Genomic DNA, 114,629 nt, shown 5'->3' with positions numbered 1-114,629 from the left:
CTCGCCGAGGCGTTCACCCGTCCGGCGATGATGCACACCCTGGGGAAGATCGGTTTCCACCAGTCGTACACGTACTTCACCTGGCGCAACACCAAGGCCGAACTCACCGAGTACCTCACCGAGCTCACCGGCGACGCGGCGGCCTACATGCGCCCCAACTTCTTCGCCAGCACCCCGGACATCCTGCACGCCTACCTCCAGGACGGCGGCCGGGCCGCGTTCGCGATCCGGGCCGTCCTGGCGGCCACCCTCTCCCCCAGCTACGGCGTTTACGCCGGCTACGAGCTCTACGAGAACGAGCCGGCCCACCCCGGTTCCGAGGAGTACCTGCACTCGGAGAAGTACGAACTGCGCCCCCGGGACTGGAGCCGCAGCGACACCCTCGCCCCGCTGCTCACCGTCCTGAACCGGCTGCGCCGCCGTCACCCGGCCCTCCAGCAGCTGCGTTCACTGCGCTTCCACCCCACCGACAACGACCAGGTGCTCGCCTACTCCAAGACCGCCCCGACGCCCGACGGCCTCACCGACCACCTCATCACCGTGGTCAACCTGGATCCGCACCGCACCCAGGAGGCCACCGTCACCCTGGACGGGGACGGGCCGTACGCGGTCCACGACGAGCTCACCGGCGCCGCCTACACCTGGGGCCGGCACAACTACGTCCGGCTCGACCCCTCAGCCGAGCCGGCCCACCTCCTCACGGTTCGGAGGAACCCAGCGTGACAGTCAACGAGCCCGTCCCCGACACCTTCCCCGAGACCTCGAAGAAGAACCTGGACCCGGAGTGGTTCAAGCGTGCGGTCTTCTACGAGGTGCTGGTGCGGTCCTTCCAGGACAGCAACGGCGACGGGGTCGGAGACCTCAAGGGGCTCACCGCCAAACTCGACTACCTGCAGTGGCTCGGGGTCGACTGCCTCTGGCTGCCGCCGTTCTTCGCCTCGCCGCTGCGCGACGGCGGCTACGACGTGTCCGACTACAAGTCGGTGCTGCCGGAGTTCGGCGACCTCGCCGACTTCATGGAGTTCGTCGACGCCGCGCACGCCCGCGGCATGCGCGTGGTCATCGACTTCGTCATGAACCACACCAGCGACCAGCACCCGTGGTTCCAGGCCTCCCGGGAGGACCCGGACGGCCCGTACGGCGACTTCTACATGTGGGCCGACGACGACAAGCAGTACCCGGACGCCCGGATCATCTTCGTCGACACCGAGACCTCCAACTGGACCTACGACCCGGTGCGCAAGCAGTACTTCTGGCACCGGTTCTTCTCCCACCAGCCCGACCTCAACTACGACAACCCCCGGGTCCAGGACGAGATGATCGCCGGGCTGCGGTTCTGGCTGGACCTCGGCATCGACGGGTTCCGGCTGGACGCGGTGCCGTACCTGTTCGCCCGGGAGGGCACCAACTGCGAGAACCTCCCGGAGACCCACGAGTTCCTGCAGCGGGTCCGCAAGGAGATCGACGCCGACTACCCGGACACCGTGCTGCTCGCCGAGGCCAACCAGTGGCCGGAGGACGTCGTCGACTACTTCGGCGACTTCGCCTCCGGCGGCGACGAGTGCCACATGGCGTTCCACTTCCCGGTGATGCCGCGGATCTTCATGGCGGTCCGCCGGGAGTCCCGCTACCCCGTCTCGGAGATCCTCGCCAAGACGCCCAACATCCCGCACGGCTGCCAGTGGGGGATCTTCCTGCGCAACCACGACGAGCTGACCCTGGAGATGGTCACCGACGAGGAGCGCGACTACATGTACGCGGAGTACGCCAAGGACCCGCGGATGCGCGCCAACGTGGGCATCCGCCGACGGCTCGCCCCGCTGCTGGAGAACGACCGCAACCAGATCGAGCTCTTCACCGCCCTGCTGCTCTCCCTGCCCGGTTCGCCGGTGCTCTACTACGGCGACGAGATCGGCATGGGGGACAACATCTGGCTGGGCGACCGGGACGGCGTCCGGACCCCGATGCAGTGGACCCCGGACCGCAACGCGGGTTTCTCCTCCGCCGACCCGGGCAGGCTCAGTCTGCCGCCCATCATGGATCCGGTGTACGGCTATCAGGTGACCAACGTCGAAGCGCAGCAAAGCAGTTCGAGCTCGCTGCTGCACTGGACGCGTCGCATGATCGAGATCCGCAAGCTCAACCCGGCGTTCGGCCTCGGCAGCTACACCGAACTGCCCTCCAGCAACCCCGCGGTGCTGGCCTTCGTCCGTGAGTACGAGGGGGACCTGGTCATGTGCGTGAACAACTTCTCGCGGTTCGCGCAGCCGACCGAACTGGACCTGCGGCGGTACGGCGGACGGAATCCGGTCGAGCTGATCGGCGGGGTGCGCTTCCCCTCGATCGGCGAGTGGCCGTACCTGCTCACCCTGGCCGGGCACGGCTTCTACTGGTTCCAGCTCCGCCGGCCCGCCCGGCCGAGCGGAATCCCGCGGTCGAAGTAACGATCCGGCAGCCGCCGCGGACCTCACCGAACCCTCCGGGGGCGCGAGTTCGTACCCCGCGCCCCCGGTCGTCTCTGCACCACCGCGTACGGAGAACAGCCCAACGGCCACCCACACGAAGGCGTGACACCCGGGCCCAGCGCTCGCGTGCCGCGCCGCCGCGCCGCCGCAATCCGGAAGACTGACGGACCCGGCCAGACCCGTCGGGCGATCCGCCCAGCTCCTCCGGGGAAAGGGAGTCATGTCCGAAACCTCCCGTTCGCAAGTCCCCCTGCACCAGGACGCCTCCGCCGGCTCCGCCGCGCCGGCCGTCCCGCGGGGTACCGGGGTCCGGAGGACCGCCCTGGGGGTGAGCGAACTCGTCCAGGCGGCGCTGCCGCTGATCGCCGAGTGGCTACCCACCCAGCGCTGGTACGCCGGGAAGGGGCGTCCGATCACCGGCCTGACCCCCGTGGTCGGCACCCCCCTCCAGGTCGGCGACCCCGCCCTGCTGCACCTGCTGCTCCGGGTCGAGCACGCCGCCACCGCCGGTGTGCCGCACGGCGACCTGTACCAACTGCTGCTCGGCATCCGCTCGCAGGGCCCGGCCGGCATCGAGCCGACCGCCGTCCTCGGCCGGCTCACCCAGGGCCCGTACGACGGGGCGACACTGATCGACGCGGTGCACGACCCCGAGCTCACCGGGCGGCTGCTGGAGCACCTGGCCACCGGCGACCGGTTCGGAGCGCTGTCGTTCCGCCGCACCCCCGGTTCCGGGCTGCCCACCAACCTGCCCGGGCGCGCCTCCACCGCCGAACAGTCCAACAGCTCCGTCATCTACGGCACCTCGTACATCCTGAAGCTGTTCCGCCGCGTCCACCCCGGCACCAACCCCGACCTGGAACTCTCGCTCGCGCTCTCCCGGGCCGGTTCGACCCGCATCCCCCGGGTCGCCGCCTGGTTCGAGAGCCGGCTGGAACGCACCGAGCCGGCCACCCTCGGGCTGCTCCAGCGCTACCTCCCGGAGGCCGAGGACGGCTGGGAGCTCGCCCTCGACCAGGTCGGCCGACTGAAGGGCGACCCCTCCCCCGGCAACTTCGCGATCGAGGCGCACCGGCTCGGCCGGGCCACCGCCGAGGTCCACCGGGTGCTCTCCCGGTCGATGCCGGTGGCCCGGCTGGACCGGGGGCAGACCCGGCAGCTGGCCACCGCGATGGCGGACCGGCTGGACAGCGCGGTCGCCGCCGTCCCGGGGCTGATGCGCTACCGGGGCGCCCTCCGCTCGGCCTTCGGCCAGATGGCCGACGCCCACCCGGACGGCCTGGCGGTCCAGCGGATCCACGGCGACCTGCACCTCGGCCAGGCCATGCGCACCCCGCACGGCTGGGTCCTGCTGGACTTCGAGGGCGAGCCTGCCAAGTCGGTCGCCGAACGGCGCGAACCGCAGACCGCGCTGCGGGACGTCGCCGCGATGCTCCGCTCCTTCGACTACGCCGCCGCCCACCTGCTGGCCGGCGGGCCGTCCGACCCGGAACTCGCGCACCTCGCCGCCGCCTGGGCGCAGCGCAACCGCACCGCCTTCTGCGCCGGCTACACCGCGGGCGGCGGCACCGACCCGGCGGCCTCGCCGGAGCTGATGCGCGCGCTGGAGATCGACAAGGCGGTGTACGAGGTGGTCTACGAGGCCAGGCACCGGCCGAGCTGGCTGCCGATCCCGCTGGCCGCGATCAACCGGCTCGCCGTCACCGTCTGATCCTCGCCCTGCCGGCCGCGCCCCCTCGCCGGCCGGTCCGGTCCCCGCCCCACCGGGGGGCCGCCCCTCCTCCCTCTCCGCCTCTCCGCCTCTCCCGTTCTGCCGCCGGAGCCCCTCCCCCTCCCCGCTCCAGCGCCGACGGACCCGCCGCCGCTCCGCATCCGCCGCCCCTCCCCCGATTCCGCGCCCCGCCCCAGGAGGTCCTCGCCGTGACGCCGCTCGACCCGCCAGGCCGCACCACCCGCACCGTGCCGGCCACCTTCCTGGCCGGCCCGGACGCCCCGAAGCGCGACCCCGCGACCGCCCGACGGGCCGAGCCGGAGCCGACCGGTCCCGCCCCCTCGGCCACCGTGCCCCCGCCCGCGCCCGTACCCGCATCGGCGTCCGCGTCCGTCGGCGAGTCGGCCGCCCCCGTGGCCACCGGGGCGCTGCGGCTGCCCGAGGCCCCGCTGCCGCCCGGCGAGGTGGACCGGCTGGTCGGCGGCCAGCACCACGACCCGCACGCCCTGCTCGGCGCCCACCCCGTCAACGGCGGCACCGCGATCCGGGTGCTCCGCCCGTTCGCCGACCGGGTCCTGGTGGAGACCGACCAGGGCTCCGTCGAGCTCACCCACCAGCAGGGCGGCCTGTTCACCGGCCTGCTGGCCGCCCCCGAGGCCCCCGACTACCGGCTGCTGGTCGAGTACCCGGGCGCCGAGCCGCTGCGCCAGCACGACGGCTACCGCACCCCGCCCACCCTCGGCGAACTCGACCTGCACCTCATCTCCGAGGGCCGGCACGAGCAGCTCTGGCAGGCCCTCGGCTCGCACGTGCGGACCGTCGGCGGGGTCGCCGGCACCGCGTTCGCGGTCTGGGCGCCGAACGCCGCCGGGGTGCGGCTGATCGGCGAGTTCAACCACTGGAACGGCACCGGGCACCCGATGCGCTCGCTCGGCTCCTCCGGCGTCTGGGAACTCTTCGTCCCCGGCCTCGGCGAGGGCGACCACTACAAGTACGAGATCCACACCCGGCACGGCCGGGTGCTCGACAAGGCCGACCCGCTGGCCCGGGCCGCGCAGCTGCCGCCCGGCACCGCCTCGGTCGTCACCAGCTCCTCCTACCGCTGGGAGGACGGCGAGTGGATGGCCCGCCGGGCCCGCACCGCGCACCACCGCGCCCCGATGTCGGTCTACGAGCTGCACCTGGCGTCCTGGCGGCCGGACCTCACCGACTACCGCGCCATCGCCGCCGAACTCCCGTCGTACCTCAAGGAGTTGAACTTCACCCATGTGGAGTTCATGCCGGTGATGGAGCACCCCTTCGGCGGCTCCTGGGGCTACCAGGTGTCCGGCTACTACGCGCCCACCTCCCGGCTCGGCGGCCCCGACGACTTCCGCTTCCTGGTCGACACCCTGCACCGGCACGGCATCGGCGTCATCGTCGACTGGGTGCCCGCGCACTTCCCCAAGGACGACTTCGCGCTGGCCCGCTTCGACGGCGAGCCGCTGTACGAGCCGGCCGACCCGCTGCGTGCCGAGCACCCGGACTGGGGCACCCTGGAGTTCGACTACGGCCGGGTCGAGGTGCGCAACTTCCTGGTGGCCAACGCGGTCTACTGGTGCGAGGAGTTCCACGTCGACGGCCTGCGGGTGGACGCCGTCGCCTCGATGCTCTACCTCGACTACTCGCGCGAGGGCGGCGCCTGGACCCCCAACCAGTACGGCGGGCGGGAGAACCTCGACGCGGCCGCCTTCCTCCAGGAGATGAACGCCACCGTCTACCGGCGCTGCCCGGGCGTGATCACCGTCGCCGAGGAGTCCACCGCCTGGGACGGCGTCACCCGGCCCACCGACCGGGGCGGGCTCGGATTCGGCCTGAAGTGGAACATGGGCTGGATGCACGACTCGCTGGTCTACATGAGCAAGGACCCGGTGCACCGGCGGTTCCACCACAACGAGATCACCTTCTCGATGGTGTACGCCTGGTCGGAGAACTACATCCTGCCGATCTCCCACGACGAGGTGGTGCACGGCAAGCAGGCGCTGGTCTCCAAGATGCCCGGCGACTGGTGGCAGCAGCGCGCCAACCACCGCGCCTACCTGGGCTTCATGTGGGCCCACCCCGGCAAGCAACTCCTGTTCATGGGGCAGGAGTTCGCCCAGGGCGCCGAATGGGACCACGAGCAGGGCCCGCAGTGGTGGGTGCTCGACGAGCAGTGGCCGGCCCACCGGGACCACCTCGGTGTGCGCCGCCTCGTCCGCGACCTCAACGGGCGCTACCTGGAGACCCCGGCCCTGTGGGAGCAGGACAGCGTCCCGGCCGGCTTCAGCTGGCTCGACGGCGGCGCCGCCGAGGACAACCTGCTCTCCTTCGTCCGGTACGCCGCCGACGGCACGCCGCTGGTCGCGGTCTGCAACTTCTCCCCCGTCGTCCGGCACGGCCGCCGGGTCGGCCTGCCCGAGCTGAACGGCCGCGACCAGCTGTGGGAGGAGGCCCTCAACACCGACGCCCCGGCCTACGGCGGCGGCGGGATCGCCAACTCCCACCCGGTGAAGTCGGAGGCCGTCGAGTGGGACGGCCAGCCGCGCAGCGCCGAGCTGGTGCTGCCGCCGCTGTCGACCGTCTGGCTCCGCCCGGTCTGACGGGCCGCTCCGGGCTCCGGGCCGCCGCTCCGCGAGCGGGGGCGGAGCCGGGACCGGCGGGACAGGGCCGGTGCACCCGGGCCGGTGGGGCAGGACGCCCCCACCGGCCCGCGGGGGCCGTCGGCGACCGCCCGGCGCGATCCGAGGACACGCCCTAAGCTCACCGCCGGGGACGTCGGTGGGGACCGGGGGGAGTTTCGTGGGGACGGTGCTGGGGTGGGGGTACGTACTGCTGCCGCTGGTCTGCTGGGCGGTGCTGGCGCGGACCAGGGCCGTCGGGGCGGTGGTCGCCGCGGTGCTGGCCGCGCTGGCGGTCGTCCCGGTGGGCCTGGAGTACGGGTGGTTCCACAGCCGGGCCGTCGCGGAGTCGCAGGCCGGCTATCCGCTCGCCGCAGGGCTGACCGTGCTGCTCGGCGCCCTGGCCGAGCACCTGCGGCGCGGCCACCGGCCCGCCGGCGGGTCCGGCCGGACGACCGCCGCGATCGCCCTGACCGCCGCGCACGCGCTGCTCGGCCTGGTGATCGGCCTGCTCTACCAGCTCGCCGTCCACGAGCCCTTCTCGCCCGAGCGCTCCGAGCTCGCACTGCCGCCCGGCCTCGCCGTCGAGCACGACAGCGGACCCGACCGCGACTGCGGCCTGCACACCTGCCTGCGCGAGCTGACGGTGGTGAGCACCGAGGACCGGTCCGCCGCCGAGGTCGCCCGCCGGCTGCGGGAGCGGCTGACGGCAGAGGGCTGGCACACCCGGCCGGACCTCGTCCTGGCCCGCCGGCACGGGTGGCTGCTGGACAAGCGGATCACCCTGCTGTCCATCACCGAGCGGCCGGCCGGGGTCGCCGTCGGACTCGCGGGCCCCGACCGCTCCCCGTAGGACCCGCCCTGGGCCCCGCGCCCGCACGGCGCCACCCGGGCACGCACCCGTGGGTGTCTCCCCCGGCCGGGGGCCGGGATCCCCGGACCCGCCCCGGTGACCTTCGGCCCTTGCTCCCGCGCGGGCGCTCCGCTCGCCGACGCGTGTTCACGGTGCGAATGTATGGTCGATATGACCACTTCCTGAGACGACGGGACGGAGAGAACCGCGTGGCGCGCAGCGTGTACGTGACCGGGATCGACCGGGGCGACGGCCGGCAGGCGGTGGAGCTCGGGGTCATGGAGCTGCTCACCCGCCAGGTGGACCGGGTCGGGGTGTTCCGTCCGCTGGTGCACGCCTCCGCGCAGGGCGCCGCCGGCTCCGACCACGTGGTCGAGCTGCTGCGGGCCCGCTACCGGCTGGACCTGCCGGCGGCCGATCTCTACGGCCTCGACTACGAGGCGGCCGCCGCGCTGCAGGCCGCCCAGGGCCAGGACGAGCTGGTCTCGGTACTGGTGGACCGGTTCCGGGCGCTGGAGCGCCGCTGCGAGGCGGTGCTCGTGCTCGGCACCGACTTCGCGGACACCAACATCCCCGACGAACTGGCCTTCAACGCCCGGCTGGCGAACGAGTTCGGCGCCGCCGTGCTGCCGGTGGTCGGCGGCCACGGCGAGGACGCGGACGCGGTGATCGCCGAGGTCCGCAACGCCCACAGGGCGTACACCGACCTCGGCTGCGAGACCCTGGCGATGATCGCCAACCGGGTCGCCCCGGCGGCCAAGCAGCCGGTCCAGCGCAAGCTGACCGAGAAGCTGCCGATCCCCGCCTACGTCATCCCCGAGGAACCGGCGCTGGCCGCGCCGACCGTCGCCCAGCTGGTCGAGGCCACCGGCGCCGAGGTGCTGATCGGCGACGCCTCCGGCCTCGCCCGGGACGTGCGCGGCTTCGTCTTCGGCGGCGCCATGCTGCCGACCTTCCTGGACGCGCTGACCGAGGGGGCGCTGGTCGTCACCCCCGGCGACCGCGCCGATCTGGTGATCGGCTCGCTGGCCGCGCACGCCGCCGGCGCCCCGCCGATCGCCGGGGTCCTGCTCACCCTCGGCCAGCACCCCGGCCCGAACGTGATGGCGCTGGCCGCCCGGCTGGCCCCCGGCACCCCGGTGGCGGTCGTCCCGGAGGGCAGCTGGCTGACCGCCGCCGCCCTGACCCATCTGGAGGGCAAGCTCTCCTCGGCCAGCCCGCGGAAGGCCGAGATCGCCCTCGGGCTGTTCGAACTGCACGTGGACACCGCCGAGTTGACCAACCTGATCGAGGTCGGCCGGTCCGAGCGGGTGACCCCGATGATGTTCGAGCACGCGCTGCTGGAGCGGGCCAGGGCGGCCCGTCGGCACGTGGTGCTGCCGGAGGGCACCGAGGAGCGGGTGCTGCGCGCCGCCGAGATCCTGCTGCGCCGCAACATCTGCGACCTCACCCTGCTCGGCGAGGTCGACGCCGTCCGCCGCAAGGCCGCCGCCCTGGGCATCGCGCTGCCGGAGCCGGACCCCGGGGCCGACCGCGCCCAGGTGCGGATCGTCGACCCGTCCACCAGCCCGCTGCGCCGCCAGTTCGCCGAGCTGTACGCCAAGCTGCGGGCGCACAAGGGCATGACCGTGGAACTGGCCCTGGACGTGGTCACCGACGTCTCCTACTTCGGCACCCTGATGGTCCAGGAGGGCATCGCCGACGGCATGGTCTCCGGCGCGGTGCACTCCACCGCCGCCACCATCCGGCCCTCCTTCGAGGTGATCAAGACCTCGCCGGGCGCGGCCATCGTCTCCAGCGTCTTCTTCATGTGCCTCGCGGACAAGGTGCTGGTCTACGGCGACTGCGCGGTCAACCCCGACCCGGACGCCCAGCAGCTGGCCGACATCGCCATCCAGTCGGCCGCCACCGCCGCCCAGTTCGGGGTCGAGCCGAGGGTCGCGATGCTGTCCTACTCGACCGGCACCTCCGGCTCCGGGGCGGACGTCGACAAGGTCCGCAAGGCCACCGAGCTGGTCCGCGAGCTGCGCCCGGACATCCTGGTCGAGGGCCCGATCCAGTACGACGCGGCGGTGGACGAGTACGTCGCGGCGACCAAGCTGCCGGGATCGGCGGTGGCCGGGCGGGCGACCGTGCTGATCTTCCCGGACCTCAACACCGGCAACAACACCTACAAGGCGGTGCAGCGCTCGGCGGGGGCGGTCGCCGTCGGGCCGGTGCTCCAGGGGCTGCGCAAGCCGGTCAACGACCTGTCGCGCGGCGCGCTGGTGCAGGACATCGTCAACACGGTGGCGATCACCGCCATCCAGTCCCAGGAGCGCAAGGAGGCACAAGGGTGAGCGAGCGGAGCGAGCGAACCACGGACGGGGGCGTGTCTCGCGCAGCGACCACCGAGCGCAGCGAGGTGGCCGCATGAGTGAGGGTACCCGGGTGCTGGTGCTGAACGCCGGCTCCTCGTCGGTGAAGTACCAGCTGATCGACATGCTGGACGGCGCCCGGCTGGCCTCCGGCCTGGTCGAGCGGATCGGCGAGGCCGGCGGACGGCTGGTGCACACCCCGCGCGGCGGCGCCGAACGGGAGGCCGCCCAGGCCTTCCCCGACCACGGCGCGGCCCTCAAGGCGGTCGCCGAGGAGCTGGCCGCCGACGGCCTCGGCCTGGACTCCCCCGAGCTGGCCGCGATCGGCCACCGGGTGGTGCACGGCGGACTGCGGTTCACCGAGCCGACCGTGATCACCGACGAGGTGCTGCGGGAGATCCGCCGGCTGATCCCGGTGGCACCGCTGCACAATCCGGCCAACATCACCGGCATCGAGGTGTCCCGCGCGCTGCGCCCCGACCTGCCGCAGGTGGCCGTCTTCGACACCGCCTTCCACGCCTCGATGCCGGAGTACGCCGCCCGGTACGCGATCGACCGGGCGGTGGCCGACGAGCACCGGGTGCGCCGCTACGGCTTCCACGGCACCTCGCACCAGTACGTCTCGCGGGCCACCGCGCGGCTGCTCGGCAAGGACCCGGCCGAGGTCAATGTGATCGTGCTGCACCTGGGCAACGGTGCCTCCGCCTCGGCGGTGAGCGGCGGGCGCTGCGTCGACACCTCGATGGGCCTGACCCCGCTGGAGGGCCTGGTGATGGGCACTCGTTCGGGTGATATCGACGCCGGCGTGGTCTTCCACCTGCACCGGGTCGGCGGCCTGTCGATCGACGCGATCGACGACCTGCTCAACCGCCGCAGCGGGCTGCTGGGCCTGTGCGGCGACAACGACATGCGCGAGATCATGCGCCGCGCGGACGCGGGGGACGCGGGCGCCCGGCTGGCGTTCGACGCTTACATCCACCGGCTGCGCAAGTACATCGGCGGCTACTACGCGGTGCTCGGCCGGGTGGACGCGATCGCCTTCACCGCGGGCGTCGGGGAGAACGCGGCGCCGGTGCGGGCGGCGGCCGCGGCCGGACTGGAGGAGCTGGGCATCGCCGTCGACCCGGAGCTCAACTCGGTACGCTCGCGCGAGCCGAGGATCATCTCGCCGCAGTACGGGCGGGTGGCGGTCGCCGTCGTCCCGACCGACGAGGAGCTGGAGATCGCCCGGCAGACCTTCGCCCTGGTGCACCGATCGGCCGAAAACTGACCCTCCGTCGTCTCGCTCCGCGAAATCCTTCGTCGGCGATTCCTTTCCATTCGGGCCGAATGCACCCATAACACGAACGGATAGACTGATCGATATGCGCCGAGCGAAAATTGTCTGCACCCTGGGTCCCGCGACGGACTCCTACGAACAGCTGAAGGCCATCGTCGAGGCGGGCATGAACGTCGCCCGACTGAACATGAGCCACGGCACCCACGCGGACCACGAGGAGCGGTACCGCAAGGTCCGCCAGGTCTCGGAGGACACCGGCAAGGCCATCGGCGTCCTGGCCGACCTCCAGGGTCCCAAGATCCGTCTGGCGACCTTCGCCAACGGCCCGGTGACCGTCGACAACGGCGACGAGTTCACCATCACCACCGAGGACGTCCCCGGTGACCAGCACATCTGCGGGACCACCTACAAGGGCCTGCCCGGCGACGTCAAGCCCGGCGACCCGGTCCTGATCAACGACGGCGTCATCGCCCTGGAGGTCGTCAGCGTCGACGGCCCGCGGGTGAGGACCGTGGTCGTCGAGGGCGGCGTGCTCTCGAACAACAAGGGCATCAACCTTCCCGGCGCGGCCGTCAACGTGCCCGCCCTGTCCGAGAAGGACAAGGACGACCTGCGGTTCGCGCTCCGTCTGGGCGTCGACATGGTCGCGCTGTCCTTCGTCCGCAACGCCGCGGACGTCAAGGACGTGCACGCGGTCATGGACGAGGTCGGCATCCGGGTGCCGGTCATCGCCAAGATCGAGAAGCCGCAGGCCGTCGAGGCCATGGAGGAGATCGTCCTCGCCTTCGACGCGATCATGGTGGCGCGCGGCGACCTGGCCGTCGAGTACCCGCTGGAGCGGGTGCCGCTGGTCCAGAAGCAGCTGATCACCCTGGCCCGCCGGAACGCCAAGCCGGTCATCGTCGCCACCCAGATGATGGAGTCGATGATCCACGCCTCGCGCCCCACCCGCGCCGAGGTCTCCGACGTCGCCAACGCCATCCTGGACGGCACCGACGCGGTCATGCTGTCCGCCGAGTCGAGCGTCGGCAAGTACCCGATCGAGACCGTCCGCACCATGAGCCGGATCTGCGAGAAGGCCGAGGAGGAGCTGCTCTCCCAGGGCCTCCAGCCGCTCAACCCGGGCCGCAAGCCGCGCACCCAGGGCGGCTCGATCGCCCGCGCCGCGTGCGAGCTGGGCGACTTCCTCAACGGCAAGGCGCTGGTCGCGTTCACCAAGTCCGGTGACACCGCGCGCCGGCTCTCCCGCTACCGCTCGCCGATCCCGGTGATCGCGTTCACCCCGGACAACGCCACCCGCAACCAGCTCTCGCTGAGCTGGGGCGTCGAGGCCCACGTCACCGAGCAGGTCGGCTCGACCGACGCGATGGTGGCCCAGGTCGACGGCGAGCTGCTGCGCATCGGCGAGCTGGACGAGGGCGACACCGTCATCGTCACCGCCGGCTCGCCCCCCGGCATCCCCGGCAACACCAACATGGTCCAGGTCCACCACCTGGGCACCCGCAGCGCGTAAGCACGCGGAACAACGCCCGTGGGGCGGTCCCTCCGAGCGGAGGGGCCGCCCCACGGGCACAGGGCCTGTCTCTTGGATCCTTGCCGGGTCCGGGATCAGGCCGCCCCGGGGTACGGCTGGTCGTCGTTGTAGAGCTTCATGCCGGGGATCTTCAGGGTCCCGCCGAACTGGCCCGACTGGATCGCGGTGACCCCGGTCAGCTCGATCCACAGCGGCACCTGGAGCTGGCCGATCAGGTCGTACAGCCACTGCGGCAGCGGCCCGTCCGGGGTGAGGGTCAGCTCGCCCAGGTCGATCGGGATCGGCAGGCCGAGCACCTTGGCCAGGTGGCCGGAGAGCCGCTCGACGTACATGATCACCGGGCCCTTGCGCATCGTCGAGACCGAGCCCGGCGCGCCCTTCACATGGAAGGTCTTGCCGTTCCCCTGCAGCGTCGTCATGTGCAGGTTCTCGATGTCGACCGTCTCGACCTCGAACTTCAGCACCCGCTTGGTGCCGGTCGGTGTCTGGACGTTGACCACGCCCAGCAGCACCGCGTGGTTCAGGGTGAGCCGGCTGGTCTGGAGGGTCCAGTTCTGGTCCGGCACCAGGATCGGGTTGTCCGGCGGCTTGCCGGCCGGGCTCAGCGCCTTGCTGTCGACCAGGCAGTTCGGGTCCTTCGACGGGGTGCCCGAGGCGGACGGTGTCGCCGCGGCGGACCCGGCGGTGGGCTTCGCGGACGCCTTGCCGGTCGTCTTCGCGCCGGCCGACGCGGAGGGCGCCGCGCTGCCGGTGGCCGGGGCGCCGGTCGAGGGCGCGGCGGTGGGCTTCGGGCCCGTCGGCGCGGTGGTGGCGGGCGCCGCGGTGGGCGGTGCCTTGGTGGGCGGCGCGGTGGTGGCCGGGGAGGTCGGCGTGGCGGTGCCGGCCGGGGCCGTGGACGGCGCGGCGCCCGACGTGGTGGGCGCGGGGGCGGCCGGGGCGACGGCGTGCGTCCCGGCGGACGGGCTCGCGGTGGCCGTCGGGCTCGGCGCGGCGCCCGGGAGGAGCAGATCGGTGACGCCGCCGACGATGTCGCCGATGAGTCCGGCCTGGACGGCCCCGCCGCCGCTGCCCGCCGTGCGGGCCTTGGTGGCGGCCGGCTCCGGCGCGGCCGCGGTGGCCGCCGGGGCGGTCGCGGACGCGGCGGGCGCGGTCGGAGCGGTCTCGGCGGGCGCGGTCGGAGCGGTCTCGGCGGGCGGTGTCGCGGGCGCCGTCGTCGGCCCGGTCCCGGGGGCGGCCGTCGGCTCGGGCGCGGCGGTGGCCGGCGCTTCGGGGAGCGGGACGGACGGGCCCGGTATCGGCGGCGGCAGCTCGCTCTTGGGCACCGGTGTCTCGGCGACCTTCGGCGGCGCGTCCGGGGCGGTGGCGCACGGCTTGCTGGCCGCGGTCTCCGCGACCGCCGGGTTCGGCGTGTAGGTGGCGGCCATCAGCAGCGCGGTCGGCACCGCCGCCATCGCCAGCGCCCGGCCGCGCAGCCGGAGCCGCACGGGTGTGCGGGGCGCCGCGTGCCGGGGCGCACGGCGCTCCGCCGGCTCGGGACGCTCCTCGCGCGGGTCACTCACCGGACCTCCTTGGGCTCTGCGGCCTGCTGCGCGGGAACGCTCGCCCCGGCGGCGGGCTGCTCGGCGACCGGCTCAGCCACTGCGGGCGCGGCGGCGGGCACGGCAGCGGGCTCCTCGGTGGCGACGGACTCGGCCGTCGTCCCCTCGGCCGCCCCGGCCCCGGCGGCGACCGCCGGCTCGGGCAGCTTGGCCCAGGCCATCATCAGTCCGCCGCCGATGAGCCCCGGCAGCAGCGCCATGCCGAATCCGGCGAGGTTGGAGACCGGGATCGACACCAGGATCAGCAGCGTGGTGGCGACGCCGGCGAAGATCCGGACGGCGGGCTGGAACCAGGCGGTGAGCCCGAGAATGATCAGCAGCACGCCGATGATCAGCGAACCGGCGCCGGCCGTGGTCGACATGGCGATGGTGACGCCGCCCAACGACAGGTGCGCGTAGGGGAAGTACAGGATCGGAACGCCGGCGATCATGGCCAGCAGGCCGCCCCAGAAGGGCCTGGAGCGGCGGAAGTTACGGAAGCCCCGCCAGAACGCCCCGACCAGGTTCCGATGTTCGGGCCGAGCCTCGGCCGTTGCGCTGGACATGGTGCAGCTCCTCGATGTCTCTACGAGGGAAGAACTTGAGGTCGGGCCGGGGGCGGTGTTCGCCGCCCCCGGCCCGCGTGGGAACCCTCACTCGGGCGTGCCGGTGGGCACGCCCTCAGCCGGGGCTCAGAAGCACTCGTTGCCCGCGCCGTCGCCGCTCTTGAGCTTGAGGCTCAGGCCGTTGAGCACGAACGTGCCGGCCGAGGTGGCCCGGGCGGTCTGCTTGACGTCGGTCAGCACGGCCTGCTTGGCCGCCTGGGAGAAGCCCACCGCGCCGGTCGGGAGCTTCGCACCGGCCTCCTTCAGCGCCGGGTGGCCGTGCCAGCCCTGGGTGGCCGAACCGGTGAGGGTGGAGGCGTCCTGACCGATGTTGATGTCGGTGAAGGTCGCGTCGGCGTCCAGCTGCTCCAGGTCGATGAGCAGGTTGTGCGCGGTGACCGGCTTCTTCTCGTCGTTGCCGGCGTTCAGCTGGAGGGTGATCTTGCCGAGGCCGAGGCGCGACAGGTCGGTGACGACCGACTGGCAGAGGTTGTGGATCTCGGCGTCGTCGAAGGCCGAGACCGCGACCGGGTGCAGCGTTCCGTTGGCCTCGACGTCGACCGCGCCGAACTGGGCGAAGTTGTCGCCCTTCAGGTACGAGGTCTTCACCTTGAACTGCTGGCCGGAGACGCTGAACGAGGCGGCGAGCGCGCTGTTGGCGATGGAGACACCGACCATCGCGGTGGCCGCGATGCTCGGGACCATCACCAGGGCGAAGCGCTTCCAGCGGGTCTTGCCGTGGGTCTGGGACATGCGTGTCCTCCTTCTGGACGTACATCTCCGGCTCCCCGGTGGCGCGTCCCGCGTCAATGGGGGCCTGGGATGGGAGAGAGCTACGTCCTCGGTAGCGGAGAGCGCCGTGGCAACACGGGCGATCCCCCCGAGCGACAACCAGTGACCGCGCGGGCAGCGCGGCCTTACGAAGGACAGGAACCGCCGTGGGAGCGGATACCCCCCTGCCTTCTCGCCGACGGCGTGGCCGTCGGCAGCCCGGTGGGGATCCCCAGCGTCGGGTCCGCCGACCGGCTGCCGGCGGAGGTCGAATCGTGGGGACCGGGCGTGCCGATGCTGCTCGAATCCCGGGCTGAGCACAAGAGGTCGCATTACTGACGGGTAATCCCATACGAGCCGAAACGATCATGGAATCGGCCGGAAAACCACGCAGAGTGACGAAATGGAGGATTGGTGAGGGCGAAATCCCTCGGAAACATCAGTGAAACACCCATGGACGGTCACATGTCGTGACCGTCCACGGGTGTTGTCAAGATTTGGTAAACCTCAGACGCGATGACCGGATTGTCGCCAAATCACCAGGCGGCACCGCAGGTCATCCGCCGTGTCACCGGCCGGACTTGGAGCACCGGCCCGGCGGACTCGGCACACGACTCAGAAGAGCACCCGGGCCAGCGCCTGACGTGCCGCGGTGACCCTCGGGTCCTCGGTGCCGATCACCTCGAACAGCTCCAGCAGCCGCACCCGGACCGCGTCCCGGTCCTCGCCGAAGGTCTTGCCGACCGTCACCACCAGCCGGCCGAAGGCGTCCTCGACGTGCCCGCCGACCAGGTCCAGGTCGGCCGCCCCCAGCTGGGCCGCGACGTCCTTGGGGTCGGCGGCCGCGGCCGCCCTGACCGCCTGCGGGTCCAGCCCCTCGACCCGGTGCAGCAGCTGCGCCTGGGCCAGGCCGAGCCTGGCCTCGGTGTTGCCCGGCTGCTCGACCAGCACGTTCTTGTAGGCCTGGACGGCGCCCGCCAGGTCACCCCGGTCCAGCGCGTCGTGGGCGGCGGAGAGCGCCGGGTCCTCCGGCCGCTGCGGGGCGGCGGCCTCGGCACCCTCGGCCGGAACGCCGCTGCCACCGACGATGCCGAAGCGCTGCTCGGCGACCAGGATCAGCTGGTCCAGCACCTTGCGGACGTTGGCCTCGTTCTCGGCGCCCTGGAACAGCGGCACCAACTGGCCGGCCACCACGGCCATCACGGCCGGGATGCCCTGGATGCCGAACTGCTGGGCGATCAGCTGGTTGGCGTCCACATCGATCTTGGCGAGCACGATCCGGCCGGCGTACTCCTCGGCCAGGCGCTCCAGGATCGGGCTGAGCTGCTTGCAGGGCCCGCACCACTCGGCCCAGAAGTCGACGACCACCGGCACCTCGGTGGACCGCTGGACGACCTCGGTCTCGAAGGTGTCCTCGTTGACGTCGATGACGAGCTCGTAGCCGACCCCGGCCGGGGCGACCCCGGCCTCCTCGGCGGCGGCCGACTGGCGGGCGCGCTCGGCCCTGGCCTGCTCGGCCTTCTGGGCAGCCTCGCCGGCTGCCTTCACTGCGGCGAGGTCGACCGCGCCACGCAGGGCGGCACTGTTGAGACGAGAATTCCGTGGCTGCATGGCACTATCCTCCCCCGCTCGCGCCGCCGGCGGGCACCAACCTCCCGGAAAACGCCCCGCGCGGGCTGCGCGGTCCCGTTTCCCGAGGTGGCGGACCCACCTCCGGGTAGCCTGAACCGTTCGGCGCGGATCCCCGTCCGCGCCCGCACCGCTCCCGTCCCACGGGGACGCGGCGCCTGGTCGTCGCTTTCGCTACGAGTCGTAGCGTAACTGGACCGGGGTCACCCGCCGCAACCCCTATCGGCAGTCCCCCGACGTGAGCTGAGCCACTTTCCCGGGCGCCCCGGCTGACCTGGGTGCGGAGGAGTCGCTACCGTTACCGGTCCCACCCAAGTTACTTACCGGTAAATCGCAAGGAGGCCCGGTGCCGGCCCCCCAGCCACCCGCGACCCCGCCGCACGAGGTCCGCCCGGCCGAGGCCCCCCAGGACGCTCCCCGGGGCCCCGGGCTCCCGACCCCCGCCCGCTCCCCGGAGACCCCCGAGGGGGGCGCCGTCCGGGCCAAGGGACGGCCGCGCAGTGCCGCCGCCGACCGCGCCATTCTCGACGCCACCCGCGAGGCCCTCGCCGAACTCGGCTGGGGCGGACTGACCATGGGCCATGTCGCGACCAGGGCCGGGGTCGCCAAGACGACCCTGTACCGGCGCTGGCCGTCCAAGAACGAGCTGGTGGTCGACGCCGTCGCGAGCCTCTTCGACGAACTGGTGATGCCCGACCTCGGCAGCCTGCGGGCCGACATCGAGGCGGTGGTGACCCAGTTCGCCGATCTGCTGGCCCGCCCGGAGACCCAGGCGGCGCTGCTCGCCCTGTTCGCCGAGGGCACCCGGGACCGCCAGCTGCGGCGGCGGATCCGGGAGGCGATCGTCGATCCGCAGAAGCGGCTGGTCCGGCAGGGCCGGTCCGCCGCGCAGACCCGGGGCGAGCTGGCCCCGGACTGCGACGAGGCCACCGCCCGCGAGGAGATCGACATCATCTTCGACACCATCGCCGGGACGGTCGAGCACCGGGTGCTGGTCAGCGGCGAGCCGATAACCCCCGAGTGGACCCGCCGGTTCACCGGCCTGCTGCTCGGCCCTTTCCCGAGCCTGCTCGGCGACTGAGGGCGGCCGGAGGCACGCCGAAGGGCCGTCCGGCGCCGCAGGGCACCGGACGGCCCGACCGTTCACGCGCCCAGGACGGGCCCTAGAACCGGGCGGTCTCCCGGTAGATGCCCCACTCCTCGCGCAGGACGTCGCAGATCTCGCCGAGGGTCGCCTCGGCGCGCACCGCGTCCAGCATCGGCGGGATCATCGACGCGCCGGACCGCGCGGCGGCCAGCATCGCGTCCAGCCCGGCCCGGACCGCGGCCTCGTCCCTGGCCGCCCGACGGGCGCCCAGCACCCGGACCTGCTCCCGCTCCACCTCGTGGCTGACCCGGAGGATCTCCAGTTCGGGGGTGACGCTGCGGGGGTGGCAGTTGACGCCGACGACCCGCTTCTCGCCCTTCTCCACCGCCTGCTGGTACTGGAAGGCCGCCTCGGCGATCTCGCCGGTGAACCAGCCGTCCTCGATCCCGCGCAGGATGCCGGAGGTGATCCGGCCGATCGGGTGGTCCTCCCGGCCCTTGTCCAGGATCTTCCGGAAGATCTCCTCGGCCTGCTGCTCGATCCGGTCGGTCATCGCCTCGACGTACCAGGAACCGCCCAGCGGGTCGGCCACATTGGTGATGCCGGTCTCCTCCATCAGCACCTGCTGGGTGCGCAGGGCGATCTCGGCGGCCTGCTCGGAGGGCAGCGCCAGCGTCTCGTCCAGGGCGTTGGTGTGCAGCGAGTTGGTGCCGCCGAGCACCGCCGAGAGCGCCTCGACGGCGGTGCGGACCACGTTGTTGTACGGCTGCTGCGCGGTGAGCGAGACGCCGGCGGTCTGGGTGTGGAACCGCAGCCACTGGGCCTTGTCGGTCTTCGCGCCGAACCGCTCGCGCATCCAGCGGGCCCAGATCCGCCGGGCCGCGCGGAACTTGGCGATCTCCTCGAAGAAGTCGAGGTGGGCGTCGAAGAAGAACGACAGGCCGGGCGCGAAGACGTCCACGTCCAGGCCCCGGGAGAGGCCCAGCTCGACGTAGGCGAAGCCGTCGGCCAGGGTGTACGCGAGCTCCTGCGCGGCCGTCGCCCCGGCCTCGCGGATGTGGTAGCCGGAGACCGACAGCGGCTTGTAGGCCGGGATGCCCTCGGCGCAGTGGGACATCAGGTCGCCGATCAGACGCAGGTGCGGCTCGGGGGCGAAGAGCCACTCCTTCTGGGCGATGTACTCCTTGAAGATGTCGGTCTGCAGGGTGCCGTTCAGCACCGCCGGGTCGACGCCCTGCCGCTCGGCGGCGACCAGGTACATGCAGAAGATCGGCACGGCCGGGCCGCTGATCGTCATCGAGGTGGTCACCTCGCCGAGCGGGATGCCGCAGAACAGCACCTCCATGTCGGCGGCCGAGTCGATCGCCACGCCGCAGTGGCCGACCTCGCCGAGCGAACGCGAATCGTCGGAGTCGAGGCCCATCAGGGTCGGCATGTCGAAGGCCACCGAGAGGCCGCCGCCGCCCGCCTCCAGGATCATCCGGTAGCGCTCGTTGGTCTGCTCGGCGTTGCCGAAGCCGGCGAACTGGCGGATGGTCCACGTCCGGCCCCGGTAGCCGGTCGCGTGCAGGCCGCGGGTGTACGGGTACTCCCCGGGCCAGCCGATCCGCTCGAAGCCCTCGACGGCCTGCCCGGGGGCCGGGCCGTAGACCGGCTCGACCTCGTCCCCGGAGAGGGTGGTGAAGTCCGCGTCCCGCTTGCGGGAGCTGTCGTACCGCTGCTGCCAGCGCTGCCGTCCGCGCTCGATCTCCTCGGCGTCCATGACCCCGAACTCCGCTCAGTACGGCCGCCCCAGCAACGGGCGGCACAGCTATTAGGACGTCCTACCAATTTACTCGGACGTCCTACTATTTGTCGACGGACACCCGGCCAAGCGCCCCGGGAGCATGCGAAAGGGCGCCCTCCCCCCGGACGGGGAAGGGCGCCCTCGACGGCTCGACGGCCTCGGCGCGGCGGCCGGCGGCGGCTCCGCTCAGACGCCGGCCGGCTGGCGGGCGGCGTCACCGGCGGTCTGCCCGGCGGCGGCCTCGGCGACCACCTTGCGCTCGGCGACGAAGGAGGCGAACGGGATGCAGCCGGCGGCCAGGAAGAAGACCATCCGCCCCAGCGGCCACTTGAGCTTCTGGCCGAGCAGGAAGGTCACCACGAAGTACCCGATGTAGAGGTATCCGTGCAACATCGCGACGTAGGTGGTCACGTCCTCCGCCGCGTGGAAGCCGTACTTCGCGACCATGAAACCGCAGAAGACCAGCAGCGCCACACCGGTCGCAACGGCCAGGGCGCGGTACCAGCCCAGCAGGGGGGTCGCCTTCATCTCTACATCGCCTCGCGAGTCAGCATCGGGGGGGTACGTCCGGATCCGCGCACCGCTCCCACGAGGGTAGCCGCCCTCACGCCCCGCCCGGCGCAGGCCCCTCGCCCGGCAGATCGGCGAAGTCGCCGGCCGCCACCCGCAGCGGGCGCAGCAGGTCGAACACCTCGCGGCACTGCCCGCCGTCGAACTCCTCCAGGCCGAAGTCCATCGCCATGAGCTCCCCGGTGGCCCCCTCGACGACCTCGCGCCCCCGGTCGGTGATCGTGGCGAGCACGCCCCGGCCGTCCAGCGGGTTGGGGCGGCGGGCGACCAGCCCGGCCCGCTCCAGGCGGTCGACGGTGTTGGTGACGCTGGTCGGGTGGACCATCAGGCGCTCGCCGATCTTGGAGAGCGACAGCTCCCCGGTCCGGCTGAAGGTGAGCAGGACCAGCGCCTCGTAGCGGGCGAAGGTCAGCCCGTACGGCTTGAGCACCGCGTCCACACGGGAGAGCAGGATCTGGTGGGCCCGCATGATCGAGGTGATCGCCGCCATCGCGGGGACGGCTCCCCAGCGGCGGGTCCACAGCTCGTCGGCACGGGCGATCGGGTCGAAGTCGAGTGCGAGGGGCTTGGCCACCCGCCAACCGTACCGGCGGGAGCGGCCGGTGCTACCAGTCGTCCTGAGGGATGGACAAGCGCGACACGTGGCGGGATCACGCCAGCGGGTCCGTCAGGTCCGTACCAGCACGTTGCGGGGATGTGAACGGGTACCAACCGTTCCGCCGGCCGGGGCGGGCGGGGCCCGGGCGGCCGGAGGACGGCGTCCGCGCCGCTACCGGGCGTCGGTTCGGACCGGAACCCGTGGCGGCGGCAGGGGATTCACCCCATTCCTCACTCTGTTCACGTTCCGCCACATTGGCGAGACCTGGCCAATCCATGAACAAGACCTGTCATTTCACTTGTTGGATTGTCATGCTTTCGCCCAGCCCCGTCCGGTGGCCACCGCCCCACTCACCGGTGACCACCGTGGACCGCACGGAGCAGCACGTCAGCGCCCGTTCCGCCCCTAAGGTGCCAACCCCGGCACCCCGGAGCGAGGCGCGACCGCGCACACGCGGTTTCTCGGAAGGACCTGTACGTGAAGCGATCGCTCGCAGCCGGCGCCGTACTCTCCGCCACCGCCCTCCTCACCGGCGTCATCCAGGTGAGCACCGCCGCCCAGGCCACTCCCACCCCCTCGGTCCAGGCCCAGGCCGCCGAGCACCGGGCCGGCCTGATCGCCCTGGCGAACGGCGAGACCGGTCCGCTGACCAAGGCACTCGGCCTCGGCGGCAAGGAGACCCTGGTGGCCAAGGACGCCGTGGTGGACGCCGACGGCACCCGCCACCTCCGCTTCGAGCGCACCTACGCCGGACTCCCGGTGCTGGGCGGCGACCTGGTCGTGCACCAGGCCGCCGGCGGCGCCGTCGAGGCCGTGGACAAGGCCGTCGCCGCGACGATCGCGGTGCCGAGCCTGACGCCGAGCATCCCCGCCGACAAGGCCGCCGCCCAGGCCTCCGGCGCGGTCGCCTCCAGCGTCGGCATCGCCGCCGACAAGGACGAGTCCCCGCTCGCCGAGGTGCACCGGGCCGGTGCCGCCGAGCTGGTCGTCTGGGCCGCCGACGGCAACCCGCGGCTGGCGTACCGGACCACCGTCCAGGGCGTGCGCGCCGACGGCACCCCGAGCAGCCAGCTGCTGGTCACCGACGCCGCCAGCGGCGAGGTGCTCTCCACCCACGAGCAGGTGCAGACCGCCACCGGCACCGGCAAGGGCGTCTTCGTCGGCAGCGTCCCGCTGACCACCACCAAGAGCGGCTCCACCTATCAGCTGAAGGACGCCTCCCGCGGCGGGCAGTCCACCAGCGACCTCAAGGGCAGGACCACCGGCTCCGGCACCCTCTTCACCGACGCCGACAACGCGTGGGGCGACGGCACCGCCGCCAACCGCCAGTCGGCCGCGGTGGACGCCCAGTTCGGCGCGGCGGCCACCTGGGACTTCTACAAGAACACCTTCGGCCGCAGCGGCATCAAGAACAACGGCGTCGGCGCCACCAGCCGGGTCCACTACGGGCGCAACTACGTCAACGCGTTCTGGGACGACTCCTGCTTCTGCATGACCTACGGCGACGGCAGCGGCAACACCAACCCGCTGACCGCGCTGGACGTCGCGGGCCACGAGATGACCCACGGCGTCACCTCGGCCACCGCCGGCCTGAACTACTCGGGCGAGTCCGGCGGCCTCAACGAGGCCACCTCGGACATCTTCGGCACCATGGTCGAGTGGTCCGCCAACCTCCCCGCCGACAAGCCGGACTACCTCATCGGCGAGGAGATCGACATCAACGGCGACGGCACGCCGCTGCGCTACATGGACAAGCCCTCCAAGGACGGCGGCTCGGCCGACGCCTGGTCCTCCTCGGTCGGCGGCCTGGACGTCCACTACTCCTCGGGCGTGGGCAACCACTTCTTCTACCTGCTGGCCGAGGGCAGCGGCGCGAAGACCGTCAACGGCGTCGCGTACAACAGCCCGACCTCCAACGGCTCGACGCTCACCGGCATCGGCCGCGACAAGGCCGCGGCGATCTGGTACCGCGCGCTGACGGTCTACTTCACCTCGACCACCAACTACAAGGCGGCCCGCACCGGCACCCTGAGCGCCGCCAAGGACCTCTACGGCGCCGGCAGCACCGAGTACAACGCGGTCGCGGCCGCGTGGAGCGGCGTCAACGTCAACTGACGCGCGGTCCGACGGACGTCCGGGGCCCTCACTGGGAGGGGAGGCCCCGGACGTCCGTCCGTTTCCCGCCCGCTTCCTCCCCGCCCGCTTCCTCCCCACCCGTTCCTCCCCCGCCCGCTCCTTCGCCGCCCGCTCCTGCCCCACCCGTTCTCCCCACGCCCGCGTAGCAAGACCGGCGGAGGCCGACAAGGCCCGCCGCTGGCGGGATCACGCCAGCGGACGAAAGCGGACAACCGGCACAACCGTCGCACGGCCAACACCCGTTCGGGCCGTGGCGAGACCTGGCCAATACCCCGTCGCTCCCTGTTGTTCGCCGAACTGACTTGTCATGCTTCTGCCCAAGCCCCGTCCGGACGTCCGTCGCCCCACCCACCGACGGACCGTCAGGCCGCACGGAGCAGCACGTCAACGCCCTACCGCCCCACGGCGCCAACCCCGGCGCCCCGGTACGCGGCGTGACCGCGCACCCGCGGTTTCGTGGAAGGAACCCCGCACGTGAAGCGAAAGCTGACAGCCGGCGCCGTACTCTCCGCCTCCGCACTTCTGGCCGGCGCCATCCAGGTCGCCGCCGCCCCCGCCCAGGCCGCCCCCGTCCTGCAGCGCGACGCGATCATCTCCCTGGCCGGCCAGCAGGCCGCGCCGGTGGCGAAGGCCCTGGGCCTCGGCGGCCAGGAGCAGCTGGTCGTCAAGGACGCGATCGTGGACGCCAACGGCACCCGCCACCTGCGCTACGACCGGACCTACGCCGGTCTGCCGGTCCTGGGCGGCGACCTCATCGTCCACCAGAGGGCGAACGGCACCGTCGCCTCGGTGGACCGCGCCTTCGACGGCCGGCTCTCGCTGCCGAGCCTGACCCCGAAGCTCTCCGCCGGCACCGCCTCCACCCAGGCCGTCGACTCGGTCCGGGCCACCGTCGGCATCGCCCCGGCCGACGAGGACGCGTCCCCGGTCAGCCGGGTCGACGGCGCGAGCAGCCCGACCCTGGTGGTCTGGGCGGGCGGCGGCAGCCCGCGGCTGGCCTACCAGACCGTGGTCCACGGCGAGCGCGCCGACGGCACCCCGAGCAGCCAGCGGCTGGTCACCGACGCCGCCACCGGCCAGCTGCTCTCCACCCACGAGGAGGTGCAGACCGCCACCGGCACCGGCAAGGGCGTGCACGTCGGGACGGTGACCCTGACCACCACCCAGAGCGGGTCCACCTACCAGCTCAAGGACGCGTCCCGCGGCAACCAGTGGACCGGCAACGCCAAGAGCGGCAACGCGCTGTACACCGACGCGGACAACAACTGGGGCAACGGCACCGCCGCGGACACCCAGTCCGCCGCGGTCGACGCGCAGTTCGGCACCGGGGCGACCTGGGACTACTACAAGGCCAAGTTCAACCGGAACGGCATCAAGAACAACGGTGTCGGCGCCAGCAACCGGGTGCACTACGGCAACGCCTACGTCAACGCGTTCTGGCAGGACTCCTGCTTCTGCATGACCTACGGCGACGGCACCAACAACACCAACCCGCTGACCGCCATCGACGTGGCCGGCCACGAGATGAGCCACGGCGTCACGGCGGCGACCGCCAACCTCACCTACTCCGGCGAGTCCGGTGGCCTCAACGAGGCCACCTCGGACATCTTCGGCACCATGGTCGAGTGGTACGCCAACCTGCCCTCGGACGTGCCGGACTACCTGATCGGCGAGAAGATCAACATCTTCGGCAACGGTCAGCCGCTGCGCTACATGGACAAGCCCTCCAAGGACGGCTCGTCCAAGGACTCCTGGTACTCCGGGATCGGCAGCATCGACGTCCACTACTCCTCGGGTGTCGCCAACCACTTCTTCTACCTGCTGTCCGAGGGCAGCGGCGCGAAGGTGATCAACGGCGTCAGCTACAACAGCCCGACCTCCAACGGCTCCACGATCACCGGCATCGGCCGCGACAAGGCCGCCGCGATCTGGTACCGCGCGCTGACGACCTACTTCACCTCCAGCACCAACTACAAGGCCGCCCGTACCGGCACCCTGAACGCCGCCAAGGACCTCTACGGCGCCGGCAGCGTGGAGTACAACACGGTGGCCGCGGCCTGGAGCGCGGTGAACGTCAACTAGCCGAGACCGGACCACTCCCGGAAAGGCGACAGGCTGCCGGGGCCCACTGGGAGAGGGGGCCCCGGCAGCCTGTCGGCGTCGGGCGTCGGGAGAGCTCGCGCGGGCAGGTCAGGCCGCGGCCGGCACCGCGGCCGCGGCCCCGGCACGCTCCTCCTTGGCGAGCATCCGCTCGGCCACGAAGCCGCCGCCGGGCAGCACCGACAGGACGAACAGCACGGCGCCGCGCTTGACGTCCCACTTCTGCGACTGCCAGGCCATGATCCAGAAGACCACGTAGAGGATGAACAGGATCCCGTGGACCGCGCCCATCACCGGCACGCCGTTGAAGCTGGTGGTGCGCTTGAGCACCGAGCAGAGCAGCAGGAGCAGGAACGAGACCCCTTCGGGGCCGGAGACCAGGCGCAGGCGGTGGACGGCGCTGCTGTTCACGATGGGTACCTCGATACGGGGGCTCGGAGATCGCTTGTGAACCGGCTCACAAGCATCCGCCCCATTATCACCGAGCACATGTCCGACCCCGCCCCCGGGGGTGCGCGGGGCGGACTCCGGGCGACCGCTTTGTACCGGACGCGTACCAGAACCCGGCCTCCCCCTCCCCGGCCCGGCCCGCCGACCGCTACATTGCGGCCGTGGCACAGTTTCGACTCCAGGGGTCCAAGACGCTCGCCGTCGACATGACCGGCGACCTCGTGAAGGCCAAGAACGGTTCAATGGTCGCGTACACCGGCCAGATGAACTTCAAGAAGCTCAGCGGTGGCGGTGACGGCATCCGCGGCATGGTGACCCGTCGGCTCACCGGCGAGCAGATGACGGTCATGGAGGTGAAAGGACAGGGCACCTGCTACTTCGCCGACCAGGCCACCGAGATCAACCTGGTGCGGCTGAACGGCGAGACGCTCTACGTCGAGTCCGACAATCTGCTCTGCACCGAGGGCACGCTCAAGACCGGTACCAGCTTCACCGGCCTGAACGGCGTCTCCTCCGGCAACGGCCTGTTCACCACCAAGGTCGAGGGGCACGGCTGGGCCGCCGTCACCTCCAAGGGGCCGGCGATCATCCTCCGGGTGTCCCAGGGCATGCCGCTGCGGGTCGACCCCGGGGCGTACGTCGCGCACACCGGCAACCTCAACCGCTCCATCAAGTCCGGCGCCGGCTGGAGCACCTTCATCGGCGAGGGCGGCGGCGAGGCCGTCCAGGTGGAGTTCACCGGCGAGGGACTGGTCTACGTGCAGCCCTCCGAGAAGCTGACCGTCGGGGGTGACGTCTGATGGCGTTCACGAAGATCAACAGCAAGATGATCGAGGCCCGGGTCGTGCCCGGCCAGCGGCTGTTCAGCCAGCGCGGCGCGATGCTCGCGTACTCCGGCGAGGTGCGGTTCACGCCGAACATCACCGGCGGCCAGGGCGGCGTCATGTCGATGATCGGCCGCCGGGTGGCCAACGAGGACACCCCGCTGATGACCGTCGAGGGCCAGGGCACCGTGATGTTCGGCCACGGCGGCCACCACGTCCAGGTGATCGACCTGACCGGCGACACCCTGTACGTCGAGGCCGACCGGCTGCTCGCCTTCGAGGGCTCGCTGCAGCAGTCCACCATGTTCATGGGCTCGCAGGGCGGCGTGATGGGCATGGTCCGGGGCCAGGTGACCGGCCAGGGCCTGTTCACCACCAAGCTGGACGGCCACGGCGCGGTCGCGGTGATGGCGCACGGCGGCGTCTTCGAGCTGCCGATCACCCCGCACCAGCCGGTGCACGTCGACCCGCAGGCCTATGTCGCGCACCGGGGCCAGGTCCAGAACAAGCTGTCGACCGCGCTGGGGTGGCGCGACATGATCGGCCGCGGCTCCGGCGAGGCGTTCCAGCTGGAGCTGTCGGGGCACGGCACGGTGTACGTGCAGGCGAGCGAGGAGAAGCTCTGATGTCCTACCCGCCGCAGCCCCCGTACGGGCAGCCCCAGGACCCGTACGGGCAGTCCCCGTACGGCCAGCCGACCCAGCCCGGCCACCCCGCCGCACCGCCGCCCGGCTACCCGCCGCAGGGCTACCCCCAGCAGGGCCAGCAGCCGTACCCCCCGCAGGGCTACCCGCAGCAGGGCGGCTACCCGCCGCCCCCGCAGCAGGGCTACCCGGCCCAGCCGCCGCAGCAGTACGCCCAGGAGCAGTACGGCGGCGCCCAGGCCCCGCTGCCCAAGGCGCAGGACGGCACCGGGCCGGTCGTCCACGACGTGCACAGCCTGCCGTCCAACGACAACGTCAACCCGTACGCCTTCTCGGTGGACCTCAACGGCTCGTACTTCCTGCAGAAGGGCAAGATGGTCGCCTACTACGGCGACATCTCCTTCAAGGGCGTCGGCGCCGGCGCGATCGACCGGATGCTCGGGCAGCACTTCAACTCGCCGATGCACGCGGCGGACTGGGTGGTCGCCGAGGGCCGCGGCAAGCTGCTGCTGGCCGACCGGGCCTTCGACCTCAACTCCTACGACCTGGAGGAGGGGAACCTGACGGTCCGCTCGGGGAACCTGCTGGCCTACGAGCCCACCCTGCGGCTCAAGCAGTCGATCATCCCGGGCTTCCTGACCCTGATCGGCAGCGGCAAGTTCGTCGCCGCCTCGAACGGGCCGGTGCACTTCGTCGAGCCGCCGATCCGGGTGGACCCGCAGGCGCTGGTCGGCTGGGCGGACTGCCCGGCGCCGTGCCACCACTACGACCACGACTACATGCACGGCGTGATCGGCGGCCTGCGCCGGCTCACCGGGCTGGGCGGGGCCTCCGGCGAGGAGCACCAGTTCGAGTTCATCGGTTCCGGCCAGGTGCTGCTCCAGTCCAGCGAGGTGCTGATGGCCGAGCGCGCCGTCGGCCAGGTGCACGCCGAGGCCGGGGTGCCGATGGGCGGGGTGCCGGGCCAGCACGGCGCCGGCCACGGCGGCAGCCAGCTGCCGAACGTGAACGTGCCCGGTCTCGGTAACCTGGGCGACCTCGGGCGGCGCTTCGGGCTCTGACCCGCTCCGCCCGCCCCTCACCGCTCGCCGATCCGGCCGCGGCGCCGCGCCTCCCGCGCGGCGCCGCGGCCGGATCGCGACGCCCCCGGTCGTGTGAACGCCGGTAAAGTCGTACAACATTGAACTAAGTGCGCTATCGTAGAACCATGGACACGCACACCGTCGACCCGGCAGACGCCCCGGCCCCGCAGCCCGGAGGGCCCGAGGAGGAGACCCCCTGGCTGACCGTCCGGGAGCAACGGTTGTGGCGCGCCCACCTGGAGGTCGCCAAGCTGCTGGAGTACCAGCTGAGCCGCGAGCTCCAGCCGCACAACCTGGCGATCAACGACTACGAGATCCTGGTCGTGCTCTCCGAGGCGCCCGAGCGGCGGCTGCGGATGACCGACCTGGCCACCGCCACCCTCCAGTCGAAGAGCCGGCTCTCGCACCAGATCACCCGCATGGAGAACGCCGGACTGGTGCTGCGCCAGGAGTGTCCCGGCGACCGCCGCGGCCTCTACGCCAACCTCACCGAGCAGGGCTGGGAGACCATGCAGCGGGTCGCGCCCTGCCACGTGCGCAGCGTCCGGGCCCACTTCATCGACCGCCTCGCACCCGAGCAGCTCGACGCGATGTACGAGGCGCTCGCCCCTGTCGCCGAGCACCTGCGCGGCCTGCGCGGACGCGGCTGAGCACCCCGCCCCCGACGGGTCCCCGCGGCCCGGCGCCCCCGACCGGGGTGCCGGGCCGCGGCGCGGGCTCAGCCCCTGGTCAGGCCCGCCACCAGCCGGTCGGCCGCGCCGTACGGGTCCAGCTCGCCGGCCACCACCTTCTCGGCCAGCGCGGCCAGCTGCCGGTCGCCGTGCAGGTCGCCGATCCGGGAGCGCAGCGCGGCCAGCGCGATCGCCTCGATCTCCTGGGCGGCCCGACGGCGGCGCCGGACCTCCAGCTCGCCGTGCTCCTCCAGCCAGGCGCGGTGCTTCTCCAGCGCCTCCACGACCTCGTCGACGCCCTCGCCCCGGGCCGCCACGGTCTTGACGATCGGCGGGCGCCAGGCCCCCGCGTCGCGGGCCTCGCCGAGGCCCAGCATGTGGTTCAGCTCCCTGGCGGTGGCGTCGGCGCCGTCCCGGTCGGCCTTGTTGACCACGAACAGGTCGCCGATCTCCAGGATCCCGGCCTTGGCTGCCTGGATGCCGTCGCCCATCCCGGGGGCGAGCAGCACCACCGAGGTGTCGGCCTGCGCGGCGATCTCCACCTCGGACTGGCCGACGCCCACGGTCTCGACCAGGATCACGTCGCAGCCGGCCGCGTCCAGCACCCGCAGCGCCTGCGGGGCGGCCCAGGACAGCCCGCCCAGGTGGCCCCGGGTGGCCATCGAGCGGATGAACACCTCGGGGTCGGTGGCGTGGTCCTGCATCCGGACCCGGTCGCCGAGCAGCGCGCCGCCGGAGAACGGCGAGGACGGGTCGACCGCCAGTACGCCGACCCGCTTGCCCAGCCGCCGGTAGGCGGAGACCAGCGCCGAGGTGGAGGTGGACTTGCCCACGCCCGGCGAGCCGGTCAGCCCGACCGTGTAGGCGTGCCCGGTGTGCGGCGCCAGCGCGGCCATCACCTCGCGCAGCTCCGGCGCGGCGTTCTCGACCAGTGAGATCAGGCGGGCGACGGCCCGCGGACGGCCCTGCCGGGCCTGCTCGACCAGGGTCGGCACATCGATCATGGGTGGGTCTCCTTGCGCCGAAGGGCTGCGCCCCGCTTGTGGCGGTGCGCAGCCCCGGTGTGGTTCGGTCGGTGGGCCGGTACGGGTCAGGCCTTGGGGACCCGCACGATCAGCGCGTCGCCCTGGCCGCCGCCGCCGCAGAGCGCGGCCGCGCCGATGCCGCCACCGCGGCGCTTCAGCTCCAGCGCGAGGTGCAGCACGACCCGGGCGCCGGACATCCCGATCGGGTGACCCAGCGCGATCGCGCCGCCGTTGACGTTGACGATCTCCGAGGAGACGCCGAGGTCCTTGGTCGACTGGTGGGCGACGGCGGCGAAGGCCTCGTTGATCTCGATCAGGTCGAGGTCCTCGACCGCGATGCCCTCCTTGGCCACCGCGTGCTTGATCGCGTTGGACGGCTGCGACTGCAGCGAGTTGTCCGGGCCCGCGACATTGCCGTGCGCGCCGATCTCGGCGATCCAGCTCAGGCCCAGCTCCTCGGCCTTGGCCTTGCTCATCACGACCACGGCGGCGGCGCCGTCCGAGATCTGCGAGGAGGTGCCGGCGGTGATGGTGCCGTCCTTGGTGAACGCCGGGCGCAGCCGGGCCAGGCCCTCGACCGTGGTGTCGGCGCGGATGCCCTCGTCCTGGCCGAACACGACCGGCTCGCCCTTGCGCTGCGGGATCTCCACCGGGACGATCTCGGCGTCGAAGATGCCGTCGGCCTGCGCCTTGGCCGCGCGCTGGTGCGAGGCGGCGGCGATCTCGTCCTGGACGTCGCGCGGGATGCCGAGCCGGGCGTTGTGCTTCTCGGTGGACTCGCCCATCGGGATGTTCTCGTAGGCGTCGGTCAGGCCGTCGTGGGCCATCGCGTCGAGCAGCTCGATCGCGCCGTACTTGTAGCCCTCGCGGGACTTCGGCAGCAGGTGCGGGGCGTTGGTCATCGATTCCTGGCCGCCGGCCACCACGATGTCGAACTCGCCGGCCCGGATCAGCTGGTCGGCCAGCGCGATGGCGTCCAGGCCGGAGAGACACACCTTGTTGATGGTGAGCGCCGGGACGTTCAGCGGGATGCCGGCCTTGACGGCGGCCTGGCGGGCCGGGATCTGGCCGGCGCCGGCCTGCAGCACCTGGCCCATGATCACGTACTGGACCTGGTCGCCGGTGATGCCGGACCGCTCCAGCGCGGCCTTGATGGCGAAAGCGCCGAGTTCCGCGCCGGAGAAGCCCTTCAGGGAGCCGAGCAGCCGGCCCATCGGGGTCCGTGCCCCGGCAACGATCACAGAGGTGGTGTTGGTCATGGGACGAGCCCCTTCGCACGTCGTGGCCAGGTGGAGGATTCCGCTCAATCTACTGACCTGTTACCCGCCCGTCACCGGACCCGTAGTGTGATCGAGCGCACTGGCACGGTCCGGTCAACACCGTGCCGACCCGGCCCGGGTGAACCCTGCCGGGCCCGTGTGAGCAGACTCGCACCCCGATCGGTGGCGCTGCCGACCGTCATGCGCTGCACTGTTGCCGTCCTGTCGCGCCCGAACCCCATCGGAGGCCATCCGTGCTCACCCGCATCGACCACATCGGCATCGCCTGCCGGGACCTCGACAAGACGGTCGAGTTCTACCGCGCCACCTACGGCTTCGAGGTGTTCCACAGCGAGGTCAACGAGGAGCAGGGAGTCCGCGAGGCCATGCTCAGGATCAACGACACCGGCGACGGCGGTGCCTCCTTCCTCCAGCTGCTGGAGCCGATCCGGGAGGACTCCCCGGTCGGCAAGTGGCTGGCCAAGAACGGCGAGGGCGTCCACCACATCGCCTTCGGTACCGCCGATGTCGACGCCGACTCCGAGGAGATCCGCGCCAAGGGCGTCCGGGTGCTCTACGACGAGCCGCGGATCGGCTCGATGGGCTCGCGGATCACCTTCCTGCACCCCAAGGACTGCGGCGGGGTGCTGACCGAGCTGGTCACCGCCGCCCTGCCGGGCGCGCACGAGGGCCACTGACGGCTCCCCCGGGTGCCGCCGCGGTGCGGCACCCGGCCCTCCGGGGGCCCCCGCCGCGGCCGTGACCGGCCGGTAACCTCGGCGGTCGGGCCGGAAAACCCCCACGCGACCGTTCCCCCGCCACACGCTCCCACTACAATGCCCAGGTGCGCGAAGACTCCGGGGGACGGAGACGACGGGCACGGCCGAAGACAGGCCCGCCCGCCCAGGTGGGAGGCCCGTCGCAGGGGAGTCCACTACGCGGGCACGGCTGAACAGTCGCAAGACGGATCTGTCACCATTCTCCACAAGGCAAGAGTTCGCCCAGGAGTCCACCCGGACGGGGGAATGCGGATCGACCGCGCTCCCACGCCCCGGACTCCGACGACGCGGCGGAGGTTCCCGGTACGACGGGGGCGTCCGGACGTCCGCGATGCAAGGACCAGTCGGAACGGCGCCCGGACCACGGGAGCGGACCGGCCGGGTCGAGGACGCGACCAGGAGATGGATGGGACCGCGGAGTGCGGGGCTACGACCGCTACGAGGTTGACGATCACCTCTCCCAGTTCGAGGCCGAGATGGATCGGACTCGGAAGGAGCGGGACAAGTCAGTCGAGCATGCCGAGGACCTCGCCTACCAGGTGGAGGTGCTCCGGGCCAAGCTGCACGAATCCCGCCGGATGCTCGCCCAGCCGCGCGCCTTCGACGCCGTCTCCGGCCAGGCCGAGCAGATGCTCCGCACGGCCGAGATGCAGGCCCAGCAGCTGCGCGCCGACGCCGAGCGCCAGCTGCGCGACTCCCAGGCCGCGACCCAGCGGATCATGGCCGAGACCGCCGAGCGCACCGCCCGGCTGGAGGCCGAGCTGGCCGCCCGCCGCCGCCAGCTGGAGGACGAGCTCGCCGAGCTGCGGCGCACCGCCGAGCAGCACGTCAACGAGAACGTCAGCTGGGCCGAGCAGGCCCGGGCCGGCACCGAGCAGGAGGCCCAGCGCCTGCTCCAGGAGGCCCGCGCCGAGGCCGACCGGCTGATGGCCGCGGCCCGTGCCGAGGCCGCCGCCCTCTCCGACCACGCCCGCGCGCAGACCGCCGCGGACGTGGACGCCGCCCGCGGCGAGGCCCAGGCCGCCGCCGAGGCCGCCCTCCACCGCGCCCAGAACGACGCCGAGCGGCTGCTGCGGGCCGCCTCCGAGCAGGCCCAGCAGGCCGGCGCCCAGGCCGCCGCCGATGTGGACGCCGCCCGCGGCGAGGCCCAGCTGCAGCTCGCCGTCGCGCACGCCGCCGCCGAGCAGGAGCTGGCCGCCGCCCGCGCCGAGATCGGCCGGCTCACCGAGGTCGCGGCCGCCGAGCAGGCCCGCGCCGAGCAGCAGTTGTCCCACGCCCAGGCGGAGATAGCACGACTGCGCGCCGAGGTCGCCGCCGAGGCCGAGCGGGCCCGGCAGGAGGCCGCCGAGCTGCGCGCCAGGACCGAGGCCGCCGCCGAGCAGCTCCAGGCCGCGGCGGAGGCCGCCGCCGAGCAGCGGGTCGCGGACGGCGAGGCCGCCAGCGAGCAGCGCTCGCAGACCGCCCGCGCCGAGGTCGCCCGGATGGTCGCCCAGGCCACCAAGGAGGCCGACGCGATCCGCGCGCAGGCCGCCACCCGCAAGGCCGAGGCGGACGCCGCCAAGGCCGCCGCCTCCGAGGAGAGCGAGCGGCTGCGCGCCACCGCCGAGTCGGTGGCCGGACAGCTGCGCTCCGAGGCCGAGGCCGCGATCGCCGAGATGCGGGCGCGGGCCGAGCAGGACGTCGCCGAACTGCGGGCCCAGGCCGAAAGCGCCGCCGAGCGGCTGCGCGGCGAGGCCGAGGAGGCCGGCCGGGCGGCCGGTGCCGCGGAGGCAGCCGCCCACCTGGCCAAGGCCGCCAAGAACGCCGAGGAGATGCTCGACCGGGCCGACCGGGACTCCGAGGCCACCCGCGCCGGGGCGACCGCCGAGGCCGAGCGGATCCGGACCGAGGCCGCCGCCGAGGCCGAGCGGCTGCGCGAGCAGGCCCGGGCCGCGGTCGAGGCCGCCCAGAACGCCGCCCTGGACGACGCCGCCGCGATCCGCGAGCGGATCCAGGAGATGCAGGACGAGGCCGCCCGGCTGCGTGCCGAGGCGGAGGAACTGCGCGCCCAGGCCGCCGCCGAGGCGGAGCGGGTGCGCGGCGAGGCCCGCCGGCAGGCCGTGGTGCAGATCGAGGAGTCGGCGAAGACCGCCGAGGAGCTGCTCGCTACGGCCAAGTCCGACGCGGACGAGCTGCGCTCCGGCGCCGCCGCCGAGATCGAGCGGCTGCGCGAGCGGGCCAAGGAGCAGGCCGCCGAGACCCAGGGCCGGGCCGAGCAGACCCTGGAGCGGGCCCGCGCCGAGGCCTCGAAGATCACCGCCACGGCCGAGCAGCAGGGCCAGGACGCCCTCACCGCCGCCAAGGCCGCGGCCGCCGAGAACCGCTCCGCCGCCGAGCGGGAGACCGCCGAACTGCGCCGCGAGGCAACCGAGTTCGACCAGCAGCTGCGGGCCGCGGCGAACGCCGCCGCACAGGCCCTGCGGGCCGACGCCCAGACCGAGGCGAACGCCGTCCGGGACGCCGCCGTCGGCGCCGCCGAGCGGCTGCGCACCGAGACCGACACCGAGACCGCCCGCAGCCGGGCCGAGGCCCGGTCCGCCGCCGAGGAACTGCGCGAGGAGAGCCGCCGCGAGCGCGAGGAGGCCTCCGCCGGGCTGCTCCGGGAGCGCGAGGAGACCGCCGAGCAGCTGGCCGCCGCCAAGGCGGCGCGCGAGCAGGCCGAGGCCGCCGCCGAGGAGCTGGCCGGACGCACCGCCGCCGAGGCCGCCGCCGTCCGCGAGGCCGCCGACACCCACGCCGAACGCGTCCGCACCGAGGCCGAGACCGCCGCCGCCGAGCTCACCGAACGCACCACCGCCGAGACCACCCGGCTCCGGGCCGAGGCCGAGCGGGCCCTGGAGTCCGCCGGGGCCGCGGCCGAGCAGCTCCGGGCCGAGGCCGAGGCTGCCGCCGAGCAGCTCCGGGCCGACAGCGAGGCCGCCGCAGAGCAGCTCCGCACCGAGACCGAAGCCGCCGCAGAGCAGCTCCGGGCCGACAGCGAAGCCGCCGCCGAGGAGCTGGCCGGACGCACCGCCGCCGAGGCCGCCGCCGTCCGCGAGGCCGCCGACACCCACGCCGAACGCGTCCGCACCGAGGCCGAGACCGCCGCCGCCGAGCTCACCGAACGCACCACCGCCGAGACCACCCGGCTCCGGGCCGAGGCCGAGGCCGCCGCGGCGGAGCTGCGCGAGCGGGCCGAGGCCGAGCGCACGCTCGCCGACGAGCAGGCCGCGACCGTCCGCGCCGAGGCCGGCCGCGAGCTGTCCGAGGCCAGGGCCACGGCCGCGACGATCCGGGCCGAGGCCGCCGAGGAGCTGGAGCAGGCCCGGCGCGACGGCGAGGAGCTGGTCGCCGCGGCCGGGGCCGAGGCCGCCGCGCTGGTCGAGGCCGCCGAGGAGGAGGCCGCCGAGGTCCGCCAGTCGGTGGCCGGGCTGCACGAGACCGCCTCCCAGCAGATCGCCGAACTCCGGGCCACCGCCGAGCGGGAGACCGCGGAACTCCGCGAGCAGGCCGAGCGGGCCGCCGCCGAACTGCGCGACACCGCCGACCGGGAGACCACCGAACTGCGGGCGCTGGCCGACCGCGAGACCGCCGAGCTGCGCGACACGGTCGAGCACGAGGTGGCGGAGCTGCGCGCCGCCGCCGAGCGGGACACCGCCGACCTGCGGGCCCGCACCGAGGCCGAGACCACCGCGCTGCGCGAGCAGACCGAGCTGGAACTGGCCGCCGAGCGCGAGTCCGCCGAGGCCGAGCTGACCCGGCACCGGGCCGAGGCCCTGGCCTGGGACGAGCAGCTGCGCGCCGCGGCGGACGACACCCTGCGCGCCGCCCAGGAGGCCGCCGAGCGTCAGCGTGCCGAGGCCGAGGAGCTGGCCGCCCGGACGGTGGCCGCCGGCGAGGACCGGGCCGCCGCCGGTATCGCCGAGGCGGAGGAGTTCGCCGCCGCGCTGCGGGCCGAGGCCGAGGAGTACGCGCTCGCCACCCGCACCCTCGCCGACGGCTACGACGCCGACACCCACGCCCGCGCCGACGCCTACGACGCGGACACCCGCGAGACCGCCGAGCAGTTCGACAGGTCCACCCGCGAGCACGCCAAGTCCGTGCTGGAGAAGGCCTTCGCGGACGCCGAGTCGCTCGGCGAGGACGCCCGCACCACCGCCCTGGCCACCACCGCCGCCGCCGAGGAGCAGGCCGACGCGATGGTCGCCGCCGCCCGCAAGGAGGCCGACCGGCTGGTCGCGGCCGGCGAGGCCACCGGGCAGGAGGCAGTCGAGAAGGGCCGCTCGGACGCCGACGCGCTGCTCTCCGAGGCCCGCCGGGACGCCACCGCGATCCGCGAGCGCGCCGAGGAGCTGCGCGAGCGCACCGACGCCGAGGTCGAGGCCCTGCACGAGCGCGCCCGCAAGGAGAACGCGCAGGCCATGAAGTCGGCCGGCGAGCGGGTGGACGCCCTGGTGACCGCCGCCCAGGACCAGCTGACCGAGGCCGAGGAGCAGGCGGTCGCCACCGTCGCCGAGGCCGAGGACCGCGCGGCCGCCCTGGTCGCGGGCGCCGAGGACCGCGCCAACGAGCTGACCTCGGAGGCGTCGAGCGAGGCCAGCAAGGTCCGGCTGTCCGCCGTCCGCAAGGCCGAGGGCCTGCTGAAGGAGGCCGAGACCAAGCTCGCCAGCTCCACCGACCGCGCCGAGGCCCTGATCGTCAAGGCCGAGGCCAAGCTGAAGTCCTCCCAGGACGAGGCGGAGGAGCGGCTGGAGTCGGCCGCCGCCGAGGCCGAGAAGCGGCTGCGGGCCGCCGACCGGACCGCGGACGAGCAGATCGAACTCGCCCGCGCGGAGGCCGAGCGGCTGCTCGCCGAGGCCAGGGCCGAGGCGCAGCGGGTCACCGACGAGGGCCGGCGCGAGCTGGACGAACTGGTGCGCCGGCGCAAGGACATCAACACCGAGATCTCCAGGGTCCAGGACGTGCTGTCCGCGCTGGAGGCCTTCGAGGCACCGTCACCGGTCGCGCAGGCAAACGGGGGAAGTAGCAAGAAGGACGGGAGTGCCAAGGCCGGTGCCGGAATTGGCTCTCCCCGATCGGGTGGCAATCGCTCCAAGAGCGCACCACCCGATTGAGCGGACATTGTCCGCAGGACAACGGCGTTTCGCGGCCGACACTCCGGTACCGTGTCAGGATTCCCTCAACCACCTCAGCGGTTTGACGACAGGAAGCCCAGAACCCCATGAGCGACAGTCACTCCCCTCACGGCTTCGACCTGGTGCGCCGTGGGTACGAGCGTGCCCAGGTCGACGAGCGGATCACCAAGCTGGTGGCCGACCGTGACAGTGCCTTGACCCGGATCAGCGCACTCGAGAAGCGCATCGAGGAACTCCACCTGGAGACCCAGACCGCCCAGGCGGCGGTCGCCGAGGCGGAGCCGTCGTACGCCGGTCTCGGCGCCCGGGTCGAGAAGATCCTGCGCCTCGCCGAGGAGGAGGCCAAGGACCTGCGCGAGGAGGCGCACCGCGCCGCCGAGCAGCACCGCGAGCTCGCCGAGGCCGCCGCCCAGCAGGTCCGCACCGAGGCCGAGAACTACGCCAAGGACCGCAAGGCCAAGGCGGAGGACGAGGGTCTGCGGATCGTCGACAAGGCCAAGAGCGACTCCGCCCAGCTGCGCGCCGAGGCCAACAAGGACGCGCAGAACAAGCGCGAGGAGGCGGACGCCCTCTTCGAGGAGACCCGCACCAAGGCCGCCCAGGCCGCGCTGGAGTTCGAGACCAACCTGGCGAAGCGCCGCGAGCAGTCCGAGCGCGACCTGGCCGCCCGTCAGGCCAAGGCCGAGAAGCGGCTGGCCGAGATCGAGCACCGGGCCGAGCAGCTGCGCCTGGAGGCCGAGAAGCTGCGCACCGACGCCGAGCGCCGCGCCCGCCAGACCGTCGAGACGGCCCAGCGCCAGTCCGAGGACATCGTGGCCGACGCCAACGCCAAGGCCGACCGCATCCGCAGCGAGTCCGAGCGCGAGCTGGCGGCGCTCACCAACCGCCGCGACAGCATCAACGCCCAGCTGACCAACGTCCGCGAGATGCTGGCGACGCTGACCGGCGCGGCCGTGGCCGCCGCCTCGCTGCCGAACGACGACACCATGGGCGTGCCCGCCCAGCAGTCGCGCTGACGCACCCCGCGAGCCACGACGGCCCCCGCCCCTCCCGGGCGGGGGCCGTCCGGCTTCCCCGGAACAGGCTTCAGGAGTTGTCCGACAGCCCGTAGCGCGGGTAGGCGCCGTCGGGCCGCTGGTGGCCGTGGCTCAGCTGGTTGCCCTCGTCGTCCGAGACGGTGCCGAACCACGAGGTGCACCAGACCGACACCGAGTCCGGCCAGTACTGCACCTCGAACGGGTGCCCCGGTCCGTAGTCGCCGTACGAGGTGACGATGAACGTCTCCCCCGGGCGCATCCAGTAGTCCTCCCCCAGCGGCTCCAGGGTCAGTTCGAGCAGCCCCTCGCCCCGGTTCGTCAACGGGATCCGGCCCGTCACCTCCAGGGCGGAGAAGTCCCAGCCGCCGGCATCCGCGTGTTCCTCCGTCATCCCTCCGCCACCACCCGCTCCAGCAGCCGGCGCACGACCGCGTCGAAGGCCTCCGGCGCCTCGATCGCGCTCAGGTGCCCCACCCGGGGCAGCACGGTCAGCTCGGCGTCCGGCAGGGCCCGCGCCATCAGCTCGGCCTCGGTGACGGGCATCAGCGCGTCCTCCGCGCCCGCCAGCACGGCCGCCGGGACCCGCACCCCGGCCAGGACGTCCAGCCGCTCCGGACGGGCCGCCATGGCCCGCTGCGCCCAGGCGACGGTGGCCGGCGGGGCGGTGGCGATCATCGCCTCCACCCGGTCCACCAGGTGCTGGGAGTCCGGCCCGAGCTGGCCGGCCGCCGTCCGCTCGTCGAGCAGCAGCCGGACGCTGTCCCGGGCCAGCACCGCGGCGGCGATCCGCTCCCGGTTGGTCCTGGCCGCCACGGGGTCGGCGGTGGCCTTGGTATTGGCCAGCAGCAGGCCCGCCAGCCGGTCGGGGTGGCGCTCGGCGAAGGCCAGCGCCACGTAGCCGCCCATGGAGAGCCCGCCGAGCACCGCCCGGTCGATCCCGGCGGCGTCCAGCAGCCGGGCCACGTCGTCGGCGACGGTGTCCAGCGAGGGCTCCTCGGAGCCCAGCCCGGCACCGCCGAAGCCGCGCTGGTCCGGGGCCACCACCCGGGCCCGGTCCCCGGTCGGGCCGGGCAGCGTCTCCAGTTGGGCGGACCACATGGCGGCACTGAGCGGAAAGGCGTGCAGCAGCACGAGGGGAGTTCCGGTACCGCTCTCGCGGACCGACACTGCGGAGGGGAGCTGGGTCATGGGGCCACCGTATTCCGGTGCGCCCGGCGGGCCCACTCAGCGGGCCACCTTGTCCGCTTTGTCATAGCCTGACGGAGAGTAAGGGAGCAGCGATGATCGAGTTGCACGACCTGACCAAACGTTACGGCTCGACCCTGGCCGTCGACCGGCTGAGCTTCGTGGTCCCGCAGGGCGTGGTCACCGGGTTCCTGGGGCCCAACGGTGCCGGGAAGTCCACCACGATGCGCATGATCCTCGACCTCGACCGCCCCACCGGCGGCCGGGTCACCATCGACGGCAGGAGGTACGGACAGCTGAGCGAACCGCTCAAGTACATCGGCGCGCTGCTGGAGGCCAAGGCCGTCCACCCCGGCCGCACCGCCCGGGACCACCTGCTCTGGCTCGCCCAGAGCAACCGGATCCCCGAGCGCCGGGTGGACGAGGCGCTCTCCCTGGTCGGCCTCACCCCGGTCGCCCGCAAGCGGGCCCGGGGCTTCTCGCTCGGCATGGGCCAGCGCCTCGGCATCGCCTGCGCGCTGCTCGGGGACCCGGAGATCCTGATGTTCGACGAACCGGTCAACGGGCTCGACCCGGAGGGCATCCTCTGGATCCGCAACCTCATGAAGCGGCTCGCCGCCGAGGGCCGGACCGTCTTCGTCTCCTCCCACCTGATGAGCGAGATGGCCGTCACCGCGGACCACCTGGTGGTCATCGGCCGGGGCCGGCTGCTGGCCGACCTGCCGATGGCCGAATTCATCCGGCGCAACTCCCGCTCCGCCGTCCGGCTGCGCACCCCGCAGCCCGAGCGGCTGCTCGACGCGCTGTCCGGCGCCGGTCTGCGGCACGAGGCGGGCCCGACGGGCTCGGTCGAGGTGGTCGACGGCGACCTCGCCGCGCTCGGCGAGCTGGCCGCCGCGAACGGCGTGGTGCTGCACGAACTCAGCCCGCAGCAGGCCTCGTTGGAGGAGGCGTTCATGCAGATGACGGCCGACTCGGTGGAGTACCACGCCGGCGACGGGCCGGGCCGGGACGCGGCCGGCGCACCCGGCGTCTGGGGCGCCGACTGGAAGGGCGGGACGGCGGAGCAGCCGGCCGCCACCGGCACGGAGGAGAACTGAGATGGCGTCCTTCCCCGCGGTCCTGCGCTCCGAGTGGACCAAGATCCGCAGCGTCCGCTCGACGATCTGGACCCTCGCGCTGACCTTCGTGGTCACCCTCGGCGTCGGCGCCCTGCTGTCGCTGCTGACCAACAACAACTTCGAGGAGTTCCGCAGCGACAACACCCCGTTCGACGCCACCGGCACCGCCTTCTCCGGCATCCTCCTGGGCGAGCTGGCCATCATCGTCTTCGGCGTGCTGGCGATCGGGAACGAGTACAGCAGCGGGATGATCCGGGTCACCCTGGCGGCCGTCCCGCAGCGCGGCACCCTGCTCACCGGCAAGGCCGTGGTGCTCGGGGGGCTCGCCCTGGCCGTCTCGCTGGTGACGGCCTTCCTGACCTTCTTCACCGGCCAGGCGCTGCTCGGCGACCACTCCACCTCGCTGAGCGAGCCGAACGTGCTGCGCGCGGTGTTCGGCGCCGCGCTCTACCTCACGATGCTGTGCCTCTTCTCGGCCGGCGTCACCACGATGCTGCACAACCAGACCCTCGCGCTGGGCGTGCTGGTGCCGTTCTTCTTCCTGCTCTCGCCGATCCTCTCGGCGGTTCCGGGCGCCAAGACCGTCGCCCACTACTTCCCCGACTACGCGGGCTCCCGGATGCTGCTGGTCTACGAGCAGAACGACCAGCCGTACGGGCCGTTGGCGGGCTTCCTGATCTGCCTGGCCTGGACGGTCGCCGCGCTGGCCGGCGGCGCGCTGGTGCTGAAGAAGCGCGACGCCTGAGCCCGGCGGGACGTCGGAACCGGTGGGTGCGGGTCAGTAGCGGGGAGCGCCGCGGCCGCGGAGCAGGTTCGAGGCCCGGCGCTCCCGCGCGCCCCAGCAGGCCCGGTGCCAGTGCCGCCGGTCGTCCACGCCCGCGCCGTGCAGCGGCCACGCCACCAAGTGCCCCGTCCCGGGCGGGATCTCCTGGTCGCAGCCCGGGCAGCGGTAGTGCCGTCCGGCCGTCCCGGCGACCGTCTGCACCACCCAGTCGTCGCCCTGGTAGCTCTCGGTCCGGCGCATCGAGCTGCCCATCGGGGCGGCCGGCTCCGCCCGGTCCGGTTCGGCGGCGCTCTTGATCCGGTTGCGTCGGGGCGACACGTCGGGCTACCTCTCTGCGGGGTGTCGGGAACCGTTCCAGCGTACGGCCGCACGCCGCCCGGGCGGGCCAATATCACGGCTTCGGAGGATGATCGGCTGTTTCCCGTGAGATCCACCCGATTCTCTGGGAAATTGGTGGTTCGGCGTGCCATTGGCACATGACATGGGCTACTCACGAGGGGACAGGCGGGGCCCGCAGACCCTGCGCGCACCCGAGGAGGCCTCACCATGACCCGAACCAGCACCCGCGCCGAGACCCGCCGGCCCGTCGGGGTCCGCCCGCCGGCACCCGGCCCGGCGCTGACCCCCACCACCGTCACGGCCGCCGCCGGCACCCCACTGCCGGCGGACCGGCGCACCGGCTCCGCCACCGCGGACACCGCGCCCGTCCAGGTCGGCGCGTTCCTGCTCTCGGCGCAGTTCCCCGGCCAGACCCACGGGGAGGCGCTCGACCGCACCGTGCGCGCCGCCGTCGCGGCCGAACAGGCGGGACTCCACAGCGTCTGGCTGGCCGAGCACCACTTCGTCCCGTACGGGGTCTGCCCCAACGCCGCCACCCTGGCCGCGCTGCTGCTCGGCCGGACCAGGCGGATCGGTATCGGCACAGCGGTCAGCGTGCTCTCCACCACCCACCCGGTGGCACTCGGCGAACAGGCGGCACTGCTCCACCTCACCTCCGACGGACGCTTCACGCTCGGGGTGGGGCGCGGCGGCCCGTGGATCGACCTGGAGGTGTTCGGCGGCGGTGTCGACGCCTTCGAACGGGGCTTCCCGGAGCGGCTCGACCTACTGCTGCGCTGGCTGCGCGGGACCCGGGTGGGAGCGGCCGGGCCGCAGTTCACCTTCCCCGAGGTCGCCGTGGTGCCCCGGGCCACCGAGCCGCCCCGGCAGCCCGACCTCGGCGCCTGGCTGGGCCTCGACGAACGGACCGGCACGCTGCGCTTCCCCCGGCAGCGCCAGGACGCCGACGGCTCCGCCGAGGAGCTCACCGCCACCGGCCGTCCGGTGGCCGGCCCGCCGATGGTGGTCGCCTGCACCTCGCCCAACGGGGTGCGTACCGCCGCCGAGCGGGGCCTGCCGATGCTGCTGGGCATGCACTCCGGCGACGAGGACAAGCTGCACATGCTGGAGCTGTATCGTTCCGCCTGGCTCGCGGCCGGGCGCGGCGAGGAGCAGCTGCGGCGGATCACCCGCCAGCACGTCGCGGCCGGGGTCGCCCAGGTCGACGACCGCGCCTCGACGGCCCGGGCCACCCTGCTGGGCGCCATGCCGGGCTGGTTCGAGTTCGGGCTCGGCGCCCACCGCACGGTGGACGGCCGGGAGCGGAAGATGCGCGATCCGCGCGAGTACACCGAGCTGCTCTGCGACCTGCACGCGGTCGGGACTCCCCGGCAGTGCGCGGACCGGCTGCTGGCCACCGCCGAGCGGACCGGCATCCGCCGCTTCGCGCTGCTCGCCGAGGGCAGCGGCGACCGGGAGGCCACCCTGCACAACATCGCCCGGATCGGCTCCGAGGTCCTGCCGCAGCTGGGCTAGGACCCCCGGCCGCCGGGCACCCCGTCAGGGGCCCGGCGGCCGGTGCGGTCGGCGAACCGAAGCACCGACCGTCGGCACTGGCAGAAGCGTCCCTGCGGCGAGCGGATGACTTGCTCAACAGTCCCGGAGTTCGTCGGACTGGTTGAGGAGCTGCTCGCGGACCGAGGTGAAGCGCTCGTACCGCTTCTTGTTGGCGGAGGACGGCCGGAAGACCGCCACCCGGTGACAGTTCTGGAAGGCCAGTTGGACGCCGAAGTGCCGTTCCAGGGCCCCCCGGATGGCGTCGCTGGCCAGGGCCCGCAGGAGCTGGCCGCGGGCCTGCTCGCTGGGCGGCGGTACATGGTTGTCGGCGAAGTCGGTGCCGTCGACCTCGGCCCGGGCGACCAGCGAGCTGATCAGCTCCCAGGCGTACGGCAGGGAGACGCGGACGCAGTCGACGAACTCCCGCTCGTCGACCTCGTCCCGCGCGGCCTTCTCCAGCAGGGCCGGTGAGACGTCGAGCGACATGGATTCTCCTCTCGCGGTCCGCCCGCGCGGCGCGCGGGCGGTGATGCGTAGTCCAAGTCAGAGCTGAGGGTGAGGCTGTAGGCGCGTCTGTGTCCGGAACCCCGTCGGACGGGTGTGAAGCCGTCGGACGACCGTGTTTCCGGCAACACGCCGAGGCAGGGGCGCCGCTGGTCCGTCGAGGGACGCGGCCGGGGCGCCGCCCGCTCAGAACAGCGTGGCAGCCAACAACGGACCAGGCCGGTGGTTCCGGCGGATTCCTCCGGGAATACGCCCCCGTGCACCGGATTGGCCGGAACCTGTCGGATCGTTCATCTGAAGTCTCCATCCCCGTCGACAGCGCTCCCGCAAGCAAGCCGTCACACACCGTAGCTGTCTCTGGTGGTGGCCGCCAGGGTGCCGACAGGCTTTGACGGGATCGCAGGGCATCCATCGTGGCGGGGTTCGCGGATTCTTCACCCCGTCGTCGTGGAATCGCATCAACTGGCCCCGGTGGGCTAGCGTGGTCGACCGTGCGTCTCGTAATTGCCCGCTGCTCAGTCGACTATGCCGGTCGGCTCTCCGCCCATCTGCCCTCCGCCACCAGGCTCATCCTGGTCAAGGCCGACGGCAGCGTCAGCATCCATGCCGACGACCGCGCCTACAAGCCGCTCAACTGGATGTCCCCGCCGTGCGTCCTCAAGGAGGCCGACGGGGTCTGGACGGTGGAGAACAAGGCCGGCGAGAAGCTCATCATCACGCTGGAGGAGGTGCTGCACGATTCCTCCCACGAACTCGGGGTGGATCCCGGGCTCATCAAGGACGGCGTCGAGGCGCATCTCCAGGAGCTGCTCGCGGACCGGATGGAGGTGCTCGGCGCCGGCTGGTCGCTGATCCGCCGCGAGTACCCGACCGCGATCGGCCCGGTGGACATCCTCTGCCGCGACTCCGACGGCGCGACGGTCGCCGTGGAGATCAAGCGCCGCGGCGAGATCGACGGCGTCGAGCAGCTCACCCGGTACCTCGAACTGCTCAACCGGGACCCGCTGCTGGCCCCGGTGAAGGGCATCTTCGCCGCGCAGGAGATCAAGCCCCAGGCCCGCGTGCTGGCCACCGACCGGGGCATCGGCTGCGTGGTCCTGGACTACGACGGGCTGCGCGGCATCGACGACGACAAGCTGAAGCTGTTCTGACCCCCGGCCGGCCGGTCAACCGGTCGGCTTGGGCGCCGAAGTGGACGCCGTCGGGCTCGTCGAGCCCGGCGGCGTCGTCGGTTCGGTGGTAGGGGGCTGGGTCGGGGGCTGGGTCGCCGTCGGGGAGGTCGTGGAGGGGGACGGGCTGGGCTCCCCGGTCGGCTGGGTACCGCCGCCACCGGTCGTTCCGCCCGTCGTCCCACCGGTGGTCCCGCCGGTCGTCCCACCCCCGCCCGTACCGCCCGCGGTGCCGCCCCCGGGGGGCTGCGGCGGGTTGGGGGCCTGGGTCTGCGGCGGAGTGGTGCCGGTGCTCGCCCCCGGGCTCGGCGAACCGCTCGGCTTCTTCGAGGCCGAGGCCGAACCCGAGGCCGACGGCGAGCCCGAGGGCGTCCGGGAGGCCGTGGTGCCACCGCTCGGAACGGTACCGGCCGCCGACTGCTCCAGGACCGGCCCACCCGTCCCCGCGGACGGTCCGGTGGCCGGCAGGGTGACCGGCGAGGAGGCCCCGGAGGCCGTCGGCCGGGGCGAGGAGGCGCGCGGCGAGGTCTCGGGCAGGGTGGAACCGTCGTCGCTGCTGCTGTGCGGCTCGTTGCCCCGGTCCTCCCCGGTCACCGCCAGCCCGACCGCCGTCCCGAGCACGCCCAGCGCCAGCACCGCCACCGAGGCGGCGACGACCGCCCTTCTGCTCCGGCCCGGACCGGCCGCCGCGGCGGCGCCGATCCGCAGCGGCACCCGCGCGATGGCCCGGATACCGGGTCTGCGGACCGGCCCCGAGCCCGCGGGCGCCCCGGCCGACAGCTCGCGGCCCTCCGCCCGCAGCAGGTCGAGCATCCGGCGCGCCGAGGCCGCCCCGCGCACCTCGCCGAGCGCCGACCGCAGCGTCAGCGCGGCCTCCAACTCGACGACGGCCTGCCCGGGTTCGTGGACGCAGAGGGCGTACACACCCAGCTCCTGGTGGAACCAGGCCTCGTCGGCCCCGGCGCCGGTCCGCCGGGCCGCCTCCAGGCCGAGCCGCAGCGCCCGCTCCCAGGCCCCCCAGCGCAGCGCGAGGGCCAGGGCGGGGGCCGCCGCCCGGGCCAGCCGCCGCACCGAGTCGTGCCGCCCGGCGGCCCGGTCGGCGAGCAGCACGCCGATCACCACCTCGGCCTCGGCCGCGATCTGCGGCAGCGAGACCGAGGAGTGCCCGACCCACCAGGAGAAGTGCTGGGCGGCGCCGTCCACGCTGTCCCGGGCCGGCCAGTGCGGGGCGAGGAGTTCCAGCGCCCCGGCGGTGAGCCGGTGGTGGCCGCCGATCGAGACCGCGAGCCCGGCGTCGGCGAGTTCGGCGAGCGCGCTCTCGCCCTGGCCGACGTCGATCAGGGCGGGCAGGTGCGGGGCGGTCGGGCACTCGCCGCCGAGGGCCACCGCGAGCCTCAGCACGGCCTGCGCGGTCTCGCTCAGCCCCTCGGCCAGCCGGACGGCGGGGAGGGTGGACTCGGCGACCGAGGGCAGCGGCACGGTGCCCCGCAGCGCCGCCTCGCGGACCGCCGGGTCGGGGTCGTGCACGGGCTCCCGGACGGCGCCGAAGACGTCCATCCGGTCCTCCTCGGCGGCGACCAGAGCGTCCACCGCGACGTCCCGCTGCCGCAGCAGCGCGGCGGCCTGGACGAAGCGCAACGGCAGGCCCTCGGACTCGAACCAGAGGTCCACCGCCCAGGCCTTCTCGGCCGCGTCCAGCGGCCGTCCGGCCAGCCGGGCGGCGAGGGCCAGGCAGGCGGACCGGGAGAGGCCGGCCACCAGGTGGTCCTGGAGCCGGGAGTCGGCCGGGAGCAGCGGGCCGTCGGCGGCGGAGGAGATCAGGAAGGCGCAGTCGGGGGCGGTGGCGAGCAGTGCCTCCAGTTCGGCGCCGTCGGGTTCGACCTCGTCGATGACGACGATCGCGCCGACGCCCGCGAGGTGCTCGGCGAGCTGGCCGGGGTCGGGGCGGAAGCCGGGGGCGTGGTGGGTCGCGGCGAAGAGCTCCTGGAGCAGGTCGGCGGCGGTGCGCCGGTGGCCGCGGAGCTGGACCACGCCGCCGGGGGCGAGGTCGCCGGCGGCCGAGGCGACGGCCGACAGCAGGGTGCTGCGGCCGGAGCCGGCCTGGCCGACCAGGCGTATGGACCGCCCCTCGGCGAGCAGGCCGAGCAGTTGGGCGACGTCGGCCTCGCGGTCGAGCAGCGGGAGGTCGGCGGGGCCGGCGCCGAGCGCGAGCGGGCCGACCTGGCCGCCGGGGTCGCCGGCCGGGCCGCGGGCGGGTGCTCCCGGCCCGGTCCGGCGGGGTCGGGGGCGCCACTCCTCGGGGCAGGGCCTGACCTCGGAGCCCTCGGGGCCGCCGACTCCCACCAGCAGTCCGCCGGAGACGAGTTCACCGTTCCGGGTGCGCACGGACTCCTGCCGGAAGTCCCCGGTTGGCTGTGCCACGTTCTGCTCCGCCCCACGCTCGCGCCGTCGCCCCGTACCGGCCGGCGTCGTCCGCGGCCGGGAATCGGGCCCGGCGGCCGTTTCCTGACGCCAGACTCTCGCACATCGGTGCCCGCCCGCGCAGCGCCGGACCGTCACCGGCCGCCCGGTACAAGGGATCGCGGGGCCCGTGGCCGGGCCGGGGCGGTCAGAGGGCCGGCAGGGTGGCGCCGAGGGGTTCGGCGGTGACGCCCTCGACGGCGAGGATGCGGTGCAGCCGGGTGGCCACCAGGAGGCGCTGGAGCTGGGCCGGGACGGAGCGGAGCACCAGCCGGCGCCCGATCCGGCCGGCCCGGCGGTGGGTGCCCATGATCACGCCCAGACCGGTGGCGTCCCAGAACTCCAGCCGGCCGAGGTCGAGCACGAGGTCGCCGCGGCCGCCGTCGACGGCCTGGTGCAGCCGCGCCCGCGCGTCGGCGGCGGTGCGCACGTCGAGGCGGCCTTCGAGGGCCAGCGCCACGTGGTTGCCGGTGATGCGCATGCTCTCCTCCTCCGCGGGGCGGGCCCGGCGTGCCGGGACGGACCGGGCTCGGCGCCGGTCCTGACGGTCGGTGCCGCCGGGTGTCGGTGGCCGGGTGGGTGTCGGTGGGTACGGGTGCCGCCGGCGGTGCCTGGCCGGGGGCGGTGGCGCTCCGGGCGCCGGGCGGGCCCTGCGGCCCCGCGCGCCGGCCCCGGACGGAATGCCGGGTTCCCCGTCATCCATCTGACGGCGAGCCGGGCCCTCGGGTTGCTGGTTCCGGCCGGATCTGAAGCAACTTCACTCGTCCGAGGGAATATACGCAGGAACTCTCCACACTTACGCTCGATTACCGCCCAAATCACCCGTCTGCGGCGCCGGCGTGAGGAAACTCACCAGGCCCGGCAGAACGGGCCGCGCGGTCCCACGACCGCACGGCCCGTCCGATCCGTCGGCTCAGCCGGCGGCGGTCACTTGCCCGGGTACGGGTAGAAACCTCGGCCGCTCTTGCGGCCCAGGTCACCGGCGGTGACCATGCGCGCCATGATCTCCGGGGCGGCGAACTTCTCGTCCTGGGTCTCGTTGTAGATGTTCCGCGCGGCGTGCAGCAGGATGTCCACGCCGGTCAGGTCGGCGGTCTCCAGCGGGCCCATCGCGTGGCCGAAGCCGAGCCGGCAGGCGGTGTCGATGTCCTCGGCGGAGGCGACGCCCGACTCGTAGAGCTTGGCGGCCTCGACGACCAGGGCGGTGATCAGGCGGGTGGTGACGAAGCCGGCCACGTCGCGGTTGACCACCACGACGTCCTTGCCGACGCCCTCGGCGAAGGCCCGGACGGTGGCCAGCGTCTCGTCGCTGGTCTTGTAGCCCCGGACCAGCTCGACCAGCTTCATCAGCGGCACCGGCGAGAAGAAGTGCACGCCGACGACGGACTCGGGGCGCGAGGTGACGGCGGCGATCCGGGTGATCGGGATGGCGGAGGTGTTGGAGGCGAGCACGGCGCCGTCCTTGGCGAGCTTGTCGAGCTCCCTGAAGACGCCTTCCTTGACCTCCAGCTGCTCGAACACCGCCTCGACCACGATGTCGGCCTCGGCGACCGCGCCGAGGTCGGTGGTGGTGGTGATCCGGCCGAGCGCCGCCTCGGCGTCCTCGGCGGTGAGCCGGCCCTTGGAGACGAACTTGTCGTACGAGGCGCGGATGCCGTCGAGGCCCCGGCGCAGCGCCTCCTCGGTCACGTCGCGCAGGACCACGGGGTGTCCGGCCTGGGCGGAGACCTGGGCGATGCCGGCGCCCATCAGGCCGGCCCCGATCACGGCGATCTGCTTGCTGGACGCACTGCTCATGGCTTGGTCTCCCGATGCCGTCGCCGCCCTGGTGGGCGGGCCCTGAAGGCGGCTCAAGGCAGGGATCACCCACCGAGCCGCATCACTCATGGGCGGGACTTTAATGCCGATCCGGCGCCCGTGGTGGCATCCGGGGGTGTGATCTGCGACAGACCTGAGCGGGCGAGAAGGTCAGCTGATCGGATCGATCCGACCGGTCACATCATCAGCCCCAGATCCTGGGCCAGGATCGCCGCCTGCACCCGGCTGCGCAGCCGCAGCTTGGCCAGGATCCGGCTGACATGGGTCTTGGTGGTCGCCTCCGCCATCTCCAGCCGCCCGGCGATCTCACCGTTCGACAGCCCGGCACCGATGCAGGCCAGCACCTCCCGCTCGCGCGGCGTCAGCCCGGCCACCGCCGCCCGGGCCTCCGGCCCCGCCTGCCGCTCCGGACGGGCGAAGGTGCCGATCAGCCGACGGGTCACCGAGGGCGCCAGCATGCCGTCCCCGCGCGCCACCGTGCGGATGCCGTCGACCAGGGCGTCCGCCTCCAGGTCCTTCAGCAGGAACCCGGCCGCCCCGGCCCGCAGCGCCCCGTAGACGTACTCGTCCAGGTCGAAGGTCGTCAGCACCAGGACCTGCGCCGCCCCGGCCGCCACCACCTGGCGGGTCGCCGAGACCCCGTCCAGCCGCGGCATCTGCACGTCCATCAGGACGACGTCGGGGCGCAGCTCCAGCGCCAGCCGGACCGCCTCCTCGCCGTCCGCCGCCTGGCCGACCACCTCCAGGTCCGGCTCGGCCCGCAGGATCATCACTAGCGCCGCCCTGACCGCCGCCTGGTCCTCCGCGACCAGCACCCGGATCGTCATGACCGTCCCGCCCCTTCCTCCGTCGCCTGCTCCCTCGGCAGCACCGCGCGCACGCTCCAGCTGCCCTCCCTCGGCCCGGCCTCGAAGCCGCCCCCCAGCAGCGAGGCCCGTTCCGCCATGCCGACCAGCCCCGCCCTGGCGCCCGGCAGCGCCTGCCCGGCCCCGCTCCGGAACGGGCTGTCCACACTGATCCGCAGCTCCTCGGCCCGGAAGTCCAGCAGCACCCGGACCTCCCCCGGGCCGGCGTGCTTGAGCGCGTTGGTCAGCGACTCCTGCACGATCCGGTACGCGGCCAGCCCGACCGGCACCGGCAGGACCCCGCGCTCCCCCTGCTCGGCCAGCTCGAAGTCCAGTCCGACGTCCCGCCCGGCCGCCCGGGCCTTGGCGAGCAGCGCGTCCACCGCCGACAGGTCCGGCGCGGCGTACGACTCGTCGGCCTCGCCGCCGCCGCTGTCCCGCAGCAGCCCGACGATGCGACGCATTTCGGCCAATCCCTGGACGCTGTTCTCGCGGATCACCCCGAGCACCTCCAGCACCGGATCGTCCGCCGGACGCCCCTGACGCCGCGCCATCGACTGCGCGCCGGTCGCGTGGATCGCGATCGCCGACAGGTGGTTGGCCACCACGTCGTGCAACTCGCGTGCCATCCGCGCCCGTTCGGTGACCACCGCCTCGCGCCGGTCCATCTCCGAGAGCAGCGCGGTCTGTTCCGCCCGCAGCCGCTGGGACTCCGCCTCCTGCCGGTGCTTGCGCACGATGTCGGCGCTCCACAGCGGGCCCAGGAAGACCAGGGTGGTGATCACCACCACCGCGACCGCCGTACCGGTGTCGCTGTAGACGAAGCTCAGGGTGCTCAGCACCAGTACCGAGGCGATTCCGCTGATGTGCAGGATCGGCGACATCCGCCGGGGCCCGTACACCACCGCCGCGTAGAGCAGGTCGGTGTACATCATGGTGGTCGCCAGCAGGGCGCCGGAGAAGATGCTCCCGGCGAAGACCAGCCCGCCGAGGACGGCGATGGTGATCGGCCTGGTCCGCCGGACCAGTTCCAGGGCCGCCATCGCCAGCAGCGCCGGAAGCACCTGCCAGCGGGGGATGGCCGAGGAGTGGTCGTAGACCTGGAAGACGATCAGCAGCAGTCCGCCGAGCAGCCCGGCCAGCGCGATCGAGGCATCGACCTGCCGTGGGGTGGGTGTGGGTCTGCGCACGCCCCCATCAGATCATCTCCGGCCCCGCAGCCGACTCCGGAGGCGGGAGGAGCGCCGCTACATCCAAAGATGCAGGGCGGTCCGTCCTCGCCGACGACGCGCGCGCGGGGGTGCCGCGGGGAGGCTGGGAGCGTCGTCGAGAACTGGAGCGCACCATGATCGTCACCCTTGTCCTCGCCGCCGAGGTCGCCTTCTGGGTGGTTCTCGCGCTGGGCCTGGCCGCCCGCTACCTGCTGCGGTGGCAGAAGGTGAGCACCGTCCTGCTGGTCGGGCTGCCCGTGATCGACCTGGCGCTGTTCCTGCTCACCTTCGTCGACCTGCACGGCGGCGCCACCGCCTCCTGGACGCACGCGCTCGCCGCGAGCTACCTGGGCTTCTCGGTCGGCTACGGGCCGTCCGTGGTCCGCTGGGCCGACGAACGGTTCCAGCACCGCTTCGGCGGCGGCCCGAAGCCGCTGCCCGCACCCAAGTACGGCACCGCCCGGAGCCGGCACGAGTGGCGGATCTGCTGCCGCACCCTGGTCTCGGTGGCGATCACGCTCACCCTGATCACCGCGCTGAAGCTCTTCACCGACGCCACCGGGACCGAGGTGTTCGACCAGTGGTACTGGCGGCTGGGCATCGCCGCGGTGGTGAACCTCGTCATCGCCACGAGCTACACCCTCTGGCCGAAGCAGCCGCCGGCCGGCGCGATCGTCGAGGAGGGCCGGATCGTCGGCTGGAGCATCCCCGAGCGGGCGAAGCACAGCTAGGACAGCGGCGGCGGGTGCGGGTGCGGTGGACCGGACGGGAGACGGTCCACCGCATTCGCGCACGGTCGCCTCAGCGGTTCTCGCCCGGCACCCAGAGCACGTCGCCGCGCTCCTTGTTGGCGGCCCGGGCCAGGATGAACAGCAGGTCCGACAGCCGGTTGAGGTACTTGGCGGTCAGCGGGTTGACGGTGTCCCCGTGGGTGTCGATCGCCGCCCAGGTGGCCCGCTCGGCCCGCCGCACCACGGTGCAGGCCAGGTGCAGGTACGCGGCTCCCGGGGTGCCGCCGGGGAGGATGAAGCTGCGCAGCTTCTCCAGCTCCGCCAGGTAGTGGTCGCAGTCCGTCTCCAACTTGTCGATGTAGGACTGCTCGACCCGCAGCGGCGGGTACTTGGGGTCCTCCACCACCGGGGTCGCCAGATCGGCACCGACGTCGAAGAGGTCGTTCTGCACCCGGGTGAGCACCGTGACCACGTCGGCCGGCAGCGCGCCGGCCGCGATCGCCACGCCGATCGCGGCGTTGGCCTCGTTGGCGTCCGCGTAGGCGACCAGACGGGGATCCGTCTTGCTCGTGCGGCTCATGTCACCGAGCGCCGTGGTGCCGTCGTCGCCGGTACGGGTGTAGATGCGCGTCAGATTGACCATGCCGCCACCCTAGCCGGGCCGGTTAGGCGGCGTTAACCCCCGAAAACCCGCCGCCGCTACGCGAAAACGCCGCTGTGCGACGTTCACCTCCCCCAGCCTCCGGCCGGGGGGACCCCCACCCCGAGGGTCCGCCGCTACGCGACGTTCACCCTCTGCCCGGGCGGGGCCGCTTCGAGCCAGGCGAGGAAGCCGGTGAGCGCGTCCTCGCTCATGGCGAGCTCCAGCGGGGCGCCCTCGTGCAGGCAGCGCAGCACGACCGAGCCGGAGAGCAGGGCGAGCTCCTCCTGCCCCTCCGGGTAGCGCCGGCCCAGCACCTCGATCTCCCGGCGCGGCAGCACCTTGCGGGGGCGCGGGGCGTAGGAGAAGACCCGGAACCACTCGATGGAGTCACCGCTGTACCGGCCGATACCAAAAACCCACCCCTTGCCGTCGGTCTGGGGAACCGGGGCCGAGGTGGGTTTGCCGTTCTCGTCGAGGTCGGGCTGCGTGGAGGCGTCGACGGGCATTTTGAGCCGGTAACTGCAGTCGAACGTGCCGCCGACCCGCTGGATCACACGGCGGCGTACCGCGAACGCGACCAACCCGATCACTCCGAGCGCCACGACCGCCGCACACACCACAAGGGCGAGGACCATGCTCACCTACCTCCTCGCTACCCGCGTTCCCCGTTCGGCCGTACCAGGCGACCGCGTTGACCTACCAACTGAGACGACAGTCCCGGGGTCACGCTCACGCGTCCCCGGGACCGTCGGTCGACCCCGCTCAGGCGGGGGTCCGGCACAATCAGGCGCGGGCCTTGAGGCCGCGTGCCGCGTGCAGCCGGACCTCGGCGCGCCGCTCGGCGTGCTCGTCCAGGTCGGACTTGGCCTTGTCCAGTGCGCGCTCGGCGCGCGCGACGTCGATCTCGTCCGCCAGCTCGGCGATCTCCGCGAGCAGAGACAGCTTGTTGTCGGCGAAGGAGATGAAGCCGCCGTGCACCGCCGCGATGACGGTGCCGCCGTCCGTGGTGCGGATGGTGACCGGACCGGTCTCCAGCACGCTCAGTACCGGGGTGTGTCCCGGCATGATGCCGGTGTCACCGGAGGCCGTACGGGCGACGACGATGGTGGCCGCACCGGACCACACCTTGCGGTCGGCTGCGACCAGCTCGACGTGCAGCTCAGCCAACGTGGGCTCCTAGGCTCATGCAACCCCCGATTACTCGGGAGTTTCGGTAAGAATAACGGGCCCGCGCCCCCGGCATGAAACCGGCGGCACGGATTTGACCGGAATCACAGCCGATGCGACGCGAGGGGTGGGTCCCAGGGCTGGGGCCCACCCCTCGCGATCACGCTCGGCTGCTACCGGCCGCGACTACTTCTTCGCGAGCTCGGCGGCGTTGCGCTCGAGGTCCTCGATGCCACCGCACATGAAGAACGCCTGCTCGGGGACCGAGTCGTACTTGCCGTCCGCGATCGAGTTGAAGGCCTCGATGGTCTCGGACAGCGGCACGGTCGAACCCTCGACGCCGGTGAACTGCTTCGCCACGTAGGTGTTCTGCGAGAGGAAGCGCTCGATGCGACGGGCACGGTGGACCGTGATCTTGTCCTCCTCCGACAGCTCGTCCATACCGAGGATGGCGATGATGTCCTGGAGGTCCTTGTACTTCTGCAGGATCCCCTTGATACGGATCGCCGTCTCGTAGTGGGTCGCAGCGATGTACCGCGGGTCGAGGATGCGGGACGTGGAGTCCAGCGGGTCGACGGCCGGGTAGATGCCCTTCTCCGAGATCGGGCGCGACAGAACGGTCGTCGCGTCCAGGTGGGCGAAGGTGGTGGCCGGGGCCGGGTCGGTCAGGTCGTCCGCGGGGACGTAGATCGCCTGCATCGAGGTGATCGAGTGACCGCGGGTCGAGGTGATGCGCTCCTGGAGGAGGCCCATCTCGTCGGCCAGGTTCGGCTGGTAGCCCACCGCGGAGGGCATGCGGCCGAGCAGGGTCGACACCTCGGAACCGGCCTGGGTGAACCGGAAGATGTTGTCGATGAAGAGGAGCACGTCCTGCTTCTCGACGTCACGGAAGTACTCCGCCATGGTCAGCGCGGAGAGCGCGACCCGCAGACGGGTGCCCGGCGGCTCGTCCATCTGGCCGAAGACCAGCGCGGTCTTGTCCAGAACGCCCGAGTCGACCATCTCGTCGATGAGGTCGTTGCCCTCACGGGTACGCTCGCCGACGCCGGCGAAGACCGACACACCACCGAAGTTCTCGGCGACGCGGTAGATCATCTCCTGGATCAGAACGGTCTTACCGACACCGGCACCACCGAACAGACCGATCTTGCCACCGGTGACGTACGGGGTGAGGAGGTCGATGACCTTGATGCCGGTCTCGAACATCTCGGTCTTGGACTCGAGGTCCTTGAAGTCGGGGGCCTTGCGGTGGATCGGCCACCGGACCTGGACCTGCGACTCGAACTCGTCCTTGTCGACGTTCAGCACCTCACCGAGGGCGTTGAACACCTTGCCCTTGGTGATCTGGCCGACCGGCACCGAGATGGCGGAGCCGGTGTCGGTGACCTGCGAACCGCGGACCAGGCCGTCGGTCGGCTGCATCGAGATGCCGCGGACCAGGCCGTCGCCGAGGTGCTGGGCGACCTCGAGGGTGAGGATCTTCTTGCCGCTGCCGTCGGGGTTGTCCACCTCGACGTGCAGGGCGTTGAACATGTTCGGGATAGCGTCGACGGGGAACTCCACGTCGACGACCGGGCCGATGACCCGCGCGACGCGGCCCGTCGCCGTGGTCGGCTCAACAGTGGTAGTCATACTCATTCGCTCCCGCGGCTCGCGTCAGCGAGCGCGTTGGCGCCACCGACGATCTCGCTGATTTCCTGGGTGATCTCGGCCTGGCGGGCCGAGTTGGCAAGCCGCGTGAGCGACTTGATGAGCTCGCCGGCATTGTCCGTCGCGCTCTTCATCGCGCGGCGGCGGGCGGCGTGCTCGGAAGCGGCCGACTGCAGCAGCGCGTTGTAGATCCGGCTCTCCACGTACCGCGGCAGCAGCGCGTCGAGGACGCCCTCCGCCGACGGCTCGAAGTCGTAGAGCGGGAAGATCTCCGTCTTCGCCGAGGACTCCTCGCTGACCTTGACCTCGTCGAGCTTCAGCGGCAGCAGCCGCGCGTCGACGGCGGTCTGCGTCAGCATCGACTCGAACTTGGTCGAGATCACGTGGACCTCGTCCACCCCGCCGGTCTCGGCCGTGAAGGCCTCGATCAGCGCGGCCGAGACGAGCTTGGCGTCGCCGTAGGTCGGCTTGTCGGAGAAGCCCGTCCACGACTCCGCGACCGCGAGGTCACGGAAGCCGTAGAACGAGACGCCCTTGCGGCCGACGGCGTACGTCACCACGTCCTTGCCCTCGGACCGCAGACGCTCGGCGAGCACCAGCGAAGCCTTGATGGCGTTGGACGAGTAGCCGCCCGCCAGACCGCGGTCCGCCGTGATCAGCAGGACTGCGGCACGCGAGGCGTTCGGGTTCTCGCTGGTGAGCGGGTGCTTGGCGGTGGACCGGGTGGCCACCGCGGTCACCGCCCGGGTGAGCTCATCGGCGTACGGGGTGGAGGCGGCCACCGCGCGCTGCGCCTTACCGATGCGCGCCGCGGAGATCATCTCCATCGCCTTGGTGATCTTCTTCGTCGCGGTGACAGAGCGGATCCGGCGCTTGTAGACCCGAAGCTGTGCTCCCATGGGTCGTTACGTCCTTTCCCTCGCTACCGGACTCAGGCCTGCTCGGAGAGCAGCTTGCCGTCAGCGGTCTGGTACCCCTGCTTGAACTCGCCGATCGCGGCGGCCAGCGCGTCGACGGTGCCGTCGGCGAGCAGACCGGTCTCGACGATGCCCGCGAGCAGGTCCTTGTGCTGCAGGCGCACGTAGTCCAGGAACTCGCGCTCGAAGCGGCGGATCTCGGCGACCGGGACGTCGTCCAGCTTGCCGGTGGTACCGGCCCAGATGGAGACGACCTGCTCCTCGACCGGGAACGGCTGGTACTGGCCCTGCTTCAGCAGCTCGACCATGCGCGCACCGCGCTCCAGCTGGGCCTTGGAGGCCGCGTCCAGGTCGGAGCCGAAGCCGGCGAAGGCCTCCAGCTCACGGTACTGGGCGAGGTCCAGGCGCAGACGGCCGGCGACCGAGCGCATGGCCTTGATCTGGGCGGAGCCACCGACGCGGGAGACCGAGATACCGACGTTCACGGCCGGGCGGATGCCGGCGTTGAACAGGTCGGACTCCAGGAAGCACTGGCCGTCGGTGATCGAGATGACGTTGGTCGGGATGTACGCCGACACGTCGTTGGCCTTGGTCTCGATGATCGGAAGACCGGTCATCGAGCCGCCGCCCAGCGCGTCGTTCAGCTTCGCGCAGCGCTCCAGCAGACGGGAGTGCAGGTAGAAGACGTCGCCCGGGTACGCCTCGCGGCCCGGCGGGCGGCGCAGCAGCAGGGAGACGGAACGGTAGGCCTCGGCCTGCTTCGACAGGTCGTCGAAGATGATCAGGACGTGCTTGCCGTCGTACATCCACTCCTGGCCGATGGCGGAGCCGGTGTACGGAGCCAGGTACTTGAAGCCGGCCGGGTCGGACGCGGGAGCGGCCACGATGGTGGTGTACTCCAGCGCGCCGGCCTCCTCCAGGGCGCCGCGGACGGACGCGATGGTGGAGCCCTTCTGGCCCACGGCGACGTAGATGCAGCGGACCTGCTTCTCCGGGTCGCCCGAGCGCCAGTTGTCGCGCTGGTTGATGATCGTGTCGACAGCCACCGCGGTCTTGCCGGTCTGGCGGTCGCCGATGATCAGCTGGCGCTGGCCGCGGCCGATCGGGGTCATCGCGTCGATGGCCTTGATACCGGTCTGCAGCGGCTGCTTGACCGACTTGCGGGCCATGACGCCCGGGGCCTGCAGCTCCAGGGCGCGGCGACCGGTGGCGGCGATGTCGCCGAGACCGTCGATCGGGTTGCCCAGCGGGTCCACGACGCGGCCGAGGTAGTTGTCGCCGACCGGCACGGAGAGGACCTCGCCGGTGCGGCGCACCGTCTGACCCTCCTCGATGCCGCCGAACTCACCGAGGATGACGACACCGATCTCGCGGGTGTCGAGGTTCAGCGCGAGGCCGAGCGTGCCGTCCTCGAACTTCAGCAGCTCGTTCGCCATGACCGAGGGCAGGCCCTCGACATGCGCGATGCCGTCCGCTGCGTCAGTGACCGTGCCGACCTCTTCCACAGAGGCGGCGTCCGGCTGGTACGACTGGACAAAGTCGGCCAGCGCGTCCCGGATCTCCTCCGGACGGATCGTAAGCTCCGCCATCAGGCTTCCCTGCTCTCCTAGTTTGCGATCCTCGGCCCGCCATTGAGGGCCGCAAGTGCTCGACTCTCGGCCGGGTCGTATGAACCGGCCGTACGTTTTGCCGACTCCGGTGGAGCCGGTTTCCCGACCGAGGGTCGGATGTGCTGCTTCGGTGCTCAGCCTTCGAGAACCTGGCGAGCGCCCTCAAGGCGGCTCGACACGGTGCCGTCGATGATCTCGTCACCGATCTGCACCCGGACACCGCCGACGACCTGGGGGTCGACATCGATGTTCAGGTGGACCTGGCGGCCGTACAGCCGACCGAGGGCGCCCGACAGGCGCTCCTTCTGGCTGTCCGACAGCGGCACCGCGGTGGTGACCTGGGCCACCATGCGATCGCGCCGGGCGGCGGCGAGCTTGGAGTAGGACTCCAGCCCCTGCTCCAGGCTACGGCCACGCGGGTTGTTGACGAGGCTGGTGACCAGCCGCACGGTGCCCGCGTTGGCGCGGCCGCCGAGCAGCTTCTTGATCAGGGCCGTCTTGGCGACGGCGCCGGCCTTGGGCTCGGTCAGCGCGGCGCGCAGCTCGTGCGAGCCGCTCACCACCCGGCCGAAGCGGAAGAGCTCGTCCTCGACGTCGTCCAGGGCAGCGGCCCCGTCGGCGGCGATGACCTCCGCGTACGCGGCCAGCTCCTCCACGGCGTCGACCAGGTCACGGCCACCCGACCAGCGGGAGCGGACCAGGCCGGAGACCAGGTCGGCCGTCTCGCCGGAGACCTGACCGGCCAGCAGCGAGGAGACCAGCTGAGCCTTGTCCTGACCCGACCGGGACGGGTCGGTCAGCACTCGGCGCAGCGAGACCTCGCGGTCCAGCAGGGCCGTGACGGCGGTGAGCTCCTCGGCGAGCCGGGCCGCGTCCACCGAGGTGGAGTCGGTCAGGCTCTCGAGGTTCTGCCGCCCGGCGGCGAGGGCCTCACGGCTGGCGCCGATCACTTCGCCGCACCCTGAGCAACGGCGGCCTTGGCCTCCAGCTCGTCCAGGAAGCGGTCGACAACGCCGCTCTGTCGCGCCTGGTCCTCGAGGGACTCACCCACGATGCGGGACGCCAGCTGGGTGGCCAGCGAGCCCACGTCCTGGCGCAGGGCGGCAGTCGCCTGCTTCTTGTCGGCCTCGATCTGGGCGTGGCCGGCGGCGACGATGGCCTCGCGCTGACGCTGGCCCTCCTCGCGCATCTCGACGAGCTGGGCAGCGCCCTGCTCACGAGCCTGCTCGACGATGCGAGCAGCCTCGTGGCGCGCCTCGGCGAGCTCGCCGCGGTACTGCTCGAGCAGGGCCTGCGCCTCGTTCTGAGCGGCCTCGGCGCGCTCCATGCCACCCTCGATGGCATCCCGGCGCTCCGCCAGCACCTTCTCGATGCTGGGGAGGATCTTCTTGCCGAGGAGACCGAAGACGATGAAGAAGCAGAGCAGGCCGATGATGATCTCGGGCCAAGCGGGGAGGAGAGGGTTCATCTTCTCCTCGGCCGCGAACTGAGCCGCGATGCTCATATCTGGACCTTCCTCGAATGGGTCTGCGGCGGGATTACTTGTTGCCGAAGACGAACGGCATGACGATGCCGATCAGCGCGAGGGCCTCGGTGAGCGCGAAGCCGATGAACATGTTGGAGCGGATGAGGCCGACAGCCTCGGGCTGGCGGGCCATGGCCTGGACGCCGTTGCCGAAGATCAGACCGACGCCGATGCCGGGGCCGATGGCGGCGAGGCCGTAGCCGATCGAGGCGACGGAACCGTAGACAGTGCCCTCAGCGAGGAAGCTCATTGCAGTTGTCCTTTGCAGGGTGGTGAACCGGTGGTGATTGGCCACCGGGCATTCCGGGAGGTGTGGATCGTGGCGGGCCCGGTGAGGGGCCCGGGCTCAGTGCGCCTCTTCGAGGGCACCGGCGATGTAGCTGCTGGCCAGCATCACGAAGATGTAGGCCTGCAGGAACTGGACCAGCAGCTCGAAGGCGGTGAGGCCGACGGCGACGATGAACGAGGCCGAGCCGTACAGCGCGCCCAGGGTCGGGCTGAGCAGGTACCAGGAGGCGATGGAGAACATCACGATCAGCAGGTGGCCGGCGAACATGTTCGCGAAGGCTCGGACCGCGAGCGTGAAGGGGCGCACGAAGATGTTCGAGAAGAACTCGATCGGCACCAGGATGAACATGACCCAGCCCGGGATCCCCGACGGCCAGCAGAGGTTCTTCAGACCACCGACGAAGCCGTGGTTCTTGAAGGTCAGACCCATGTAGGTGAACCACACGACGGCCGCGAGGCCGGCCGGGAAGGCGATCGCCGCGGTCACCGGGAACTGTGCGAAGGGGATGACCGACAGGATGTTCATCAGCCAGATGATGAAGAACATCGAGACGAGCATCGGGACGTACTTCTCGCCCCGCTTGCCGATCGTCTCCAGCACGATGGAACGCTTGACGAAGTCGTAGCCGATCTCACCGACCAGCTGCAGCTTGCCCGGAACGAGCTTCGGCTTGGCGAAGGCCGCCCAGAAGAAGCCGATGACCAGGACAGCCACGATCATCGACAGCAGCATCGGCTTGTTGAACTCGAAGCTGCCGATGGTGAAAATCGGCTCGAACTGGAACTCGTTCAGGCCGGGGGCCGGGAAGCCGCAGCCAGCGTCCCCGAAGTGGCAACTGCCTGAGGCGAGGGACGTGAGTTCAGCACTCACCACGGACTCCTTCGTCGTGACGCATGGTTACGGCAACCTCGGTGTGTCGGCATGGCCTGCGGCCACGGAGCGGCACTGGAACTTGATGGATTTCTCGCCGACCCCGCGCGGCAGAGCACTGCACCACAGCGGGATCATCGAAGACTGCCCGGATCCGGGGGGCGATCGATCCGCGCTGCGGATGGACCTGGCCTCTTCCCGTACTCCGTTGTTGCGACGGACGATAGCAGTCCGTCAGTGCGGCATAAACACCGCCCCCCTCGTTGGGGGGACAGTGAGCCGTCGTCACTGTTGACGCCCCTTGTCCGAGGGCTTCTCGGCCTTGTTTTCGGAGGCGTCGGTCTCGACGTAGAAGGTCTTGGCCTTGAGGAAGCCGCGCACCTGGAAGCCCGTCCAGATCAGCACGCAGCCCAGCAGGGTGAAGGCGAAGGCCTGCCGGTTGAAGAGCTCGGTGTCCTTGAAGACCGCCAGCACGATGCCGACCAGCAGGATCTGCGTGGTGTACACCAGCAGCCCCACGGCCATCATCATCTGCGGGTTCGACCTGGTCAGCCGGTCGAGGGCGACCTGGCCGGAGGCGAAGAAGACCAGCACGAGCAGGGCGCCGAAGAGGGCCCCCAGCAGGCCCTTGCCACCCGCGACGGCGAAGGAGATCGCCATCGCGATGACTCCGGCGACCGCAGTGGGGATCGCGGCGCCTCGGAGGATCCGGGCGTCGTTGGACGGCATGTCGGCAACTCCGGCGGCATGTCGAGTGGCGGGGGGACGGGCACAGAACTCAGTGGGTGGTACCGGACCGAAACCACTGCGGGCCGGCCTCTCGACGGCGAGCCCGTCGAGTGGGACCCGCCAGGGACGGAAGTCATCCACCTGTCAGGTCTTTCGGCGTCTTCTCGGTACTCGTGAACGGTATCACAAACTATTTGATGAGAGCTTTACCATGAATGTGTGGCACCTGTCACACCGATGGCCCAAGGGTGCCGCCGATCGGGTGAGCCGCTTGACGCGCCCTCACCTCTCCCAACGGCCGCGGCCGTTGCCGTGTCCTCGGCCGGTGACGGCCGACGATCCCTTGGGCACTCCGCCGAGCAGCCGCTTGTCCTCGGCCGACAGTTCGGCCATCGGCTCGGAGCTCGTGCGCCCGGCCGATTCGGCGGTGAGCTCGGGGTCCTCGGCGGTCCCGGCACTCCCGGTGGTCCCGGTGGTCCCGGTGCTCTCCGCAACCGGGGCGGCGGTCCGGCGCACCGGACGGCGGCGGTAGCGCGGCGGCACGAAGGCCTGCACCGCGCGCGGGGCCCGGGGCCGGAACCGCGGGGTGAGCAGCACCACCAGGCCGACCAGGCAGAGCCCGGCCAGCGTGAGGACGACGGTCCGGCCGGTGTTGGTGACCGAGAAGGCGACGGTCCCGAAGGCGATCAGCGCGGCCCAGAAGTACATGATCAGTACGGCGCGGCTGTGCGAGTGGCCGACCTGGAGCAGTCGGTGGTGCAGGTGCCGCTTGTCGGCGGCGAACGGGGACTGGCCCGCCCAGGTGCGGCGGACCACCGCGAGCAGCAGGTCCGCCAGCGGCAGCGCGATGACCGTCAGCGGCAGCAGCAGCGGGATGTAGATCGGTACCAGGGCGTGCACGGTGGCGGTCTGCGACCCCAGCTCGCTGGTGATGAGGTCGGGGTCGACCCGGCCGGTGATCGAGATCGCGGCGACGGCCAGCATCAGGCCGAGCATCATCGAGCCGGAGTCGCCCATGAAGATCCGGGCCGGGTGCATGTTGTGCGCCAGGAAGCCCAGGCACATGCCGATCAGCAGCACGCTGAACAGCACCGCGGGGGCGGCGTCGGAGATCGTGTAGCCGTACCAGAGCCGGTACGAGTACAGGAAGAAGGCGATCGCGGCGATGCAGACCATGCCGCCCGCCAGGCCGTCCAGTCCGTCGATGAAGTTCACCGCGTTGACCATGACGACGACCAGGACCACCGAGATGACCATGCCCTGGGTCGGACTGACCGCGACCGGCCCGACACCGGGCACCGGCAGGGTGATCACCGTGACGCCCTGCCAGACCATCACACCGGCGGCGATCATCTGGCCGCCCAGCTTCACCAGGGCGTCCACGCCCCACTTGTCGTCCAGCACGCCGAGCAGCCACATGATGCCGGCGCCGGAGAGCAGCGCGCGGATGTCGGTGCCCTGGGAGAACACCTTGCTCAGGTTGTCGAGCTGGGAGGCGACCAGGATGCCCGCGCAGAGTCCGCCGAACATCGCGATGCCGCCGAGCCTCGGCGTCGGCTCGCGGTGCACGTCACGCGCGCGGACCGGGGGCATCGCCCCCGCCGCGATGGCGAACTTCCGGACCGGGCCGGTCAGCAGATAGGTGACCGCCGCGGTGCAGAACAGCACCAGCAGATACTCACGCACCACTGGCCTCCCGCAGCGTTGTCCGACGGTTGGGTACCGAAGGTACTCCCGTGCCTGTCCGAGGTTCGAGGTGCGTCGCCACGGCACACACCTTATTGAGTCGGACGCCGGGGGCGCGCATCGCGGTTCGCCCTACCGGGTAGGAGATTCGGAAGCGCGGTCAGCGACGCACGGCGAAGGCCCGCGCCAGCTCCCTGACCCGCTCCGCCACCCGGACGTCCGTACCCCCGGCGAGCAGCCGTCCGACCAGGGCGGCGATCTCCGCCAGCTCGGTCTCGCCCATGCCCTGCGAGGTCACGGTGCCGGTCCCGAGCCGGATCCCGGAGGCCTCCGACGGCGGCGCCGGGTCGTACGGCAGCGCGCACTTGCCGAACAGCAGCCCCGCCGCCGCGCAGCGGCGCTCGGCCTCGGCCCCGCTGACGCCGAGCGCTCCGACGTCGGCGGTCACCAGGTGGGTGTCGGTCCCCCCGGTCAACGGGCGCGCGCCCGCCTCCGCGAGCCCGGCCGCGAGCACCCGCGCCCCGGCCACCGTGCGGTGGGCGTAGGCCCGGTAGGCGGGCGTGGCGGCCTCGGCCAGCGCGACGGCCTTGCCGGCCACCTCGTTCATCGCGGCGCCGCCCTGGCTGAACGGGAAGACCGCCCGGTCGACCCGGTCGGCCAGTTCGGCGGTGCACAGCAGCAGACCGCCGCGCGGGCCCCGGAGCAGCTTGTGGGTGGCCGCCACGGTGACGTCCGCGTACGGCACCGGGGACGGCGCGACACCGGCCGCGACCAGGCCGGTGGTCTGCGCGACGGAGGCCACCAGATAGGCGTCCGTCTCGTCGGCGATCGCCCGGAAGGCGGCCCAGTCGGGGTGCCGCGGGTAGGAGATGGAGCCGGCCACGATCGCCTTCGGCCGGTGCTTGAGGGCCAGCTCGCGCACCTGGTCGAGGTCGATCAGCCCGTCCTCGCGGCGCACCCCGTAGCCGACGAAGTCGAACCAGCGGCCGGAGAAGTTGGCCCGCGAGCCGCAGCTGAGGTGGCCGCCGTGCTCCAGCGACATCGCGAGCACCACGTCGCCGGGCCGCAGCAGCGCGGCGTAGGCGGCGAGCATCGCCGCCGTGACGGACCGCGGCTGGACGTTGGCGTGCGGGGCGGCGAACAGCTCGCGGGCCCGGTCGATCGCCAGCAGCTCGGCGGCGTCGGCGAGCGAGCAGCCGGCGTGGTGGCGGCGGCCGGGGTAGCCCTCGGCGTACTTGTCGATCAGCGGGCCGGTGAGGGCCGCCAGCACGGCCGGGCCGGTGAGGTTCTCCCCCGCCAGCAGCTGGATCGTCTCGGCCCGCCGTTCGGCCTCGGCGGCCATCAGGTCGGCCAGCTGGGGATCGGCCCGGAACAGGGCGGCGGAGAGCGCCTCGGGGGTCTCGACGGGGCCGGTCGCGGCATCGGTGACGGTCATGGCGGGGGCTCCCGGGCGCGTCGGGTCGGATCCCTCCAGCGTAGGACCGCCCCGGCGCCCCGGCACGGCGGCGCGTGCCGGGGTACGCCCGGCCGTACGAAGCGGCACGGGGCGGCACGGGGCGGTACGAGGGGGCCTACGGCGCCGCGGCCGACCGGCCGGCGACCGGGCCTGCGCTCAGTGCAGCGCGCGGACCCCGGTGAGCGCGGTGACCACGGGGTCGACGGCGTGGAATATCTCCTCGCCGCAGTTGCGGAACATGCCGATCGGCGCGCCGTACGGGTCGTGCAGCTCGTCCGTCTCGGGGTCGGCGGCCAGCAGCCAGCCGCGGAGCGCCGCCGCGGCCCGGACCAGGGCCCGGGCGCGCTCGGTGACGTCGGCGCCGCGGCGCGGGTCCGGCAGGGTGCCCGGGTCGATCGTCCGGACCAGCCGGGTGAACTCCTTCAGGGTGAAGGTGCGCAGCCCCGCCTCGTGACCCATGGAGATGACCTGGGCCCGGTGGTCCAGGGTCGCGGTGAGCACCAGGTCGGCCTCGACCACGTGCTCGTCCAGCAGTTCGCGGCCGGTGAAGCCGCCGCTGTCGGCGCCGTACTCGTCCAGCACCGTGGCGGCGTGGTCCTCCATCGGCGCGCCGACATGGCCCCAGGTGCCGGCCGACTCGACCAGGATCCGGCCGGCCACCCGGGGGTTCAGCCGGGTGTCCAGCTCACGCCGGGTGAGCCGCTCGGCGATCGGCGAGCGGCAGATGTTGCCGGTGCACACGTACAGGATCCGGAAGTGGTCCAGCGGCCTGGGTCCCACGCTCAGGTACGGCGATATGCCGGGCCCGGCATGGAGGGAGGCGGCCGTCAACTGCCGGCCTCCAGGTCGGGGACGACCTCCCTCAGCTGCTCGACGGAGATCGCGCCGGCCCTCAGCAGTACCGGCACCTTGCCGGTGACGTCGACGATCGACGATGCCTGGGCGTGGTCGGCGGTGCCGCCGTCCAGGTACACCGAGATGGCGTCGCCGAGCTGCTGCTGGGCCTCGTCGCAGGTGGCCGGGGACGGGCCGCCGGTCCGGTTGGCGCTGGAGACGGCCATCGGACCGGTGGCGTTCAGCAGCTCGATGGCGACCGGGTGCAGCGGCATCCGGACCGCGACGGTGCCGCGGGTCTCGCCGAGGTCCCAGCGCAGCGAGGGCTGGTGCTTGGCGACCAGGGTGAGCCCGCCCGGCCAGAAGGCGTCGACGAGCTCCCACGCCTGCTCGGAGAAGTCCGTGACCAGGCCGTGCAGGGTGGTCGGCGAGCCGACCAGGACCGGCGAGGGCATGTTGCGGCCGCGGCCCTTGGCGGCGAGCAGCGCGGCCACCGCCTCCGGCGAGAAGGCGTCCGCGCCGACCCCGTAGAGGGTGTCGGTGGGCAGCACGACGAGTTCGCCGCGGCGGATGGCAGAGGCGGCCTCACGCAGACCGGTGGCGCGGTCCCCGGCATCGGCACAGTCGTAGCGGCGGCTCATCGGTGCGGTCCCCTTCCGGACGAACTCGTGGTGGTGCTCGTGGTGGTGGTGCTGGTACTCGTGCTGGCGGCGCCGCTCCGGCGCCCCGACGTGCCGCGGAGCCCGTCGGTCGCCCGGTCGGTCACAGCGACGCCTTGCGGGCCGTGGTGAAGCGCGGGCGGTTGTTCAGATCGCGGTGGTCGGCGGTGTCGGTCCAGCCGCCCTCCTCGTTGAAGATCCACGGGACCTGGCCGCCCTGGGTGTCGGCGTGCTCGATCACCACGGCGCCGCCCGGGCGCAGCAGGCGGGCGGCGACGCGCTCGATGCCGCGGATGGTGTGCAGGCCGTCCTCGCCGGAGAACAGCGACATCTGCGGGTCGTGGTCGCGGGCCTCCGGCGCCACGTACTCCCACTCGGTGAGCGGGATGTACGGCGGGTTGGAGATGACCAGGTCGAAGCGGCCGTCCCAGGCGCGGTCGTCCTCGAAGGCCCGGGTGGCGTCGCCCTCGTGCAGGGTGACCCGGGCGCGGTCGGGCGAGGACCCGATGTTGCGCCGGGTGTAGGGCAGCGCGCCCTCGTCCAGCTCGAAGGCGTGGACGACGGAGCGGGGCAGCTCCTGGGCGAGGGCCAGCGCGATGGCGCCGGAGCCGGAGCAGAGGTCGACGACCAGCGGCTCGGCCACGTCCATGTCGCGGACGGCGTCTATGGCCCACTCGACGACCGACTCGGTCTCCGGACGGGGCACGAAGACGCCTGGGCCGACCTCCAGCTCCAGGTAGCGGAAGAACGCCCGGCCGGTGATGTGCTGGAGCGGCTCGCGGGCCTCCCGACGGGCCACCGCCTCCCAGTACCGGGCGTCGAAGTCGCCGTCCTTGACGGTGTGCAGCTGGCTGCGCCTGACGTTGTGGACGTGTGCGGCGAGTTCCTCCGCGTCGAAGCGCGGCGACGGCACGCCGGCCGCGGCCAACCGCTGGGTGGCCTGGGCCACCTCGGCGAGTAGCAGGTTCATCCGTACGACCTCTTGCTTCCGCTCTCCGGCCTCGACGTCGGTCCCGCCGCCGCCGGTGTCAGTTCTGTTGGGCCGCGGCGAGCTTGGCTGCGGCGTCCGCGTCGACGCAGGACTGGATGACGGCGTTCAGTTCGCCGTCCAGCACCTGGTCCAGGTTGTACGACTTGAAGCCCGTCCGGTGGTCCGAGATGCGGTTCTCCGGGTAGTTGTACGTCCGGATCCGCTCGGAGCGGTCCACCGTGCGGACCTGGCTGCGACGCGCGTCGGAGGCCTCGCGCTCGGCCTCCTCCTGCGCGGCGGCCAGCAGCCGCGAACGCAGGATGCGCATCGCCTGCTCCTTGTTCTGCAGCTGGCTCTTCTCGTTCTGGCAGGAGGCCACGATACCGGTCGGCAGGTGGGTGATCCGGACCGCGGAGTCGGTGGTGTTGACCGACTGGCCGCCGGGGCCGGAGGAGCGGTACACGTCGATCCGCAGGTCGTTGGCGACGATCTCGACCTCGACCTCCTCGGCCTCGGGGGTGACCAGCACGCCCGCCGCCGAGGTGTGGATGCGGCCCTGGGACTCGGTGGCGGGGACGCGCTGCACGCGGTGCACGCCGCCCTCGTACTTCAGCCGGGCCCAGACGCCCTGGCCGGGCTCGACGTTGCCCCTGGTCTTCACGGCCACCGAGACGTCCTTGTAGCCGCCGAGGTCGGACTCGTTGGAGTCGATGAGCTCGGTCTTCCAGCCGATCCGCTCGGCGAACCGCAGGTACATCCGGAGCAGGTCGCCGGCGAACAGCGCGGACTCCTCGCCGCCCTCACCGGCCTTGATCTCCAGGATGACGTCCTTCTCGTCGTTCGGGTCGCGCGGGACCAGCAGCAGCCGCAGCTCCTCGGTCAGCTCCTCGCGCCGGGCCTCGCCGGACTTCACCTCGGCGAGGAACTCCGGGTCCTCGGCGGCGAGTTCGCGGGCGGCCTCGATGTCCTCGCCGGCCTGCCGCCAGGCCCGGAAGGCCCGGGTGATCGGCGTCAGCTCGGCGTAGCGCTTGGCCAGCTTGCGAGCGTTCGCCTGGTCGGCGTGGACGGACGGGTCGGCCAGCCTCGCCTCGAGGGCGGCGTGCTCGACGAGGAGCTCTTCGACAGCCTCGAACATGGGGTGGCCTTCTTCCCGGGGATCGGTGGGTGGATCGGAGGGGGACCGCGGAGCGCGGAGGGTGCGGGGGACGCGAACGGCGCCGGTCCCCGTGCCCCCGGAACAAGTACGGGGACACCGGGAACCGGCGCCGAGGGAGCGCTAGGCCTTCGCGCTGTGGGTCTTGCCGAAGCGGGCCTCGAAGCGGGCGACGCGGCCACCGGTGTCGAGGATCTTCTGCTTGCCGGTGTAGAACGGGTGGCACTGCGAGCAGACCTCGGCGCGAATCACGCCGCTCTTCTCGGTCGACCGGGTGGTGAACTCGGCACCGCAGGTGCAGGTCACGTGGGTGAGCACGTACTCGGGGTGGGCGTTGGACTTCAAGGGATTCTCCTAGTGTTCGGGAGGGCACCGGGTCGGCGGCGGGAACGCCGCTCGTGAACCGGGACCGACGGACCAGTCTGCCAGGACCGGCCGCTTCTTCCCAAACCGGGGGGCGCTCCGGGATATTCCGGGCCCCGCCGGTGCCCCGCCCGGGACTGCCCGGACCTCGCCCGGGGCTCAGCCGTGCCGGGCGGGGGCGGTCGTGGGCGCGGTCGCGGGCGCCTTCGCCGGGGCCGTCGCGGGCGCCTTGGCCGGGGCCGTGGGGGTGGCCTTCGCCGGGGCCGTGGGGGTGGCCTTCGCCGGGGCCGTGGGGGTGGCCTGGGCGGGGTTGGACGGCTGGGCGGCGGCCACGGCCTCGGGGACCGGCCGGTCGGCCTTCAGGGCCGCCCAGAGCTGGTCCGCCTGCGGCTGCAGCTCGACCACCCGGTCCGGGTCGCCGGGGGCGGCCGTCACCGGCAGGGTGACCATGCCGAGCTGGTCCGGCCCGATCCCCTTGAGCTGCTCGCCCAGGCCGACCAGGGAGTTCACCGAGGCGAGCGCGGAGTCGGTGGTGATCGAGCGGGTCAGGGTGTCGCCGACCGACCAGAGCTTCACCGGGTTGGTCAGCAGCCCGACCCCGCCGACCTGCTTGAGCAGCGAGCGCACCATCTGCTTCTGCAGCTCGATCCGGCCGAGGTCGCTGCCGTCCCCCACGCCGTGCCGGGTGCGGACGAAGGCCAGCGCCTGCTTGCCGTCGAGGTGGTGCTCGCCGGGCTGGAGGTCGAGGCCGCTGTCCTTGTCGTGGATGGGCACCGCGGTGGTCACGGTGGCGCCGCCCACCGCGTCCACGAGCCGGGCGAAGCCGGCGAAGTCCACCTCGACGTAGTGGTCCATCCGCAGCCCGCTGAGCTGCTCGACCGTCTTCACCGCGCAGGTCGCGCCGCCGGCCTCGTAGGCGCTGTTGAACATCGCGCGCTTGGCGGCAGGTACCGCCCGGCCCTGCCGGTCGGTGCACTCGGGGCGCGGGACGAGGGTGTCGCGCGGTATGGAGACCACGTCGGCGCGCGAGTGGTCCTGGTTGACGTGCAGCACCATCGCGGTGTCCGAGCGGGCGGTGCCGCCGGTGTCGCCACCGGCCAGGTCCGCGTTGCCGCCGTCCCGCGAGTCCGAGCCGAGCACCAGCAGGTTGAACGAGCCGTCGGTGGCCGTGGGCGGGCGGGAGGTGCCGAGCCGGCCGTCGATGTCGACGCTCTTGATGTTGCCGTCCAGCCGCAGGTACGCGTACCCGGCGGCCCCGGCGCCGAGGACGACGAGCGCGACGGACCCGCAGGCGGCCGCGCGCAGGAGCTTGCGGCGGCGGCTCGGGACCCTCTTGTGTTCGGCCATACGGTCCAGAATAAATCGGACAAGATGCTCGAAAGAGACCAGAGTGTCCCAAATCTGGAACAAACACCGGCCGGGAACGCGGCGAGCCCCGGGCCGCTCGCGCGGGCCGGGGCTCGTCCGTGTACCGAGGAAGGTCAGTCGCTGGACCCGGGGGTCGTCTTGGCGATCTGCATCAGGAACTCGGCGTTGCTCTTGGTCTGCTTCATCTTGTCCAGCAGCAGCTCGATCGCCTGCTGCGAGTCGAGCGCGTGCAGCACCCGGCGCAGCTTCCAGACGATGGCGAGCTCGTCGGCGCCGAGCAGGATCTCCTCCTTGCGGGTGCTGGAGGCGTCCACGTCGACGGCCGGGAAGATGCGCTTGTCCGAGAGCTTCCGGTCGAGCTTGAGCTCCATGTTGCCGGTGCCCTTGAACTCCTCGAAGATCACCTCGTCCATCCGCGAGCCGGTCTCGACCAGCGCGGTGGCCAGGATGGTCAGCGAGCCGCCGTTCTCGATGTTGCGCGCGGCACCGAAGAACTTCTTCGGCGGGTACAGCGCGGTCGAGTCGACACCACCGGACAGGATGCGGCCGGAGGCCGGCGCCGCCAGGTTGTAGGCACGGCCCAGACGGGTGATCGAGTCCAGCAGGATCACCACGTCGTGGCCCAGCTCCACCAGGCGCTTGGCGCGCTCGATGGCCAGCTCGGCGACGGTGGTGTGGTCCTCGGCCGGGCGGTCGAAGGTCGAGGAGATGACCTCGCCCTTCACCGACCGCTGCATGTCGGTGACCTCTTCCGGACGCTCGTCGACCAGGACGACCATCAGGTGGCACTCGGGGTTGTTGTGGGTGATCGCGTTGGCGACCGCCTGCAGCACCATGGTCTTGCCGGTCTTCGGCGGCGCGACGATCAGACCGCGCTGGCCCTTGCCGATCGGCGACACCAGGTCGATGATCCGGGTGGTCAGGATGCCCGGGTCGGTCTCCAGGCGCAGCCGGTCCTGCGGGTACAGCGGGGTCAGCTTGTTGAACTCGGGACGGCCGCGGCCGCTCTCCGGGTCCATGCCGTTGACGGAGTCCAGCCGCACCATGGCGTTGAACTTCTCGCGGCGCTCGCCGTCCTTGGGCTGGCGCACCGCACCGGTGATGGCGTCACCCTTGCGCAGGCCGTTCTTGCGGACCTGGGCGAGCGAGACGTAGACGTCGTTCTGACCCGGCAGGTAGCCCGAGGTGCGGACGAACGCGTAGTTGTCGAGGATGTCGAGGATGCCCGCGACCGGGATCAGGACGTCGTCCTCGCCGATCTGCGTGTCGACGACACCGGCCTCGAAGCCCTCGCGGCGGCTGCCGCGGCCCCGGCGGTCGCGGTAGCGGCCGCGGCGGCCGCGCCGGCCGTCGCCGAACTCGTCGTCGTCGAAACCGCCCTGCGGCGCCTGCGACTGCGGCTGGGCCTGCTGGGTGGCGGGCTGGCGGCTCTGCTGGCCCTCGCCCTGGGCGCCCTGCTGCTGGCCGCCCTGGCGGTCGGCACGGTCGGTGCGCTCGGCACGCTCGGGGCGGTCGGTCCGGTCCCGGCGGTTGCGCCGGTCGCGGCGCGACTCGCGCCCGTCGGCGTCCTGGCCGGCCGGGGCCTCGGCGGTCTCCTGGCGGCCCTCGCGCTCGCCGCCCTCGCGGCGGTCGCGACGGTCCCGGCGGTCGCGACGGGTCTCGGTACGACCCTCCTCGCGGCCCTCCGGGGCGCGGGCGCCCTCGGGGCGGGCCTCGGCCTGCTTGGCCTCGGTGGCCACGGCGGCGGGCGCCTCGGCAGTCTCGGCGACCGGGGCACCAGCGGCCGAGGTGGCCCGGCGGCGGGTGCGCTCGGCACGGGCCGGAGCGGCGGTCTCGGCGGCGGCCTGGACCGGGATCTCGATCTGGGCCTGCGCCTCGGCGGCGGCCGGGGCCTCGGCCCGGGCGGCGGCGGCCTTGCTGGTCCGGCGGGCGGGCTTCTCGGCCGGCTCGGCGGTCTCGGCCTTGGCCGCGCGCTTGGCGGCGGCCGGAGCGGCGGTGGCGCCGGCGAGCAGCGGGTCGCCCCCGCTCTTCTCCTTGATGGTCTCGATCAGCTGGCTCTTGCGCATCCGACCGGTACCGGTGATGCCCAGGTCACCGGCGAGCTTCTGCAGCTCAGCCAGGACCATGCCGTCCAGGCCGGCGGCGGCGGTGCGGCGGCGCCGCGCCGGTGCAGCGGGGGCGGCGGCGGCGTCCGACGCCTCGGCGTCCGGGCGCGCGCCCATCAGATCGGTGGTGTCGCTCACTAAGGGTCCTTCCCTGGAGCGGACGTCGGCCTGTCTGGCTCGGCGACCGGTTGTGCTGTCCTGACCAACGCTCGACTGCGTCGGTCCGAGGCGGTGTTCCCCCGGACGGCGGTGCCGGTCGGGGGAGAGCTGCGAGGTGCGGTGCTAGAAGCACGGTGGTGCTGAGTGGCGTGGTGGGACGGTCGTGTGCCGACCCTCCCCCCGGCCGCCGGCCGGGAGCTGCCCCCACGCTGCCTGCGAATCCCGGGCCCCCGTCGCGTGACGGTGGCCCGCGCTCCGCCCGTCCTGTGCCTCCAGGTGGGAGGCCGCGGGGTGGGAGTCAGGTGCCGTCACGGCTTTCGGGATGCGGCCGCAAGTCGCGCAGGCAGGCTGCGTACGCGCTGCGGTGGGCTCCCGGAGAATCGTCGCCCCGTTCATCGCCTGGACCCCGCTGACGCGGAGTGCTGGGATCGGGACGCGGCGCACCGAGCCCCGGAGGGCACCTGGTGCAGCAATGAGGTTAACACTACCGACCCCCTCACACATTCCCCAGCCTTGCGCTTGCCAATCGTGTCCGGACGGTCCGGTGGCGGTGCACCGGGCCGGACCGTCGCGGACGGGGTGTTTCAGACGTCGAGCGGGAGCACCGAGGCTCCGGTCCGGTCGAGTTCGAGCCGGTGGGCCGCGAACGCCGGGCCGCTGCCGCCGTGGTCGGCCGCGAAGTCCAGGACCTTCTGCACGCCCGCCTCGTCGGTGAGCGCGAGCACGGTCGGACCGGCGCCGGAGATCACGGCGGGCACGTTCTCGGCCCGCAGCGCGGCCACCAGCGCGGCGCTGTCCGGCATCGCGGAGGCCCGGTAGTCCTGGTGGATCCGGTCCTCGGTGGCGGCGAGCAGCAGGTCGGGACGCCGGGTCAGCGCCTCGACCAGCAGCGCGGAACGGCCGGCGTTGGCGGCGGCGTCGGCCAGCGGGACGGTCTTCGGCAGCAGTCCGCGGGCGGTCTCGGTGAGCACCTCGGTGGCCGGGACGAACACCACCGGGACGACCTCGGCGGAGGGCTCCAGGGCGATCGCCCGGGCCCGGTCCTCCTCGGTCCACGCCACGGTGAAGTTGCCGCGCAGGCAGGCCGCGACGTTGTCCGGGTGGCCCTCCAGCTCCGAGGCGAGCGCCAGCAGTGCGTCGTCGTCCAGGGCGGACGGGCCGCCGATGGTGACGGCGCGGGCGGCGACGATGCCGGCGCAGATCGCGGCGGACGAGGAGCCCAGGCCGCGGCCGTGCGGTATGCGGTTGGCGCAGACCACTTCGAGGCCGCGCGGCTGGCCGCCGAGCAGGTCGAAGGCGGCGCGCATCGAGCGGACCAGCAGGTGGCGCTCGTCGCGCGGGAGGGTCTCGGCGCCCTCGCCGGCGATGTCGACGGAGAGCCCGGAGTCGGCGACCCGGACGACCACGTCGTCGTACAGGCCCAGGGCGAGGCCGAAGGCGTCGAAGCCCGGACCGAGGTTGGCACTGGTCGCGGGGACCCGGACCCGGACGGCGGCGGCACGGAACGCAGGACCGGCCATGCGGTGGACTCTCCTGGGGAAATCGGGCGGCGCGAAGCGCGTCGGTGCGAGGGCGGGGAGCGGGCCGCGGGGCCCCGGCCGGGGCGGGCGGTCACATTCGGTGGTGCGGCCCGGAAGGGGGTCGGACCCGGGGCATGTGCCACACGGCCGCACCCAGAGTATCGAAGACAGGTTCCACAGCGGTACACCCCGTGGGCCTTCGATCTGGTGTGTTGCCGGTTCTGGCCGGAATTCATGCCGGATTCGGATCCGAATCAACCACTGAATTGACACAAAAGTGTCAGTCGAGAACGAGACCGGGCCGACCCCCGAAAGGGTCGGCCCGGGGTGGGGGGATGTTCATCCACCCGCCGTCCGTACGAGGTTCCGTCGGACGCTCCGTCAGTCGAGCAGGCCCAGCTGCAGGGCGGCGGCCTCGGGGTCGATCGGGACGATCCGGGGCTGCGGCGCGCCGGCCACCGCCCAGTCCGGGTCCTTGAGACCGTTGCCGGTCACGGTGCAGACGATCCGCTGACCCGGGTCGACCAGACCGGCCTCCGCCTTGGCCAGCAGGCCGGCCACCGAGGCGGCCGAGGCGGGCTCCACGAAGACGCCCTCCTGGGAGGCCAACAGCCGGTACGCGGACAGAATCTGACGATCGGTCACCTTGTCGATGAGACCGCCCGATTCGTCCCGCGCGGCGAGCGCGAAGTCCCAGGAGGCCGGGTTGCCGATCCGGATCGCGGTGGCGATGGTCTGCGGCTTGAGCACCGGCGCACCGTCCACGATCGGGGCCGAGCCGGAGGCCTGGAAGCCCCACATCCGCGGGGTGCGGGAGGCCAGGCCGTCCGTCGCGTACTCGCGGTAGCCCTTCCAGTACGCGGTGATGTTGCCCGCGTTGCCGACCGGCAGGACGTGGATGTCCGGTGCGTCGCCGAGCATGTCGACGATCTCGAAGGCGGCGGTCTTCTGACCCTCGATCCGGACCGGGTTCACCGAGTTGACCAGCGCCACCGGGTACTTCTCGGACAGTTCACGCGCAAGGGTGAGGCAGTCGTCGAAGTTCCCGTCCACCTGGAGGATCTTCGCGCCGTGCACCAGCGCCTGGCCCATCTTGCCGAGGGCGATCTTGCCCTGCGGGACCAGCACCGCCGACACCATCCCGGCCCGCACCGCGTACGCGGCGGCGGAGGCGGAAGTGTTGCCGGTGGAGGCGCAGATGACGGCCTGGGCGCCGTCCTCCTTCGCCTTGGAGATGGCCATCGTCATACCGCGGTCCTTGAAGGACCCGGTCGGGTTGGCGCCCTCGACCTTGAGGTAGACCTCGCAGCCGGTGCGCTCGGACAGCACCTGGGCGGGGACCAACGGGGTGCCGCCCTCCAGCAGGGTGACCACGGGGGTCGCCGCGCTGACCGGCAGGCGGTCCCGGTACTCCTCGATCAGACCCCGCCACTGGTGGGTGTGGGTGCCTCTGGCGGCGTTCTCGGCAACGCTGCTCATCATCTGTTCCTATTCCCCTTCGACCCGCATGGTGCTGGCCACGTCGCGCACGCTGTCGAGTGCGCGGAGCTTGTCGACCGTCGCCGACAGCGCGGCGTCGGTCGCACGGTGGGTGACCACGACGAGCGAGGCGTCGCCGTCGCGGCCCTGCTGGCGCACGGTGTCGATGGAGACGCCGTGCTCGGCGAAGACGGAGGCGACCTGGGCGAGCACCCCCGCGCGGTCGTCGACGTCCAGGCTGACGTGGTAGCGGGTGACGACCTCGTCCATCGGCTTGGCCGGCAGCTGGGTGTACACCGAGTCACCGGGGCCGGTGGCGCCGGCGAGCTTGTTGCGGCACACCGCCACGAGGTCGCCGAGGACCGCCGAGGCGGTCGGCGCGCCGCCCGCGCCCGGGCCGTAGAACATCAGCCGGCCGGCCGCCTCGGCCTCCACGAACACCGCGTTGTACGCCTCGCGGACCGAGGCCAGCGGGTGGGACAGCGGGATCATCGCCGGGTGGACCCGCGCGGTCACCGACTCGCCGTCGGCGGCCCGCTCGCAGATCGCCAGCAGTTTGACCACGCAGCCCATCTCCTTGGCGGAGGCGATGTCGGCGGCGGTCACCTCGGTGATGCCCTCGCGGTACACGTCCGCGGCGGTCACCTCGGTGTGGAAGGCGATGCCGGCCAGGATCGCGGCCTTGGCGGCGGCGTCGAAGCCCTCCACGTCGGCCGTCGGGTCGGCCTCGGCGTACCCGAGCGCGGTGGCCTCCTCCAGCGCCTCCGAGTACCCGGCGCCGGTGGTGTCCATCTTGTCGAGGATGAAGTTGGTGGTGCCGTTGACGATGCCCAGCACCCGGTTCACCCGGTCGCCGGCCAGCGACTCGCGCAGCGGGCGCAGCAGCGGGATCGCGCCCGCCACCGCGGCCTCGTAGTAGAGGTCGACCCCGGCCGCCGCGGCGGCCGCGTGCAGCTCGGTGCCGTCCTGGGCGAGCAGCGCCTTGTTGGCGCTGACCACCGAGGCGCCCTGCGCGAACGCCGCCAGGATGAGGTTCTTGGACGGCTCGATGCCGCCCACCACCTCGATCACCACGTCGATGTCGCCCCGGGTGACCAGGGCCTCGGCATCGGTGGTGAGCAGGTGCTCGGGCACTCCGGGGCGGACCCGCCCCTGTCGCCGGACCGCGATGCCGGCGAGCTCGACCGGCGCGCCGATGCGCGCGGCGAGGTCGGCGGCGTCTGTCGTCATGATGCGCGCCACCTCGGAGCCCACCACACCACAGCCCAGCAACGCCACCTTCAGCGGCCGCGTACGCATCATCCGACTCCGCTCTGCATTCGTCGTTCTTCGGTCGTTCCGGCGGGCATTTCGGTGTCCCGCCGGACTTTCGGTCCCTACCAGTCTCCGGGACTTTCCGTACGGATCTACGGTCGTTCCATGATCTGAGACAAGGATTTCGTCATCCGATATCGAGACGCAGGAGATCCTCCTCCGTCTCGCGCCGGACGATCACCCGGGCCGCACCGTCCTGGACGGCGAGCACCGGAGGCTTCAGGGCGTGGTTGTAGTTGCTCGCCATCGAGCGGCAGTAGGCGCCGGTGGCGGGCACCGCGATCAGGTCGCCGGGGGCCAGGTCGGCCGGCAGGAAGGCGTCCCGCACGACGATGTCGCCGGACTCGCAGTGCTTGCCGACCACCCGGACCAGCATCGGTCCGGCGTCACTGGTGCGCGACACGAGGGCCACCGTGTACTCGGCGTCGTAGAGCGCGGTGCGGATGTTGTCGGACATCCCGCCGTCCACGCTGACATAGGTGCGCAGACCTTCGAGCGGCTTGACGGTGCCGACCTCGTACAGGGTGAACGCGGTCGGGCCGACGATCGCCCGGCCCGGCTCCACGCTCAGCCGGGGGGCGGTGAGGTTCGCGGCGGCGCACTCGCGGCGGACGATGTCGGCCAGCGCGGCCGCGATCTCGGCGGGCTCGCGCGGGTCGTCCTCGCTGGTGTAGGCGATGCCGAGGCCGCCGCCGAGGTCGATCTCGGGCAGCTCGACGCCGTGCTCGTCGCGGATCGACGCCAGCAGGCCGACCACCCGGCGGGCGGCCACCTCGAAGCCGGCGGTGTCGAAGATCTGCGAGCCGATGTGCGAGTGGATGCCGCGCAGTTCGAGGCTCCCGGGGTGCGCCAGCACCCGGCGGACGGCCTCGGCGGCCGCTCCCCCGGTCAGCGAGAGGCCGAACTTCTGGTCCTCGTGCGCGGTGGCGATGAACTCGTGGGTGTGCGCCTCCACGCCGACGGTGACCCGGATCAGCACCGGCTGGCGCACGCCCTGGCGTCCGGCCACGGCCGCCAGTCGCTCGATCTCCTCGTAGGAGTCGACCACGATGTGCCCGACGCCGGTCTTCACCGCGTTCTCGAGCTCGTCCACCGACTTGTTGTTGCCGTGCAGCGCGATCCGCTCCGGCGGCATCCCGGCCGCCAGCGCGACGGCGAGTTCGCCGGAGCTGCACACGTCGAGGTTGAGGCCCTCCTCGTGCAGCCAGCGCACGACCGCCTTGGAGAGGAACGCCTTGCCGGCGTAGTAGACGTCCGCGTCGGTGCCGAAGGCGTCCCGCCAGGCGCGTGCCCGGGAGCGGAAGTCGGCCTCGTCCATGACGTAGGCGGGGGTGCCGAACTCGGCGGCGATGCGGTTCACGTCCAGGCCGCCGACGGTGACGACGCCGTCGGCGCCGCGCGCGACCGTCTCCGACCAGACCTTGGGGTCGAGCGCGTTCAGGTCGGCCGGCGGTGCCTGGTAGTGGCCCTCGGGCAGTACGTCACCGTGACGGGGGCCTGCGGGATGTGCGGAGCGAGACATGTCCTCGGTTTCCTCGACCTATGGCGAGGGGCGGCGACGGTCCGCGTTGACCGTCAGCCGCCCCCGCTGTGCACGTGGGGGTGGTGCCTACATCCGCTCGGGCGACGTCACGCCAAGGAGCGTGAGGCCGTTGGCGATGACCGTGCGTGTCGCGTCGGCCAGCCAGAGCCGGGCGTGCGTGAGGTCGGTGACCTCCTCGTCGCCCTTCGGCAGGATCTGGCAGTTGTCGTAGAAGCGGTGGTACTCGCGGGCGAGCTTCTCCAGGTACGTCGCGACGTGGTGCGGCTCGCGCCACTCGCCGGACTTGGCCACCACGCCCGGGAACTGGGCGAGCTCGCCGAGCAGGTTGGACTCCCACTCGGTCGACAGCAGCTCCGGTTTGAAGTCCGCGCTGCGCGTGATGCCCTTCTCCACGGCGTTGCGCTGCACCGAGCACATCCGGGCGTGCGCGTACTGCACGTAGAAGACCGGGTTCTCCGCCTTCTGGCTGGTGACCAGGTCGATGTCGATGGTGATCGTGGAGTCGGTGGAGGAGCGCGCCAGCATGTAGCGGGCGGCGTCCACGCCGATCCACTCGACGACGTCGTCGATCGTGATGATGTTGCCGGCGCGCTTGGAGAGGCGGACCTCCTGGCCGTCGCGCAGCATCTTCACGAACTGGCCGATCTTGACCTCGATGTTCCGGTCCATGTCGTCGCCCGCGCAGGCGGCGATGGCCTTGAGCCGGTTCACGTAGCCGTGGTGGTCGGCGCCGAGCATGTAGACCGAGACCTCGGAGCCGCGGTCGCGCTTGCTGAGGTAGTACGCGGCGTCGGCGGCGAAGTAGGTGGTCTCGCCGTCGGCCTTGATCAGGACGCGGTCCTTGTCGTCGCCGAAGTCGGTGGTGCGCAGCCAGATCGCGCCGTCCTGCTCGAAGACGTGGCCCTGCTCGCGCAGCCGCTCCATGGCCTTCTCGACGGCGCCGGAGTCGTGCAGCGACTTCTCCGAGAACCAGACGTCGAAGTGGGTGCCGAACTCCTCCATCGAGCGCTGGATCTCGGCCACCATGAGCTTGAGGCCCTCGGCGCGGAAGACCTCCAGCTGCTCGCCCTCGGAGAGGTCGAGCACGCCCGGGACGCCCTCGACGATCGCCTTGGCGATGTCGGCGATGTACTCGCCGACGTAGCCGTCCTCCGGGGCGGGCCTGCCGTTGGCGGACGCCTGGAGCGACCTGGCGAACTTGGAGATCTGCACGCCGGCGTCGTTGAGGTAGTACTCGGTGGTGACGTCGGCGCCGGTGGCCTTGAGGATGCGGCCCAGCGAGTCGCCGACGGCCGCCCAGCGGACGCCGCCGATGTGGATCGGCCCGGTCGGGTTGGCGGAGACGAACTCCAGGTTGATCTTCAGGCCCTTGAGCGCCTCGTTCCGGCCATAGCCCTCGCCCGCCTCGACGATGCTGCGGGCCAGCTCGCCCTGGGTGGCGGCGTCGAGGGTGATGTTCATGAAGCCCGGACCGGCGATGTCGACCTTGGTGACGCCGGTGATCCCTCGCAGGCGCTCGGCCAGCAGTTCGGCGACGGCTCGCGGCGGCTTGCCGGCCGGCTTCGCGAGCTGGAGGGCCACGTTGGTCGCGTAGTCGCCGTGGTCCCTGTTCTTGGGCCGCTCGATCGTCACGTGCTCGGGCACGGCGACGGCCAGCTCGCCCGCCTCGACGGCGGCGCTCACTGCGGCCTGGACTGCCTGGGAAAGCTCTGCGGGGGTCACGACGCCAAGCGTAGGCGAGAGGGGGTGGGCCCTCGCCACCCGGTTTGCCGGTTGAGACACCGGGGCGGGCCGCTCGGGCCCGATCGCTCAGGCCCGATCACTCCGACCTGTTCGCCCAGGGCGAAACCCGTCCACCGCCCCGCGGTCGCGGTCGCGCTCCATCAGCCGCCGCACCAGCGCGACCAGGTCCGCCGGATCGAAGGGCTTGCCGAGGTAGCCGTCGACCCCGACCGACTCCCCCAGGTCCAGATCGGACGGCGAGCAGGCGCTGACGATCGCGATCGGCAGCAGCCGCGTCCCCGGCGCCGCCCGCAGCCGGGCCGCCGTCCGCAGGCCGTCCAGCCTCGGCATCATCACGTCCAGCGTCACCACGTCGGGCTTCACCTGGCGGACCACCTCCAGGCACTCGGCACCGTCGGCGGCGGTCACCACCTCGAAGCCCTCGAGCTCCAGGTTGACCCTGATCAGCTGGCGGATCACCTCGCTGTCGTCCACCACGAGGACCCGCCCGGACACTCCCGACACCTCACCGAGGGTATCGGCGGGCCCGCCGCCCCGTCCGGGCTTTGGCCACTTCCGCCCGGACCGGCTGCCCGGAGCCGGCGCCGGACCGCCCGTCGGGCCTCCGGGAAACGCGTGCACGGAGCACGGCGCGGGCCTGGTAGTGTTCTCCACGTCGAAGCGAACGCGACGACAACAACGAGCAAGCCCCCGTAGCTCAGGGGATAGAGCACCGCCCTCCGGAGGCGGGTGCGTAGGTTCGAATCCTACCGGGGGCACTTCGCAAGAAGTGCAGAACAGGCCCAGGCCAGTGGCGAGTTGCCACCGGACTGGGCCTGATTCGTTTTTCCGGCGCTTCCCGGCGCTTTCCGGTGATGACGCCCGGTCAACCCGTGGGGCCGGGGCGCGGCCCCACGGGGACGGTGGTCAGCTCGCGGCGGCGGCGCCCGCTCCGGCGGGGGCGGCGAAGGTCTCGGCGGGGCCGAAGTCGGTGAAGGTCACCTTGTTGACGGCCTTGGCGCCCTTGCTGACCACACCCTGCTCGACGTACCGGGTACGGCCCTGGGCGTCGATCCACTGGTCGAAGTCGAAGCCGGTGATGCCCTTGGCCTTCGACGAGCTGTAGGTGCGCGGGTCGATCTCGGCGATCTGCTCCAGGTCGATGTGGCCGGACAGGTGCTGGGTCGGAACGCCGTCGCGGGTCTCGGCGCCCTTGCGGGCGGACGGACCCTGGGCCAGCAGCAGCTTGGCGTAGACCGTGTAGTCGAGCGCCACCGTGTCGGCGGACTTCGGCGCCTTGGTCCACTTCTCGTCCGGGCCCATGCGGGTGTACGTGGCGTCGGCGGTGGTGACCGTCTCGACCACGAGGTCAGCCTCGGCGATCTTCATCTCACCGCGACCGGTGTATGCCGTGTTGAGGTTCTGCCGGGCGGTGGTGATGCCGGCGGCCTTGCCCCCGACCTCGGTGATCATCTTCACGGAGACCGCGTAGGGCTCCTTGCTCGCGTTCTCCACGGCCTTCGCCGGGTCGAAGTCCCCGGCCGGGGCGGCCGGGGTCGTGGCGACCGGCGCCGGGGTGGTGACGGCCGGGGTCGGGGTCGGGGTCTCGGTGGAGGTGGGCGAGGGGGCGGCCGAGGTGGTCGCGGGCGCGGCGGCGGCGGTGGTCGCCGGGGCGGTGGCCGCCGCGGTCTTGTCCTCGGTGTCGTTGCAGGCGGTGAGCGCGGCCAGGGCGACAGCGGTCGCGGCGGCGGCGAGCACGGTGGTACGGCGCATGGTGATGGAACTCCGTGGTGAACGGGGCGGCGGCCCGGTGAAGGTCTCGGCGGGGCCGAAGTCGCTGCACGCGATGGTGATCGCGGCCTTCCCCCATCGACGACTGGCGCCTCCTCGACCCGGCGGGTACGGCCCCCTGCGCGTCGGCGCACCCGGTGTCGAGGTTCTGCCGCACCGTCGACACGGCGGTGGAAGCCCCCCCAAGGCGCACGGATGGTCCGTGCGCGGAGAGTTTCCCACAGCGCGTGACTGCCGGTCGAACCGGATTTCGATCCCGCGTCCCGGCTGCCGGGCGGGTCAGGAGGACGCGTTGGGGGCGTCCGCCAGGCGGTCCATCAGGCGGGCGGCGAGACGGAGGACTTCGCGCTCGGTCTCGGAGAGGGCCCCCAGCGCCTCCGCCAGCCAGGCGTCCCGACCGGCCATGTCACGGGCCAGTGCGGTACGCCCGTCCGCGGTGAGGTGGAGGACGGACTGCCGGCGGTCCCGCTCGCCCGGGACGCGCCGGAGCAGGCCGTCCCGCTCCAGTTCGGCGAACACCCGGGTCAGCGACTGCGGCTGCTGGTGGTCGGCGGCGGCCAGCTCCCCCGGGGACATCGGGCCGTGCCGGAGCAGGTGCCCGAGCACGCTCAGCTTGTTGAGGCTGAGGCCCTCCCCCACGCGCTCGGAGCGCAGTCGGCGGGCCAGCCGGACGGTGCCCTGCCGGATCTCCGCCGCCTCCGGAAGCCACGGCTGATCAATCTCCATATTGCTACGCTAACACTTACTGTTCTGGCAGCAGATAATCGGCACTTCCTCGTTCAGCGTGAGCAGGCAAGGGAGAAATCCGTACGTGATGAGTAGCTACTTCTCCTGGCTCCGCCGGGCCGTGCGCTTCGACCCCGGGCTCCGACTGCTCCGCGGGACGGCCGTCACCACGGCCGCCATGCTGGCCGCGTACGGCTCCGCGCTGCTGATCGAGCACTTCGCCGACCTGCGGGTCGACGTGGTCGTCCAGGCCGTGGTGCTGGCCGCCACCGCCGCCCGGGTCCAGCTCGCCGCCGACCGGTACGACCGGCTGCTCGGACTCGCCGTCCTGCCGGCGGCCGCCTCCGGCGCCGCCGAGATCGGGCGGCTGATGACCCTCCACCCGAACGCCGCCGACGCCCTCTTCACCCTCGGGACGGCGCTGGCGGTCTGGCTCCGCCGGTTCGGCCCCCGGGCGGCCCGGGGCGGCGGCCTGCTGGTGCTGCCGCTGGTGGCGCTGCTGGTCATGCCGCCCGACGCCGGGCCGGTCGCCGGCCACGACCACACCCTGTGGGTCGCGCTGATCGCCGTCGTGTCCGGGGCCTGGGTGGCGCTCTTCCAGGCCGCCGCCGTCCGGACCGGGCTGGTTCCGGCTCCGGTCCGGGTGCCCGCGCCGGAGCCTGAGCCGAAACCGGAACCGGAACCGGAGGCCCGTCGGCGGCCGAACGTCCACACCCGGATGGCCCTCCAGATGGCGGGCGCGGTGGGCGGGGCGTTCGTCGCCGGGCGGGCCGTCTGGCCGGACCACTGGGCCTGGGTGGTACTCACCGCGTTCATCGTCTGCAGCGGCGCCCGCGGCCGGGGCGACGTGCTGTTCAAGGGCTTTCAGCGGGCGGTCGGCGCGGCGGCGGGCACGGTGGTCGCGACGGCCGTCGCGGGTTCCTTCGGCCCGCACGAGGACGCCGCCGTCGTGCTGATCTTCGCGGTCCTGGCACTCGCGACCTGGCTGCGCGAACTCAGCTACGCCTACTGGGCCGGGTGCGTCACCGCCGTGCTCTCCCTGCTGTACGGCTGGTTCGGGCAGAGCTCGGACGACCTGCTGCGCACCCGGCTGGCGGCGATCGGCCTCGGCGCGGCCGTCGGTATCGCGGCCTCCTGGCTGATCCTCCCGCTCCGCACCCGGGACGTGCTGCGGCGGCGCACCGCGGACGCGCTGGCCGTGCTGACCGAGCTGCTGGGCTCCTCCGGCGGCGACCGGCCCGCCCTGCTGCGCGGGCGGGCGCGGTTCGCTTACGGGGCCGCTGAGCTGGAATTGCTGGCCCGCCCGCTGCGGGCCGAGCGGCGCGCTCTCGGACTGGCCGGGCGACTGCCGGGCGGAGCTCCGTCCACCCACCCGCACCGGGCCGACGTGGTGGACGCCGTCGCCGCCTGCGAGGCTCCGTTGGGCGTGCTGGTGGACGGGGCGGTCGCCGACCCCGCCCTCTGGTCCGACCCCCGGGTGGCTCGGCTCAACCGGGCGGTGGCCGCCAACAGCGCGGCGGTCCGGCGAGCGATCGGCCGGCGACCCGGGCCCGCCTACCAGGGGATCCGCGCACGGATCCCCCGGCAGGCCGGGGCGACTCCGGCGGGCTCTCCCGAGCAGTTGCGGATGCTGGCGGCGCTGCTCGCCGTCGACGACGCGCTCGGCACGATGGCCGCGGTCTTCGGCGACCCGCCGCCAGCCGAGGCGGAGGCCGTCAAGGAGGCGGGGATCTCCTGACCGTTCCGGCGGCGCCGACGTCTCGCTGCTGGAGTGGGAAGTCGGAGCGGCCGACTTCCCACTCCACGTCACCCGAGCGAGGGGCATCCGCGCGCCGACGCCGTTCCTTCCGGCGAGGTCGATGAGCAGGCGGAGTAGGAAGTCGACGAGGCTGACTTCCTGCTCCTGGGTCTTTCTTCGGTGGCTCCCTTGCTGGGTGCAAGGGAGCCACCAGGACGGAGCCGTGCCGTTGGTGGAGTGGGAAGTCGGTGGGGCCGACTTCCCACTCCGGGGTGGCTACTGGGGTATGCGGGTGTGGGGTTGCTGGTCGGTCTGGTGGGCGGTCCAGGTGTGTTCGGTGGTGCCGTCGGGGAGGGTGTGGGGTTCCCAGTGGCCGTGGCGGGTGATCGGGGGTGGGGGCGGGCCGATCTTCAGGGCGGTGAGGACGCCGGTGATCACGGTGGTGATGGCGAGGGCGAGGAGGACGGCGAAGGCGGCGCCGACGAGGAAGCGGCTCACCCCGGGGCCGCTTCGCGGAGCAGGGTGAGGAGGTTGAGGAGGGTGGAGACGGGGGCGTCGCCGAAGTCGACGAGGAGGCGGCCGTCGATGGTGGGCTCCGCCACGGTGATGGAGCCCCAGCGGAGGCCGAGGGGTCTGCCGCGTTCGTGGAGTTCGCGGAGGAGTGCGGTGACCTCGGGTTCGGTGTAGGTGCGCAGGTAGGGGTCGTGGGGGTCGACGGGGGCGTTCACGCGGCGAAGTCCAGTTCGAACCAGACGACCTTGCCGGTCTTGGTGGGGTCGACACCGAGGCGGTGGGTGAGGGAGCGCACGAGGTGGAGGCCGCGCCCGGACACCGCGTAGGGGTCGGCGGAGATGCGGGGCTCGGGGAGGTCGGGGCAGTCGTCGGCGACGGAGACGCGGAGGGTGCGGGTGGTCAGGAGGACGACCACGACGGTCGGGGCCTGGCAGCCGGCGTGGCGCCAGGCGTTGACGTACAGCTCGTGGAGGGCGAGTTCGGCGTCCGCGACGAGGTCGACGGGCCAGGAGGCGAGGGCGAGGGCGGCGCGCAGCTCCTCGCGGGCGGCGGACCAGTCGGGCGGGCTGAAGGCACGCATGAGAAACCTCCGAGGGAGAGGCGGGGGTGGGGAGGAGGGTGTCGGCGGAACGTCACCGTGAGCCAGGCCGGGCCGAAGCCGGTTGCTCTGCGGCGCAAAAGGGCAGCAGGCGCCTACTGCCCCGTGACCAGGCATTACTGACGATCCGTCGGACCACCATGACCATAGCCCAGAACTACTTAAATTTAGGTAACTTGCGTGGAAGTTCCCCCTCCGGAGGGACAGGTGGCCTCACATGCGCAGCCCACGGCAGACTGAGCCCACCTAACGTCGAGAGGACGCCATGCCAGGTCGCCAGTACCCCACGCTTCGCCAGCGTCGCCTGGGTGCCGAGCTTCGGAGAATGCGCGAGCAAGCCGGTCTCGGTGGCAGCCAACTCGCCCGCGCTCTCGGCGTAAGCCCAGCCCAGGTAACGCAGATGGAGAGCGGGAAGGGCAGTGTCAACGCCGACCGCTTGCTGACGATCGCCGCAGCATGCAAGTTCACCAACCAGCCACTCATCGATGCCCTCACCACAATCATCGCAACACGCGAGAAAGGCTGGTGGGAGGAGTATCGAGGAGTTCTGTCAACGGACTTCCTTGAGGTCGCCGAGATGGAGGCCCATGCCCAGGTGATCTACACCTGGGCGACGACCTACGTACCAGGGCTTCAGCAGACCAGCGCCTACGCTTCCGCGATCTTCGCTCGCATCACACCGCCACTGCCCAAGCAGGACATTGACGTCCGAACCCAGTTTCGCGTTCGACGCCAGCAGGCTCTACGAAGCAGTGGAACAACACACATCTCGTTCATCCACGAGGCTGCCCTCCGGATGCAGTTCGGTGGCCGGAAGGTACTCGCCAGCCAGTTGGACGGCCTTGTCGACGACTCCGAGAACCAGACCAGTTCAGTACGAGTAGTTCCGTTCGACATGGACACCTTCCCCGGCGCTGGCGAGAACATCACGTTCGCCGAAGGGTCGGTCCCAGAACTCGCAACGCTTCAAATGGACACCGCACAGGGCGTCCTCTTCTTCGACTCCCCGGCCGACCTTGCCAACCACCGGACCACCTTCACGCGTCTGGCCGCCCTCGCGTTGCCTGATGATGAATCTCGAAGGTTCATTCGATCTATCAGGGACGACATGAGGCGCACGTATGAGTGAGAACCCATGGCGGAAGTCCAGTTTCAGCGGCGCATCCAACGAGTGTGTCGAGGTGCGTGTAGTGGGTGGGCTGGTCGAGCTCCGGGAGTCCGATGACGGTGACACCATCGTCCACACCGGCGCCGCTGCCTTCACCGGACTGCTCCACGCCATCAAGGCCGGCGAACTCGACCACCACGCCTAACCACCAGCGGCCCTCGCTCGTTTCGAGCGAGGGCCGCTGACAGTCATCCACAAGGTTCGAGCCCGTCCTCAGCCCCCGGCGGGGCCGAGGACGCGCTCAAGGAACTCCGGCACGGCGCGCTTCACTCCTCCGAACGCCTCGTGGCCGGCCCGGTACCGCTGCCAGCCCACCGGGTGCCCCCACTCGGCCAGCACGTCCCTCACCTTCGCGCCGCTCTTCTCCGGGATGATCCAGTCGAACGCACCATGACCGATCCAGACCGGCAGGTCCACCGCGACCGCCGACCGGCGCGACGCCAGCAGCGGCACGGCCTCGTCCGGGAGGAACGGCGCGTACAGGGCCAGCCCCGCCAGCCGTTGCGGATACCGCAGCGCCAGCACCAGCGCCATCAGCGCCCCCTGCGAGAACCCGGCGACGACCACCCGCCCGGCCCCCACCCTCGCGGTCTCCTCGTCCAGCACCGCACGCAACCGCCGTTCGATGGCGATCACGCCGGGCAGCGACGCCGGGCCGGGGTTCTCCAGGGCGAACACATCCTGTTCGAACCAGGCCCGCACCGGGTCGCCGGAGACCCGGCCGATCGGCCGCAGCGGCGCCTGCGGGAACACCCCGCGGATCCCCTCCCGGTCCAACTCCAGCCGGTCCGCCACCTCCACCAGGCTCTCCGGGCCCTGGCCGAGGCCGTGCAGCCAGAGGACGGTGGCCCGGTGCCGGCCGACCGGTTCGACCACCTCCACCGGCAGCCGCGCGGCACCGACGGCGTTCCCGCCGCCCACCGCGCTCCCGCCGCTCACCGGACCGGCGCCCGACGGGGCTGCGCCGGGCGCTTGAACACCATCGACGCGTACTGCCCGCCGAAGCCGAAGGAGTTCTTCAGCACCGTGGCCACCGGCCGCTCCACCGGCGTCAGCGAGGTCTTCACCGCGCAGGCCGGGTCCGGTTCGGTGCAGGTCACCACCGGCGGGACGACGCCCCGCCCGAGGGTGAGCGCCGCCGCCACCGTCTCCACCACCCCGGACGCGGCCGAACCGTGCCCGGTCAGCGACTTCACCGCACACACGTCCAGCTCCGCCGTCCGCTCGCCGAACACCCGGTGCAGCGCCCGGGCCTCGGTGATGTCGTTGAGCTTGGTGGAGGTGCCGTGCGCGTTGACGGTGTCGATGTCGTCCGGGGTCAGCCCGGAGCCGGCGATCGCGGTGCGCATCACCCGCTCCACCATGCCGACCTGCGGCGCGGTGATGTGAGTGGTGTCCACCGCGAGACCCCAGCCGCCGACCACGGCGTACGACCCGTCGAGGCCGCGCCGGGCGGCGTGGCCCGCTGTCTCCAGGACCAGCGCCCCGGCCGATTCGTTGATCACCATGCCGGAGCGGCGCCGGTCGAACGGCATCGACGAGAGGGCCGGATCGCCCTTCCAGCGGGACAGCGCCATCAGCTGCCCGTACTGGGAGAGCACGTACTGGGTGTTGCGGGAGACCGAGACCGCGACCACCGCGACCTCCACCCGGCCGAGCCGCAGCAGCCGGACCGCCTCGGCGATCGAGCGCAGGCCGCCGGAGCAGGTGGCCTCCACCCGGGAGGCGATCAGCGGCACGCCCAGGCGCCCGGCGAGTTCGACCGGGAAGGCCGAGTGGTCCGAAGCCTCCGCCGAGAGCCGGCGGCCGCGCAGGTTCTCCAGCACCTCGGCCGGGCCGTTGCCGATCCGCCGGTACCGCTGGCCGAGCTCCCGGAAGTGGACCGCGTAGTCCTGCGGGAAGGAACCGCTCGGCCCCGGCCAGACCCGGGACCAGACCAGTCCGGCGACGTCGCCGCCGACCGGGCCGGTGATGCCCGCGTCGGTGAGCGCCTGGTCGACGACGCTGTGCAGCAGGGTGTCGCCCCAGGTGCGGTCGGGGGCGCCCCAGCGTTCGGACACCTCCTTCCTGACGTCCTCCGGGATCAGGCCGGCCGCCCAGCCGCAGGGCAGCCCGCCGAGGTCCATCCGGTCCTCGGCGACGACTCCCGACCGGCCGGCCAGATTGGCCTCCCAGAAGTCCTCCACGGTCACGCCGATCGGCGTGACCACACCCATTCCGGTGATCACGATGTCCTCGTCCGTCACTGCTCCTCCTCCCGCCGTGCCCGGTGGTCGCCCTGGCCGCCGGTGACGCCGCCGAGCACCAGGGCGCCGGCCGAGGCGCTGCTCCGGCCGTGGTCGATCCCGGTGATCAGCGCGATGCCCGGGCCCGGCACCGAACGGGCCTGCCCGGCCACGGTGTCCGGACCGCCCAGCCGAGGGTCGGGACGGCGCAGCAGTCCGACCGGCGGCAACTGGCCCCGCCTCAGCGACTCGACCGCGAGGGCGGTGTCGATCAGTGCCGAGCACTCCAGGGCGAGGCCCAGGGTGCCCTTGCTGCTGGTCACCGGCACGGCGCCGATCTGGGGCAGGACGGCCGAGCACTCCTCCCGGTCGGCGGCCGGCGAGCCCGAGCCGTGCGCCCACCAGTGGTCCGGCCGCTCTCCGGCCCGGCGGAGCGCCGCCCGCACCGCCAGGCCGGTCGCGCTCGCCCGGTCGGCGGCGACCAGCGTCTCGCAGGCGAGCAGCCGGGCCAGCGCCCGGGGTGCCGGGGCGTCCGCCGGGGCGGCCCGCTCCAGCAGGACGGCGGCGGCGCCCTGGCCGAGCAGCGGTCCGGCCCGTTCCTCGTCGAACGGGCCGCGCCCGGGGACGGCCTCGGTGCCGAGCGGCTCGTCCCGGTCGAAGGAGTGCAGCGCGGTGACCGAGGACGGCGGGGCCACCCCGACCACCAGCACCCGGTCGAGTTCGCCGCTCTCCAGCAGCCGCAGCGCGAGTGCCAGCGCGCCCAGACCGCCGGCCGCCACCTCGCCGTAGGCGGCGACGTTGGAGCCCCGGAAGCCCGTCGTCATGCAGACGAACTGGCCGAGCTGGGAGGGGATGCCGCGGATGTAGGAGTAGTCCGGCACCTCCTCGTAGAGCAGGGTGGCGAGCGGCCGGGGGTCGTCCAGGGCCATCCCGGCGAGCCTGGGTATGACGTCGCCCAGTTCGTCGCCGGTGCTGCCGACGGCCATCACGGTGCCGCCGCGTTCCGGGTCCCCCCAGCCGGGGGCGTCGGGGGCGTCCGGGTCGCGGCCGGCCTGCCGCAGTGCGAGCCGGGCCGCCCCGACCGCCCAGTGGGCGGCCAGGTTGGCGTACTTGCGGTTGTCCACCCAGGGCCTGCCGGGCGGCCAGTCGACGGAGCTCCGGTCGACCGCGGCCACCGGCCAGGGCAGCGGCCCCGGCGGGCCGAAGAGCGACCGGCCGGCGGCCATCGCGGACCAGAGCGGTTCGGTGCCAGGACCGGCCGGGGAGATCACCCCGGTGCCGGTCACGATCACGTCGGACACGGCGCGGTTCCCCCTTCCCGCGTCACTCGCCTTCCCCGCCTCACTCGCCGACCCGGAGCGGGCTGTTGAGGTTGCCCCAGAGCGCGTAGCCGCCGTCCACCGTGATGGTCTGCCCGGCGATCCAGGCGGCCTCGTCCAGGCAGAGCATGGCGACCACGTCGGCGCTGTTCTCGGGGGTGGTCATGTGTCCGTCCGGCCACGGGGAGACCGCCTGCTCGTGCCGCACGCCGTGGTTGAAGTCGGGCCGGACGCTGAAGACGCCGGTCTGCACCAGGCCGGGGCGGACGCAGTTGGCGACGATGCCGTGCGGGGCCAGCTCGTAGGAGAGGAAGCGGGTGAGGTTCTCCAGCGCGGCCTTGGCGGCGCCGAGCAGGCCGGCGCGCGGCACGATCCGGCTGGTGGTCGAGTTGGTGATGGTGATGAACCGGGCGCCGGGGCGGCCCTTCATCAGCGGCACCCCGTGCTTGGCGAGCAGCCAGGTGGCCCGGGCGTTGGTGTCCTGGACGAACTGCCACTGGCTGAGGGTGGCGTTCTCCAGCAGGGAGAACTTGGTGGCCGCCGCGTTCTGGACCAGGATGTGCAGGTCCCCGTGGGCCTCGCCGACCTCGGCGAGCAGCTCCTCGGCGGCCGTCGGCTCGGACAGGTCGGCCCGGTGCAGGGTCACCTTGGCGCCGGACTCGGTGAGTTCGGCGGCGAGCTCCTTGGCGGGGCCCTCCCGGTCGACGTAGTTGATCGCCACGGTGGCGCCCCAGGCGGCGAGCTTGCGGCTGATGCCGGCGCCGATGCCGCGCGAGCCGCCGGTGACCAGGGCCACCCGGCCCTCCAGCGGTCGGGGTGCCAGCGGGCCGGGCAGCGGGGCGGCCGGCGGGTTGTTCGTGGTGCCGTCGGTCATCGTTCTGTCCTCTCGCTGGTCCGGGCGGGGGCGGTCGTCGCCCGCGCCGGGTCGGTGTCGGGTCCCGGACCGGTGTCGGGTCCCGGGGCGGCCGGGTCCGGGGTGAGCGCGACGGCCGCGGCCCGGCGCAGCACCACCACGCTCATCCGGCCGATCGCGTAGGTCCGGTCGTTGTCGTCGTGCACCCGCCGGGTGGACTCGACCAGCCCGAGCCGGTCGTCGATCTCGACCGACCGGCCGGTGCGGGTGGTGAACCAGAACGGGGTGTCGGGGTAGAGCGGGCGGACGAAGTCCCAGGCCAGGGTCCGCAGGCCGACGACGGCGGCCGGAGAGCCGTGCTGGACCACCCAGCCCGAGGTGATGGAGTGGATGAAGCCGCCGGGCACGATCCGCCGGGTCCGGTCGAGGGCCCGGGCGAAGGCGTCGTCGTCGTGGACGGGGTGCTTCTCGCCCATCAGGTCGAGCAGCCGGTCGAGCAGGTCGCCGCCGAAGACCAGCGGACCGAACCGGTGGTCGGGCGCGCCCACCAGGTCCTCCCAGTACTTCACGCGGGCACCCCCGCCCGACGCGGCCGGGCCCCGGCGGCGGCCCGCATGACCAGCCGGCCGCCGTCCACCGTGAAGGTCTGGCCCTGGATGTAGTCGGCCTCCTCGCCGGCCAGGAAGGCGACCAGGCCGGAGATGTCCTCGGGCAGGCCCCAGCGGGTGCCGGCGCCGTCCGAGCCGAGCCGCTCGGCGACGGCGTCGGTCATCTCGGTGCGCACCTTGCCGGGCGCCACGGTGTTGATCCGGATGCCCTTGCGGCCGACCTCGACGGCCAGCGTCCGGGTGAGCGCCTCCAGCCCGCCCTTGGCGGCGGCGTAGGCGCTCTGACCGGGGCCGGGGATCCGCACGGAGTTGGAGGAGATGTTGACGATCCGGCCCCAGCCCTGGTCGAGCATCAGCGGGAGGACCTCCCGGCAGGCCAGGAAGGGGCCGGTCAGGTTGACCCGGAGCACCCGTTCCCAGTGCGCGGTCGGGGTGGCGGCGACCAGCCGGTCGTCGATCACGGCCGCGTTGTTGACCAGGACGTGCAGCGCGCCCTCCCGGTCGGCGATCCGCTCGACCAGGTCGACGACCTGCTTCTCGTCCGCGACGTCGGCGCGGTGGGCGACCGCCCGGCCGCCGGCCGCCGTGACGGCGGCGACGACGTTCCGGGCGGCCTCCTCGGCCTCGCGGTAGACCAGGTGCACGGTCAGCCCGTCGGCCGCGAGCCGGTGCACGACGGCCGCGCCGATGCCGCGCGAGCCGCCCGTCACCAGGGCGACCCGGCCGGCGCCGGGCGTGCTCCCGGGCTCCTCGGACGCACCGGCCCGCTCGGACACGCCGGGCCGCTCAGACACGCTGGGCCGCCGCGACCGCGGCCAGGATCGAGCCGACCGTACGGCGGTGCTCGGCCGCGGTCTCGTTCCAGTGGTCCAGGTCGAAGTCGACGCCGAGCCGGCGGTTGATTTTGCGGGCCAGCTGGAGAAGGTCCAGGGAATCCAGCCCGAGGTCCTCGACCACCGAGTCGTCCGGGGTGACCGACTGTCCTTCCAGCCCGGATTTGACGTCCTTGAGCAGCTCGACCAGGACGTTGAAATCGGCGTTTTCCGTGGGCGACATAATGTCTCCTTCGAGAGTTCCGAAATACCGCTGCGGACGCTGCCAATGCCAACAGACCGGTAAAGCCCACCGCAAGGGCCACTCATCCCGCCGGCGCCGGACAACCGCCTCGGGGGAAGACCTCCCGGACCTCCCTTCACCCAGGCCAGGGCGGCGGAATCCGTCCCACCGCATTCCGGACGAATTGAATCAACCGCTCCTGACAAGCCCCTGCGGCGGCAACTTCTACAACATCGGAGGATGCAAAGAAGAAGCAAAGGGGATTGACCTTGGGAGAACCCGATGACTACCGTGGTCGCACCCTTACGTGTACCACCCGGAACGTCATTCGAGGCGATTCACGACATCGCATCGCAGTCGGCTGGCCGAACCGGTCGGACCGGGTTCCGGCCGTTACCGGGAACGACGGCCGACCGGGCGGCACGCCGTGGGGAGGGCGGCAATGGCGCGACGCAAGAAGGCGGTGCCCCAGGCGGCACCGCACTACGAACTGGCCCACTGGCTGCGCGCCCTGCGCGCGGAGTCCGGCCTCACCTACCGGCAGATGGCCGACCGGATCGCCCGCTCGGGGTGCTCGCCGGCCACCCTGTCACGGGCCGACAGCGGTTCCGCCCTGCCCCGGCGGGGGGTGGTCGAGGCGTACGCGGCGGCCTGCGGGGCCTCGGTCCGCGAGGCGCGGCAGCGCTGGGAACGGGCCGCCACCGGCACCGGCACGGCGGCTGCCCGCGCCGACCGGCGGCCGGGCGCGGGGCCTGCGGGCGGGAGGGCCCGAAGACTCGAACTCGTCTACGAGCCGGCCCACTTGCTGGAGGCGATGCACCGGCTTCGGCTGGCGGCCGGGCAGCCCTCGCTGCGCGAACTCCAGGAGCGGGCCCGGACCGGCGGCTTCGGGGCGCTGCCGCGCAGCACCCTGGCGGACGTGCTGGCCGGGCTCCGGATGCCGTCGGAACCGCTGCTGGTCACCTACGTCCGCTGCTGCGGCATCCCGGGGGACCGGATCGCCGCCTGGCGCGCGGCCTGGTTCCGGGCGGTCGGCAGCTGCGGGCCGACCGCCCTACCGGCCGCCGTCGCCCGGGTGCGCTCCCTGCCCCGGCACCGGACCCGCTACGGCGGTCAGGAGGCCGCCGCGGCCGCCTCGGCGTAGAGCGCCGCGACGGTGTGGTCGAAGTAGGCGCTGTAGGAGGTGCCGTCGGTGTCGCCGCCCTGCTGGTAGCCGCCGATGGCGCCGACGACATGGCCGGTGGCGGTGGAGATCCAGGGGCCGCCGCTGGTGCCGCCGGGGTAGCCGGGGCAGTCGATCACCCGCTGGTAGGTGCTCTGACGGCCGGTGGTGTTGCTGCACAGCAGGGGCGACTCGCCGCCCGCCGGGTAGCCGTAGAGCCGGACGGTGGCACCGAAGGGCTCGTCGGTGCCGAGCGTGTTGCCGCCGACCACGTCCTCGACCCGGCGGCCGGTGGCGTCGGCGGCGGTCTCCAGGACGGCGAAGTCCTCGTCCGGGTCGCCGCCGCGGGACCAGCCGGTAGTGGTGTGCACGGCGGTGACCCGCCAGGTGCCGTACGGGGCCTTGCCGTCGCGGTAGCCCGGGGCGAAGACGACGCCGCTCGGGTCGTCGAGGCAGTGGGCGGCGGTGATCAGCAGGTTCCCGGTGGTGCTGTGCAGCACGCTGGCGGTGCAGAAGTGGTTGCCCGGGCGGACGGCACCGGTGAACAGGGCGCCGACGGTGGCCGCCTCGGGGGTGGCCGGGGCGGTGGCGGTGGTGCCGAGCGGCCCGCCGGCGGGGGTGGGGGCCGCCGCGGTGGGCGCGGGCGTGGCCGTCGTGGGGGCGGGGCCGGGCGCGGCCGGCTCCGAGGCCGAAGGCGCCGAAGGCGCCGACAGCTCCGAAGGCTCCGAGGCCACCGACGGCTCCGTTCCGGTGACCGGGACGGCGGCCGGCACGGTCGGGGTGCCCGGGACCGGCGGCGCGACGGCGGCCGAGGTGGCCGGGGAGGCCACGGCGGTGGCCCGGGGGGTCAGGCTGTGGGTGCCCACCACCACGACCGCCACGGTGAGGACGGAGAGCGCCGTGGTGACCAGGGTCGGCGCCAGGAGACGGCGGCGGCGGGGGGTACGGCGGCGGTGCTGGCCCATGCTCGGTCGGCTCCTGCCCTGGTCGGCGGCGGTGCGGGGTCGGTCCCGACTATGGCGCCCCGAGCTGGGAGGGTCGTGATGCGTCGCTGGGAACGGCATGAGAATTCAGCCGCTCGCCCCCGCCCGGGAGGTCTGCGGACGGGGGCGACGGTTCTGGTCAGGTGGTCCGTTGCTGCTGGTGGGCCGGGGTCTGGGCGGGCGCTCCCGCGCTCGCCGGGGCCTCGGCGGCGGTGCTGGTCGCCCCGGTGGCCTCGCCCGGCGCGGGCCGGTGGTCGATCATCAGGAAGGCGATCAGCGCGGCCAGCAGCAGGATGCCCATGGCGACCCAGGTGGCGATCACGTAGCCGTGCACCGCGCCCTGGGCCTGGACCGCGGGGTCCCCGGCGGTGGTGATCCGGGCGGCGATCCAGCTCGCCGTGGCGCTGGCCGCGATGGTGTTGAGCAGCGCGGTGCCGAAGGAGCCGCCGACCTGCTGGGCCGAGTTGATGGTGGCCGAGGCGGCGCCGGCCTCGTGCGGCGCGACGCCGAGGGTGGCCAGGCTCATCGACGGCATGAAGATCAGGCCCATGCCGAAGCCGAGCAGCAGTTCGGCGGGCAGCACCATGCCGGCCCAGGGGCTGTCCACCTTCATCTGGGTCAGCCAGGCCATGCCGGCGGCGGCGAGCAGCAGCCCCGGTCCGATCAGGTTGCGGGACGGCACCCTGGTCATCAGCCGCGCCGCGAAGCCGGTGGAGCTGATGACGATGGCCGCCGTCATCGGCAGGAAGGAGACTCCGGACATCACCGGCGAGAAGTGTTTGATGACCTGCAGGTAGTAGGTCAGGAACAGGAACAGGCCGAACATACCGATCATCGCCAGGCCGACCGAGAGGGCGGCGCCGCCGCGGTTGCGCTCGGCCACGATGTGCAGCGGCAGCAGCGCGTGCGGGGTGCGCTTCTCGACCAGGACGAACAGCACCAGCAGCAGCACGCCGAGCCCCAGCGAGCCGAGCACCAGCCAGTCGCCCCAGCCCCGGGTGACGGCCTCGGAGGTGCCGTAGACGATGGCGAGCAGGCCGCCGCAGCCGAGTACGGCGCCGGGCAGGTCGAGCTTGGTCCGGGTGTCCTTGCCGATGTGGTCGCGGGTCAGCACGGAGAACGCCGCGAAGGCGGTGGCGATCGCGATCGGGGTGTTCACGAACAGGCACCAGCGCCAGTTCAGGTACTCGGTGAGCAGTCCGCCGAGGAGCAGGCCGATCGCGGCGCCGCCGCCGGCGATGGCACCGAAGATGCCGAAGGCGGTGCTGCGTTCCTTGGGATCGGTGAAGGTCGTGGAGAGCAGTCCCAGGGCGGACGGGGCGAGCAGCGCGCCGAAGGCGCCCTGGAGGGCGCGGGCGGCGAAGAGCATGGTGGGGCCGCTGGCGGCGCCGCCGATCGCCGAGGCGAGGGCGAAGCCGAGCAGGCCGACGGTGAAGACCCGCTTGCGGCCGAAGAGGTCGCCGAGCCGGCCGCCGAGGAGCAGGAGTCCGCCGAAGGCCAGCGTGTAGGCGGTGATCACCCACTGCCGGTCGGCGTCCGAGATCCCGAGATCCTTCTGGGCCGACGGGAGGGCGATGTTCACGATGGTGATGTCGAGGACGATCATCAGCTGGGCGATGGCGATGACGGCCAGGGCCCACCAGCGGCGGGAACCCGCCGTTCCACGACCGGTGGCAGCTTGGGCTTGGGAGGACACTTCGGGAGCCTTTCCGGAGAGGAGCGGAGAGGTCACGCAGTCGCCTTCAAGCCAAACTCGCCTCGCGGCGAATGGCAAGGAAAAAGCTCACCAAATCGGTTGAAATGGGACCAAAGAACCAGATCGACCGGGACCGCGGCCCGAGTGGACCGAGGTCCCGGGACCGTGCCCGGGACCTCGCGCCACGTTCGGGTGCGGCAGACGGGCCTAGAGCACGGACAGCTCCGCGACCAGGTCGTCCAGGCCCAGCGAGCCCTGCGACAGCGCCGCCATGTGCCAGGCCTTGAGGTCGAACACCTCGCCGCGCGCCTCGTGCGCCGCCCTGGCCGCCGCCCGCCCGCGCAGCCAGGCCCGCTCGCCCAGCTTGTAGCCGATCGCCTGGCCGGGCAGGCCCAGGTAGCGGACCAGCTCGCTGTCCAGGAAGTCGGCGGACAGCCCGCAGTAGCTGCCGAAGAACTCCCGGGCGGCGTCCGGCTCGACCCGCTCCCCCGGGCGGTACGGCGAGTCGGCCGGGAAGTCCAGGCCGGCGTGCATGCCGATGTCGACGATCACCCGCAGCGCCCGCATCATCTGCGCGTTGAGGTAGCCGAGCCGGTGGCCCGGGTCGGTGAGGTAGCCGAGCTCGTCCATCAGGCGCTCGGCGTACAGCGCCCAGCCCTCCAGGTTGGCGCTCACCCCGCCGAGGCTGACCTGGTAGGTGGAGAGCCGGTCCGCGACGTAGTTCCACTGCGCGAGCTGCAGGTGGTGGCCGGGGACGCCCTCGTGGTACCAGGTCGAGACGAGGTCCCACTCCGGGAAGCGCTCGCGGCCGAGGGTGGGCAGCCAGGTCCGGCCGGGGCGGCTGAAGTCCAGCGAGGGGGCCGTGTAGTACGGCGCGGCGGCGCTGCCGGCCGGGGCGATCCGGGACTCGACCCGGGTGATCGGCTCGGCCAGGTCGAAGTGGATGCCCTGGAGGTCGGCGATCGCGCCGTCCATCAGCCCCTGGAGGAACTCGCGGGCGGCCTCGGCGCCGAACCGCGCGGGGCCGTCGGTCTCCAGCCACTTCATCGCCTGCATCGGGTCGGCGCCCGGCCGGACCTTCTCGGCCTCGGTGCGCATCTGGGCCAGCAGGTCGTGGAACTCCTGCCAGGCCCAGGCGTAGGCCTCGTCCAGGTCCAGGTCGGCGCCGGTCCAGTAGCGCACCCAGCGGCCGTAGCGCTCGCGGCCGACGGTGTCCGGGGCATCGGCGGCGGCCGGGCCGTAGACCTCGCCCAGCCAGTCGCGCAGGGCCGCCAGGCCCTCGGCGGCGGCCGTCGCGTGGCCCGACAGCTCCGCGCGCAGCGACTCGGGGGCCTCCCGGACCAGGTCGCCGAACCAGCCGCCCGGGGTGTCCACGGCCAGCCACTCGCCGAGCTGGCCGATCACGGTGGTCACCTGGCGCGGGCCGGAGAGCAGACCGCGCGCGATGCCCTCGGCGAGGGTCGCGCGGTACCCGGCGAGCGCCTCCGGCACCCGGGCGAGACGGCGGCCGAGGATGCCCCACTGCTCCTCGGTGTCGGTGGGCATGAGGGTGAAGACGTCACGGAGGTTGTGCAGCGGCGAGCCCAGGTTGTGGACGGCCCGGAACCGCTCGCCCGCGTCGTGGACGGCGAGCTCGGCGACGAGCCGCTCGCGCAGCAGGCGGGCACAGCGCCGTTCGGCCTCGTCCCGGGCGGCGTCGGCCGTACCGGCCTGGTCGAGTGCCGCCTCGGCCTCGTCGAGCCGGGCCAGGGTGGAGCGTCCGAGGTCCGCGATCGCCTCGGCCCCGGCCGGGGAGAGGTCGGGGAGGCGGTCGTCCTCGGGGTTCAGGCCCAGATACACCGCGGTCAGCGGGTCGAGCTCGGCGAGGTCCCGCACGTAGGCGTCGGCGACACGGCGGGGGGTGGGGCCGTCGGAGCTGATCAGTTCAACCATCCGGACATCATTTCGTGGCACGCGCCGTTTGCAAGCCCCTACCCGGTGGCATGGACCGGCCAATTCGTTCCGGTCCGCGCATGCTTACCCGCCCGAGCGCCGAAGCCGCCAGTGCCGCAGCGCCCGACCCGGGTCCCAGCGGGACCGTCCGTGCGCGAAGGGGAAGAAGCAGAGCCCGATCAGCACGGCACTGAGGTGCCCGAGGTCCGTGAAGGTGTGCGAGACCACCAGGGGCACCAGGTAGAAGACGACGACCCCGGCGCCGTAGAGCCACCGCCAGCCGCCCGCGAACCGGTAGGTGAGCACCGCCACCACCCCCGCCAGCGCGTACGAGACCCCGACGTCCACCGTCTCGGCCATGCTCCGCTGCAGGGTCCCCCGGACGATCCCCCAGGCGACCACGCCCTCGCTCACCAGGGTCGCCAGCACATGCGCGGTCGCGGCCACCACGAACCAGCGCGCGGTGCCCAGCCAGCGCTCCGCGTTGGCGTGGAACACGGTGAACAGCACCGCGTACAGCGGCCAGCTGGACGTCTCGGTCCACAGCGCGCTCGCCACCAGGGCGTGCACCGGACGCGAGCGCAGCTGCTCCAGATTGGTCGAGCGGGCGGCCAGGAACCAGTCCAGGGTGTGCTGGTCCATCCGGGACACCACCAGGCTGGTGACCCCCAGCACGAACAGCCACAGGTACGTGCCCGGCGCCGAGCGCACCCACGCCAGGAGCGCCCCGCGCAGGCGGCGCGCGCGGGGCGGCCGTTCCAGCGTGTGCGCCATCCGGCGGGCCTCCTCGGCAGGGCGGCGGGGTGCGTCCCATCATCCTCGGCCGGGCGCCGGTGGAGCGCCTCCCGGGGGGCGTCCCCCGGGGCGGCGCCGGGCCGCTCCGGCGCGGCCCCGGGCGGGCCGTCCCGGGGCCCGGAGCGACCGCCCGAACAGGCGCAAACGCCCGTTCGGAAGATCGGTGCACACCCGGCTCCGATCCGGCCCGGGGCCGTTACGCTGACCGGCATGGAAGCCAGCTCAGCGCCCGTACCGCCAGCTCCCGAACCGGCCCCCAGGACGCGGCGGGCCGGGTACCGGCGGCTGCCGGTGCAACAGCGGCGCGAGCAGCTGATCGCGGTGGCCCTGGAGCTGTTCGCGCACCGGGCGCCCGAGGAGGTCGGGCTGGACGACGTGGCGCAGGCCGCCGGGGCCTCCCGGCCGCTGGTGTACCGCTACTTCGCGGGCGGCAAGCAGCAGCTGTACGAGGCCGCGCTGCGCAGCGCGGCCGAGGAGCTGACCGGCCGGTTCGTGGTGCCGCTCGCCGGGACCCCGACCCAGCAGCTGTCCGCCGTCCTGGAGAGCTACTTCGCCTTCGTCGCCGAGCACGGCACCGGCTACTCGGCGCTGCTGCGCGGCGGCTCGGTGGTGGAGACGGCCCGGACCTCGGCGATCGTGGACGACGTCCGGCGGGCGGCGCTGAAGCGCACGCTGCGCCACCTCGGGGTGCGGCAGGCCGGGCCGAGGCTGACCCTGCTGGTGCGCTCGTGGATCGCGGTGGTCGAGGGGGCCTCGCTGAGCTGGCTCGACGAGGGCCGGGAGGTCCCGGCGGACGAGCTGCGGGAGTGGCTGGTGGACCAGTTCGTGGCGATGGCGGCGGCGACCTCGCTGCACGACCCGCAGACCGCCGAGGTGCTGGCCGGGCTGCTGGCCCTGGAGGGCGCGGACTCGCCGCGGACGGCCCGGCTGCGGGCGGCGCTGGGCGGCCCGGAGGAGTAGTCCCGCGGACGCGCGGCCCGACCCCCGTGCCAAGGGTCGGGACGACGGACGGCTACGCCTTGCCGAGGACCTGCCGCTGCCGGCCGAGCCCGTCGATCTCGATCTCGACGATGTCGCCGGGGGCCAGGTACGGCGTGCCCGGTCGGCCCAGGGTGACCCCGGCCGGAGTACCGGTGACGATCACGTCGCCCGGCTCCAGCACCATGAACTGGCTCGTGTAGCGGACCAGCTCCAGCACCGGGAAGACCATCCGCTCGGTGGAGCCGTCCTGGCGCAGCTCCCCGTTGACCCACAGCCGCAGCGGCAGCCGCTGCGGATCGGCCACCTCGTCGGGGGTGACCAGCCACGGCCCGAGCGGGGTGAAGGTCTCCGCCGACTTGCCCTTGTCCCACTGGCCGCCGCGCTCGAACTGGAAGGCCCGCTCGGTGACGTCGTTGGCGATCGTGTAGCCGGCGATCACCCCGGCCGCCGCCGCGTGGTCCGGCAGGTAGCGGGCGGTCCGGCCGATCACCACCGCCAGCTCGGCCTCGTAGTCGGTCTTCTCGCCGCCGCGCGGCACCAGCACCTCGTCGTACGGGCCGACCACGGTCGAACCGGGCTTGAGGAAGATCACCGGTTCGTCCGGGATCGCCGCGCCCGCCTCGGCCGCGTGGTCCCGGTAGTTGAGGCCGATGCCGACCACCTTGCCGGGGCGCGGCACCGGCGGGCCGACCCGCTGCCCGCCGATCTCGGCCACCGGCAGCCGGCCGGCCGCCACCTGCCCGGCCAGCGCGGCCGCGCCGCCACCGGCCAGACCGGCGAGGAAGCCGCCGTCGATGTCCGCGGTCACCCCGGAGAGGTCGTACGCGGTACCGTCCTGGCCCAGCACGACCGGGCGTTCGGCGCCCGGCGGGCCGACACGGAGAAGCTTCATCCGATCCCCACCTCCTAGTTCGTCGAGTTCGTCGCAGCTCGCCGGGCCTCGGCCCCGGGCCGCCCGGAGGCGGCGCGGACCGTGCCCGACCCCTGTGCTGCGAGGTATATCAACGGCGCGCCGCCCCGGACCAGACCGTCCCGGTCGGCGAAATCCTCCCAACCCTCCGAGCCCGGCACCGGCCGTGCTGGGTGCCCGTACGGTTGACAGTCGGCCGACCGTCCCGCCGGGTCGTCACGCCAGGGGCGAACACCCGGTCGAACGGCCGTCGCCCGGGGCAGGATCGGTCCCATGGAGATCACCCGGATCCGCCCCGAACTGACCGTCGTCACACTGGACTTCGGCGCCGTCTATCTCTGGCGCGACGAGGACGGCTCGCTCACCCTGATCGACACCGGCGCCGCCGGACACGCCGACACCATCGAGGAGGCGATCCGCGCCGACGGCGCCGACCCCGCCGCCCTGCGCACCATCGTGCTCACCCACTACCACGAGGACCACGCCGGATCGGCCGCCGAACTCTCCCGGCGGCTGGGCGCCGAGGTGGTCGCCCACCGGCTGGAGGCCCCGGTGATCCGCGGCGAGCAGCTGCCCCGGCCGATGGTGCTGAGCCCCTTCGAGCAGGAGATCTGGGACAGCCTGCCGAAGCTGCCGCCCGCCCCGCCCTGCGCCGTCGACCGCGAGGTGACGGACGGCGAGAAGCTCGGCTTCGGCGGCGGCGCGGTGGTGGTGCACGCGCCGGGCCACACGGACGGCTCGATCGCGCTGCACCTGCCCGAGCGGGGCGTGCTGTTCACCGGCGACCTCGCGGCCAACGTCGAGCACCGCACCATGCCCGGCGTCTTCAACGCCGATCCGGCACTGGCCCTGGAGTCCTTCCGCCGACTGTCCGAACTGGAGGCCGACACCGTGCTGTTCGGGCACGGCGTGCCGATCGCCGAGGGCGGCTCAGCCGCTCTGCGCCGTGCCGTCGAGCAGCTCGGCCAGCACTAGCGGACGGGCCGGGTCGGGCGCGGCGTCGGCGCTGTCGCGCTCCCACCGCTCCAGGTCGCGCCCGACGTCCTCGCGGGCCCGAGGGTGGCCGTCCAGCGCGGGCAGCAGCTCGCGCAGCAGGGCGACGGCCGCCCTCGGCCGCCCCGAGCGGGCCAGCCACAGCGCCAGGTCGTGGCAGGTGCGCAGGGTCCGGGGGTCGGCCGGCCCGAAGGCCCGGACGAACTGCGGGATCAGCCCGACCAGTTGCTCCGCGGCCCGCTCGGGCGAGCCGGCCGCGCCGCGCCGCCAGGCGTCGTCGGCCTTCTGCCGCAGCGCCTCCGGGTCGGTGCCGCCCTTGCGGTCCCGCAGCGCCTTGAGGTCGCGCAGCCGCTGCCGGACCTCGGCGGCGTCGGCGGGCCGGTCCTCCGCCTTCTTGGCGAGCAGTTGGAGGATCAGCCGGTCCAGGGCCGGGTCGGCGGTGTCCGGGGACAGCGGCTGCTCGTTGAGGTGCGCGTACATCATGGTGACGGCCTGGTCGGCGTTGAACGGGCGGCGGCCGGTGCACAGCTGGTAGAGCACCACGCCGAGGGCGTAGAGGTCGGCCCGGCCGTCGATCGGCAGGCCCGCCCAGCACTCCGGCGCCAGGTAGACCGGCGTGCCGATGACCACGTCGGTGGAGGTGAGTCCGCCGGCGGCGGGCTGGGAGAGCAGCCGGGCGATGCCGAAGTCCAGCACCTTGGCCTCGCCGCCGTCGGTGATCATGATGTTCTCGGGCTTGATGTCCCGGTGGACCACGCCGTTGCGGTGCGCGGCGTCCAGCGCCTTGCAGATCTGCCGCACCCACCGCAGCGAGACCGCCGGCTCCGGCAGGCCGTCACGCATCACCTGGGCCAGCGAGCGGCCCCGGACCAGCTCCATCACCAGGTAGTGGGTCGACCGCGCGCCGTCCTGCACCCGCCCGTAGTCGTACAGGGTGACGATGTGCGGATTGGACAGCAGGCCGACCGTCCTGGCCTCGCGGATGAACCGGCCGACCGCCTCCTCGTCCCCCGCCTTCTCGTCGGAGAGCACCTTGAGCGCCACCGCCCGACCGATGGTCTCGTCGTGGGCGGCCCAGACCACACCGAACCCGCCCCGGCCGAGCTCCCGGTCCAGCCGGTAGCGGCCGCCCACGACATCGCCCGCCTGCATGCGTTCCCCCACCAAGTCCGCCGGAATCGAACACCGTTCATCCTGACCGGGTCACGATAGCGGCGGGGAGCGGCACCCGGGTGAACGACCCCGGGACCGCTCCCCCGCGGCGGTCCCGGGGCCGCCGCCCGGGCCCCGCTACGGCTGCTTGGGCTTGGGCAGGCCGACCGGGTTGACCTCGGAGGTGGGAACCGCCTCGGCGTCCAGGCCCCAGCGCTTCAGCACCTGGGCGTAGCTGCCGTTCCTGATCACCTCGTTGACGGCCCCGTTCAGCGCCCCGACCAGGCCGCTGTCCTTCTTCGTGGTCGCCCCGATCTTGCCGAGCACCTCGGCGCCGCCGCCCGAGTAGGTGCCGATCACCTCGGTCTCGCCGGTCTGCACGGCGTGGAAGGCGGCCACCGGGTTGGGGCCGACGTAGGCGTCGATCCGGCCGGAGGAGAGCGCCAGGTAGTAGTCCGAGGAGTTCTGGTAGTACTTGATGTCGGCCGCCTTCAGACCGTTCTTGGTGTTCTCCTCGTTCCAGGCGATCAGCAGCTTCTCCTGGTTGGTGCCGGAGGCGACGGCGACGGTCTTCCCGGCGATGTCCTTGGGCCCGGTGACCTTCCAGCCGCTGCCCTTCTTCGCCTCGAAGCCGAGGATGTCCAGCCGGTAGGTGGCGAAGTCGTACTTCTCCTTCCTGGCCTCGGTGACGGTGATGTTGGAGATGCCGACGTCGTACTTGCCGCTGTCCAGGCCGACGAAGATGTTCTCCCAGGAGACCGGGTTGAACTCGACCTTGAGGCCGAGCACATTGCCGAGCAGCGAGGCGATGTCCGGCTCGACGCCGATCACCGTCCGGTCGTCGTTGGCGTAGAAGTCCAGCGGCGGCGTGGTGCCGAGCGAGTCGACCACGGTCAGCGTCCCGCGTCTCCTGATCTCCTCCGGCACCAGGGCGGCCAGGGCGTCCACCTTGGGCGTGGTCACCCGGTTCTGCTGCGGGGTGAGGTTGACCGCGGTGCCGTTCGGGGCGGTGCTGCCCTTGGCGGGAGCGAGGTCCGCCGCCGCGTCCGTGGAGCTGCCGCAGGCGGCCAGGGTGAGGGCGGAGGCGAGCGCGGCGGCGGTCACGAGGGCGCGACGGGGTAGGGACACGGCGGAACTCCTGCGGGTGAAGGGGGGAGGGGGGAGGAGGGAGGGGCGTGTACTCAGAGGACCTTGGCCAGGAAGGCCCTGGTCCGCTCGTGCTGCGGCTCGTCCAGAACCGCCTGCGGCGGGCCCTGCTCGACCACGACGCCGCCGTCCATGAAGACCACCGTGTCGGCGACCTCGCGGGCGAAGCCGATCTCGTGGGTGACCACGATCATCGTGGTGCCGGCCCGGGCGAGGTCCTTGACGACGTCGAGCACCTCGCCGACGAGCTCCGGGTCGAGTGCCGAGGTCGGCTCGTCGAACAGCAGCACCTTGGGCTCCAGTGCCAGCGCCCGGGCGATCGCCACCCGCTGCTGCTGGCCGCCGGAGAGCTGCCGGGGGTAGGCGTCGGCCTTCTCGGCCAGGCCCACCCGCTCCAGCAGCTCCAGCGCCCGGGCCCGGGCCTCGGCCTTCGGCCGGCGCAGGGCGCTGACCGGCGCCTCGACGATGTTCTCCAGCACGGTGAGGTGCGGGAAGAGGTTGAAGTTCTGGAAGACGAAGCCGATGTTGGTCCGCTGGCGCAGGACCTCGCGCTCCTTGAGCTCGTGCAGCTTGTCCCCGGCGCGGCGGTAGCCGATCAGCTCGCCGTCGATCGCGACGAAGCCCCGGTCGACCTTCTCCAGGTGGTTGATCGCGCGCAGCAGGGTCGACTTGCCGGAGCCGGACGGCCCGAGCACCACGGTCACCGAACCGACCGGCACGTCGAGGTCGACGCCGCGCAGCACCGCGTTCGGGCCGAAGCTCTTCCACAGGCCCCGGACCTGCACCATCGACGGTGCGTCGGCCGGCTCGACGGCGGACGGCTCCCCGGCCAAGGCGTCCTCGACGCGCGGTTCCTTGACGACGGTGGTCATGAGCGGCCTCCGAGGGCGACGGCGGTGGCGGTGCGGGCGCGCAGGCCCCGGACGAGGGAGCGGGCCCGCTGGAGCGGGGTGGGCGGCGGGGTGCGGTCGGCCCCGCGGGCGAAGTACCGCTCGACGTAGTACTGGCCGATCGACAGCACGGTGGTCAGCAGCACGTACCAGACGGTGGCGACCATCAGCAGCGGCACCACCCGGCCGGTGCGGCCGTACACCACCTGCACCTGGTAGAAGAGTTCGCCGATCGCCATCACGTAGACCACCGAGGTGCCCTTGAACAGCGAGATCACCTCGTTGGCGGCGGACGGCAGGATGCCGCGCATCGCCTGCGGCAGGACGATCCGCCAGGCCTGCCGCCAGCGCGGCACGCCGAGCGCGGCGGCCGCCTCGCGCTGGCCGGGGTCGACGGCGATGATGCCGCCGCGGATGATCTCGGCGGCGAAGGCTGCCTGGTGCAGCCCGAGGCCGAGCACGGCCGCGCCGAGCGCGCCCAGCACCCCGATCGTCTCGAAGTCCCCGAAGGTGGGCCCGAACGGGATGCCGAAGCCGAAGCGCTTGTAGAGGTAGGAGAGGTTGAACCAGAAGACCAGCTGGACGATCAGCGGGATCGAGCGGAACACCCAGACGTAGGCCCAGGCGACGGTCTGCAGGATGGCGCTGCGGGAGAGCCGCATCGCGGCCACCACGGCACCCAGCAGGAAGCCCAGCACGGTGCCGTAGGCGGTGAGTTCGACCGTGCGGCCGACCGCCCGCAGGATGGCGTCGGCGGAGAAGTACACCCGGAAGGTGGCCCAGTCCCAGCCGGGGTTGGTGGCCAGGCCGTGGGCGAACTGGGCCAGCACGACGAGGGCGGCGAGGCCGGCCGCCCAGCGCCAGGGGTACCGGGCGGGGACGGTGCGCAGTCCGTGCAGTTCGCCGAGGTCCAGCGGGGCGGCGGCGGGCGCGCGGTCGGGTTTCGAGCGGGTCGGGGTGTCGGCGGCGGTGGGGCCGGCGGTGGCGGTGGTCATGGGGGACTCCTCCCGGGGGGACAGGGGATCACGCGTGCTCGGGCGGGCTGATCAGGGACTCCTTGACGGCCGAGTCCGTCACCCCCCACTTCTTGAGGATCCGGTCGTAGGTGCCGTCCTTGATCAGCTCGTTGACGGCCGCCTGGAAGGCCGGGGTCAGCGCCGAGCCCTTCTTGAACGCGAAGCCGACGTCGAGCCGGTGGAACTCGCCCAGGAACCTGGTACCGGACGCCTCCTGGGCGGCCTGGTAGCGCAGGCCGTTGATGGTGGACATCACGACGTCCACCCGTCCCTGCTGGAGGCTGGTCAGGACGGCGCCGTTGTCGCTGAACGCCTTGACCTCGTAGGGCTGCTTGCCGGCGTCGGTGCAGACGTTCTTCTTGGCGTTGAGGGTGGTCTCGAAGGTGGTGCCGGCGCCGGTGCCGATGGTCAGCCCGCACAGCTGGACCAGTTCGGTGATCGGCTTGACGGCGGTGTTGTCCTTCTTGACCGCGAAGCCCTGGCCGTCGTCGATGTAGGTGACGAAGTCGATGGTCTTCAGCCGGGCCGAGGTCACCCCGAAGTTGCCGGTGCCGACGTCGTACTTGCCGCTGTCGAGGGCGGGCAGGATGGTCTCGAACGCCGCCTCCTCGCGCCGCACGGTCAGGCCGAGCAGGCGGCCCACGGCGTCGCCGAAGTCGATGTCCACCCCGGCGGCCTTCTTGGTGGCCTGGTCGGCGTAGAAGGACGAGGGCGGGGCGCCGATCGAGGAGCCGAACTTGACCGTCCCGGCGGCCCGGACGTCGGCGGGCAGCAGCGCGGCGGCGGTGTCCGACTTCTTGAGGCCGGAGACGAGGTCCTCGGCGGCGGCGGAGGCGGCCGGCCGGGCGGAGCCGCCCGCCGCGGTGCCGGTGCTCGGGTCCGAGCTGCACGCGGCCAGGGCCAGGACCGGCAGCAGGGCGGTGGCGGCGAGCAGCCGGGGGCGGGCGGTGGTGGTTCTCACGGAGGTGCCTTTCGGGAGGTACGGGGGCGGTGCGGGTACGACGGGTCCAACGTCCGGTGCGGTCTCGACGTGCGGTGCGGGCAGGGCGAGGGGCGGGCGGGCTCAGAGGAGGTGCTTCTCGAACGGCAGCGGTCCGATCGTCAGAGGATCGGCGTCGACGTCGAACAGCGCGGTGTAGCCGGAGGCCAGGTACAGCCCCCTGGCCTCGGGCTGGAGCGGGCCGGTGGTGAGGAAGATCCGGTCGTAGCCGGCCCCGGCGGCGGCCCGCTCCAGCTCGGCCAGCACCCGGCGGGCCAGCCCCCGGCGGCGGTGCGCCGAGGCCGTCCACATCCGCTTCACCTCCGCCGTCCGCTCGTCGTACCGCTTGTACGCGCCGCCGGCCACCGGCTCGCCGTCCTCCAGCAGGAGCAGCAGCAGGCCGTGCGGCGCGGTCCAGCTGTCCGCCGGGTAGCGGGTCATCTCCTCGTGCGCCTCGGGGCCGTAGCGGCGCACGTACTCCTCGGTGAGCTCGCGCACCAGCGGCTCGGCGAGCGGGTCGTCGATGCCGACCCGGCGGACCTCGACGTCGAGCGCCGGTGCGCCGCTCACGCCTGGGCCGCGATCAGCTGGTGCCGGTCGTGCTCGGCGCGCCCGGCCCGCTCGGCCTCCGCCGCCGCCTCGGCCGCCGCCCTGGCCGCGTCCCGCTTGGCGACCTCCTCGCGGACGATCGGGATGACGTACCGGCCGAAGTCGATCGCGTCGTCCACCAGGTGGTAGCCGCGGGCGGAGAGGATGTCCACGCCCAGGTCGTAGTAGTCCAGCAGCGCCTGGGCGACCGTCTCCGGGGTGCCGACCAGGGCGTTGGAGTTGCCCGCCCCGCCGGTGGCGGCGGCGGTCGGCGTCCACAGCGCCCGGTCGTAGCGCTCGCCGGCCTCGGCGATCTCCAGCAGGCGCTGCGAGCCGGCGTTCTCGGGCCCGGTGCCGGCCGGGCGGCCGCGGCGGATCAGGTCGCCGCCCTCGCGCCGGGCCTTGATCGCGGCGACCGTCCGGTGCGCCTTCTCCCAGGCCAGTTCCTCGGTCGGCGCGATGATCGGCCGGAACGCCACCTGGATCCGCGGCGCGTCCGCCCGCCCGGCCTGCTTGGCCGCCTCCAGCACCCGCTCGATCTGCTCGGCGGTGCGGGCCAGCGGCTCGCCCCAGAGGCAGTAGATGTCCGCCTCGGCGCCGCCGGCCGCGTACGCCGCCTCCGAGGAGCCGCCGAAGGAGACGCCCGGCCGGGGCGCCTGCACCGGGAAGACGTCGGAGACGAAGTCCTTGAAGCGGTAGTGGGTGCCCTCGTGGTCGAAGGGCTCCCGGCTGGTCCACGCCTTCTTGACGATCCGGAGGTACTCCCGGGTGCGGTCGTAGCGCTCGTCCTTGGTGAGGAAGTCGCCCTCGCGCTGCTGCTCGTGGTCGTTGCCGCCGGTGATGAAGTGGACGGTGAGCCGGCCGTCGCTGATCCGGTCCAGGGTGGCGAAGGTCTTGGCGGCGAAGGTCGGGTACGAGACGTTCGGGCGGTGGGCGAGCAGGATCTGCAGGCGGTCGAGGCGGGAGGCGATGAACGCGGCGGCGGGCGCCGGGTCGGGCGAGCCGGAGCCGTAGGCGAACAGCACCCGGTCCCAGTCGTGGTCCTCGTGGGCACGGGCCAGCTTCAGCGTGTAGTCGCGGTCGAACGCGGCCGTGGTGCTCGCGGTGGTCTCCGTACCGTCGGCGGTGGCGGCGATGCCGAGGAATTCGACGGGCATGGTGGCGGAACCTTTCGGATCGTCCGCGGGCCGACCGGACGCGGGCAGCCGGTGGCGCGGGAGGGTGGGGGAAGGCGCGGGGCACCGCCGGCCGGCGGCCGGAGGGCGGTACAGGGCGGAGGTCCGTAGCTGGGTACAGGGCGGGACGGCGGGAGGTGGCCACGGGCACGTGACGGCCCGGGGCGGTGCGGAGGACTGCCGGAGCGCAGCGGAGCGGGGAGGAGGAACGGGCGGCAGCGCGCGGTCGACGAGCCGTCAGGACGTGACGGCTCTCCCGACCCGGGACGGGGCACCGAGGGAGGTCGCTCCGGAGGAGGACGGGGCCGGACGAGCGGCCCGCTGCCGGGTCAGCCGCGACACGCCGCGGACCACACTCGACCGAAGTCGATGTGGTCGCGGGTGACCAGGGGCTGCTCGGCGTACATGGCCTCAAGTTGAGCAGCGAACCACGCACCCGTCAACCGTCCTCCATTACCGCTCTGTTGCGATCTCCTGTCGCCACGCGACACCTCCCGCGTCCCCGGCGTCCCGTCGCCGAGGACCCTTGACACCCGCCGATCGCGCACGCGTACGATCGAAAGCGGAGTGCAGTGCCCCGCCGGACGCGTTGAGGGACGCGGGCCGGCCGCAACGGCCGTACGTGACCACGCCGTACCCCGCCCCGTGTGCGCCCGCGCGCATCCCGCATCTCCGCCCTCCCGCCTGGAGCCTCCGCATGGCCACCCCGCCGGACGTCCTGACCGCCCCCGCCTCCCCGCTCGTCCCGGCGCCGACCCGCAAGGGCACCGCCGCCACCGCCCCCGACCTCTGGGCCGCCACCGCCCGGATCGTCCCGCGCCGCCGCACCGGCCAGTGGGTCTCCGCCGCCGTCGCCCTGCTGCTGTTCGCCATGGCGGTCAACTCCCTGGTCCACAACCGGGCGTTCCAGTGGGGCGTGGTCGCCGAGTGGTTCACCGCCACCTCGGTGATGAACGGCCTCACCCTGACCCTCTGGCTGACCGCCGTCACCCTCGGCCTCGGCTTCGTGCTCGGCACCGTCCTCGCCACCATGCGGCTGTCCGCCAACCCGGTGCTGCGCACGCTCAGCTGGATCTACATCTGGATCTTCCGCTCCACCCCCGCCCTGGTGCAGCTGCTGCTGTTCTTCAACATCGGCGCGCTGTACCCGACCCTCGGCCTGGGCATCCCGTTCGGCCCGGAGCTCGTCACCGTCCGGACGGTGAACCTGTTCGGCCCGACCTTCACCGCCGTGGTCGGGCTGACCCTGCTGGAGGCCGCGTACGCCGCCGAGGTGGTGCGCGGCGGCATCCTCTCCGTCGACCGGGGCCAGCTGGAGGCCGCTGCCGCGCTCGGCCTCGGCCGGTGGCGGGTGCTGCGCCGGATCGTCGTCCCGCAGGCGATGCGCTCGATCGTGCCGACCGCCGGGAACATGCTGATCAGCGCCCTCAAGGGGACCAGCATCATCAGCGTGCTGGCCGTCTCCGACCTGCTCTACTCCGTCCAGCTGGTCTACCTGCAGTCGTACCAGGTCATCCCGATGCTGATGGTCGCCACCCTCTGGTACGTGGTGATCACCACCGTGCTCTCGGTCGGGCAGTACTACGTCGAACGCCACTTCGCGAAGGGCGCCACCCGCGAGGGCCTGCCGCCCACGCCGCTGCACCGGGCCCGCGCCGCGTACCGGCGGCTGCGCGCCACGGCGGACGGGGCCGCCCCGGGGGAGACCGTTCCGGAGAAGGCCGCCACGGGCGGGGCCGCCCGATGAGCGCCGTCCTGGTCGTCGTCGGCGCCGGGCCGCGCGGCACCGGGGTGCTGGAGCGGATCGCCGCCAACGCCCCCGAACTGCTGCCCGCCGACCGGCCGTTGCACATCCACCTGGTCGACCCGCACCCGCCCGGCGGCGGCCGGATCTGGCGCCACGAGCAGTCCCCGCTGCTGCGGATGAACTCGATGGCGGAGGACGTCACCATGTTCACCGACGAGCGCTCGACCCTCGACGGGCCGGTCCGCCCCGGCCCCTCGCTGGCCGAATGGGCCGCCCGCCCCGAGGAGTTCGCCCCCTACCTGGAGATCGTCGACCCCGCGCTGCGGGCCGAACTGCACACCCTCGCGCCCACCGACTTCCCCACCCGGCGGGCCCAGAGCGCCTACCTGGACTGGGTGTTCCGACGCGCCGTCGCCGACCTGCCGCCGCACATCACCGTCACCGTCCACCGGGACACCGCGCGGCGGATCGACGGCCCGGCGGACGGCCCGCAGCTGGTCCACCTCTCCGACCGGGTGCTCACCGCCGACCACGTCCTCCTCACCCTCGGCCACCTCGACTCCACCCCCGACCCCCGCTACGCCGCCGACGCCGCCTTCGCCGCCCGGCACGGCCGCTTCCACCTGCCGCCCGCCCACTCCGCCGACGTCGCCGCCGAACTGGAGCGCATCGCCCCCGGCGAGCACACCGTGCTGCGCGGCTTCGGGCTCGCCTTCGTCGACCTGGTCTCGCTGCTCACCGAAGGCCGCGGCGGCCGCTTCGAGGAGGCGTCCGCCAGCGGCCTGGTCTACCGGCCCTCGGGCCGCGAACCGGTCGTCCACGTCGGCTCGCGGCGCGGCGTCCCGTACCACTCCAAGACCGGCTACCGCCTGGTCGGACCGCCGCCGCCGTTCCCCCGGTACTTCGACGCCACCGCCGTCGACGCCCTGCTGGACCGGCCCGGAGCGATCGAACTGCGGCGCGACGCCTGGCCGCTGATGGCCAAGGAGATCGCCTTCGGCCACTACCACGAGCTGTTCCACGCCCACCCCGGGCGCACCGCGCTGGCCTGGGCGGAGTTCCTCGACGGCCTCGACGCGCACCCCTGGGCCTCCCCGGAGCTGGACGCCCTGGTCGAACGCGCCGTCCCCGACCCGGCCGACCGGCTCGACCTCGAACGCCTCGACCACCCGCTGGCCGGCCTGGAGCTCGGCTCCGCCGAGGAACTCCAGCGCTACCTGCGCCGCTACATCGCCGAGGACGCCGACCGGCGCGCCGACCCCGCCCACAGCGCCGACCTCGGCGCCTTCCTCGCCCTGCTCTCGCTCTTCGGCCAGCTGCCCCGGATCCTCGCCTCCGGCCGGCTCACCGCCCGGTCGGTGGGCGAGGAGGTCGACGAGTGGTTCTTCGGCTACTTCAGCTACCTGGCGTCCGGCCCGCCCGGCTTCCGGCTGCGGCAGCTGCTCGCGCTCTCCGAGGCGGGCGTGGTCCGCTTCCTCGGCGCGGGCGTCCGGGTCGAACGGGACGAGCGCACCGGCAGCTGGCTGGCCTCCGGCACCACCGTGCCCGGCCGGACCGTCACCGCCACCGCGCTGGTCGAGGCGTACCTGCCCAAGCACGTCCTGGACCGCACCCGGGACCCGCTGCTGCGCGAACTGCACCGGGACGGGCGGATCGTCGAGGAGGTGGTCAGCGACCCGGAGCACACCCACCGCTCGGGGCTGCTCACCATCCGGCCCCGGGACGGCCGCGTCCTGGACCCGGCCCTCGGCGGGGAGCCGCACCCGCGGCGCACCGCGCTCGGCCCGCACACCAGCGTGCGGGCGGCGGCGGCGTTCGCCCGGCCGCGCACCGACTCGCCCGGCTTCCGGCAGAACGACGCGGCGGCGCGGGCGCTGCTGGGCGCGCTCGCGGGGGCTTCGGCGGTGGGGGCTTCGGCGGTGGGGGCTTCGGCGGTCGAGACTTCGGCGGTCGAGACTTCGGCGGTGGAGACGGTGAGCGCGGTCGCGGTCTGAACACTCCGGCGCGCAGGCCGCGTCACGGCCCGTAGATCTCCTCCACCAGGTCCTCGGCCGTGACGTGGTCCGGCGCGGCGAGGATCCACTCGCCGATCTGCTTGATCCCGGTGCCCCGTTCCAGCGCGTCCAGACAGGCGTCCGCCTCCTTCTCCGAGGCGAACTCCCAGGTCAGCACGCGGCGGATCAGCACCAGCGCCTCGGCCGGGTGCATCCGCGGCCGCTTGCCCGGCTTCGGCCGCCCGGCCGGGGCGGCCGCCAGCTGCTGCTGGCGGGCGGCGAGGTCCTGCCAGGCGTGGACGGTCAGGGGGTGCTGCTCGCCGAGGGCGGCGACCAGCTCCGGCAGCAGGGTGCGCAGCTGGAGCACGGCGCCCTCCAGGTCGCCCCGCTCCGCCGTGTACGCCGCCAGGTCGTGCCGGGCCTGGAACACCTTCGGGTCGTGGGGGCCCCAGGCTGCGTGCAGCTCCGGCAGCAGCTCGACGAGCCGCCGCATCGCGCTGACCGTCTCGCCGCTCTCGCCGATGCACCGGAGCAGGTGGTAGCGGGCGGTGAGGGTGTCCGGGTCGGACGGTCCGAGGGCGAGCCGCGAGTCCTCGGCGACGGTGGACAGCAGCCGGATCGCGCCGTCCAGATCGCCGGTCCGGTTCAGGAACCAGGCGAAGTCCCGCCAGGCGGAGAGGGTCTCCCGGTCGGCGGGGCCGAGCGCGGCCAGCGCCTCCTGGGCGACCGCGTGGAGCTGGGCGGCGGCCTCCTCGGGCGTCGCCGCCCGGTGCGCGGCGCTCCGGCGCTCGCTCAGGGCGGAGCGGACGGCCTCGTGCGGCGACGGGGGCGCGGCGCTCTGCGGCGGCGCGGTGAGCGGGGGCAGCACCATCGGCGCGAACACCACGGGCGGCGGGAACACCGGTACCGGCGGGACGAGCACCACGACCGGCCCGAACCCCGGCTGCTCGGCGGGCGCCTCGGCGGGCGCCTCCGCCGTCGGCTCCCGCTCCCCCACCCCCTCCAGCTCCGCGAGCCGCCGCTCCACCGTCCGCGCATCCGCCGGGCGGTGCTCCGGGTCCTTGGCCAGCAGCTCCGTGACCAGCCCGGCCAGGGCCGCCGGCAGCCCGAACTCCGCCGGGTCCAGCGCCGGCGGCGGCGCGTTCAGGTGCTGGTACATCAGCACCGGCGTCGAGTCGCCGCTGAACGGCCTCGCCCCGGTGCAGAGTTCCACCAGGACGCAGCCGAAGGCGTAGAGGTCCGCCCGGCCGTCCACCCGGCCACCGGTCCAGCGCTCCGGCGCCATGTACGCGGGGCTGCCGACGACCGTCCCCGTGGTGGTCAGCCCGCCCGCCCCGATGTCGAGCTGGGCGATGCCGAAGTCCAGCACCTTCACCGTGCCGGCCTCGGTGACCATGATGTTCTCGGGCTTGATGTCGCGGTGCACCATGCCCGCGTCGTGGGCGGCCGCCAGCGCCGAGCAGATCTGCCGCCCCCAGCGCACGCTCCGCTCCGGACCGGGCGGGCCGTCCCGGAGCACCGAGGTCAGGGTGCGGCCGGTGATCAGCTCCATCACCAGGTACGTCACCCTGCGGCCGCCCAGCTCACCCTCGCCCAGATCGTGCACGGTGACGATGTGCGGATGCGAGAGGTTGCCGGCCGCGCAGGCCTCGCGGACGAACCGGAGCGCGGCCTTCTGCTGGTCCTCGCCGTGGTGGTTGATGACCTTGACCGCCACCGGGCGCCGCATCCGGGAGTCGAAGGCCCGCCACACCACACCGAAGCCGCCCTGGCCCAGCCGCTCCAGCAGCTCGTACCGACCGTCGAGCACGTCGCCGACCATCACCCGCCCCACCCCCGC

Annotated in this window: 100 protein-coding genes, 1 tRNA gene and 1 pseudogene (1 of these 102 cut by a window edge); 32 read left to right on the top strand and 70 right to left on the bottom strand. The window is 72.8% G+C overall.

What is annotated here, in order from left to right; all coding sequences use genetic code 11:
- The 8 genes from OG715_RS27160 to pyk all read left to right on the top strand — a co-directional run.
- A protein-coding gene (locus OG715_RS27160; protein ID WP_266271849.1) for an alpha-1,4-glucan--maltose-1-phosphate maltosyltransferase crosses the window boundary here: on the top strand, window positions 1-723 show its final stretch. It extends 1,233 nt beyond the left edge of the window; only the last 723 of its 1,956 coding nucleotides appear in the window; the start codon falls outside the window, past its left edge; it ends in the stop codon at window positions 721-723.
- On the top strand, window positions 720-2,444 hold the full coding sequence (treS, locus tag OG715_RS27155; protein ID WP_266271543.1) for a maltose alpha-D-glucosyltransferase: 1,725 nt from the start codon (window positions 720-722) through the stop codon (window positions 2,442-2,444). Before OG715_RS27160 ends, treS begins: the two co-directional genes overlap by 4 nt.
- A 241-nt stretch (window positions 2,445-2,685) precedes the next feature.
- On the top strand, window positions 2,686-4,176 hold the full coding sequence (locus OG715_RS27150) for a maltokinase N-terminal cap-like domain-containing protein (RefSeq protein ID WP_266271542.1): 1,491 nt from the start codon (window positions 2,686-2,688) through the stop codon (window positions 4,174-4,176).
- Window positions 4,177-4,385: 209 nt separating this feature from the next.
- Window positions 4,386-6,797, top strand: coding sequence for a 1,4-alpha-glucan branching protein GlgB (gene glgB / locus OG715_RS27145; protein WP_323182168.1), 2,412 nt, complete (start codon window positions 4,386-4,388; stop codon window positions 6,795-6,797).
- A gap of 199 nt (window positions 6,798-6,996) precedes the next feature.
- Window positions 6,997-7,668, top strand: a complete 672-nt coding sequence (locus tag OG715_RS27140) for a hypothetical protein (protein ID WP_266271541.1) — start codon at window positions 6,997-6,999, stop codon at window positions 7,666-7,668.
- Between the two features lie 209 nt (window positions 7,669-7,877).
- Window positions 7,878-10,007, top strand: a complete 2,130-nt coding sequence (gene pta, locus OG715_RS27135; RefSeq protein WP_266271540.1) for a phosphate acetyltransferase — start codon at window positions 7,878-7,880, stop codon at window positions 10,005-10,007.
- Between the two features lie 73 nt (window positions 10,008-10,080).
- Window positions 10,081-11,295, top strand: coding sequence for an acetate kinase (locus OG715_RS27130; protein ID WP_266271539.1), 1,215 nt, complete (start codon window positions 10,081-10,083; stop codon window positions 11,293-11,295).
- A 94-nt stretch (window positions 11,296-11,389) separates the two neighbouring features.
- Entirely contained in the window at window positions 11,390-12,817 is a 1,428-nt protein-coding gene (pyk, locus tag OG715_RS27125) for a pyruvate kinase (protein ID WP_266271538.1), read from the top strand.
- Window positions 12,818-12,912: 95 nt separating this feature from the next.
- On the opposite strand, the gene OG715_RS27120 is transcribed toward pyk, so the two are convergent.
- From OG715_RS27120 to trxA, 4 genes are all read right to left on the bottom strand, one after another.
- Window positions 12,913-14,397, bottom strand: coding sequence for a hypothetical protein (locus OG715_RS27120; RefSeq protein ID WP_266271537.1), 1,485 nt, complete (start codon window positions 14,395-14,397; stop codon window positions 12,913-12,915).
- A complete protein-coding gene (locus OG715_RS27115; protein ID WP_266271536.1) occupies window positions 14,394-14,981 on the bottom strand; it encodes a DUF6114 domain-containing protein in 588 nt (195 codons plus the stop codon). Before OG715_RS27115 ends, OG715_RS27120 begins: the two co-directional genes overlap by 4 nt.
- Before the next feature lie 126 nt (window positions 14,982-15,107).
- Window positions 15,108-15,773, bottom strand: a complete 666-nt coding sequence (locus OG715_RS27110; RefSeq protein ID WP_030392747.1) for a DUF6230 family protein — start codon at window positions 15,771-15,773, stop codon at window positions 15,108-15,110.
- A gap of 633 nt (window positions 15,774-16,406) precedes the next feature.
- On the bottom strand, window positions 16,407-17,402 hold the full coding sequence (gene trxA / locus OG715_RS27105) for a thioredoxin (RefSeq protein WP_266271535.1): 996 nt from the start codon (window positions 17,400-17,402) through the stop codon (window positions 16,407-16,409).
- A gap of 364 nt (window positions 17,403-17,766) precedes the next feature.
- Between trxA and OG715_RS27100 the strand changes: the two genes are divergently transcribed.
- Entirely contained in the window at window positions 17,767-18,501 is a 735-nt protein-coding gene (locus tag OG715_RS27100; protein ID WP_407661026.1) for a TetR/AcrR family transcriptional regulator, read from the top strand.
- Window positions 18,502-18,583: 82 nt separating this feature from the next.
- On the opposite strand, the gene OG715_RS27095 is transcribed toward OG715_RS27100, so the two are convergent.
- The 3 genes from OG715_RS27095 to OG715_RS27085 all read right to left on the bottom strand — a co-directional run bounded on the left by OG715_RS27095 (window position 18,584) and on the right by OG715_RS27085 (window position 21,437).
- A complete protein-coding gene (locus OG715_RS27095) occupies window positions 18,584-20,269 on the bottom strand; it encodes an acyl-CoA mutase large subunit family protein (protein WP_266271534.1) in 1,686 nt (561 codons plus the stop codon).
- Window positions 20,270-20,479: 210 nt separating this feature from the next.
- Window positions 20,480-20,821 (bottom strand): DUF3817 domain-containing protein, encoded by a 342-nt coding sequence (locus tag OG715_RS27090; RefSeq protein WP_266271533.1) that lies wholly within the window; start codon window positions 20,819-20,821, stop codon window positions 20,480-20,482.
- Window positions 20,822-20,897: 76 nt separating this feature from the next.
- The gene (locus tag OG715_RS27085) at window positions 20,898-21,437 is read right to left on the bottom strand and encodes a MarR family winged helix-turn-helix transcriptional regulator (protein ID WP_266271532.1); all 540 of its coding nucleotides are present in this window, start codon (window positions 21,435-21,437) and stop codon (window positions 20,898-20,900) included.
- Window positions 21,438-21,938: 501 nt separating this feature from the next.
- Here OG715_RS27085 and OG715_RS27080 point away from each other — a divergent pair.
- Together OG715_RS27080 and OG715_RS27075 are read left to right on the top strand one after the other, a co-directional pair.
- Window positions 21,939-23,576: a M4 family metallopeptidase gene (locus OG715_RS27080; protein WP_266271531.1), complete on the top strand. Its 1,638-nt coding sequence runs from the start codon at window positions 21,939-21,941 to the stop codon at window positions 23,574-23,576.
- Between the two features lie 495 nt (window positions 23,577-24,071).
- Window positions 24,072-25,679: a M4 family metallopeptidase gene (locus tag OG715_RS27075; protein WP_266271530.1), complete on the top strand. Its 1,608-nt coding sequence runs from the start codon at window positions 24,072-24,074 to the stop codon at window positions 25,677-25,679.
- A gap of 108 nt (window positions 25,680-25,787) precedes the next feature.
- Here the strand turns inward: OG715_RS27075 and OG715_RS27070 are convergent, their stop codons facing one another.
- A complete protein-coding gene (locus tag OG715_RS27070; protein WP_266271847.1) occupies window positions 25,788-26,111 on the bottom strand; it encodes a DUF3817 domain-containing protein in 324 nt (107 codons plus the stop codon).
- A 197-nt stretch (window positions 26,112-26,308) separates the two neighbouring features.
- Between OG715_RS27070 and OG715_RS27065 the strand changes: the two genes are divergently transcribed.
- The 4 genes from OG715_RS27065 to OG715_RS27050 all read left to right on the top strand — a co-directional run bounded on the left by OG715_RS27065 (window position 26,309) and on the right by OG715_RS27050 (window position 29,347).
- A complete protein-coding gene (locus OG715_RS27065) occupies window positions 26,309-26,947 on the top strand; it encodes an AIM24 family protein (RefSeq protein ID WP_078879803.1) in 639 nt (212 codons plus the stop codon).
- The gene (locus OG715_RS27060) at window positions 26,947-27,597 is read left to right on the top strand and encodes an AIM24 family protein (RefSeq protein ID WP_266271528.1); all 651 of its coding nucleotides are present in this window, start codon (window positions 26,947-26,949) and stop codon (window positions 27,595-27,597) included. The genes OG715_RS27065 and OG715_RS27060 overlap by 1 nt, the downstream gene beginning before the upstream one ends.
- 263 nt (window positions 27,598-27,860) lie before the next feature.
- A complete protein-coding gene (locus tag OG715_RS27055; RefSeq protein ID WP_266271846.1) occupies window positions 27,861-28,676 on the top strand; it encodes an AIM24 family protein in 816 nt (271 codons plus the stop codon).
- Between the two features lie 146 nt (window positions 28,677-28,822).
- The gene (locus OG715_RS27050; protein WP_266271527.1) at window positions 28,823-29,347 is read left to right on the top strand and encodes a MarR family winged helix-turn-helix transcriptional regulator; all 525 of its coding nucleotides are present in this window, start codon (window positions 28,823-28,825) and stop codon (window positions 29,345-29,347) included.
- 68 nt (window positions 29,348-29,415) lie between these two features.
- On the opposite strand, the gene meaB is transcribed toward OG715_RS27050, so the two are convergent.
- Both meaB and OG715_RS27040 read right to left on the bottom strand, forming a co-directional pair.
- Window positions 29,416-30,372: a methylmalonyl Co-A mutase-associated GTPase MeaB gene (gene meaB, locus OG715_RS27045; protein ID WP_266271526.1), complete on the bottom strand. Its 957-nt coding sequence runs from the start codon at window positions 30,370-30,372 to the stop codon at window positions 29,416-29,418.
- Window positions 30,373-30,458: 86 nt separating this feature from the next.
- Window positions 30,459-31,652, bottom strand: coding sequence for an acetyl-CoA C-acetyltransferase (locus OG715_RS27040; protein ID WP_266271525.1), 1,194 nt, complete (start codon window positions 31,650-31,652; stop codon window positions 30,459-30,461).
- A gap of 254 nt (window positions 31,653-31,906) precedes the next feature.
- Here OG715_RS27040 and mce point away from each other — a divergent pair, with 254 nt between their 5' ends.
- The 3 genes from mce to OG715_RS27025 all read left to right on the top strand — a co-directional run bounded on the left by mce (window position 31,907) and on the right by OG715_RS27025 (window position 38,600).
- Window positions 31,907-32,350 carry a methylmalonyl-CoA epimerase gene (gene mce / locus OG715_RS27035; RefSeq protein ID WP_266271523.1) on the top strand — a complete coding sequence of 148 codons (444 nt, stop codon included), beginning with the start codon at window positions 31,907-31,909 and terminating at the stop codon, window positions 32,348-32,350.
- Window positions 32,351-32,907: 557 nt separating this feature from the next.
- Complete coding sequence (locus OG715_RS27030; RefSeq protein ID WP_266271522.1) at window positions 32,908-37,563, top strand: hypothetical protein; 4,656 nt, start codon at window positions 32,908-32,910, stop codon at window positions 37,561-37,563.
- A gap of 107 nt (window positions 37,564-37,670) precedes the next feature.
- On the top strand, window positions 37,671-38,600 hold the full coding sequence (locus OG715_RS27025; RefSeq protein WP_030302799.1) for a coiled-coil domain-containing protein: 930 nt from the start codon (window positions 37,671-37,673) through the stop codon (window positions 38,598-38,600).
- Between the two features lie 70 nt (window positions 38,601-38,670).
- On the opposite strand, the gene OG715_RS27020 is transcribed toward OG715_RS27025, so the two are convergent.
- Window positions 38,671-39,012, bottom strand: coding sequence for a hypothetical protein (locus OG715_RS27020; protein WP_266271521.1), 342 nt, complete (start codon window positions 39,010-39,012; stop codon window positions 38,671-38,673).
- Window positions 39,009-39,809, bottom strand: coding sequence for an alpha/beta fold hydrolase (locus tag OG715_RS27015; RefSeq protein ID WP_266271520.1), 801 nt, complete (start codon window positions 39,807-39,809; stop codon window positions 39,009-39,011). The genes OG715_RS27020 and OG715_RS27015 overlap by 4 nt, the downstream gene beginning before the upstream one ends.
- A 92-nt stretch (window positions 39,810-39,901) precedes the next feature.
- Here OG715_RS27015 and OG715_RS27010 point away from each other — a divergent pair, with 92 nt between their 5' ends.
- Entirely contained in the window at window positions 39,902-40,906 is a 1,005-nt protein-coding gene (locus OG715_RS27010) for an ABC transporter ATP-binding protein (RefSeq protein ID WP_266271519.1), read from the top strand.
- A gap of 1 nt (window position 40,907) precedes the next feature.
- Window positions 40,908-41,672 (top strand): ABC transporter permease subunit, encoded by a 765-nt coding sequence (locus tag OG715_RS27005; RefSeq protein WP_266271518.1) that lies wholly within the window; start codon window positions 40,908-40,910, stop codon window positions 41,670-41,672.
- A gap of 33 nt (window positions 41,673-41,705) precedes the next feature.
- Here the strand turns inward: OG715_RS27005 and OG715_RS27000 are convergent, their stop codons facing one another.
- A complete protein-coding gene (locus OG715_RS27000; RefSeq protein WP_030392768.1) occupies window positions 41,706-42,029 on the bottom strand; it encodes a hypothetical protein in 324 nt (107 codons plus the stop codon).
- Window positions 42,030-42,257: 228 nt separating this feature from the next.
- On the opposite strand from OG715_RS27000, the gene OG715_RS26995 reads away from it, so the two are divergent.
- Window positions 42,258-43,565 (top strand): LLM class flavin-dependent oxidoreductase, encoded by a 1,308-nt coding sequence (locus tag OG715_RS26995; RefSeq protein WP_266271517.1) that lies wholly within the window; start codon window positions 42,258-42,260, stop codon window positions 43,563-43,565.
- Between the two features lie 114 nt (window positions 43,566-43,679).
- Here the strand turns inward: OG715_RS26995 and OG715_RS26990 are convergent, their stop codons facing one another.
- On the bottom strand, window positions 43,680-44,072 hold the full coding sequence (locus OG715_RS26990) for an SCO5389 family protein (protein WP_266271516.1): 393 nt from the start codon (window positions 44,070-44,072) through the stop codon (window positions 43,680-43,682).
- Window positions 44,073-44,581: 509 nt separating this feature from the next.
- On the opposite strand from OG715_RS26990, the gene nucS reads away from it, so the two are divergent.
- Entirely contained in the window at window positions 44,582-45,241 is a 660-nt protein-coding gene (gene nucS, locus OG715_RS26985) for an endonuclease NucS (protein WP_045941615.1), read from the top strand.
- 15 nt (window positions 45,242-45,256) lie between these two features.
- On the opposite strand, the gene OG715_RS26980 is transcribed toward nucS, so the two are convergent.
- The 5 genes from OG715_RS26980 to OG715_RS26960 form a co-directional block, all read right to left on the bottom strand.
- Window positions 45,257-47,680 carry an ATP-binding protein gene (locus OG715_RS26980; protein ID WP_266271514.1) on the bottom strand — a complete coding sequence of 808 codons (2,424 nt, stop codon included), beginning with the start codon at window positions 47,678-47,680 and terminating at the stop codon, window positions 45,257-45,259.
- A gap of 187 nt (window positions 47,681-47,867) precedes the next feature.
- Window positions 47,868-48,200, bottom strand: a complete 333-nt coding sequence (locus OG715_RS26975) for an STAS domain-containing protein (protein WP_266271513.1) — start codon at window positions 48,198-48,200, stop codon at window positions 47,868-47,870.
- A gap of 446 nt (window positions 48,201-48,646) precedes the next feature.
- A complete protein-coding gene (locus OG715_RS26970; protein WP_266271512.1) occupies window positions 48,647-49,516 on the bottom strand; it encodes a 3-hydroxyacyl-CoA dehydrogenase family protein in 870 nt (289 codons plus the stop codon).
- A 197-nt stretch (window positions 49,517-49,713) separates the two neighbouring features.
- Window positions 49,714-50,364 (bottom strand): response regulator, encoded by a 651-nt coding sequence (locus OG715_RS26965; protein WP_266271511.1) that lies wholly within the window; start codon window positions 50,362-50,364, stop codon window positions 49,714-49,716.
- A complete protein-coding gene (locus OG715_RS26960) occupies window positions 50,361-51,572 on the bottom strand; it encodes a sensor histidine kinase (protein WP_266271510.1) in 1,212 nt (403 codons plus the stop codon). The genes OG715_RS26965 and OG715_RS26960 overlap by 4 nt, the downstream gene beginning before the upstream one ends.
- Window positions 51,573-51,727: 155 nt before the next feature.
- On the opposite strand from OG715_RS26960, the gene OG715_RS26955 reads away from it, so the two are divergent.
- Complete coding sequence (locus OG715_RS26955) at window positions 51,728-52,324, top strand: hypothetical protein (RefSeq protein WP_266271508.1); 597 nt, start codon at window positions 51,728-51,730, stop codon at window positions 52,322-52,324.
- 70 nt (window positions 52,325-52,394) lie between these two features.
- Here OG715_RS26955 and OG715_RS26950 read toward each other — a convergent pair whose 3' ends face one another.
- The 26 genes and pseudogenes from OG715_RS26950 to OG715_RS26825 form a co-directional block, all read right to left on the bottom strand.
- Window positions 52,395-52,967: a cob(I)yrinic acid a,c-diamide adenosyltransferase gene (locus tag OG715_RS26950; RefSeq protein ID WP_045941623.1), complete on the bottom strand. Its 573-nt coding sequence runs from the start codon at window positions 52,965-52,967 to the stop codon at window positions 52,395-52,397.
- A 134-nt stretch (window positions 52,968-53,101) separates the two neighbouring features.
- Window positions 53,102-53,602, bottom strand: a complete 501-nt coding sequence (locus OG715_RS26945; protein WP_030392779.1) for a DUF2550 domain-containing protein — start codon at window positions 53,600-53,602, stop codon at window positions 53,102-53,104.
- A 148-nt stretch (window positions 53,603-53,750) separates the two neighbouring features.
- A complete protein-coding gene (locus tag OG715_RS26940; RefSeq protein ID WP_266271507.1) occupies window positions 53,751-54,134 on the bottom strand; it encodes a F0F1 ATP synthase subunit epsilon in 384 nt (127 codons plus the stop codon).
- 186 nt (window positions 54,135-54,320) lie between these two features.
- Complete coding sequence (gene atpD, locus OG715_RS26935; RefSeq protein WP_266271506.1) at window positions 54,321-55,766, bottom strand: F0F1 ATP synthase subunit beta; 1,446 nt, start codon at window positions 55,764-55,766, stop codon at window positions 54,321-54,323.
- Between the two features lie 2 nt (window positions 55,767-55,768).
- Window positions 55,769-56,683 carry a F0F1 ATP synthase subunit gamma gene (locus OG715_RS26930; RefSeq protein ID WP_266271505.1) on the bottom strand — a complete coding sequence of 305 codons (915 nt, stop codon included), beginning with the start codon at window positions 56,681-56,683 and terminating at the stop codon, window positions 55,769-55,771.
- A gap of 32 nt (window positions 56,684-56,715) precedes the next feature.
- Window positions 56,716-58,290, bottom strand: a complete 1,575-nt coding sequence (gene atpA / locus OG715_RS26925; RefSeq protein ID WP_266271504.1) for a F0F1 ATP synthase subunit alpha — start codon at window positions 58,288-58,290, stop codon at window positions 56,716-56,718.
- A 155-nt stretch (window positions 58,291-58,445) separates the two neighbouring features.
- Window positions 58,446-59,261 (bottom strand): F0F1 ATP synthase subunit delta, encoded by an 816-nt coding sequence (locus OG715_RS26920; protein ID WP_266271502.1) that lies wholly within the window; start codon window positions 59,259-59,261, stop codon window positions 58,446-58,448.
- On the bottom strand, window positions 59,258-59,815 hold the full coding sequence (locus OG715_RS26915; protein ID WP_266271501.1) for a F0F1 ATP synthase subunit B: 558 nt from the start codon (window positions 59,813-59,815) through the stop codon (window positions 59,258-59,260). The genes OG715_RS26920 and OG715_RS26915 overlap by 4 nt, the downstream gene beginning before the upstream one ends.
- Window positions 59,816-59,849: 34 nt before the next feature.
- Window positions 59,850-60,086, bottom strand: a complete 237-nt coding sequence (atpE, locus tag OG715_RS26910; RefSeq protein WP_030392786.1) for an ATP synthase F0 subunit C — start codon at window positions 60,084-60,086, stop codon at window positions 59,850-59,852.
- Window positions 60,087-60,182: 96 nt separating this feature from the next.
- Window positions 60,183-60,995 (bottom strand): F0F1 ATP synthase subunit A, encoded by an 813-nt coding sequence (gene atpB, locus OG715_RS26905; protein WP_266271500.1) that lies wholly within the window; start codon window positions 60,993-60,995, stop codon window positions 60,183-60,185.
- A gap of 285 nt (window positions 60,996-61,280) precedes the next feature.
- Window positions 61,281-61,724, bottom strand: coding sequence for a hypothetical protein (locus OG715_RS26900; RefSeq protein WP_266271499.1), 444 nt, complete (start codon window positions 61,722-61,724; stop codon window positions 61,281-61,283).
- 282 nt (window positions 61,725-62,006) lie between these two features.
- The gene (locus OG715_RS26895) at window positions 62,007-63,410 is read right to left on the bottom strand and encodes an MraY family glycosyltransferase (RefSeq protein WP_266271498.1); all 1,404 of its coding nucleotides are present in this window, start codon (window positions 63,408-63,410) and stop codon (window positions 62,007-62,009) included.
- A gap of 160 nt (window positions 63,411-63,570) precedes the next feature.
- Window positions 63,571-64,845, bottom strand: a complete 1,275-nt coding sequence (locus tag OG715_RS26890) for a serine hydroxymethyltransferase (RefSeq protein ID WP_266271497.1) — start codon at window positions 64,843-64,845, stop codon at window positions 63,571-63,573.
- A 177-nt stretch (window positions 64,846-65,022) separates the two neighbouring features.
- Window positions 65,023-65,646 (bottom strand): arsenate reductase/protein-tyrosine-phosphatase family protein, encoded by a 624-nt coding sequence (locus OG715_RS26885; RefSeq protein ID WP_233290170.1) that lies wholly within the window; start codon window positions 65,644-65,646, stop codon window positions 65,023-65,025.
- Window positions 65,647-65,693: 47 nt separating this feature from the next.
- Window positions 65,694-66,341, bottom strand: a complete 648-nt coding sequence (locus OG715_RS26880) for an L-threonylcarbamoyladenylate synthase (protein WP_266271495.1) — start codon at window positions 66,339-66,341, stop codon at window positions 65,694-65,696.
- Window positions 66,342-66,462: 121 nt separating this feature from the next.
- Window positions 66,463-67,329 (bottom strand): peptide chain release factor N(5)-glutamine methyltransferase, encoded by an 867-nt coding sequence (prmC, locus tag OG715_RS26875; protein ID WP_266271494.1) that lies wholly within the window; start codon window positions 67,327-67,329, stop codon window positions 66,463-66,465.
- Window positions 67,330-67,387: 58 nt separating this feature from the next.
- Window positions 67,388-68,464, bottom strand: coding sequence for a peptide chain release factor 1 (prfA, locus tag OG715_RS26870; RefSeq protein ID WP_266271493.1), 1,077 nt, complete (start codon window positions 68,462-68,464; stop codon window positions 67,388-67,390).
- 141 nt (window positions 68,465-68,605) lie between these two features.
- A complete protein-coding gene (gene rpmE, locus OG715_RS26865; protein ID WP_266271492.1) occupies window positions 68,606-68,827 on the bottom strand; it encodes a 50S ribosomal protein L31 in 222 nt (73 codons plus the stop codon).
- A 177-nt stretch (window positions 68,828-69,004) separates the two neighbouring features.
- Entirely contained in the window at window positions 69,005-70,192 is a 1,188-nt protein-coding gene (locus OG715_RS26860; RefSeq protein WP_266271490.1) for an LCP family protein, read from the bottom strand.
- Window positions 70,193-70,326: 134 nt separating this feature from the next.
- Window positions 70,327-72,456 carry a transcription termination factor Rho gene (gene rho / locus OG715_RS26855; RefSeq protein WP_266271489.1) on the bottom strand — a complete coding sequence of 710 codons (2,130 nt, stop codon included), beginning with the start codon at window positions 72,454-72,456 and terminating at the stop codon, window positions 70,327-70,329.
- A gap of 605 nt (window positions 72,457-73,061) precedes the next feature.
- On the bottom strand, window positions 73,062-73,997 hold the full coding sequence (gene thrB / locus OG715_RS26850) for a homoserine kinase (RefSeq protein ID WP_266271488.1): 936 nt from the start codon (window positions 73,995-73,997) through the stop codon (window positions 73,062-73,064).
- A 381-nt stretch (window positions 73,998-74,378) separates the two neighbouring features.
- Window positions 74,379-75,476 carry a threonine synthase gene (gene thrC / locus OG715_RS26845; protein WP_266271487.1) on the bottom strand — a complete coding sequence of 366 codons (1,098 nt, stop codon included), beginning with the start codon at window positions 75,474-75,476 and terminating at the stop codon, window positions 74,379-74,381.
- Window positions 75,477-75,485: 9 nt separating this feature from the next.
- Window positions 75,486-76,778: a homoserine dehydrogenase gene (locus tag OG715_RS26840; protein ID WP_266271486.1), complete on the bottom strand. Its 1,293-nt coding sequence runs from the start codon at window positions 76,776-76,778 to the stop codon at window positions 75,486-75,488.
- Between the two features lie 139 nt (window positions 76,779-76,917).
- A complete protein-coding gene (lysA, locus tag OG715_RS26835; RefSeq protein WP_266271485.1) occupies window positions 76,918-78,312 on the bottom strand; it encodes a diaminopimelate decarboxylase in 1,395 nt (464 codons plus the stop codon).
- Between the two features lie 87 nt (window positions 78,313-78,399).
- A complete protein-coding gene (gene argS / locus OG715_RS26830) occupies window positions 78,400-80,055 on the bottom strand; it encodes an arginine--tRNA ligase (protein WP_266271484.1) in 1,656 nt (551 codons plus the stop codon).
- Between the two features lie 87 nt (window positions 80,056-80,142).
- Window positions 80,143-80,629, bottom strand: a pseudogene (locus OG715_RS26825) (response regulator).
- Window positions 80,630-80,762: 133 nt separating this feature from the next.
- Between OG715_RS26825 and OG715_RS26820 the strand changes: the two are divergent.
- Window positions 80,763-80,834, top strand: a tRNA-Arg gene (locus OG715_RS26820).
- A gap of 148 nt (window positions 80,835-80,982) precedes the next feature.
- Here OG715_RS26820 and OG715_RS26815 read toward each other — a convergent pair.
- Window positions 80,983-81,828 carry an LppX_LprAFG lipoprotein gene (locus OG715_RS26815; RefSeq protein ID WP_266271483.1) on the bottom strand — a complete coding sequence of 282 codons (846 nt, stop codon included), beginning with the start codon at window positions 81,826-81,828 and terminating at the stop codon, window positions 80,983-80,985.
- Between the two features lie 297 nt (window positions 81,829-82,125).
- Window positions 82,126-82,572, bottom strand: coding sequence for a MarR family winged helix-turn-helix transcriptional regulator (locus OG715_RS26810; RefSeq protein WP_266271482.1), 447 nt, complete (start codon window positions 82,570-82,572; stop codon window positions 82,126-82,128).
- A gap of 88 nt (window positions 82,573-82,660) precedes the next feature.
- On the opposite strand from OG715_RS26810, the gene OG715_RS26805 reads away from it, so the two are divergent.
- A complete protein-coding gene (locus OG715_RS26805; RefSeq protein ID WP_266271481.1) occupies window positions 82,661-84,310 on the top strand; it encodes an FUSC family protein in 1,650 nt (549 codons plus the stop codon).
- Between the two features lie 276 nt (window positions 84,311-84,586).
- Here the strand turns inward: OG715_RS26805 and OG715_RS26800 are convergent, their stop codons facing one another.
- From OG715_RS26800 to OG715_RS26790, 3 genes are read right to left on the bottom strand one after another with little or no spacing between them, the layout of a single operon-like run.
- Entirely contained in the window at window positions 84,587-84,808 is a 222-nt protein-coding gene (locus OG715_RS26800) for a hypothetical protein (protein ID WP_266271442.1), read from the bottom strand.
- Window positions 84,805-85,038, bottom strand: coding sequence for a hypothetical protein (locus OG715_RS26795; RefSeq protein ID WP_266271443.1), 234 nt, complete (start codon window positions 85,036-85,038; stop codon window positions 84,805-84,807). The genes OG715_RS26800 and OG715_RS26795 overlap by 4 nt, the downstream gene beginning before the upstream one ends.
- Window positions 85,035-85,403, bottom strand: coding sequence for an ATP-binding protein (locus OG715_RS26790; protein ID WP_266271480.1), 369 nt, complete (start codon window positions 85,401-85,403; stop codon window positions 85,035-85,037). Before OG715_RS26790 ends, OG715_RS26795 begins: the two co-directional genes overlap by 4 nt.
- A 283-nt stretch (window positions 85,404-85,686) precedes the next feature.
- Between OG715_RS26790 and OG715_RS26785 the strand changes: the two genes are divergently transcribed.
- Both OG715_RS26785 and OG715_RS26780 read left to right on the top strand, forming a co-directional pair.
- A complete protein-coding gene (locus OG715_RS26785; RefSeq protein ID WP_266271479.1) occupies window positions 85,687-86,550 on the top strand; it encodes a helix-turn-helix domain-containing protein in 864 nt (287 codons plus the stop codon).
- Window positions 86,543-86,734: a DUF397 domain-containing protein gene (locus OG715_RS26780; RefSeq protein WP_266271478.1), complete on the top strand. Its 192-nt coding sequence runs from the start codon at window positions 86,543-86,545 to the stop codon at window positions 86,732-86,734. The genes OG715_RS26785 and OG715_RS26780 overlap by 8 nt, the downstream gene beginning before the upstream one ends.
- Window positions 86,735-86,802: 68 nt before the next feature.
- Here the strand turns inward: OG715_RS26780 and OG715_RS26775 are convergent, their stop codons facing one another.
- Genes OG715_RS26775 through OG715_RS26745 form a run of 7 tightly spaced genes read right to left on the bottom strand, consistent with a single transcriptional unit; the run spans window position 86,803 to window position 92,650 of the window.
- Complete coding sequence (locus OG715_RS26775) at window positions 86,803-87,528, bottom strand: alpha/beta hydrolase (RefSeq protein WP_266271477.1); 726 nt, start codon at window positions 87,526-87,528, stop codon at window positions 86,803-86,805.
- A complete protein-coding gene (locus OG715_RS26770; protein WP_266271476.1) occupies window positions 87,525-88,835 on the bottom strand; it encodes a beta-ketoacyl-[acyl-carrier-protein] synthase family protein in 1,311 nt (436 codons plus the stop codon). The genes OG715_RS26775 and OG715_RS26770 overlap by 4 nt, the downstream gene beginning before the upstream one ends.
- Window positions 88,832-90,115: a beta-ketoacyl synthase N-terminal-like domain-containing protein gene (locus tag OG715_RS26765; RefSeq protein ID WP_266271475.1), complete on the bottom strand. Its 1,284-nt coding sequence runs from the start codon at window positions 90,113-90,115 to the stop codon at window positions 88,832-88,834. Before OG715_RS26765 ends, OG715_RS26770 begins: the two co-directional genes overlap by 4 nt.
- Before the next feature lie 40 nt (window positions 90,116-90,155).
- Window positions 90,156-91,007 (bottom strand): SDR family NAD(P)-dependent oxidoreductase, encoded by an 852-nt coding sequence (locus tag OG715_RS26760; RefSeq protein ID WP_266271474.1) that lies wholly within the window; start codon window positions 91,005-91,007, stop codon window positions 90,156-90,158.
- Window positions 91,004-91,555 (bottom strand): MaoC family dehydratase, encoded by a 552-nt coding sequence (locus OG715_RS26755; RefSeq protein WP_266271473.1) that lies wholly within the window; start codon window positions 91,553-91,555, stop codon window positions 91,004-91,006. Before OG715_RS26755 ends, OG715_RS26760 begins: the two co-directional genes overlap by 4 nt.
- Complete coding sequence (locus tag OG715_RS26750; RefSeq protein ID WP_266271472.1) at window positions 91,552-92,388, bottom strand: SDR family NAD(P)-dependent oxidoreductase; 837 nt, start codon at window positions 92,386-92,388, stop codon at window positions 91,552-91,554. The genes OG715_RS26755 and OG715_RS26750 overlap by 4 nt, the downstream gene beginning before the upstream one ends.
- Window positions 92,381-92,650, bottom strand: a complete 270-nt coding sequence (locus OG715_RS26745) for a phosphopantetheine-binding protein (RefSeq protein WP_266271471.1) — start codon at window positions 92,648-92,650, stop codon at window positions 92,381-92,383. Before OG715_RS26745 ends, OG715_RS26750 begins: the two co-directional genes overlap by 8 nt.
- 442 nt (window positions 92,651-93,092) lie before the next feature.
- Between OG715_RS26745 and OG715_RS26740 the strand changes: the two genes are divergently transcribed.
- A complete protein-coding gene (locus tag OG715_RS26740; RefSeq protein ID WP_266271470.1) occupies window positions 93,093-93,794 on the top strand; it encodes a helix-turn-helix domain-containing protein in 702 nt (233 codons plus the stop codon).
- Here OG715_RS26740 and OG715_RS26735 read toward each other — a convergent pair.
- The 4 genes from OG715_RS26735 to OG715_RS26720 all read right to left on the bottom strand — a co-directional run bounded on the left by OG715_RS26735 (window position 93,764) and on the right by OG715_RS26720 (window position 99,197).
- Window positions 93,764-94,777 (bottom strand): trypsin-like serine peptidase, encoded by a 1,014-nt coding sequence (locus tag OG715_RS26735; RefSeq protein WP_266271469.1) that lies wholly within the window; start codon window positions 94,775-94,777, stop codon window positions 93,764-93,766. The genes OG715_RS26740 and OG715_RS26735 overlap by 31 nt on opposite strands.
- 157 nt (window positions 94,778-94,934) lie before the next feature.
- The gene (locus OG715_RS26730) at window positions 94,935-96,401 is read right to left on the bottom strand and encodes an MFS transporter (protein ID WP_407661133.1); all 1,467 of its coding nucleotides are present in this window, start codon (window positions 96,399-96,401) and stop codon (window positions 94,935-94,937) included.
- 297 nt (window positions 96,402-96,698) lie between these two features.
- Window positions 96,699-98,423, bottom strand: a complete 1,725-nt coding sequence (locus OG715_RS26725; RefSeq protein ID WP_266271467.1) for a DUF885 domain-containing protein — start codon at window positions 98,421-98,423, stop codon at window positions 96,699-96,701.
- A gap of 84 nt (window positions 98,424-98,507) precedes the next feature.
- Entirely contained in the window at window positions 98,508-99,197 is a 690-nt protein-coding gene (locus tag OG715_RS26720) for a rhomboid-like protein (RefSeq protein ID WP_266271466.1), read from the bottom strand.
- Between the two features lie 231 nt (window positions 99,198-99,428).
- On the opposite strand from OG715_RS26720, the gene OG715_RS26715 reads away from it, so the two are divergent.
- Window positions 99,429-100,178 (top strand): TetR/AcrR family transcriptional regulator, encoded by a 750-nt coding sequence (locus OG715_RS26715; RefSeq protein ID WP_266271465.1) that lies wholly within the window; start codon window positions 99,429-99,431, stop codon window positions 100,176-100,178.
- 52 nt (window positions 100,179-100,230) lie between these two features.
- On the opposite strand, the gene OG715_RS26710 is transcribed toward OG715_RS26715, so the two are convergent.
- Window positions 100,231-101,091, bottom strand: a complete 861-nt coding sequence (locus tag OG715_RS26710) for a fumarylacetoacetate hydrolase family protein (protein WP_266271464.1) — start codon at window positions 101,089-101,091, stop codon at window positions 100,231-100,233.
- 291 nt (window positions 101,092-101,382) lie between these two features.
- On the opposite strand from OG715_RS26710, the gene OG715_RS26705 reads away from it, so the two are divergent.
- A complete protein-coding gene (locus OG715_RS26705) occupies window positions 101,383-102,084 on the top strand; it encodes an MBL fold metallo-hydrolase (protein WP_266271463.1) in 702 nt (233 codons plus the stop codon).
- Here OG715_RS26705 and OG715_RS26700 read toward each other — a convergent pair.
- The 7 genes from OG715_RS26700 to OG715_RS26670 all read right to left on the bottom strand — a co-directional run bounded on the left by OG715_RS26700 (window position 102,040) and on the right by OG715_RS26670 (window position 109,030).
- Complete coding sequence (locus OG715_RS26700; RefSeq protein WP_266271462.1) at window positions 102,040-103,254, bottom strand: serine/threonine-protein kinase; 1,215 nt, start codon at window positions 103,252-103,254, stop codon at window positions 102,040-102,042. The genes OG715_RS26705 and OG715_RS26700 overlap by 45 nt on opposite strands.
- A gap of 138 nt (window positions 103,255-103,392) precedes the next feature.
- Window positions 103,393-104,382: an ABC transporter substrate-binding protein gene (locus OG715_RS26695; protein WP_266271461.1), complete on the bottom strand. Its 990-nt coding sequence runs from the start codon at window positions 104,380-104,382 to the stop codon at window positions 103,393-103,395.
- 53 nt (window positions 104,383-104,435) lie between these two features.
- Entirely contained in the window at window positions 104,436-105,188 is a 753-nt protein-coding gene (locus tag OG715_RS26690; protein ID WP_266271845.1) for an amino acid ABC transporter ATP-binding protein, read from the bottom strand.
- Between the two features lie 80 nt (window positions 105,189-105,268).
- Complete coding sequence (locus OG715_RS26685; RefSeq protein ID WP_266271460.1) at window positions 105,269-106,285, bottom strand: amino acid ABC transporter permease; 1,017 nt, start codon at window positions 106,283-106,285, stop codon at window positions 105,269-105,271.
- A 28-nt stretch (window positions 106,286-106,313) separates the two neighbouring features.
- Window positions 106,314-107,267: an ABC transporter substrate-binding protein gene (locus OG715_RS26680; RefSeq protein WP_266271459.1), complete on the bottom strand. Its 954-nt coding sequence runs from the start codon at window positions 107,265-107,267 to the stop codon at window positions 106,314-106,316.
- A gap of 102 nt (window positions 107,268-107,369) precedes the next feature.
- On the bottom strand, window positions 107,370-107,855 hold the full coding sequence (locus tag OG715_RS26675; RefSeq protein ID WP_266271458.1) for a GNAT family N-acetyltransferase: 486 nt from the start codon (window positions 107,853-107,855) through the stop codon (window positions 107,370-107,372).
- The gene (locus OG715_RS26670; protein WP_266271457.1) at window positions 107,852-109,030 is read right to left on the bottom strand and encodes an LLM class flavin-dependent oxidoreductase; all 1,179 of its coding nucleotides are present in this window, start codon (window positions 109,028-109,030) and stop codon (window positions 107,852-107,854) included. The genes OG715_RS26675 and OG715_RS26670 overlap by 4 nt, the downstream gene beginning before the upstream one ends.
- 715 nt (window positions 109,031-109,745) lie before the next feature.
- Here OG715_RS26670 and OG715_RS26665 point away from each other — a divergent pair.
- Window positions 109,746-110,795, top strand: coding sequence for an amino acid ABC transporter permease (locus tag OG715_RS26665; RefSeq protein ID WP_266271456.1), 1,050 nt, complete (start codon window positions 109,746-109,748; stop codon window positions 110,793-110,795).
- Window positions 110,792-112,789, top strand: coding sequence for an FAD/NAD(P)-binding protein (locus OG715_RS26660; RefSeq protein ID WP_266271454.1), 1,998 nt, complete (start codon window positions 110,792-110,794; stop codon window positions 112,787-112,789). The genes OG715_RS26665 and OG715_RS26660 overlap by 4 nt, the downstream gene beginning before the upstream one ends.
- Before the next feature lie 22 nt (window positions 112,790-112,811).
- Here the strand turns inward: OG715_RS26660 and OG715_RS26655 are convergent, their stop codons facing one another.
- Entirely contained in the window at window positions 112,812-114,611 is a 1,800-nt protein-coding gene (locus OG715_RS26655; RefSeq protein WP_266271453.1) for a serine/threonine-protein kinase, read from the bottom strand.
- Window positions 114,612-114,629 lie beyond the last annotated feature (18 nt).

The sequence above is a fragment of the Kitasatospora purpeofusca genome (assembly GCF_036010405.1).
Taxonomy (GTDB): Bacteria; Actinomycetota; Actinomycetes; order Streptomycetales; family Streptomycetaceae; genus Kitasatospora; species Kitasatospora purpeofusca.
Note: the sequence above shows the minus strand (reverse complement) of the source record. Positions and strands in the feature narration are given on the sequence as shown.

What these genes read in the sequence shown, in the direction of transcription:
- OG715_RS26725 (WP_266271467.1), bottom strand. Translation starts at nt 98,423, where the DNA reads ATGGTTGAACTGATCAGCTCCGACGGCCCCACCCCCCGCCGTGTCGCC.
- OG715_RS27110 (WP_030392747.1), bottom strand. Translation starts at nt 15,773, where the DNA reads ATGTCCCAGACCCACGGCAAGACCCGCTGGAAGCGCTTCGCCCTGGTG.
- OG715_RS26860 (WP_266271490.1), bottom strand. Translation starts at nt 70,192, where the DNA reads ATGGCCGAACACAAGAGGGTCCCGAGCCGCCGCCGCAAGCTCCTGCGC.
- pyk (WP_266271538.1), top strand. Translation starts at nt 11,390, where the DNA reads ATGCGCCGAGCGAAAATTGTCTGCACCCTGGGTCCCGCGACGGACTCC.
- OG715_RS27060 (WP_266271528.1), top strand. Translation starts at nt 26,947, where the DNA reads ATGGCGTTCACGAAGATCAACAGCAAGATGATCGAGGCCCGGGTCGTG.
- OG715_RS26700 (WP_266271462.1), bottom strand. Translation starts at nt 103,254, where the DNA reads ATGCAGGCGGGCGATGTCGTGGGCGGCCGCTACCGGCTGGACCGGGAG.
- OG715_RS26745 (WP_266271471.1), bottom strand. Translation starts at nt 92,650, where the DNA reads ATGTCGCCCACGGAAAACGCCGATTTCAACGTCCTGGTCGAGCTGCTC.
- OG715_RS26730 (WP_407661133.1), bottom strand. Translation starts at nt 96,401, where the DNA reads ATGATCGTCCTCGACATCACCATCGTGAACATCGCCCTCCCGTCGGCC.
- OG715_RS26965 (WP_266271511.1), bottom strand. Translation starts at nt 50,364, where the DNA reads ATGACGATCCGGGTGCTGGTCGCGGAGGACCAGGCGGCGGTCAGGGCG.
- OG715_RS26815 (WP_266271483.1), bottom strand. Translation starts at nt 81,828, where the DNA reads ATGCGCCGTACCACCGTGCTCGCCGCCGCCGCGACCGCTGTCGCCCTG.
- OG715_RS26950 (WP_045941623.1), bottom strand. Translation starts at nt 52,967, where the DNA reads ATGGTCAATCTGACGCGCATCTACACCCGTACCGGCGACGACGGCACC.
- OG715_RS26740 (WP_266271470.1), top strand. Translation starts at nt 93,093, where the DNA reads ATGGCGCGACGCAAGAAGGCGGTGCCCCAGGCGGCACCGCACTACGAA.
- OG715_RS26945 (WP_030392779.1), bottom strand. Translation starts at nt 53,602, where the DNA reads ATGGTCCTCGCCCTTGTGGTGTGTGCGGCGGTCGTGGCGCTCGGAGTG.
- OG715_RS26995 (WP_266271517.1), top strand. Translation starts at nt 42,258, where the DNA reads ATGACCCGAACCAGCACCCGCGCCGAGACCCGCCGGCCCGTCGGGGTC.
- OG715_RS26710 (WP_266271464.1), bottom strand. Translation starts at nt 101,091, where the DNA reads ATGAAGCTTCTCCGTGTCGGCCCGCCGGGCGCCGAACGCCCGGTCGTG.
- atpD (WP_266271506.1), bottom strand. Translation starts at nt 55,766, where the DNA reads ATGACTACCACTGTTGAGCCGACCACGGCGACGGGCCGCGTCGCGCGG.
- OG715_RS26670 (WP_266271457.1), bottom strand. Translation starts at nt 109,030, where the DNA reads ATGCCCGTCGAATTCCTCGGCATCGCCGCCACCGCCGACGGTACGGAG.
- atpA (WP_266271504.1), bottom strand. Translation starts at nt 58,290, where the DNA reads ATGGCGGAGCTTACGATCCGTCCGGAGGAGATCCGGGACGCGCTGGCC.
- OG715_RS26735 (WP_266271469.1), bottom strand. Translation starts at nt 94,777, where the DNA reads ATGGGCCAGCACCGCCGCCGTACCCCCCGCCGCCGCCGTCTCCTGGCG.
- OG715_RS26900 (WP_266271499.1), bottom strand. Translation starts at nt 61,724, where the DNA reads ATGCCGTCCAACGACGCCCGGATCCTCCGAGGCGCCGCGATCCCCACT.
- OG715_RS26760 (WP_266271474.1), bottom strand. Translation starts at nt 91,007, where the DNA reads ATGACCGACGGCACCACGAACAACCCGCCGGCCGCCCCGCTGCCCGGC.
- OG715_RS26655 (WP_266271453.1), bottom strand. Translation starts at nt 114,611, where the DNA reads ATGGTCGGCGACGTGCTCGACGGTCGGTACGAGCTGCTGGAGCGGCTG.
- OG715_RS26955 (WP_266271508.1), top strand. Translation starts at nt 51,728, where the DNA reads ATGATCGTCACCCTTGTCCTCGCCGCCGAGGTCGCCTTCTGGGTGGTT.
- prfA (WP_266271493.1), bottom strand. Translation starts at nt 68,464, where the DNA reads ATGTTCGAGGCTGTCGAAGAGCTCCTCGTCGAGCACGCCGCCCTCGAG.
- OG715_RS27095 (WP_266271534.1), bottom strand. Translation starts at nt 20,269, where the DNA reads ATGGACGCCGAGGAGATCGAGCGCGGACGGCAGCGCTGGCAGCAGCGG.
- OG715_RS26785 (WP_266271479.1), top strand. Translation starts at nt 85,687, where the DNA reads ATGCCAGGTCGCCAGTACCCCACGCTTCGCCAGCGTCGCCTGGGTGCC.
- OG715_RS27005 (WP_266271518.1), top strand. Translation starts at nt 40,908, where the DNA reads ATGGCGTCCTTCCCCGCGGTCCTGCGCTCCGAGTGGACCAAGATCCGC.
- OG715_RS27115 (WP_266271536.1), bottom strand. Translation starts at nt 14,981, where the DNA reads ATGTCCAGCGCAACGGCCGAGGCTCGGCCCGAACATCGGAACCTGGTC.
- OG715_RS27150 (WP_266271542.1), top strand. Translation starts at nt 2,686, where the DNA reads ATGTCCGAAACCTCCCGTTCGCAAGTCCCCCTGCACCAGGACGCCTCC.
- OG715_RS26990 (WP_266271516.1), bottom strand. Translation starts at nt 44,072, where the DNA reads ATGTCGCTCGACGTCTCACCGGCCCTGCTGGAGAAGGCCGCGCGGGAC.
- trxA (WP_266271535.1), bottom strand. Translation starts at nt 17,402, where the DNA reads ATGCAGCCACGGAATTCTCGTCTCAACAGTGCCGCCCTGCGTGGCGCG.
- OG715_RS26930 (WP_266271505.1), bottom strand. Translation starts at nt 56,683, where the DNA reads ATGGGAGCACAGCTTCGGGTCTACAAGCGCCGGATCCGCTCTGTCACC.
- OG715_RS26790 (WP_266271480.1), bottom strand. Translation starts at nt 85,403, where the DNA reads ATGCGTGCCTTCAGCCCGCCCGACTGGTCCGCCGCCCGCGAGGAGCTG.
- OG715_RS27090 (WP_266271533.1), bottom strand. Translation starts at nt 20,821, where the DNA reads ATGAAGGCGACCCCCCTGCTGGGCTGGTACCGCGCCCTGGCCGTTGCG.
- meaB (WP_266271526.1), bottom strand. Translation starts at nt 30,372, where the DNA reads ATGATCGATGTGCCGACCCTGGTCGAGCAGGCCCGGCAGGGCCGTCCG.
- OG715_RS26810 (WP_266271482.1), bottom strand. Translation starts at nt 82,572, where the DNA reads ATGGAGATTGATCAGCCGTGGCTTCCGGAGGCGGCGGAGATCCGGCAG.
- OG715_RS26805 (WP_266271481.1), top strand. Translation starts at nt 82,661, where the DNA reads ATGAGTAGCTACTTCTCCTGGCTCCGCCGGGCCGTGCGCTTCGACCCC.
- OG715_RS27130 (WP_266271539.1), top strand. Translation starts at nt 10,081, where the DNA reads ATGAGTGAGGGTACCCGGGTGCTGGTGCTGAACGCCGGCTCCTCGTCG.
- OG715_RS26890 (WP_266271497.1), bottom strand. Translation starts at nt 64,845, where the DNA reads ATGACCGTCACCGATGCCGCGACCGGCCCCGTCGAGACCCCCGAGGCG.
- OG715_RS27015 (WP_266271520.1), bottom strand. Translation starts at nt 39,809, where the DNA reads ATGACCCAGCTCCCCTCCGCAGTGTCGGTCCGCGAGAGCGGTACCGGA.
- OG715_RS26715 (WP_266271465.1), top strand. Translation starts at nt 99,429, where the DNA reads ATGGAAGCCAGCTCAGCGCCCGTACCGCCAGCTCCCGAACCGGCCCCC.
- OG715_RS27025 (WP_030302799.1), top strand. Translation starts at nt 37,671, where the DNA reads ATGAGCGACAGTCACTCCCCTCACGGCTTCGACCTGGTGCGCCGTGGG.
- thrC (WP_266271487.1), bottom strand. Translation starts at nt 75,476, where the DNA reads ATGAGCAGCGTTGCCGAGAACGCCGCCAGAGGCACCCACACCCACCAG.
- lysA (WP_266271485.1), bottom strand. Translation starts at nt 78,312, where the DNA reads ATGTCTCGCTCCGCACATCCCGCAGGCCCCCGTCACGGTGACGTACTG.
- thrB (WP_266271488.1), bottom strand. Translation starts at nt 73,997, where the DNA reads ATGGCCGGTCCTGCGTTCCGTGCCGCCGCCGTCCGGGTCCGGGTCCCC.
- OG715_RS26660 (WP_266271454.1), top strand. Translation starts at nt 110,792, where the DNA reads ATGAGCGCCGTCCTGGTCGTCGTCGGCGCCGGGCCGCGCGGCACCGGG.
- OG715_RS26880 (WP_266271495.1), bottom strand. Translation starts at nt 66,341, where the DNA reads ATGAGCCGCCGCTACGACTGTGCCGATGCCGGGGACCGCGCCACCGGT.
- prmC (WP_266271494.1), bottom strand. Translation starts at nt 67,329, where the DNA reads ATGAACCTGCTACTCGCCGAGGTGGCCCAGGCCACCCAGCGGTTGGCC.
- OG715_RS26780 (WP_266271478.1), top strand. Translation starts at nt 86,543, where the DNA reads ATGAGTGAGAACCCATGGCGGAAGTCCAGTTTCAGCGGCGCATCCAAC.
- OG715_RS26975 (WP_266271513.1), bottom strand. Translation starts at nt 48,200, where the DNA reads ATGCGCATCACCGGCAACCACGTGGCGCTGGCCCTCGAAGGCCGCCTC.
- OG715_RS26840 (WP_266271486.1), bottom strand. Translation starts at nt 76,778, where the DNA reads ATGATGCGTACGCGGCCGCTGAAGGTGGCGTTGCTGGGCTGTGGTGTG.
- OG715_RS26705 (WP_266271463.1), top strand. Translation starts at nt 101,383, where the DNA reads ATGGAGATCACCCGGATCCGCCCCGAACTGACCGTCGTCACACTGGAC.
- OG715_RS27010 (WP_266271519.1), top strand. Translation starts at nt 39,902, where the DNA reads ATGATCGAGTTGCACGACCTGACCAAACGTTACGGCTCGACCCTGGCC.
- OG715_RS26915 (WP_266271501.1), bottom strand. Translation starts at nt 59,815, where the DNA reads ATGAGCATCGCGGCTCAGTTCGCGGCCGAGGAGAAGATGAACCCTCTC.
- atpE (WP_030392786.1), bottom strand. Translation starts at nt 60,086, where the DNA reads ATGAGCTTCCTCGCTGAGGGCACTGTCTACGGTTCCGTCGCCTCGATC.
- OG715_RS26970 (WP_266271512.1), bottom strand. Translation starts at nt 49,516, where the DNA reads ATGAGCAGTGCGTCCAGCAAGCAGATCGCCGTGATCGGGGCCGGCCTG.
- OG715_RS27020 (WP_266271521.1), bottom strand. Translation starts at nt 39,012, where the DNA reads ATGACGGAGGAACACGCGGATGCCGGCGGCTGGGACTTCTCCGCCCTG.
- OG715_RS27050 (WP_266271527.1), top strand. Translation starts at nt 28,823, where the DNA reads ATGGACACGCACACCGTCGACCCGGCAGACGCCCCGGCCCCGCAGCCC.
- OG715_RS27030 (WP_266271522.1), top strand. Translation starts at nt 32,908, where the DNA reads ATGGATCGGACTCGGAAGGAGCGGGACAAGTCAGTCGAGCATGCCGAG.
- OG715_RS26685 (WP_266271460.1), bottom strand. Translation starts at nt 106,285, where the DNA reads ATGACCACCGCCACCGCCGGCCCCACCGCCGCCGACACCCCGACCCGC.
- OG715_RS26690 (WP_266271845.1), bottom strand. Translation starts at nt 105,188, where the DNA reads ATGGTGCAGGTCCGGGGCCTGTGGAAGAGCTTCGGCCCGAACGCGGTG.
- OG715_RS26720 (WP_266271466.1), bottom strand. Translation starts at nt 99,197, where the DNA reads ATGGCGCACACGCTGGAACGGCCGCCCCGCGCGCGCCGCCTGCGCGGG.
- OG715_RS27040 (WP_266271525.1), bottom strand. Translation starts at nt 31,652, where the DNA reads ATGACCAACACCACCTCTGTGATCGTTGCCGGGGCACGGACCCCGATG.
- OG715_RS26665 (WP_266271456.1), top strand. Translation starts at nt 109,746, where the DNA reads ATGGCCACCCCGCCGGACGTCCTGACCGCCCCCGCCTCCCCGCTCGTC.